Source organism: Streptomyces sp. NPDC051136, assembly GCF_044455745.1.
Taxonomy (GTDB): Bacteria; Actinomycetota; Actinomycetes; order Streptomycetales; family Streptomycetaceae; genus Streptomyces.
In genome coordinates this window covers 282365-394240 of record NZ_JBITFE010000009.1, presented here as the reverse complement: position 1 = coordinate 394240, position 111876 = coordinate 282365, and the positions used below count along the sequence as shown (strand labels likewise).

110 protein-coding genes and 2 pseudogenes (2 of these 112 only partly in view) are annotated in these 111876 nt (G+C 72.0%); 25 read left to right on the top strand and 87 right to left on the bottom strand.

Translation table 11 applies throughout. The features are described 5' to 3' along the window. Both ACIBCJ_RS26810 and ACIBCJ_RS26805 read right to left on the bottom strand, forming a co-directional pair. Positions 1–24: the 5' portion of a DUF5682 family protein gene (locus ACIBCJ_RS26810; RefSeq protein ID WP_365980458.1), read on the bottom strand. Its footprint begins 2574 nt before the window's first position; only the first 24 of its 2598 coding nucleotides appear in the window; the start codon lies at positions 22–24; its stop codon lies off the left edge, out of view. Between the two features lie 90 nt (positions 25–114). Further along, positions 115–1224 (bottom strand): AAA family ATPase, encoded by a 1110-nt coding sequence (locus ACIBCJ_RS26805; protein ID WP_362103532.1) that lies wholly within the window; start codon positions 1222–1224, stop codon positions 115–117. A gap of 131 nt (positions 1225–1355) precedes the next feature. Here ACIBCJ_RS26805 and ACIBCJ_RS26800 point away from each other — a divergent pair, with 131 nt between their 5' ends. Together ACIBCJ_RS26800 and ACIBCJ_RS26795 are read left to right on the top strand one after the other, a co-directional pair. Further along, positions 1356–2603 (top strand): hypothetical protein, encoded by a 1248-nt coding sequence (locus ACIBCJ_RS26800; protein WP_365980457.1) that lies wholly within the window; start codon positions 1356–1358, stop codon positions 2601–2603. Positions 2604–3105: 502 nt separating this feature from the next. Further along, positions 3106–4680, top strand: a complete 1575-nt coding sequence (locus ACIBCJ_RS26795) for a DUF5691 domain-containing protein (protein WP_365980507.1) — start codon at positions 3106–3108, stop codon at positions 4678–4680. A gap of 240 nt (positions 4681–4920) precedes the next feature. Here ACIBCJ_RS26795 and ACIBCJ_RS26790 read toward each other — a convergent pair whose 3' ends face one another. Beyond that, positions 4921–5337, bottom strand: a complete 417-nt coding sequence (locus tag ACIBCJ_RS26790) for a cobalamin B12-binding domain-containing protein (RefSeq protein ID WP_133887874.1) — start codon at positions 5335–5337, stop codon at positions 4921–4923. A gap of 425 nt (positions 5338–5762) precedes the next feature. Between ACIBCJ_RS26790 and ACIBCJ_RS26785 the strand changes: the two genes are divergently transcribed. Then, entirely contained in the window at positions 5763–6770 is a 1008-nt protein-coding gene (locus ACIBCJ_RS26785) for an alpha/beta fold hydrolase (protein WP_362103529.1), read from the top strand. A gap of 196 nt (positions 6771–6966) precedes the next feature. Then, the gene (locus tag ACIBCJ_RS26780; protein WP_365980456.1) at positions 6967–8547 is read left to right on the top strand and encodes a peptidoglycan DD-metalloendopeptidase family protein; all 1581 of its coding nucleotides are present in this window, start codon (positions 6967–6969) and stop codon (positions 8545–8547) included. Between the two features lie 137 nt (positions 8548–8684). Here ACIBCJ_RS26780 and pcrA read toward each other — a convergent pair whose 3' ends face one another. Then, on the bottom strand, positions 8685–11174 hold the full coding sequence (gene pcrA, locus ACIBCJ_RS26775) for a DNA helicase PcrA (protein ID WP_365980455.1): 2490 nt from the start codon (positions 11172–11174) through the stop codon (positions 8685–8687). A gap of 470 nt (positions 11175–11644) precedes the next feature. On the opposite strand from pcrA, the gene ACIBCJ_RS26770 reads away from it, so the two are divergent. Continuing rightward, complete coding sequence (locus ACIBCJ_RS26770) at positions 11645–12835, top strand: NlpC/P60 family protein (RefSeq protein WP_362502695.1); 1191 nt, start codon at positions 11645–11647, stop codon at positions 12833–12835. 27 nt (positions 12836–12862) lie between these two features. After that, complete coding sequence (locus ACIBCJ_RS26765) at positions 12863–13891, top strand: tellurite resistance/C4-dicarboxylate transporter family protein (RefSeq protein ID WP_362103525.1); 1029 nt, start codon at positions 12863–12865, stop codon at positions 13889–13891. Here ACIBCJ_RS26765 and ACIBCJ_RS26760 read toward each other — a convergent pair. Beyond that, positions 13869–14222: a hypothetical protein gene (locus tag ACIBCJ_RS26760; RefSeq protein WP_362103524.1), complete on the bottom strand. Its 354-nt coding sequence runs from the start codon at positions 14220–14222 to the stop codon at positions 13869–13871. The two genes, ACIBCJ_RS26765 and ACIBCJ_RS26760, sit on opposite strands and share 23 nt — an antisense overlap. A gap of 307 nt (positions 14223–14529) precedes the next feature. On the opposite strand from ACIBCJ_RS26760, the gene ACIBCJ_RS26755 reads away from it, so the two are divergent. Further along, positions 14530–15594 (top strand): NlpC/P60 family protein, encoded by a 1065-nt coding sequence (locus tag ACIBCJ_RS26755; RefSeq protein WP_362502689.1) that lies wholly within the window; start codon positions 14530–14532, stop codon positions 15592–15594. A gap of 19 nt (positions 15595–15613) precedes the next feature. Here ACIBCJ_RS26755 and ACIBCJ_RS26750 read toward each other — a convergent pair whose 3' ends face one another. Beyond that, positions 15614–16360, bottom strand: coding sequence for a response regulator transcription factor (locus ACIBCJ_RS26750; protein ID WP_362103522.1), 747 nt, complete (start codon positions 16358–16360; stop codon positions 15614–15616). Beyond that, on the bottom strand, positions 16357–17649 hold the full coding sequence (locus ACIBCJ_RS26745) for a PspC domain-containing protein (protein WP_362103521.1): 1293 nt from the start codon (positions 17647–17649) through the stop codon (positions 16357–16359). The genes ACIBCJ_RS26750 and ACIBCJ_RS26745 overlap by 4 nt, the downstream gene beginning before the upstream one ends. A gap of 190 nt (positions 17650–17839) precedes the next feature. Here ACIBCJ_RS26745 and ACIBCJ_RS26740 point away from each other — a divergent pair, with 190 nt between their 5' ends. Together ACIBCJ_RS26740 and ACIBCJ_RS26735 are read left to right on the top strand one after the other, a co-directional pair. Then, positions 17840–19279: a PspC domain-containing protein gene (locus ACIBCJ_RS26740; RefSeq protein WP_365980454.1), complete on the top strand. Its 1440-nt coding sequence runs from the start codon at positions 17840–17842 to the stop codon at positions 19277–19279. Next, the gene (locus ACIBCJ_RS26735; RefSeq protein ID WP_362100921.1) at positions 19266–19511 is read left to right on the top strand and encodes a hypothetical protein; all 246 of its coding nucleotides are present in this window, start codon (positions 19266–19268) and stop codon (positions 19509–19511) included. Before ACIBCJ_RS26740 ends, ACIBCJ_RS26735 begins: the two co-directional genes overlap by 14 nt. Before the next feature lie 22 nt (positions 19512–19533). Here ACIBCJ_RS26735 and ACIBCJ_RS26730 read toward each other — a convergent pair whose 3' ends face one another. Next, complete coding sequence (locus tag ACIBCJ_RS26730; RefSeq protein ID WP_362100962.1) at positions 19534–20061, bottom strand: DoxX family protein; 528 nt, start codon at positions 20059–20061, stop codon at positions 19534–19536. 152 nt (positions 20062–20213) lie between these two features. Continuing rightward, positions 20214–21509, bottom strand: coding sequence for a hypothetical protein (locus ACIBCJ_RS26725; RefSeq protein WP_362100918.1), 1296 nt, complete (start codon positions 21507–21509; stop codon positions 20214–20216). Positions 21510–21713: 204 nt separating this feature from the next. Between ACIBCJ_RS26725 and ACIBCJ_RS26720 the strand changes: the two are divergent. Further along, positions 21714–21956, top strand: a pseudogene (locus ACIBCJ_RS26720) (pyridoxamine 5'-phosphate oxidase family protein); the annotation flags it as partial. A gap of 18 nt (positions 21957–21974) precedes the next feature. Here the strand turns inward: ACIBCJ_RS26720 and guaA are convergent. After that, positions 21975–23555, bottom strand: coding sequence for a glutamine-hydrolyzing GMP synthase (gene guaA / locus ACIBCJ_RS26715; protein ID WP_133887741.1), 1581 nt, complete (start codon positions 23553–23555; stop codon positions 21975–21977). A 369-nt stretch (positions 23556–23924) separates the two neighbouring features. Here guaA and ACIBCJ_RS26710 point away from each other — a divergent pair, with 369 nt between their 5' ends. Beyond that, positions 23925–24212 (top strand): chorismate mutase, encoded by a 288-nt coding sequence (locus ACIBCJ_RS26710; protein WP_362100913.1) that lies wholly within the window; start codon positions 23925–23927, stop codon positions 24210–24212. 791 nt (positions 24213–25003) lie between these two features. Here ACIBCJ_RS26710 and ACIBCJ_RS26705 read toward each other — a convergent pair. The 9 genes from ACIBCJ_RS26705 to ACIBCJ_RS26665 form a co-directional block, all read right to left on the bottom strand. Next, positions 25004–26833: a GMC family oxidoreductase gene (locus ACIBCJ_RS26705; protein WP_365980453.1), complete on the bottom strand. Its 1830-nt coding sequence runs from the start codon at positions 26831–26833 to the stop codon at positions 25004–25006. Positions 26834–26902: 69 nt separating this feature from the next. Further along, positions 26903–28516, bottom strand: a complete 1614-nt coding sequence (locus ACIBCJ_RS26700) for a succinic semialdehyde dehydrogenase (protein WP_365980452.1) — start codon at positions 28514–28516, stop codon at positions 26903–26905. Between the two features lie 122 nt (positions 28517–28638). Continuing rightward, positions 28639–29391, bottom strand: coding sequence for a serine/threonine-protein kinase (locus ACIBCJ_RS26695; RefSeq protein WP_365980451.1), 753 nt, complete (start codon positions 29389–29391; stop codon positions 28639–28641). Next, positions 29391–31142 (bottom strand): serine/threonine-protein kinase, encoded by a 1752-nt coding sequence (locus ACIBCJ_RS26690; protein ID WP_365980450.1) that lies wholly within the window; start codon positions 31140–31142, stop codon positions 29391–29393. The genes ACIBCJ_RS26695 and ACIBCJ_RS26690 overlap by 1 nt, the downstream gene beginning before the upstream one ends. 181 nt (positions 31143–31323) lie before the next feature. Further along, positions 31324–32469 carry a serine/threonine-protein kinase gene (locus tag ACIBCJ_RS26685; RefSeq protein WP_365980449.1) on the bottom strand — a complete coding sequence of 382 codons (1146 nt, stop codon included), beginning with the start codon at positions 32467–32469 and terminating at the stop codon, positions 31324–31326. 93 nt (positions 32470–32562) lie between these two features. Then, positions 32563–34320, bottom strand: coding sequence for a protein kinase (locus ACIBCJ_RS26680; protein ID WP_362100958.1), 1758 nt, complete (start codon positions 34318–34320; stop codon positions 32563–32565). Positions 34321–34465: 145 nt separating this feature from the next. Continuing rightward, a complete protein-coding gene (locus tag ACIBCJ_RS26675; RefSeq protein ID WP_365980448.1) occupies positions 34466–37192 on the bottom strand; it encodes a protein kinase in 2727 nt (908 codons plus the stop codon). 174 nt (positions 37193–37366) lie between these two features. Further along, entirely contained in the window at positions 37367–39475 is a 2109-nt protein-coding gene (locus ACIBCJ_RS26670) for a protein kinase (RefSeq protein WP_362502843.1), read from the bottom strand. 99 nt (positions 39476–39574) lie between these two features. After that, complete coding sequence (locus ACIBCJ_RS26665) at positions 39575–41281, bottom strand: glycerol-3-phosphate dehydrogenase/oxidase (protein WP_133887734.1); 1707 nt, start codon at positions 41279–41281, stop codon at positions 39575–39577. 379 nt (positions 41282–41660) lie between these two features. On the opposite strand from ACIBCJ_RS26665, the gene ACIBCJ_RS26660 reads away from it, so the two are divergent. Next, positions 41661–42878 (top strand): nucleotide sugar dehydrogenase, encoded by a 1218-nt coding sequence (locus ACIBCJ_RS26660; protein ID WP_362100892.1) that lies wholly within the window; start codon positions 41661–41663, stop codon positions 42876–42878. Positions 42879–43509: 631 nt separating this feature from the next. On the opposite strand, the gene ACIBCJ_RS26655 is transcribed toward ACIBCJ_RS26660, so the two are convergent. The 4 genes from ACIBCJ_RS26655 to ACIBCJ_RS26640 all read right to left on the bottom strand — a co-directional run bounded on the left by ACIBCJ_RS26655 (position 43510) and on the right by ACIBCJ_RS26640 (position 47892). Beyond that, positions 43510–44634, bottom strand: a complete 1125-nt coding sequence (locus tag ACIBCJ_RS26655; protein WP_362100889.1) for a GuaB3 family IMP dehydrogenase-related protein — start codon at positions 44632–44634, stop codon at positions 43510–43512. Between the two features lie 124 nt (positions 44635–44758). Continuing rightward, entirely contained in the window at positions 44759–46264 is a 1506-nt protein-coding gene (guaB, locus tag ACIBCJ_RS26650) for an IMP dehydrogenase (protein ID WP_362100886.1), read from the bottom strand. A 148-nt stretch (positions 46265–46412) separates the two neighbouring features. Continuing rightward, positions 46413–47000, bottom strand: coding sequence for a sigma-70 family RNA polymerase sigma factor (locus ACIBCJ_RS26645; RefSeq protein ID WP_031034860.1), 588 nt, complete (start codon positions 46998–47000; stop codon positions 46413–46415). Between the two features lie 280 nt (positions 47001–47280). Then, positions 47281–47892, bottom strand: a complete 612-nt coding sequence (locus ACIBCJ_RS26640) for a response regulator transcription factor (protein WP_003948568.1) — start codon at positions 47890–47892, stop codon at positions 47281–47283. 381 nt (positions 47893–48273) lie between these two features. Here ACIBCJ_RS26640 and ACIBCJ_RS26635 point away from each other — a divergent pair, with 381 nt between their 5' ends. Beyond that, positions 48274–48609, top strand: coding sequence for a WhiB family transcriptional regulator (locus ACIBCJ_RS26635; RefSeq protein WP_365980447.1), 336 nt, complete (start codon positions 48274–48276; stop codon positions 48607–48609). A gap of 64 nt (positions 48610–48673) precedes the next feature. Here the strand turns inward: ACIBCJ_RS26635 and ACIBCJ_RS26630 are convergent, their stop codons facing one another. After that, positions 48674–49588 (bottom strand): LysR family transcriptional regulator, encoded by a 915-nt coding sequence (locus ACIBCJ_RS26630; protein WP_362100880.1) that lies wholly within the window; start codon positions 49586–49588, stop codon positions 48674–48676. 96 nt (positions 49589–49684) lie between these two features. On the opposite strand from ACIBCJ_RS26630, the gene ACIBCJ_RS26625 reads away from it, so the two are divergent. From ACIBCJ_RS26625 to ACIBCJ_RS26615, 3 genes are all read left to right on the top strand, one after another. Beyond that, positions 49685–50353 (top strand): MOSC domain-containing protein, encoded by a 669-nt coding sequence (locus ACIBCJ_RS26625; protein WP_365980506.1) that lies wholly within the window; start codon positions 49685–49687, stop codon positions 50351–50353. Positions 50354–50407: 54 nt separating this feature from the next. Then, entirely contained in the window at positions 50408–51181 is a 774-nt protein-coding gene (locus ACIBCJ_RS26620) for an SDR family oxidoreductase (RefSeq protein ID WP_362502664.1), read from the top strand. Positions 51182–51504: 323 nt separating this feature from the next. After that, positions 51505–52746, top strand: a complete 1242-nt coding sequence (locus tag ACIBCJ_RS26615; RefSeq protein ID WP_365980446.1) for a hypothetical protein — start codon at positions 51505–51507, stop codon at positions 52744–52746. Between the two features lie 248 nt (positions 52747–52994). Here the strand turns inward: ACIBCJ_RS26615 and groL are convergent, their stop codons facing one another. From groL to ACIBCJ_RS26595, 4 genes are all read right to left on the bottom strand, one after another. Next, a complete protein-coding gene (gene groL / locus ACIBCJ_RS26610; protein WP_362100871.1) occupies positions 52995–54620 on the bottom strand; it encodes a chaperonin GroEL in 1626 nt (541 codons plus the stop codon). Between the two features lie 127 nt (positions 54621–54747). Further along, entirely contained in the window at positions 54748–55056 is a 309-nt protein-coding gene (gene groES, locus ACIBCJ_RS26605) for a co-chaperone GroES (RefSeq protein ID WP_003974211.1), read from the bottom strand. Between the two features lie 290 nt (positions 55057–55346). Then, positions 55347–56153, bottom strand: coding sequence for a polysaccharide deacetylase family protein (locus ACIBCJ_RS26600; protein WP_365980445.1), 807 nt, complete (start codon positions 56151–56153; stop codon positions 55347–55349). Further along, on the bottom strand, positions 56150–57121 hold the full coding sequence (locus ACIBCJ_RS26595; protein ID WP_365980444.1) for a polysaccharide deacetylase family protein: 972 nt from the start codon (positions 57119–57121) through the stop codon (positions 56150–56152). Before ACIBCJ_RS26595 ends, ACIBCJ_RS26600 begins: the two co-directional genes overlap by 4 nt. Between ACIBCJ_RS26595 and ACIBCJ_RS26590 the strand changes: the two genes are divergently transcribed. Next, positions 57104–58393 (top strand): methyltransferase domain-containing protein, encoded by a 1290-nt coding sequence (locus ACIBCJ_RS26590; protein ID WP_365980443.1) that lies wholly within the window; start codon positions 57104–57106, stop codon positions 58391–58393. The two genes, ACIBCJ_RS26595 and ACIBCJ_RS26590, sit on opposite strands and share 18 nt — an antisense overlap. Here ACIBCJ_RS26590 and ACIBCJ_RS26585 read toward each other — a convergent pair. From ACIBCJ_RS26585 to tsaB, 8 genes are all read right to left on the bottom strand, one after another. Then, positions 58390–59646 (bottom strand): sigma-70 family RNA polymerase sigma factor, encoded by a 1257-nt coding sequence (locus tag ACIBCJ_RS26585; protein ID WP_365980442.1) that lies wholly within the window; start codon positions 59644–59646, stop codon positions 58390–58392. The genes ACIBCJ_RS26590 and ACIBCJ_RS26585 overlap by 4 nt on opposite strands. A 64-nt stretch (positions 59647–59710) precedes the next feature. Beyond that, positions 59711–60067 carry a YciI family protein gene (locus ACIBCJ_RS26580; RefSeq protein WP_362100855.1) on the bottom strand — a complete coding sequence of 119 codons (357 nt, stop codon included), beginning with the start codon at positions 60065–60067 and terminating at the stop codon, positions 59711–59713. Between the two features lie 131 nt (positions 60068–60198). Next, positions 60199–61236 carry an LCP family protein gene (locus ACIBCJ_RS26575; protein WP_362100853.1) on the bottom strand — a complete coding sequence of 346 codons (1038 nt, stop codon included), beginning with the start codon at positions 61234–61236 and terminating at the stop codon, positions 60199–60201. A gap of 130 nt (positions 61237–61366) precedes the next feature. Then, a complete protein-coding gene (locus tag ACIBCJ_RS26570) occupies positions 61367–62419 on the bottom strand; it encodes a LacI family DNA-binding transcriptional regulator (protein WP_362502652.1) in 1053 nt (350 codons plus the stop codon). A gap of 255 nt (positions 62420–62674) precedes the next feature. Beyond that, the gene (locus ACIBCJ_RS26565) at positions 62675–62956 is read right to left on the bottom strand and encodes a hypothetical protein (RefSeq protein ID WP_362100848.1); all 282 of its coding nucleotides are present in this window, start codon (positions 62954–62956) and stop codon (positions 62675–62677) included. Beyond that, positions 62953–64083: a tRNA (adenosine(37)-N6)-threonylcarbamoyltransferase complex transferase subunit TsaD gene (gene tsaD / locus ACIBCJ_RS26560; protein ID WP_365980441.1), complete on the bottom strand. Its 1131-nt coding sequence runs from the start codon at positions 64081–64083 to the stop codon at positions 62953–62955. Before tsaD ends, ACIBCJ_RS26565 begins: the two co-directional genes overlap by 4 nt. Further along, positions 64076–64561 carry a ribosomal protein S18-alanine N-acetyltransferase gene (rimI, locus tag ACIBCJ_RS26555; RefSeq protein ID WP_362100949.1) on the bottom strand — a complete coding sequence of 162 codons (486 nt, stop codon included), beginning with the start codon at positions 64559–64561 and terminating at the stop codon, positions 64076–64078. Before rimI ends, tsaD begins: the two co-directional genes overlap by 8 nt. A gap of 44 nt (positions 64562–64605) precedes the next feature. After that, positions 64606–65259 carry a tRNA (adenosine(37)-N6)-threonylcarbamoyltransferase complex dimerization subunit type 1 TsaB gene (tsaB, locus tag ACIBCJ_RS26550; RefSeq protein ID WP_365980440.1) on the bottom strand — a complete coding sequence of 218 codons (654 nt, stop codon included), beginning with the start codon at positions 65257–65259 and terminating at the stop codon, positions 64606–64608. A gap of 183 nt (positions 65260–65442) precedes the next feature. On the opposite strand from tsaB, the gene ACIBCJ_RS26545 reads away from it, so the two are divergent. Beyond that, a complete protein-coding gene (locus ACIBCJ_RS26545; protein WP_362502646.1) occupies positions 65443–65997 on the top strand; it encodes a hypothetical protein in 555 nt (184 codons plus the stop codon). 34 nt (positions 65998–66031) lie between these two features. Here the strand turns inward: ACIBCJ_RS26545 and ACIBCJ_RS26540 are convergent, their stop codons facing one another. From ACIBCJ_RS26540 to alr, 4 genes are all read right to left on the bottom strand, one after another. Further along, complete coding sequence (locus ACIBCJ_RS26540) at positions 66032–66250, bottom strand: hypothetical protein (protein WP_399283426.1); 219 nt, start codon at positions 66248–66250, stop codon at positions 66032–66034. A gap of 693 nt (positions 66251–66943) precedes the next feature. Next, entirely contained in the window at positions 66944–67507 is a 564-nt protein-coding gene (gene tsaE, locus ACIBCJ_RS26535; protein WP_365980439.1) for a tRNA (adenosine(37)-N6)-threonylcarbamoyltransferase complex ATPase subunit type 1 TsaE, read from the bottom strand. Then, the gene (locus tag ACIBCJ_RS26530) at positions 67473–68744 is read right to left on the bottom strand and encodes an alpha/beta hydrolase (RefSeq protein ID WP_362100832.1); all 1272 of its coding nucleotides are present in this window, start codon (positions 68742–68744) and stop codon (positions 67473–67475) included. Before ACIBCJ_RS26530 ends, tsaE begins: the two co-directional genes overlap by 35 nt. A gap of 94 nt (positions 68745–68838) precedes the next feature. After that, entirely contained in the window at positions 68839–70014 is a 1176-nt protein-coding gene (alr, locus tag ACIBCJ_RS26525; protein WP_365980438.1) for an alanine racemase, read from the bottom strand. A 79-nt stretch (positions 70015–70093) separates the two neighbouring features. Between alr and ACIBCJ_RS26520 the strand changes: the two genes are divergently transcribed. Next, a complete protein-coding gene (locus tag ACIBCJ_RS26520) occupies positions 70094–70465 on the top strand; it encodes a holo-ACP synthase (RefSeq protein WP_133887711.1) in 372 nt (123 codons plus the stop codon). A gap of 17 nt (positions 70466–70482) precedes the next feature. Here the strand turns inward: ACIBCJ_RS26520 and ACIBCJ_RS26515 are convergent, their stop codons facing one another. Beyond that, a complete protein-coding gene (locus tag ACIBCJ_RS26515) occupies positions 70483–71106 on the bottom strand; it encodes an XRE family transcriptional regulator (RefSeq protein WP_362502634.1) in 624 nt (207 codons plus the stop codon). Between the two features lie 322 nt (positions 71107–71428). Here ACIBCJ_RS26515 and ACIBCJ_RS26510 point away from each other — a divergent pair, with 322 nt between their 5' ends. Next, positions 71429–72874 (top strand): NAD(P)H-hydrate dehydratase, encoded by a 1446-nt coding sequence (locus ACIBCJ_RS26510; protein ID WP_362100823.1) that lies wholly within the window; start codon positions 71429–71431, stop codon positions 72872–72874. 140 nt (positions 72875–73014) lie between these two features. Here ACIBCJ_RS26510 and glmS read toward each other — a convergent pair whose 3' ends face one another. Continuing rightward, on the bottom strand, positions 73015–74862 hold the full coding sequence (gene glmS / locus ACIBCJ_RS26505) for a glutamine--fructose-6-phosphate transaminase (isomerizing) (protein ID WP_362502628.1): 1848 nt from the start codon (positions 74860–74862) through the stop codon (positions 73015–73017). Between the two features lie 110 nt (positions 74863–74972). After that, the gene (locus ACIBCJ_RS26500) at positions 74973–75752 is read right to left on the bottom strand and encodes a hypothetical protein (RefSeq protein ID WP_365980437.1); all 780 of its coding nucleotides are present in this window, start codon (positions 75750–75752) and stop codon (positions 74973–74975) included. 208 nt (positions 75753–75960) lie between these two features. Here ACIBCJ_RS26500 and coaA point away from each other — a divergent pair, with 208 nt between their 5' ends. Together coaA and ACIBCJ_RS26490 are read left to right on the top strand one after the other, a co-directional pair. Continuing rightward, positions 75961–76950: a type I pantothenate kinase gene (gene coaA / locus ACIBCJ_RS26495; RefSeq protein ID WP_362100815.1), complete on the top strand. Its 990-nt coding sequence runs from the start codon at positions 75961–75963 to the stop codon at positions 76948–76950. Positions 76951–76994: 44 nt separating this feature from the next. Further along, a complete protein-coding gene (locus ACIBCJ_RS26490; RefSeq protein WP_365980436.1) occupies positions 76995–77936 on the top strand; it encodes a DUF389 domain-containing protein in 942 nt (313 codons plus the stop codon). Positions 77937–78035: 99 nt separating this feature from the next. Here the strand turns inward: ACIBCJ_RS26490 and glmM are convergent, their stop codons facing one another. The 4 genes from glmM to ACIBCJ_RS26470 form a co-directional block, all read right to left on the bottom strand. Continuing rightward, a complete protein-coding gene (glmM, locus tag ACIBCJ_RS26485) occupies positions 78036–79394 on the bottom strand; it encodes a phosphoglucosamine mutase (protein WP_362502618.1) in 1359 nt (452 codons plus the stop codon). 217 nt (positions 79395–79611) lie between these two features. Further along, positions 79612–80124: a 30S ribosomal protein S9 gene (gene rpsI / locus ACIBCJ_RS26480; protein WP_133887703.1), complete on the bottom strand. Its 513-nt coding sequence runs from the start codon at positions 80122–80124 to the stop codon at positions 79612–79614. A gap of 42 nt (positions 80125–80166) precedes the next feature. Next, positions 80167–80610 carry a 50S ribosomal protein L13 gene (gene rplM, locus ACIBCJ_RS26475; RefSeq protein ID WP_064729367.1) on the bottom strand — a complete coding sequence of 148 codons (444 nt, stop codon included), beginning with the start codon at positions 80608–80610 and terminating at the stop codon, positions 80167–80169. A gap of 208 nt (positions 80611–80818) precedes the next feature. Next, positions 80819–82024, bottom strand: a complete 1206-nt coding sequence (locus tag ACIBCJ_RS26470) for a glycosyltransferase 87 family protein (protein WP_365980435.1) — start codon at positions 82022–82024, stop codon at positions 80819–80821. 74 nt (positions 82025–82098) lie between these two features. Between ACIBCJ_RS26470 and ACIBCJ_RS26465 the strand changes: the two genes are divergently transcribed. Continuing rightward, complete coding sequence (locus ACIBCJ_RS26465) at positions 82099–83007, top strand: hypothetical protein (RefSeq protein WP_365980434.1); 909 nt, start codon at positions 82099–82101, stop codon at positions 83005–83007. 33 nt (positions 83008–83040) lie between these two features. Here the strand turns inward: ACIBCJ_RS26465 and truA are convergent, their stop codons facing one another. The 37 genes and pseudogenes from truA to ACIBCJ_RS26280 all read right to left on the bottom strand — a co-directional run bounded on the left by truA (position 83041) and on the right by ACIBCJ_RS26280 (position 107871). Further along, on the bottom strand, positions 83041–83898 hold the full coding sequence (gene truA / locus ACIBCJ_RS26460) for a tRNA pseudouridine(38-40) synthase TruA (RefSeq protein WP_133887700.1): 858 nt from the start codon (positions 83896–83898) through the stop codon (positions 83041–83043). A 166-nt stretch (positions 83899–84064) separates the two neighbouring features. Further along, entirely contained in the window at positions 84065–84565 is a 501-nt protein-coding gene (gene rplQ / locus ACIBCJ_RS26455; protein WP_362100797.1) for a 50S ribosomal protein L17, read from the bottom strand. A gap of 161 nt (positions 84566–84726) precedes the next feature. After that, on the bottom strand, positions 84727–85749 hold the full coding sequence (locus tag ACIBCJ_RS26450) for a DNA-directed RNA polymerase subunit alpha (RefSeq protein ID WP_003966937.1): 1023 nt from the start codon (positions 85747–85749) through the stop codon (positions 84727–84729). A 140-nt stretch (positions 85750–85889) separates the two neighbouring features. After that, on the bottom strand, positions 85890–86294 hold the full coding sequence (rpsK, locus tag ACIBCJ_RS26445) for a 30S ribosomal protein S11 (protein WP_007443997.1): 405 nt from the start codon (positions 86292–86294) through the stop codon (positions 85890–85892). Between the two features lie 66 nt (positions 86295–86360). Further along, positions 86361–86741 carry a 30S ribosomal protein S13 gene (gene rpsM / locus ACIBCJ_RS26440; RefSeq protein ID WP_003974244.1) on the bottom strand — a complete coding sequence of 127 codons (381 nt, stop codon included), beginning with the start codon at positions 86739–86741 and terminating at the stop codon, positions 86361–86363. Positions 86742–86929: 188 nt separating this feature from the next. Further along, the gene (gene rpmJ, locus ACIBCJ_RS26435; protein ID WP_003974245.1) at positions 86930–87043 is read right to left on the bottom strand and encodes a 50S ribosomal protein L36; all 114 of its coding nucleotides are present in this window, start codon (positions 87041–87043) and stop codon (positions 86930–86932) included. Positions 87044–87111: 68 nt separating this feature from the next. Beyond that, entirely contained in the window at positions 87112–87333 is a 222-nt protein-coding gene (gene infA, locus ACIBCJ_RS26430; protein ID WP_003948620.1) for a translation initiation factor IF-1, read from the bottom strand. Between the two features lie 141 nt (positions 87334–87474). After that, positions 87475–87564: pseudogene (locus ACIBCJ_RS26425) on the bottom strand (type I methionyl aminopeptidase); the annotation flags it as partial. Between the two features lie 107 nt (positions 87565–87671). Further along, positions 87672–88508 (bottom strand): type I methionyl aminopeptidase, encoded by an 837-nt coding sequence (gene map / locus ACIBCJ_RS26420; protein WP_365980433.1) that lies wholly within the window; start codon positions 88506–88508, stop codon positions 87672–87674. Between the two features lie 146 nt (positions 88509–88654). Beyond that, positions 88655–89311: an adenylate kinase gene (locus tag ACIBCJ_RS26415; RefSeq protein ID WP_133887697.1), complete on the bottom strand. Its 657-nt coding sequence runs from the start codon at positions 89309–89311 to the stop codon at positions 88655–88657. Beyond that, a complete protein-coding gene (secY, locus tag ACIBCJ_RS26410; protein WP_362100789.1) occupies positions 89311–90624 on the bottom strand; it encodes a preprotein translocase subunit SecY in 1314 nt (437 codons plus the stop codon). Before secY ends, ACIBCJ_RS26415 begins: the two co-directional genes overlap by 1 nt. Positions 90625–90876: 252 nt before the next feature. Next, a complete protein-coding gene (gene rplO, locus ACIBCJ_RS26405) occupies positions 90877–91332 on the bottom strand; it encodes a 50S ribosomal protein L15 (protein ID WP_003974249.1) in 456 nt (151 codons plus the stop codon). A 2-nt stretch (positions 91333–91334) separates the two neighbouring features. After that, the gene (gene rpmD / locus ACIBCJ_RS26400) at positions 91335–91517 is read right to left on the bottom strand and encodes a 50S ribosomal protein L30 (RefSeq protein ID WP_006140898.1); all 183 of its coding nucleotides are present in this window, start codon (positions 91515–91517) and stop codon (positions 91335–91337) included. A 2-nt stretch (positions 91518–91519) separates the two neighbouring features. Beyond that, a complete protein-coding gene (rpsE, locus tag ACIBCJ_RS26395) occupies positions 91520–92125 on the bottom strand; it encodes a 30S ribosomal protein S5 (protein ID WP_133887695.1) in 606 nt (201 codons plus the stop codon). Between the two features lie 43 nt (positions 92126–92168). After that, positions 92169–92552 (bottom strand): 50S ribosomal protein L18, encoded by a 384-nt coding sequence (gene rplR / locus ACIBCJ_RS26390; RefSeq protein ID WP_121748663.1) that lies wholly within the window; start codon positions 92550–92552, stop codon positions 92169–92171. A 3-nt stretch (positions 92553–92555) separates the two neighbouring features. Then, complete coding sequence (rplF, locus tag ACIBCJ_RS26385) at positions 92556–93095, bottom strand: 50S ribosomal protein L6 (RefSeq protein ID WP_003974253.1); 540 nt, start codon at positions 93093–93095, stop codon at positions 92556–92558. 24 nt (positions 93096–93119) lie between these two features. After that, entirely contained in the window at positions 93120–93518 is a 399-nt protein-coding gene (gene rpsH / locus ACIBCJ_RS26380) for a 30S ribosomal protein S8 (RefSeq protein WP_003974254.1), read from the bottom strand. 235 nt (positions 93519–93753) lie between these two features. Continuing rightward, positions 93754–93939, bottom strand: a complete 186-nt coding sequence (locus ACIBCJ_RS26375) for a type Z 30S ribosomal protein S14 (protein ID WP_003948630.1) — start codon at positions 93937–93939, stop codon at positions 93754–93756. Positions 93940–93944: 5 nt separating this feature from the next. Further along, a complete protein-coding gene (rplE, locus tag ACIBCJ_RS26370) occupies positions 93945–94502 on the bottom strand; it encodes a 50S ribosomal protein L5 (RefSeq protein WP_003974255.1) in 558 nt (185 codons plus the stop codon). Further along, a complete protein-coding gene (gene rplX / locus ACIBCJ_RS26365) occupies positions 94502–94825 on the bottom strand; it encodes a 50S ribosomal protein L24 (protein WP_003992365.1) in 324 nt (107 codons plus the stop codon). The genes rplE and rplX overlap by 1 nt, the downstream gene beginning before the upstream one ends. 2 nt (positions 94826–94827) lie before the next feature. Then, positions 94828–95196 (bottom strand): 50S ribosomal protein L14, encoded by a 369-nt coding sequence (gene rplN / locus ACIBCJ_RS26360; RefSeq protein WP_003974257.1) that lies wholly within the window; start codon positions 95194–95196, stop codon positions 94828–94830. A 107-nt stretch (positions 95197–95303) separates the two neighbouring features. Next, positions 95304–95591 (bottom strand): 30S ribosomal protein S17, encoded by a 288-nt coding sequence (rpsQ, locus tag ACIBCJ_RS26355; protein ID WP_003974258.1) that lies wholly within the window; start codon positions 95589–95591, stop codon positions 95304–95306. Then, complete coding sequence (rpmC, locus tag ACIBCJ_RS26350; RefSeq protein ID WP_003974259.1) at positions 95591–95815, bottom strand: 50S ribosomal protein L29; 225 nt, start codon at positions 95813–95815, stop codon at positions 95591–95593. The genes rpsQ and rpmC overlap by 1 nt, the downstream gene beginning before the upstream one ends. Further along, positions 95815–96234: a 50S ribosomal protein L16 gene (gene rplP, locus ACIBCJ_RS26345; RefSeq protein WP_003974260.1), complete on the bottom strand. Its 420-nt coding sequence runs from the start codon at positions 96232–96234 to the stop codon at positions 95815–95817. Before rplP ends, rpmC begins: the two co-directional genes overlap by 1 nt. Positions 96235–96239: 5 nt before the next feature. Beyond that, a complete protein-coding gene (rpsC, locus tag ACIBCJ_RS26340) occupies positions 96240–97070 on the bottom strand; it encodes a 30S ribosomal protein S3 (protein WP_109034237.1) in 831 nt (276 codons plus the stop codon). Beyond that, positions 97070–97417 carry a 50S ribosomal protein L22 gene (rplV, locus tag ACIBCJ_RS26335; protein ID WP_003974262.1) on the bottom strand — a complete coding sequence of 116 codons (348 nt, stop codon included), beginning with the start codon at positions 97415–97417 and terminating at the stop codon, positions 97070–97072. Before rplV ends, rpsC begins: the two co-directional genes overlap by 1 nt. Positions 97418–97459: 42 nt before the next feature. Then, positions 97460–97741, bottom strand: a complete 282-nt coding sequence (rpsS, locus tag ACIBCJ_RS26330) for a 30S ribosomal protein S19 (protein ID WP_003974263.1) — start codon at positions 97739–97741, stop codon at positions 97460–97462. A gap of 12 nt (positions 97742–97753) precedes the next feature. After that, positions 97754–98590, bottom strand: coding sequence for a 50S ribosomal protein L2 (rplB, locus tag ACIBCJ_RS26325; RefSeq protein WP_003974264.1), 837 nt, complete (start codon positions 98588–98590; stop codon positions 97754–97756). 40 nt (positions 98591–98630) lie between these two features. Beyond that, positions 98631–99050, bottom strand: coding sequence for a 50S ribosomal protein L23 (gene rplW / locus ACIBCJ_RS26320; RefSeq protein WP_007443985.1), 420 nt, complete (start codon positions 99048–99050; stop codon positions 98631–98633). Next, positions 99050–99706 carry a 50S ribosomal protein L4 gene (gene rplD / locus ACIBCJ_RS26315; RefSeq protein WP_122615757.1) on the bottom strand — a complete coding sequence of 219 codons (657 nt, stop codon included), beginning with the start codon at positions 99704–99706 and terminating at the stop codon, positions 99050–99052. Before rplD ends, rplW begins: the two co-directional genes overlap by 1 nt. An 8-nt stretch (positions 99707–99714) precedes the next feature. After that, complete coding sequence (gene rplC, locus ACIBCJ_RS26310) at positions 99715–100359, bottom strand: 50S ribosomal protein L3 (protein ID WP_003974267.1); 645 nt, start codon at positions 100357–100359, stop codon at positions 99715–99717. A 16-nt stretch (positions 100360–100375) separates the two neighbouring features. Continuing rightward, entirely contained in the window at positions 100376–100684 is a 309-nt protein-coding gene (gene rpsJ, locus ACIBCJ_RS26305; RefSeq protein ID WP_003948644.1) for a 30S ribosomal protein S10, read from the bottom strand. Positions 100685–101085: 401 nt separating this feature from the next. Continuing rightward, entirely contained in the window at positions 101086–101583 is a 498-nt protein-coding gene (locus tag ACIBCJ_RS26300) for a hypothetical protein (RefSeq protein ID WP_365980432.1), read from the bottom strand. 45 nt (positions 101584–101628) lie between these two features. Further along, positions 101629–106155: a DUF6531 domain-containing protein gene (locus ACIBCJ_RS26295; protein WP_365980431.1), complete on the bottom strand. Its 4527-nt coding sequence runs from the start codon at positions 106153–106155 to the stop codon at positions 101629–101631. Positions 106156–106288: 133 nt separating this feature from the next. Then, positions 106289–106792, bottom strand: a complete 504-nt coding sequence (locus ACIBCJ_RS26290; RefSeq protein WP_362100764.1) for a hypothetical protein — start codon at positions 106790–106792, stop codon at positions 106289–106291. Positions 106793–106874: 82 nt separating this feature from the next. Next, positions 106875–107207: a hypothetical protein gene (locus ACIBCJ_RS26285; RefSeq protein WP_365980430.1), complete on the bottom strand. Its 333-nt coding sequence runs from the start codon at positions 107205–107207 to the stop codon at positions 106875–106877. 16 nt (positions 107208–107223) lie between these two features. Further along, positions 107224–107871, bottom strand: coding sequence for a hypothetical protein (locus ACIBCJ_RS26280; protein WP_362100943.1), 648 nt, complete (start codon positions 107869–107871; stop codon positions 107224–107226). A gap of 604 nt (positions 107872–108475) precedes the next feature. Here ACIBCJ_RS26280 and ACIBCJ_RS26275 point away from each other — a divergent pair. Both ACIBCJ_RS26275 and ACIBCJ_RS26270 read left to right on the top strand, forming a co-directional pair. Then, on the top strand, positions 108476–108835 hold the full coding sequence (locus ACIBCJ_RS26275; protein ID WP_365980429.1) for a MerR family transcriptional regulator: 360 nt from the start codon (positions 108476–108478) through the stop codon (positions 108833–108835). Between the two features lie 54 nt (positions 108836–108889). Further along, positions 108890–109249: a hypothetical protein gene (locus ACIBCJ_RS26270; protein ID WP_362100756.1), complete on the top strand. Its 360-nt coding sequence runs from the start codon at positions 108890–108892 to the stop codon at positions 109247–109249. A 90-nt stretch (positions 109250–109339) separates the two neighbouring features. On the opposite strand, the gene gdhA is transcribed toward ACIBCJ_RS26270, so the two are convergent. The 3 genes from gdhA to ACIBCJ_RS26255 all read right to left on the bottom strand — a co-directional run. Next, entirely contained in the window at positions 109340–110698 is a 1359-nt protein-coding gene (gene gdhA / locus ACIBCJ_RS26265) for an NADP-specific glutamate dehydrogenase (RefSeq protein WP_365980428.1), read from the bottom strand. Positions 110699–110929: 231 nt separating this feature from the next. Beyond that, complete coding sequence (locus ACIBCJ_RS26260; RefSeq protein WP_133887684.1) at positions 110930–111151, bottom strand: 4-oxalocrotonate tautomerase family protein; 222 nt, start codon at positions 111149–111151, stop codon at positions 110930–110932. 1 nt (position 111152) lies between these two features. After that, positions 111153–111876, bottom strand: the 3' portion of a protein-coding gene (locus ACIBCJ_RS26255) for an SDR family oxidoreductase (RefSeq protein WP_365980427.1). It continues 38 nt past the right edge of the window; only the last 724 of its 762 coding nucleotides appear in the window; its start codon lies off the right edge, out of view; its stop codon occupies positions 111153–111155.

Here is a 111876-nt window from a genome sequence, read left to right as displayed (position 1 = left end):
AGTCCCCGTCGTCCCCCGTCGCATCGACCACCGCCGCAGCCCTCCCGTCTGGTGTCCGCATCTCCACGCCCGTGTCCCCGCTCGTGCCCCCGCCCCGGCCCGCGCCCGTGCCGCTCATGCGGTCACCTCCCGGCAGGCGCGGTAGAAGTCCTGCCAGCCGTCGCGCTCGCGCACGACCGTCTCCAGGTACTCCTGCCAGACGACGCGGTCGGTGGCCGGGTCGCGGACGACCGCTCCGAGGACGCCCGCAGCGACGTCGCCGGACCGCAGCACCCCGTCGCCGAAGTGGGCGGACAGCGCGAGACCACCGGTCACGACGGAGATCGCCTCGGCCGTGGACAGGGTGCCGCTGGGCGACTTGACCTTCGTACGGCCGTCGCTCGTCAGCCCGTCGCGCAGTTCGCGGAAGACGGTGACGACACGGCGGATCTCGTCCGTGCCGTCGGGTGCCGACGGCAGGTCGAGTGAGCGCCCGATCTGGTCGACGCGGCGCGTGACGATGTCGACCTCGGCCTCGGCACTCTCCGGCAGCGGCAGCACGACGGTGTTGAACCGGCGGCGCAGGGCGCTGGAGAGGTCGTTGACCCCGCGGTCGCGGTCGTTGGCGGTGGCGATCAGGTTGAATCCGCGGACCGCCTGCACCTCCTGGCCCAGCTCCGGTATCGGCAGCGTCTTCTCCGACAGAAGCGTGATCAGGGAGTCCTGCACGTCGGCCGGGATGCGGGTCAGCTCCTCCACGCGGGCGGTCATGCCCTCCGCCATGGCCCGCATGACCGGGCTGGGCACGAGGGCGTCCCGGCTGGGGCCGCGGGCGAGGAGCTGTGCGTAGTTCCAGCCGTAACGTATCGCCTCCTCCGGGGTGCCGGCCGTCCCCTGCACCAGCAGGGTCGAGTCGCCGCTGACGGCAGCGGCGAGGTGCTCGGACACCCAGGTCTTCGCCGTACCGGGCACTCCGAGCAGCAACAGGGCCCGGTCGGTCGCGAGGGTGGAGACGGCGACCTCGACGATGCGGCGCGGGCCCACGTACTTGGGGCTGATCACCGTGCCGTCGGGCAATGTGCCACCGAGCAGGTAGGTGGCGACCGCCCACGGCGACAGCTTCCAACGGGCCGGACGCGGGCGGTCGTCCTGCGCGGCCAGCGCGGCCAGTTCGGTCGCGAAGGCATCCTCGGCGTGCGGCCGCAGCACCTCGGCTCCGGACGACGGTTCTGCGTGTGCGGACATGGCTGGTTCCCCCTCCAGCTGGGCCGGTTCGATCTGTCCTCCACGGTGCACCACGCCACTGACAATCGCTCTGACCTGCGGAAACGCTCTACCTCAGTCCATTGTCAGTGGCGGGATCTACCTTCGATGTCATGACTCACGAGGGGGTGCGCCGGACCACGGACCGGTCGCCGGCCTCGGCACCTGACGCTGCGTCACTCTGCGCGGACGGCGGCTTCGGTGCGGTGAAGTCGTGGTGCGGGGGCGGGGAGTTGCGACGAGAGGACGGTGCGGGGGTGACAAGGGGGCCGAGCGAGGAGAGCGCGGTGCCGGAGTCGGAGGGGGAGGCATCCGATCGGGCCGAGGGCTGGAGCGCCGGACCGCGCGGGCCCGAGGAGGGGGAGACGGCGGACGCCACCGCGCCCGCCCCTCCGTCCGCGCCCACGTCCGGTGACCCGGAGGCCGCCCGGCGTCGGGCGGAGCGGCGGGCCGAGCGGATCACGGCGGGCGCCACGGAGCTGGAGCAGCGGCTCGCGGATCTCCTGCGCGGTGGTCTGGCCGGCGTCGAGCAGACGGGATACGGGCTGTGGGAGGAGACGGCGGCCCGCATGGTCGACGCCCAGGCACCGGGACTGGCCTCGCGCGTACGGGAGCTGGGGGCCATACCGTCGTCGGGGCCCGGCTGGCCGGTCCGGCTGCTCGAGGAGTGTGCCCTCCTCCACCTGCTCGACCAGGGCTGGTTGCGCCGCACGCGGCTGCCGGACGACCTGGCGGCGACCGTCCGGTCCCGCGTGGGCCTGCAGGCGCCCGCCGACGGCCCGCCGGTACGGGACCACTGGCTGGTCCTCGCCCAGTACGACACCGTGGACGCCCGGCTGACGACCCGTCGCGTCTGGCTGTACGGCGCGGAGTCGGACCGCACGGCGCTGCTCCTCTCCTACGGCGCCGCGGGACGGGCACCGGAGCTGGAGCTGCCGGTGGGACTGGCCCTGGATGCGGAGGTCTCCGCGTACCCGGGTGCGGGCCGGCGGCGCGTTGCCCTGGGCCGACGGTTCGCACCGCCCGGAGCGGCACGCATACGCCCGAGCGGGGTGACGACGGCGCAGGCGACCGTCCGGTACGGCGACGCGCTCCGCGACGACCCCTGGCTGGACTCGGTGCCGGTGACCTTGGAGCGGGTTGTCCCGGTACCGGACGGCGACGGCTGGCAACTGGCGGACGCGGACGGGGAGACGGCGCTGCCGCTCACCCGGTCCACCGGGAGCCAACCCGGGCTGTGGCGGCTGGTCGCCCTGTCGGGCGGTGCTCCCGTCACAGTCTTCGGCGAGTGCGGCCACCGGGGCTTCACACCACTGACGGCCTGGCCGGCCGGGCCGGGCGCGGCGGTGCCGCTCCGCTGATCCGTTCACGCGAGGGAACCAGACCGGAAGGAGAGGGGACCACATGACCAGGACGCCCGCCCCCGCCGACACCTGCGCCCCGGCGCCGACCACCAGGCCGGCGGCCTCCGCGGTGCGCGCATCAGCCGCCGCGCCGCGCGCCGGTTCCCTGCCGCAGCCCACCGCCGCACAGGACCCGACACAGACATCGGCACCAGCACAGGCACAGGCAGCCTCACCAGAAACGACACCGGGGTCCGCATCCGCACCGGCACCGGCACCCGAGACGGGTCGCGCCGCCCGGCAGACGCCGACCGCCCACGCGCCGACGACCTCCTCCCAGCCCACGGCGGCCTCCGAACCCACGGCGGCTCCCCATCCCACACCGACTCCCGGCCTCACGCCATCACCCGAACCCACGCCGGCTCCCGGCCTCACACCAGCACCCGAACCCACGCCACTTCCCGAACCCACACCCGCTCCCGGCCCCGGACCCGACCCCAACCCCGGCGTCTGGGAGACGCTGGTCACCTCGGCGTTGCTGGGTACGGACCGGCGTACTCCACCGGGTGGAGAGCGCGGGTCGGCCGGCGCGTACGCGCTGCTGGACGCGGCGGCCGCGCAGACCGTCCGACGCCGTGCGGGACTGCGCCCGGCCCGGGCGGCGCGGCGTCCCGAGCCCGCGCCCGAGGACCCCCGCCCGCCGCTGCCGGCCGCGGCGGCCCGGCGGCTCACGACCCTGCTCAGCGACCGCCCCGGCCCCGCGGGCGGCGGCCGCAGGGGCAGCGCGCCCGACCTGATGGAGTTGCTGCCGCAGTGGCTGGCGACCGCGAACGCCCGCGGTTTCGCGGCGCCGCCCCACGCGCTCCCGGCGCTGCTGGACGCCGCGCGAGGGCGTACGGATCTGCGGCCCGCGGCGCTGAGGTTCGCGGGGCCGCGGGCCCTGTGGCTGGCCCGGCTGAACCCGGACTGGCGGTTCGCCCTGCGTGCGTCGGCGGCCTCCGGTGACGTTCCCGTGCCGCCCGGGTCCGGTGCCGCACAGCGGGTGCGGCGGCTCTGGGACGAGGGTCTGTTCGCCGAGCGGGTCGGTCTGCTGTCCTCCCTGCGTTCCCGCGACCCCGCAGACGCACGCGCGTTGCTGGCGTCGACCTGGGCGACGGAGCGGGCCGAGGACCGGTTGATGTTCCTCGACTCGTTGCGGACGGGGCTGGAACCGGGGGACGAGCCTTTCTTGGAGCAGGCGTTGACCGACCGCAGCCGCAACGTACGGGCGACGGCGGCGGAATTGCTCACGGCACTGCCGCACTCCGCCCTGGCGGCGCGGATGGGAGCGCGGGCCGCGACGTGCGTGTCCCTCGACCGCTCCCTCACCCCGCCGGCGATCGTCGTCGAGCCGCCCTACGAGTGCGACGCGGCCATGGAGCGGGACGGCGTGGTGGCCCGGCCGCCCGCCGGGCGGGGTGAACGGTCCTGGTGGTTCGGTCAGTTGGCGGAGGCGGCACCGCTCGCCACCTGGTCGGTCCGGCTGGCCGGGCGGACCCCCGAGGAGATCGTCGCCCTGCCGGTGTCGGAAGGCTGGCAGAGCGAGCTGCACGCGGCGTGGTGCCGTGCGGCGGTACGACAGCGCGACGGCGCGTGGGCGCGGGCACTGCTGGGAGCGCCCACGGCGCCCGAAGCCGGCGGTCCCGGCGCGGTGTCCCTGGCCGAGCGGGCCAAGCTGCTCGGCACACTGGGCCCCGGTGAACGCGCCGAGTGGGTCGCCGGGTTCATCGCGACGCACGGCTTGTCCGAGGCGTTCCAGCTGCTCGGCGTGTGCGCCGTGCCGTGGGCGGTGCCGCTCGGCCGGGCGGTGGTCGACGCGCTGGACATCGCCCGGGACGCCGGGAGCTACCCGTGGAGTTTCAGCGGGGTCATGGGCCTGGCCGAACGCTGCCTCGACCCGGCGGACGCGGGCCGCCTCGACGGCCTGCTGGCGATACCGGACGAGTCGGAGGACGCGTCGCCGGGCGCCGGTGGGTACTGGGCGGAGGCATTCCAGCGGCTCGTCACGACACTGCGCCTGCGGGCGGCGATGACCGAGGAACTCCGGGCGGGGTAGCAGCCGACTCTGCCCGCCGACTCTCCCCGCGGCCGCGGCGGTCCGCGCCATGACCGTGACACTCCGGGCCATGACCGTGGCACTCGATGCCGCCGTGGCCACACCCGTGGCGGTCCGAACGAACCACACCCGCGACCGTCCGGGCCACACTTGCGACCGTCCGGTCACACCCGCGACCGTCCGGGCCACACCCGTGTCGACGCCGGTGCGACAGAACCCGCACCGGCGGAGCGGGCCGCGTTACGCCCCCGCGTGCTCCCGCACGTTCGCCCGGACCCAGTCGACGATGGACGCCGTGGTCGCGCCCGGCGTGAAGATCTCCGCGACGCCCTTGTCCTTCAGCGGGGCGATGTCCGCCTCGGGGATGATCCCGCCGCCGAAGACCAGGATGTCCGCGGCGTCCCGCTCCCGGAGCAGCTCGATCACGGCGGCGAAGAGCGTGTTGTGGGCACCGGAGAGGATGGACAGGCCGATCGCGTCGGCGTCCTCCTGGATCGCGGTGTCGACGATCTGCTCGGGAGTCTGGTGGAGCCCGGTGTAGATGACCTCCATACCGGCGTCGCGCAGGGCCCGCGCGATCACCTTGGCCCCGCGATCGTGGCCGTCGAGCCCCGGCTTGGCCACCACCACGCGGATCGGACCGGCTGCCACACCCATCACTGCCTCCATGAAGCGACTACATCCATCCGTACCGACAAGTACCGCACACTTCCGTCCTCGCGGCGCGGAAAAGCCGCACCACAGCGTCCGGGGAAGTGAACGAACGTTATCCCCAGCATCCCGCAACCGGCAGTTTCGCGGTGGATACAGAGGGGGAAATCACACGGTGGGACATGTTCGCCGCGTACCGCTCCGGGCCGCGGCGACACCATGCGCACGCCAGAGCCGCAGCGAGGGCAGCACGGGTCGGCGGCGAGCCTCGCCGCCCTTCCCCCTACACCACCGGCCTCCCATCGACGCACCTCAGAACACTTGAGCGGACTTAAACCTCGCGAACACCACCAAACACTGGTGTCACGGCTCTCCACGAGGGCACACGAGGGACAGAGGCGTCCCTGCGCGTGCCGACAGGAGGTCGGCCCATGAAGGTCACCACGGCAGCACTGCCCCTTCTCCCGCTCTTCCAGCGTCTTCTGCCCGGTCTGCCGGCGCTCCCCGGGCTTTCCGGACTTCCCGGCATTCCCGGGCTTCCGGCGCTCCGGGGGCTGTCCGACGTGGCAGCCCTGCCGGGCCGGCTGACGGGGCTCTCCCTGACCCTCCTGAAGGCGAGCGCACTGGAGGCCGCGATCCTCGCCGGGCATCTCCTCCTCTATCCCTCGGGGATCGTCCAGGAGCGCCGCCCGGTCCAGGCCCTGCGGCCGACGGAGCCCCGGGACGCGCAGGACGACGCGCAGCCGTCCCCTCCGCCCTCCAGGCTGCCGGTTCCCGTCAGCCCCCCGGTCGTCCTGCTGCACGGCTTCATCGACAACCGGTCGGTCTTCCTGCTGCTGCGCCGCAGCCTGGTCCAGCACGGCAGGCACGAGATCGAGTCGCTGAACTACTCCCCCCTGACCTGCGACATCCGTACCGCGGCCGAGTTGCTCGGCCGGCACATCGAGGAGATCTGCGAGCGGACGGGCAGCGAGCGCGTCGACGTCGTCGGGCACAGCCTGGGCGGTCTGATCGCGCGCTACTACGTGCAGCGCCTCGGCGGAGACCGCCGGGTCCGCACCCTCGTCACCCTCGGCACCCCGCACGCCGGCACCAGGGTGGTCCCGCTGGCGAACGCGCACCCCATCGTGCGCCAGATGCGGCCCGGGTCGGCGGTGATCGAGGAGCTGACCGGACCGGCGCCCGGTTGCCGCACCCGGTTCGTCAGCTTCTGGAGCGACCTGGACCGCGTGATGGACCCGCTGGAGACGGCCTGCCTGGACCACCCCGACCTGAGCGTGGAGAACGTACGGGTGAGCGGCATCGGCCATCTCGCCCTGCCCGTGCACCCCACGGTCGCCACGGGCATCCGGCAGGCACTGGACACGGCCGGACCGGAAGCGGGGAGCGAAACGGCGACGGACACGGACGAACGAGCCGGCGGGCTGACCATCGCCTGAGCCCGACGCAACCCGTTCGGACTCGAACGACAGTCGAACACAAAGCCAAACCCGCGCCCGCCCTCCCCCAAAACACGGCCGATTGCCCGTTTCCTTCGGGCATGAAACCTGCCGAAGATTGTCGTGCCCGTATACCGCCGGGTACAGTCGCCGCACTGCTCTGGCAGCCCCTGTTGTCGAGGCGAAAGAGAAGTTGGTGAACGACCGTCACCCGTCGGGGAGCACGACCACCCCGGCTCCGGCTTCCGACGCCGCATCGGCGCACTACGCGTCGTACGGCACAGGGGAGGCCCAGTACGGCGACCTCACCACGTACGGCGGCTACGAGACCACCGGTTTCTCCACCGGCGGGATCGACTCCTCGGCCTTCGACGCGGACCCCCTCTTCGGCAGCATGCCGGGCCACTACACCGGCACCCACGACGCCACGGGCGCGCACGACGCCACCCAGTGGTCCACGGGCGGCGCGCAGCACCTGCCCTACGACGCGTACGCGGCCCAGCACCACGCCGCCTACGACACCGGCGCCTACGACACGACGTCCTGGACGGCCGGATACCAGCAGCAGCCGGGTCCCGTGCCGCCGCAGGCGACGGGCGAGGCCACCGGGCAGTGGGACACCGGGGCCTGGAGTTCGCCGGACCAGTCGGGCGGACCGGCCGACGGGACCCAGCAGTGGCACTGGGGCACGCAGACCTTCGACACCGGCGCGTTCGCGGGCGGTCCGATGGACACCGGCGCCTACGACGCCACACAGTGGAACGCGAACCCCGCCTCGGTCGAGGACCCGACCGATCCGGCCGCCGGACACCCCGCGCCGGACGACACCCCGCCGGACGGCTCCCCCGTCGCCGCGGACGCCGGCTTCGCCGCATCGACGGAACCGGCCGAATCCGCGCCTTACGACGGTGAGTTGGCCGCCACCGGCGAACTCCCCACGATGACCGGTCTCCTGGACGGCCAGGAGGAGAGCACGTCGGCCGCCCGCATCCCGGCCTCCCGCGCCGGCTCCCGCGCCGGGGCGCGTTCCCGTCGCCGTCAGCCCGCGAAGCGCTCCGCGCTGCTGACCATCGCCGTCCCCTCGGCCTGCGTGATGAGCGTCGCCGGTATCGCCGCCGCGTCCGTGGGCAACCTGACCGGGGACGACGGCACGGACACCGCGGCGTCGGCGCCGGACCCGGGCAACGCGCAGGCCGCGCCGGTGAAACCGTCCGCCGCCAACAACACGCTGGACACCCAGCTCACGAGCCTGGCCGCCGGCGCCAACGACTTCGCGGACCGCGCCAGCCGGACACAGGAGCGCATCGACCTCAAGGCGGAGCAGGCCGCGGAGAAGAGGCGGGCGGCGGAGGAAGCGGCCCGCAAGGAGCGGCTGCGCCCCAAGTTCGCGCTCCCCGTGAAGCAGCACGGCCTCAGCGCGTACTACGGCCAGGCCGGCATCAACTGGATGTCCTCGCACACCGGCATCGACTTCCCCGTGCTGCAGGGCACGACCGTCATGGCGGCGACCGACGGCACCGTGCGGACGCAGTTCAACAGCGCGTACGGCAACATGATGATCGTGACCGCGAAGGACGGCACGGAGACCTGGTACTGCCACCTCTCCGGTTACCAGGTTCCCTCGGGTACGACCGTCAAAGCGGGCGACGCGATCGCGTTCTCCGGCGACTCGGGCAACTCCACCGGCCCGCACCTGCACTTCGAGGTGCGCCCGGCGGGCGGCTCGTCGATCGACCCGCTCCCGTGGCTGCGCAGCCACGGCCTCAACCCGACGTGACGCCGTAACGTCTCAGCAGACCAGGCAGACCGGGCAGACCGCTCCGCCGGGCCGGACCGGCGATCGTCCCGGCCGGGCGGCGACGACCGGCCCGGACGGAAGCCCGGCCCCTCGCCACGCCGCCCCGGGGCCCGCCCTCAGAGCTTCTCCACCGGCGCGTACCGCAGCAGCAGCCGCTTCGGCTTGGTGTCGCCGAAGTCGATCGTCGCCTCGGCGTTCGACCCGGTGCCCTTGACCCCGACCACCGTGCCGAGGCCGAACTGGTCGTGCGTGACGCGGTCGCCGACCGCCAGCGAGACCGTCGGCTGCTCGGCGCCGGACGACCGGCGGGTGGCGAAGCCGGACGCACCCGAAGCCGAGGACCGGGACCGGGACGACGACAGCGAGGCCGCCACGCCCGAGACCGCCGCCGACGGCGCGGGCCCGTTCGCCCCGGTGCGCTTCCACTCCAGGTGGGGAGCCGGGATCTCCTCCAGGAAGCGCGAGGGCGGGTTGTACGACGGCTGGCCCCAGGCGCTGCGCAGCGTCGACCGGGTCAGGTAGAGGCGTTCGCGGGCGCGCGTGATGCCGACGTAGGCGAGGCGCCGCTCCTCCTCCAGCTCCTTGGCCTGACCGAGGGCGCGCATGTGCGGGAACACGCCGTCCTCCATGCCGGTGAGGAAGACGACCGGGAACTCCAGGCCCTTGGCGGTGTGCAGGGTCATCAGGGTGACGACGCCGTCGCCGTCCTCCTCGTCCGGGATCTGGTCGGAGTCCGCCACGAGCGCGACCTTCTCCAGGAAGTCGGCCAGCGTGCCGGCCTCCTCGCCCTCGGCCCGCTCCTGCTCGAACTCCAGGGCGACCGCCGCGAGTTCCTGGAGGTTCTCGATACGGGTCTCGTCCTGCGGGTCGGTGGAGGCCTGCAACTCGGCCAGGTATCCGGTGCGTTCGAGGATCGCCTCAAGAACGGTCGCCGGTCCGGCCCCGGACTCGACGATGGTGCGCAGGTCCTCCATCAGCGTGTTGAACCGCTTGACGGCGTTCGCCGAGCGCGCGGCCATGCCGTACGCCTCGTCGACGCGCCGCAGCGCCTGCGGGAAGCTGATCTTCTCGCGCTGGGCGAGGGCGTCGATCATCGCCTCGGCGCGGTCGCCGATGCCGCGCTTGGGGACGTTGAGGATGCGGCGCAGCGGCACCGAGTCCTCCGGGTTGGCCAGCACCCGCAGGTAGGCCAGGACGTCCCGGACCTCCTTGCGCTCGTAGAAGCGGACGCCGCCGACGACCTTGTAGGGCAGGCCGGTGCGGATGAAGACCTCTTCGAAGACACGGGACTGCGCGTTGGTCCGGTAGAAGACGGCGACGTCGCCTGCCTTCGCGTCGCCCGCGTCGGTGAGGCGGTCTATCTCGTCGGCGACGAACTGCGCCTCGTCGTGCTCGGTGTCGGCGACGTACCCGGTGATCTGCGCGCCGCTGCCCTGGTTGGTCCACAGGTTCTTGGGGCGGCGGGACTCGTTGCGCTCGATGACCGCGTTGGCGGCGCTGAGGATCGTCTGCGTGGAGCGGTAGTTCTGCTCCAGGAGGATCGTCGTCGCGTCCGGGTAGTCCTCCTCGAACTGGAGGATGTTGCGGATGGTGGCGCCGCGGAAGGCGTAGATCGACTGGTCGGCGTCGCCCACCACGCACAGCTCGGCGGGCGGGACCTCGGCCTCCGGCGGCACGTCGACAGCGTGCTCCGAGGGCACGCCGACCAGCTCGCGCACCAGGGCGTACTGGGCGTGGTTGGTGTCCTGGTACTCGTCGACCAGGACGTGCCGGAAGCGGCGGCGGTAGTGCTCGGCGACGTCGGGGAAGGCGCGGAGCAGGTTGACCGTCGTCATGATCAGGTCGTCGAAGTCGAGGGCGTTGGCCTCACGCAGCCGCGACTGGTACATGGCGTAGGCCTGGGCGAGGGTCTTCTCGAAGCCGTCGGCGGCCTGGGCCGCGAAGTCCTCCTCGTCGATCAGCTCGTTCTTCAGGTTGCTGATCTTCGCGCTGAAGGATTTCGGCGGGTAGCGCTTCGGGTCCAGGTCGAGGTCGCGGCAGACCAGCGCCATGAGCCGCTTGGAGTCGGCGGCGTCGTAGATCGAGAACGACGAGGTGAAGCCGAGCTTCTTGGACTCGCGGCGCAGGATGCGGACGCAGGCGCTGTGGAAGGTCATGACCCACATCGCGTTCGCCCGCGGGCCGACGAGCTGTTCCACCCGCTCCTTCATCTCGCCCGCGGCCTTGTTGGTGAAGGTGATCGCGAGGATCTGCCCGGGGTGGACGTGCCGCTCGGCCAGCAGGTGGGCGATGCGGTGGGTGAGGACGCGGGTCTTGCCGGAGCCGGCACCGGCCACGATGAGCAGAGGGGAGCCGGAGTGGACGACGGCGGCGCGCTGGTTGTCGTTCAGCCCCTCCAGGAGGGCGGCGGCGTCCAGGGCGGGGCGCGGGGCGCCGTCCCGGTAGTGGGTGTCCCGGTCCGGAGGCACGTCGAACTTCCCGCCGAACAGATCGTGCGGGACCGGCTCCGGTCCGTGATCGTCCTCGGGCGGCGGCGGAGGTTCCTCGTCGTGACCCCGGGGGGTCTGGAGGCTCGCCAGGAAGCTGTCGTCAAAGAGGCTGCTCATCGCTCTCCGAGTCTAGGGCGCCCCACCGACAACCCGGTGCCACCCCGGAAAATGACCGGCTTCCCGGACACGGGCACGCCCCGCGACCGGCCGGAACACGAAGGGTGACGACTGCGAGCGGCCCGAAGGCGCTCGAACGAAAGGTCACGAAAATGTATCGGGCATATCACCCAGCAACCTTCACAGCGGCCACACGAGTTGGCTACGGTGCGGGTCAGGCCGCTCGACCCCCTCCGGCGAACCTCGCCGGGCCGCGCGGCCTCCGCCGAGTCCGGACTGCCCGCACGGCACCCGGAGCCGGGGACCCACCGAGACCTTGGGGGGAATAGGCCGCACCGCCCTCGACGAGGGGCCGGTGCGCCGCAGGGCAACCCTTCCGAACCGCCCGAACCCTCCCCCAGTGCCCGAACGGCCTGGGAGGTACCCCCCTCGCCGACCCGGTAGGCGGAGCACTGGAAGGAGTCGCCTCCTTGGCGTCGCACCGCAAGTCGCGTCCCACCGGCGCCCGCGTCGCGGGCATGCGCACCCCGGCCCTCGCCACCGCGGCCCTCACCTCCGTCGCCCTGCTGTCCCAGACCGCGAACGCCGCGCCGTCGGACGACCGGCCGACCCTTGAGGAGGTCGAGAAGAAGGTCGACGACCTCTACCGCCAGGCCGGGTCGGCGACCGAGAAGTACAACGCGGCCAAGGAGAGGACCACCAAGCAGCGCAAGAAGGTCGACACGCTCCTCGACGACGTCGCCCGCCGCACCCAGGACCTCAACGACGCGCGCGAGGAGCTGGGTTCCTTCGCCTCCGCCCAGTACCGCACCGGCGCCGCCGTCCCGGAGACCGCGACCCTGCTGCTCGCGGACTCGCCGCAGGACTACTTCGACCAGAACCAGCTGATGAACCGGCTCACGGGCCGGCAGAAGAGCGCCGTCGACGACTACGTCACCCAGCAGTCCGAGACGATGAAGAAGCGCCGGGAGGCCACCGAGAGCCTCGGGACGCTCACCGCATCGCAGAACGACCTCAAGACGGCCAAGTCGACCGTCCAGAAGAAGCTGGCCACCGCGCGGCAGTTGCTGTCGGAGCTGACCGCCGAGGAGAAGGCCCGGCTCGCGGCGATCGAGAAGAAGAAGCAGCAGGAGGCCGCCCGCAAGGCCGCCGAGCTGGCGAAGCGGCAGGCGGCGCAGGAGGCGGAGCGCAAGCGGCAGGAGGAGGCCGCCCAGCAGCAGGAGAGCGGCGCCGGATCCGGTTCTCCGGGGACCTCCGGCGGCACCGGTTCCTCGGGGTCCTCGACGCCGGACACCTCGAACGGCACCAGGGCCGAGAAGGCGATCGCCTTCGCCCGCGCCCAGATCGGCAAGCCGTACGTCTGGGGCGCCACCGGCCCCGGCTCCTACGACTGCTCGGGCCTGACCCAGGCCGCCTGGAAGGCCGCGGGCGTGAGCCTGCCGCGCGTCACCTACGACCAGGTCGACGCGGGCACGACCGTCCCCGTCTCCCAGGCGCAACCCGGTGACCTGGTCTTCTTCTACGACGACATCAGCCACGTCGGCCTGTACATCGGTGACGGCATGATGATCCACGCCCCGAAGCCGGGCGCGTACGTCCGCGAGGAGTCGATCTTCTACGACGGCGAGTCGTCGATCCACAGCGTGGTGCGCCCGGCCTGACCGACCGGGGTCCTTAGCATCGAGCCCATGTCATCGGCGTCCTCGGCAGCGGCCACCCGTCCCCACGCTCTGCGCGCCTGGTGGGCGCAGCGCCCGCCGGCCGCCGGGGCCGCGGTGATGGCGACCGGCATCGTGTCGGTCGCCCTGCATCTGACGGGCCGCGAGGTGCTGTCCCGGATCGCCCTGGTCCTGGCCTGTGCCGCCTGGCTCACGCTGGCGGCGAACTTCGTCTACCTGCTGCTCGTCGAGCGGGCGCAGTGGGTGAAGCAGGCGGGGACGCCGGGCGCGCTCACCGCCGTGGCCGCGACGACCGTGCTCGGTACCCGGTTCTCTCTGCTCGGTTGGACGCTGCTGGCGGCGGTGCTGCTGGCGCTGTCGGCCCTGCTGTGGCCGTGGCTGCTGTCTCTGGTGGTGCGGCACTGGGGGCGGAGGATGCCGGGGGCGGTGTTCCTGGGCTGCGTGGCCACGGAGGGGCTCGCCGTGCTGGCCGCCACGCTGGCCGCGGCCACCTCGACCCCGTGGCTGGCGCACACGGCCCTGGTGCCGTTCTGGCTGGGGATCGCGCTCTATCTGATCGCGCTGTTCCGCTTCGATCTGCGGCAGGTGGCCCGGGGTTCCGGGGACCACTGGGTGGCGGGCGGCGCGCTCGCCATCTCGGCGCTGGCCGGCTCCAAGCTGCTCGCGGCGGCCGGCACCGGCATGTACCTGTGGAACGCCGACGACCAGGCCGTGCTCCACGACCTGACCGTCTTCCTGCTCGCCCTCGACCTCGCCTGGTACGCCGTGCTGCTGGCGGCCGAGATCGCCTGGCCCCGCGTCCGCTACGACGTGCGCCGCTGGTCGACGGTCTTCCCGCTCGGCATGACGGCGGCGGCGACGCTGTCGGTGGCCGCCGCCGTCGACGTCCCGTGGCTGGACGCGCCCGGCCGGGCGCTGCTGTGGATCGCGGTGGCCGGGTGGCTGGCGGTCGCGGCGGGGGCGGTCGCCCAGGCCCGGGCGGGGCTGCGGTCCGGTCCCGGGGACGCCGGGGCGGTCAGGTCCACAGCACCGCGATGAAGACGTTCGCCAGGGTCAGCGCGCCCACCAGGGCGAACAGCGGCTTCTCCACCTTCTCGTCGTCGCGCTTCACGTAGACCAGGCCGAGGATCACGATCAGGAGGGCGAGCTTCACGCCCATCTTGACGTTGTCGACGGGGTGGTCCTGAGCCTGGTTGAGGCCGATCAGGACGGCACCGGTGACCAGCATCGTCAGCGCGCCGTGCAGCATCGCGGGGGTGTACCTGGCGGTGCCCCGGCCCATCGCCTTCATCTGGGTCAGGAACCCCCCGAGGAGCGCGGCGATCCCGACGATGTGCAGGCCGACGAAGAGGTGGATGAGTACGTCCATGAGGCCGGAGCCTAGTGAGCACCCGCACCCGCCCGGGCACCGGGCCGCCTCGGCGCTCCCATAACAGCTCACGCACCCCGCCCGCCCCCGGTCCGGCATATCGGTCATCACCCTGTGTGAAGACGACGGGCTCCGACGGGGGTGACGCTCACTTACGGTCGCCGTCGATCCGGTACCGCCACTTCCGCGCATCCCGTCACCGGACCGTTACCGACGCGCCTAGCGTCCTGGCCCGGGCAGCCGGCGCGGACCGGAGCCGACCCGGCGCGGGCCGGAGTCGAGTCGTACGGAAGGACGTGGAGCACAGGTGGGAACGCACCGCAGGCCGCGACAGCGCGCGACGGGCGGCGGCAGAGCCCGTACCGCGGCCACCCTCACCCTCGCGGGCGCGGCCACCGCGGCGGGGCTGGGCGGTACCGGTCACGCCGATCCGCAGCCGACGGCGGCGCAGGTCAGGGCCAAGGTGGACAAGCTCTACCAGGAGGCAGAGGTGGCCACGGAGAAGTACAACGGCACGAAGGAGAAGGCGGATGCCGCGGAACGGCGCCTGGAGGAGCTGCGGGACGAGGCCGCCCGCAAGGAGGACCGGCTGAACACGGCGCGGGAGGCGCTGGGCGCGGTCGCGGCCGCGCAGTACCGCAGCGGTGGCCTGGACCCGGCGCTGCAACTCGCGCTCTCCTCCGACCCGGACCGCTACCTCGACGGCGCCGCGTTCGCCGAGCGCGCGGGCAGCCGGCAGTCCGCGGCCGTCGGGCGGGTGCGCAAGGAGCTCCGCGACATCGAGCAGCTGCGCGGCGCGGCCCGCATCGAGGTGGCCTCGCTCACGTCGCGACGGGCCGAGCTGAGACGCCACCGCGAGACCGTCAACGGCAAGCTGGAGGCGGCCCGCCGCCTGCTGTCCCGGCTGACCGCCGAGGAACGCGCCGGCGCCGGCGGGGCGACCGCGGACGGTGCTCCCCGCGCCTCCCGCGCCTCTTCCGCCGGGCCCCGGGAGGGCCTGGCCGCGTCCGCCCAGGCACCCAACCCCCGGGCGGCGGCGGCCGTCGCCTACGCCTACCAGAAGCTCGGCAGCCCCTACGTGTGGGGCGCGACCGGCCCGAACGCCTTCGACTGCTCGGGCCTCACCCAGGCCGCCTACCGGGCCGCCGGAATCTCCCTGCCGCGCACGACCTACGCCCAGATCGACACGGGCCGCCGGGTCTCACGGTCCGAACTCCTCCCGGGCGACCTGGTCTTCTTCTACTCGGGCATCAGCCACGTCGGCATCTACGTCGGCAACGGGCAGATGATCCACGCCCCGAACCCGTCGGCGCCGGTCCGCGTGGCCCCCGTCGACGAGATGCCGTTCGCGGGGGCCGCGCGGGTGGCCTGAGACACCTGTCGCGGGGCGGTCAGACCAGCCGTCGTGCCGTCGCCCAGCGGGTCAGCTCGTGCCGGTTGGACAGCTGGAGCTTGCGCAGGACCGCCGACACGTGGGACTCGACCGTCTTCACCGAGATGTACAGCTGCTTGGCGATCTCCTTGTAGGCGTAGCCGCGGGCGATCAGGCGCAGCACCTCGCGCTCGCGCTGGGTGAGCCGGTCGAGGTCCTCGTCGACCGGCGGGGCGTCGGTGGAGGCGAACGCGTCGAGGACGAAGCCGGCCAGCCGCGGGGAGAAGACGGCGTCCCCCTCCTGTACGCGGAAGACGGAGTCGACCAGGTCGGTGCCGTTGATGGTCTTGGTCACGTAGCCCCGGGCGCCGCCGCGGATCACGCCGATCACGTCCTCCGCCGCGTCCGAGACGGACAGCGCGAGGAAGCGGACGGGCCGCTCGGCGTCGCTCATCAGGGGCGCGCAGCGGCGCAGCACCTCGACCCCGCCTCCGCCGGGGAGGTGCACGTCGAGCAGGACGACCTCGGGGCGGGTCGCGGTGATGACCGTGACGGCCTGGTCCACGTCGGCGGCCTCCCCGACGACCTCGACCCCGGTCTCGGCGGTCTGGCCGATCTCGGCCTGGACGCCGGTGCGGAACATGCGGTGGTCGTCGACGAGCACCACGCGTACGCGGCGCTCCCCCGCGCCGTCACCGGCCGGCCGCGCGGGCTCGGCCGCTCCGCCCGCTCCCGCCGTTCGGTTCGCCTCGGTCGGGTCGCTCATGACGTCTTCTCCGCCCTCTCCATCTCCAGTTCGACCTCCGTGCCGCCGTCCGGCACCGCGCGCAGCCGCGCCGTGCCGCCGTTGCGCTCCATCCGGCCGATGATCGATTCTCTGACGCCCATGCGGTCGGCGGGTATCGAGTCCAGGTCGAAGCCGGGGCCGCGGTCCCGGACGGACACGAAGACCGTCCTGCCCTCGACTTCGGCGAAGACCTGTACGGCGCCGCCCTCGCCACCGTACTTGGCCGCGTTCACCATCGCTTCACGCGCGGCCTGCATCTGTGCGCTGGTCCGCTCGTCGAGCGGGCAGTCGCCGACGACCACCACCTCGATGGGGACGCCGTGCTTGTCCTCGACCTCCGCCGCGTTGCGCTTCACGGCCTCGGCGAGGGTGGTGGGCTCGTCGTCCTCGTCCTTGCCGTTGCCCTCCGGCTTGTAGAGCCAGGTGCGCAGGTCGCGCTCCTGGGCGCGGGCCAGGCGGCGCACCTCGCCCGCGTTCTCCGCGTTGCGCTGGATCAGCGTCAGGGTGTGCAGCACGGAGTCGTGGACGTGTGCGGCGACCTCGGCGCGCTCCTGCGCGCGGATGCGCATCAGCCGCTCCTCGGACAGGTCCTGCGTCATCCGGACCAGGTAGGGGCCGGCGAGGAGGGTGATGCCGACGAGGACGGCGAGGGCCGCCTGGAGGACCGAACCGAGGTGGGCCGCGGACCCCTGGAGGACGAAGATGCCGGTGACGCCCGCCGTCACCAGCAGGACGCCCGCCACCGAGCGCAGCAGGGTGACGGTCCGGCGGTGGCGTCCCACCTCGGCCCAGCGGGCCCGGCGCGCGTTGTCCGCCTGGCGCCAGACGAGGGCGACGCCCGCGCCGACGAGCACGGTCGGCCAGAGGTACGCCTTGGCCCCGCCGCCCAGGTCGACGTTGCCCACGAAGACCAGGGCGACGACGACCATGAGGAGCAGCGCGACCATCTGCCCCTTGTCCGGTCTACGGGCCACGAGCCGGCGGCGGCCGTCCGGCGTCGTCTCGGAGGTGACGAGGGACGGCGGCTTCTGCGCCTCCACGCCCCCGACCCCCAGCGGCACGAAGAACCAGAAGGCCGCGTACAGCAGCGCGCCCAGGCCGTCGGCCATGAACAGGCCGACGAAGGCGAACCGGACCCAGATCACGGGCAGCCCGAGATGCCCGGCGAGCCCCCGCGCCACCCCGCCGAGCCAGCGTCCGTCGCTGCTGCGGTAGAGCTTGCGCGGCGGCCGCGGTCCGACGACGGGTGCTGCTGCGGCTTCCGGCATGACACCGATGTTCACACGCGGGCGGGAGTAGGGGCATCAGGGTCGTTCCCCCACTCGCCCCTGATCTTCGGCCCGTGGCGCTCCCGGCGCGCCTCGAACGCCTCCCGGGCCCGGAGTCAGGGCCGATATCAGGGTCCGACCAGGGTCGAACCGGCTCCCGTCACGGCGTCACGGCCGTCACCATGGACGCATGACAGATCACGAGCACGCCGCGACGGGTCCGGGACCCGGCTCCGGCCCGCGCCCCCCGCAGGGCGACGGGCCGCAGGGTGCCGCGCCCGCCGCGGACGCCGGTGCGGGCGGCGCGGGCGCCACGGCCGGCGCGGGCGCCGTCGGCGGCGCGGATGCTCCCGGGCCGCCGCACCGGTTCCGGCGCGACCGGCGGCACAAGACGCTCGCCGGAGTGTGCGCGGGTCTCGGCCGGCAGTGCGACCTGGATCCGGTGATCTTCCGGATCACCCTCGCGGTGCTCTCCGCGACCGGCGGCATCGGTCTCCTCTTCTACGGCTTCGCCTGGCTCTTCGTCCCGTACGACGACGAGGAGGAGAACGAGGTGCGCAAGCTGCTGACCGGCCGGGTCGACGGCCAGGCCCTGGCGGCCGTGCTCTTCGCCCTGGTCGGCTGCGGGGTCTTCCTCACCATGTTGCACAACGGCGGCGTGCTGACCTTCGCCGTCGTCCTCTCCCTGCTGCTGGCGGGCGCCGGATACTGGTCGCGGCACCGCCGGACGCCCGAGCCGGACCCGCTGTCGGCCCAGGCCGTCGCCGACGCCCCGCCGGAGGCCCAGGCACCGCCGATCATGTACACCTGGCCCTCCTGGTGGCGGGACCCCATCGTCAAGGACGGCACGCACGACGGCGGGACGGGATACATGTGGGGCCCGCCGGACTCCGCGCGCCGCGACGTCGCGGCGGCCGTCACCATCGGCCGCGGGACCCGGGGGCGCCGCGACCGGGCCCTGGAGGACGACCTCGGTTCCCGGTCGCCGCAGGTGCGCGGCTCCCGGGGGATCGGCGGCTGGGTGTTCCTCCTCGCCCTGCTCGCGGGCTTCCTCGGGACCCGGCTGACCTGGGACGACCGGACGCTCGCCACCAGCCTGCAAACCGGGCTCGCGTGTGCCCTCGCCGCCTTCGGCCTCGGTATCGCGGTCAGCGCCTTCCTCGGGCGTACGGGAGCCGGCTCGGTCTTCCTCGCGGTCGTCACGGCGGGCCTGCTCGCCGGGACGACCGCGATCCCCCAGGAGGTCGGCACCGAATGGGTGCGCACCACCTGGCGGCCCACCGCGGTCGCCGACGTGCGCGACCGGTACGACGTCGGCGCGGGCAGCGGCACCCTCGACCTGTCCCGCCTCGACCTGGCCGAGGGACGGACGCTGACCACCCGGGCGGACGTGGGCGTGGGACGGATACGGGTGGTGGTGCCGAGGGACGTGACCGTGCGGCTCAGTGTCGAGGTGGGGGTGGGCGACATCCAGCTGCCGGGCGACGACGAGAAGGACGTGGACGTGGCACCGGGCAAGCACAAGGAGATCACCCTGCCTCCCGCCGAGGGCGGCGGGAACGGCGGCACGCTCGACCTCGACCTCCAGGTCGGCGTCGGTCAGGCGGAGGTGACCCGTGTGGCGTCATGAGTTCCAGCCGGGGCGGCTGGTGGCCGGTGTCTTCCTGATGCTGGCCGGAGTCGTCTACGCCGGCGACGCGGGCGGCCTGTGGGAGACGCCGTGGTTCGTGCTGGTCCCGGTCGTCACGGGCGGGCTCTGCACCGCCGGCGCGGTCGGGGTCGTGGCCCGCTCCGTCCACCGGCGCCGCGGGGCGCGCCGCGCGACGGCGCCGGACGAGCCGGAGACCGGCTTCCCCCGCTGACGGGCAGCGGGGGCGGCCGCCGCTACCGGTAGCCGCCGGTGCGGCGCCGGCGCCGGGAGCGCAGCACGGCGTCCAGGGACAGCAGCGGGGCACCCGCGAGGACGAGGGGGAGCCAGGCCATCAGGTAGGCGAGGTCGTTCCCGTAGTAGTACGGGTCGGAGGCCCAGCTGACGGTCAGCCACAGGCTGAGCGAGATCAGCGCGCCGCCGAGCGCCGCGATCCGGGTGAGGAGTCCGAGCAGCGTGCCGAGACCGACCGCCAGCTCGCCCAGGGCGATGGCGTAGCCGAAGCCGGACGGGCTCTTCAGGGCGAGGTCGACCAGGGCGGGGACGGCCGAGGAGTCGCGGACGGCACGCATCATGTCGCCGACGGAGCCGGCGCCCGCGTCCTTCATGAAGGCGCTGTCGGTGAGCTTGTCCAGGCCGGCGTAGACGAAGGTGACGCCGAGGAAGATGCGCAGCGGGACGAGCGCGTACCGGGCGGCGTGGTCCCGCCAGGTCCCCCCGCCCCCGGGGGAGAGGTGGACGTCCGTCCGCACACCGTGAGTCATCATCGCCAGCCGCCTCTCGCCCCGTGTGCCCGGACCCCCCAGCAGACCATACGTACGACAGGGGGTCCCCGCTCACCCCTCGGCGACCGGTTTCTCACCGTGTTCCGACAGGTCACCGACGCCGGCCGGCCGCCGGGCCGGGGCGCGGGGTGTCAGTCCGTCACGTCGATCGCGTACCGGTTGGTCTCCACGCCCGCCCCGGTGACCACCTGGACGTCCACCCGGCCCGGTTCGACGTCCGCCGGGACGGGCACCGTGAGCAGGTCGTCCGTCGGGTTGCTGAAGCCGCCCGTCACCGGGACCAGGGGCACGTGGACGTTGACCGCGCCGATCCGGACGACCATCCGGGACAGCCGGTCCGCCCGCTGGGCGCCCGGCGGCACGAAGCCCGCGCCGCGGATCTCGATGTCGTCGCCGGTGCGGATCGGCGCGTCCAGGTCGCCGGCCTCCCGGGCCCGGACCACGGAGAGGATCACCGGCCGGCCGCCCTCGGCGTACTTCCCGGCCACGTAGGTCGCCGCCGACACGAGCACCACCACCGCCAGGCCCCACGGCAGGTCGGGCAGCTGCTCCGGGCGGCGGGCCAGGCGCACGGCCGCGAACACGAGGGCCACGGCGGCGATCACGACGTACTGGATGTCGGCGAAGGTGCCGCGGCCGGCGTCGTCCGTCAGCAGGTCGGAGGCGCGCGGCCGGTCGGCCCGTACCTTCTGCAACCGCTGTCCCAGCACGCGCAGCCCGACCACCCGGCGCACCAGGACCGCGATCCCGCAGACCACCGCGAGCACCGTCACGGTGCCGGTGCCGCGGCCCAGCCCGAGGCCCGAGATCAGCGCGTCGCGCCGGTCCGCGTCCGAGGCGACGGCCAGCTGCCCGGCCAGCACGAGCACCGCGTAGGCGACGAAGAGGACCCAGGCCGCCGCCACGGCACGGGAGGTGGACAGCCGGTTGTCCTCGCCGACGACCGGGGCCAGCGCGCCGCCCCGGGCCCGGTGGAAGTACGACGCCGCCGTCAGCGCCCCGGCCAGCACCAGCGCCGCCGCCAGCCCGGCGGTGCGCGCCGCCGACCAGCCGGCGCCGACGGCGGTGAGGCACTGCCCGAGCAGCAGCAGGACGGTCCCCGCCCACACGGCGGCCGCAGTGCGCCGGCCCAGCCCCGCGAGCCAGGCGTCGCCCTCGGCCCGGCCGCGTTCGGCGACGGCTTCCGCGGACTGGGTCAACTCCTCCGAGACCCACTGGCGGGAGGCGGAGGCCGAGTGGGCCACCGCCGCCGGAAGGCCCTGCCCGGCCGCGAACTCGTCCCGCCGCCTCAGGAACGCGGCGACCGCCCGGCGGTGCCCCTCACGGGCCCCGTGCGGGCAGTCCCCGCAGGTGCAGCCACCGCCGTGCGCCGCCTCGTACGCGCCCTTGTCCGAGCCGCTCCCGCGTCTCGCCTCCTGCACCGCCACGCCCGACGCCCGCCTTCCCGCACCCTGGTGAGAAACCGTCCCGAGCGACCGTGGGAAGAAGCCGTCCAAGCCTCTAAGTCCCTTGGGACGAAAGCGAATTGTGCCGTACTCCGGCCCCCGTCCGCCCGCCGCCCCGCTGCGGGTCCGCTCAGCGGGGGTGATGCGCCGGTCGCCGTGTTGACCCCCGGCCGGTCACCCGGCAGAAAGGCCGACCCCGGAGCGGGCACCGGCATGAGCGGCGGGGACGTGCGGATCACCGGACGGGCGGTGGAGGTCGCGGACCCCGCGGTGAAGGACGGGTACGGGAAAGAGGTGGAACCGCCGGAGCCGTTCCACCTCTTCCGGACCGAGCTGACGGAGGTCGTGCGGACCTCCGTGGAGGACCACGCGTACCTCGTCGTCGAGATCTGGCAGCCCGGTCAGCCCGTGCGCACCGTCAGGCGCACGTGGAGGGAGCCTCGCGGCTCACTCCCACTCGATCGTCCCCGGCGGCTTCGAGGTCACGTCGAGGACGACCCGGTTGACGTCCTTGACCTCGTTGGTGATCCGGGTCGAGATCTTGGAGAGCACGTCGTACGGCAGCCGGGACCAGTCGGCGGTCATGGCGTCCTCGGACGAGACGGGACGCAGGACGATCGGGTGGCCGTAGGTGCGGCCGTCGCCCTGGACGCCGACGGAGCGGACGTCGGCGAGCAGCACCACCGGGCACTGCCAGATGTCGCGGTCGAGGCCGGCCGCGGTCAGCTCCTCGCGGGCGATGGCGTCGGCCTCGCGGAGCAGGTCGAGCCGCTCCTTGGTGACCTCGCCGACGATCCGGATACCGAGGCCGGGGCCCGGGAACGGCTGGCGCTGGACGATCTCCTCCGGCAGGCCCAGCTCGGCGCCGACCATCCGGACCTCGTCCTTGAACAGCTGGCGCAGCGGCTCGACCAGCTCGAACTCGATGTCCTCGGGGAGTCCGCCCACGTTGTGGTGGGACTTGATGTTGGCGGTGCCGGTGCCGCCGCCGGACTCGACGACGTCCGGGTAGAGCGTGCCCTGCACGAGGAAGGCGACCTCGGGGCCGTCCTCCTCGAGGATCTCCAGCTGCGCCTGCTCGAAGACGCGGATGAACTCGCGCCCGATGATCTTCCGCTTCTCCTCGGGGTCCGAGACCCCGGCGAGCGCCTTGAGGAACCTCTCCTCGGCGTCCACGACCTTGAGCTGTACGCCGGTCGCCGCGACGAAGTCCTTCTCGACCTGCTCGGTCTCGCCCTTGCGCATCAGACCGTGGTCGACGTAGACGCAGGTCAGCTGGGTGCCGATGGCCTTCTGGACGAGGGCGGCGGCGACGGCGGAGTCCACGCCGCCGGACAGGCCGCAGATGGCCCGCTTGTCGCCGACCTGCTCGCGGATGGCCGCGACCTGCTCCTCGATCACGTTGCCCGTGGTCCAGTCGGGGCGCAGGCCCGCTCCCCGGTACAGGAAGTGCTCCAGCACCTGCTGCCCGTACGTGGAGTGCATGACCTCGGGGTGGTACTGGACGCCGTAGAGCTTCTTCTCGTCGTTCTCGAAGGCGGCGACCGGGACCACGTCCGTGGAGCCGGTGACGGCGAAGCCCTCGGGCGCGGCGGAGCAGGCGTCGCCGTGCGACATCCACACGGCCTGCTCGGCGGGGGTGCCCTCGAAGAGGGTGGAGGACGGCTTGGAGACCGTGAGGTCGGTGCGGCCGTACTCGCGGGCGCCGGAGTTGTCGACGGTGCCGCCGAGGGTCTGCGCCATCAGCTGGAAGCCGTAGCACATGCCGAAGACGGGGACGCCGGCCTCGAACAGGGAGCGGTCCAGGGTCGGGGCGCCGGGCTCGTACACCGAGGAGGGGCCGCCGGACAGGATGATGGCCGCCGGGTTCTTGGCGAGGATCTCCTCGACCGGCATGGAGCTCGGCACGATCTCGCTGTAGACCCGCGCCTCGCGGACACGACGGGCGATGAGCTGGGCGTACTGCGCGCCGAAGTCGACGACCAGGACGGTGTCGGGGGCGGCGGCAGCGGGAGTCGCTGATGACACGGGGTGCCTTCCGGCGGTCGGGCGGGGGGCTTGGTACCCCCGATTCTACCGAGCCGGGCGGGTGGCCCGGCCCCGCCCGCCGTCACCTCCCCCGCCCCGGCGGGTGTCCCTCCCCCGGCGCCGCCTCGGGTCTTACCATGCGAACCGGCTTGGACACCGACCGTCGCCGGGGCATACTGGGGCCATGCGCAAGCACCAGACCTTCCTGTTTACCTATGGCAACCGGCCCACCGGCTGCCATGGTCGTGCTGCTTGAGCAACTGACGAGCGACTTCCCAGGCGCCCCGGGCCGACAAGGTCCGGGGCGCCTGGCGTTTGCGGACCGTGCCGGTCCGGGGTGCCGCCACCCTTCGGCGAGGAGCCACCGACATGACCGTCACCGCAAGCGACAAGACCGGCGCGCACACCTCCGAGGCCGCCGGCGTGATCACCGGCGCCCGGGAGCGGATCGACGCGCTGGACGACCGGATCATCGGGCTGATCCAGGAACGGATGGCCGTGTCCGCCGTCATCCAGGAGGCGCGGATCACCTCCGGCGGCCGGCGCGTGAACCTCTCGCGCGAGATGGAGGTGCTGGACCACTACCGGCAGGCGCTGGGCAGGCCGGGCACGGCGCTGGCGATGACGATGCTGGAGCTGTGCCGCGGGCGCGTGTGACGCGTGCGACCGCCCGCGGGGCGCGGCGCGACCCGCGTCGTTCCTGAGGCCCTGCCCGTGGTCGTGTCCGAGGCCGCATCTGAGGTCGTATCTGAGTTCGGGCGATTTCTCACCCGTACGGCGCGTGACCGGCGGGCGCGTGGCTTCGTTGGTCCCGGTGTCCGTGTCAGCCAGGGGCGGGCCCGAAAGAACCACGCGTGGCTCGCTGGAGCGATGAGACGTACGGATCGTGCCGTGCGTCGTGGGACCTCGCTCCAGGAAGTGACCGGACGGCAGGGGACAGCAGCCCGGTCACCCAAGAGAACGGCCGGCTCCGGGGACGCCCGGAGCCGGCCGACGGAACGGGTCCCTCGTTCGATCGCAAGCATCTTCGGCCAGCGGCGCAACCCCCCGGCGCCGCTCCCGAGGCACCGGCGCTGCCCTGACGCCGGTGCCGGCTGAGAGGGAGGGCCCCGCGGCCGCAGTTCCGCGGGGCCCTTCGCCATGCCGTCCCGCTGTCACGTCTGCCGCTCCTGTCGCGACTGCGGCGGCTGTCGCGGCTGTCGCGTCCGCCGGCCCCTCCCGTCACTTCAGTGACACAGGACACATAAGAATTCTGTGAACACGGGAGCAACCATTCACAGGTTTCACTGATCACACCAGTCATGAGGCTGCGTCGCGCCGCGGCAGCGGTCGCCGTCACGGCGGCCGCCCCCGCCGCGACCGGGCCGGGGTGAGAGGAACCCGCACTCGGAGGGGGGTGCGGGTCCCTCTCGCCGCTTCACTTCTGCGGAGCCGTTCCCCGCGGCCGGCTACTTCTTCGGCGGCACCGTCGGCAGGTTCACGAAGGGCAGGCGCAGCGCGCCGAAGGCCTTCTCCGGGACCGCCGGGGAGCGGGGCGCGACGGCGGCCAGACGCTCGTACGCGGCGCCCTGCGCGGGGCGCGGGTCGCTCTCGCCGTTGTTCGGCCAGTACGACATCGCGCGCTCGGCCTGCGCCGTGATGGTCAGGGACGGGTTGACGCCCAGGTTGGCGGAGACCGCGGCGCCGTCGACGACCGAGATGCCGGGGTGGCCGTAGAGGCGGTGGTACGGGTCGATGACGCCGGTCTCGCGGGAGGCGCCGATCGGGCAGCCGCCGAGGAAGTGGGCGGTGAGCGGGGTGCCCATCAGTTCGCCGACGTTGGAGCCGGCGAAGCCGTTGATCTCGGCGGCGATCGCGGAGGCGCCGTCGGTGGCGGCCTTGATCTGCTTGGGGTTGGGCGAGCCGTGGCCCTGGCGGGCGGTGAGCAGGCCCTTGCCGACGCCCGTCGGTTTCAGGTGCGTGGTCAGGGAGTTGTCCAGGGACTGCATGACCAGGCCGATGATGGTCCGCTCGGACCACTTGCGGTTGGACAGCGAACGCAGCACCAGCAGCGGGTGCTTGGCCGCGTGGCCCAGGAAGCCCAGGACGCGCGAGGCGCCCGAGGCGGTCTGTCCTGCGTAGGGGACCTGGAGGATCGACAGGCCGCCCATCGAGTTGGAGCCCTTGCCGTAACGCACCGGTTCGATGTGGGTGTTGGCGTCGGGGTGGATCGAGGACGTGATGGCGACGCCGCGCGTGAAGTCGGCCCGGGCCTCGCCGGTGGCGGTGCGGTAGCGCCGGTCGTCGGTCTGGGCGCCGACCAGCGCCTCGGAGTTGGTGCGGGTCAGCTCGCCGAGCCGGTCGGACAGGTGGGGCAGCTGGCCGCCCGCCTTCATGCGGTGCAGCAGGGTCTGGGTGCCGTAGGTGCCGGCGGCTATGACGACGCGGCGGGCGGTGAAGGTGCGGCCCGTGTCCTTCTTCTGGCGGTCGGTGGCGAGCGTGGCGATCGCGAATCCGCCGCGCGAGTCCTCGGTGACGGAGACGACCGTCGTCATCGGGTGGACGACGGCGCCGGCCTTCTCGGCGAGGTACAGGTAGTTCTCGTTCAGGGTGTTCTTCGCGCCGTGCCGGCAGCCGGTCATGCACTCGCCGCACTCGTTGCAGGCCTTGCGGTCGGGGCCCGCGCCGCCGAAGTAGGGGTCGGGCACCTGCTCGCCCGGCCCGGCCTTCGCGGTGCCGTCGGCGTCCTCGCCGTCCCCGAAGAAGACGCCGACCGGGGCCATGTGGAAGCTGTCGCCGCAGCCCATCTTCTCGGCGGCGGCCTTCAGGTGGACGTCGGAGGGGGTCATCGTCGGGTTGAGACGGACTCCGAGCATGCGCCGGGCCTGGTCGTAGTACGGCGACAGTTCCGCGTGCCAGTCGGTGATGTCCCGCCACTGGGGGTCGTCGAAGAACGGTTTCGGCGGCACGTACAACGTGTTGGCGTAGTTGAGGGAGCCGCCGCCCACGCCGGCCCCGGCCAGGACCATGACGTTGCCGAGCAGGTGGATGCGCTGGATGCCGAACATGCCGAGCTTCGGCGCCCAGAGGTAGTTCTTGAGGTCCCAGGAGTTCCTGGGCAGCGACTCGCGGGTGAAGCGGCGGCCGGCTTCGAGGACGCCGACGCGGTAGCCCTTCTCGGTGAGGCGGAGGGCGGAGACGGAGCCTCCGAATCCCGACCCCACGACGACGACGTCGTAGTCGTACCCGGCCCCGTTCTCGCTCTCGTCCCGGGTCTGGACGGACTTCTCCTGCGACACGTGCTCTCCTCGTCGAGAACGGGTACGGGTGGCGGCTGCTCAGGCTGGTTCGGGGTGGCTGCGGGCTGCTCAGCGAAGACGGAAGGTCTTCATCAGGCGCAGGCTGCGGCTCATGAACGCCGCGTACTTCTCGTCGTCCATGCCCAGCGACGGTGCCATCGGCAGCAGCCGCTGGTGGGCGACCGTCTGGGCCTCGGTGTACTTGAGGATGCCCTCGGAGCCGTGCCGGCGGCCGAGGCCGGAGTCCTTCATGCCGCCCATCGGGGACTGGACGCTGCCGTAGGCGGACGCGTACCCCTCGTTGATGTTGACGGTGCCGGTGCGCAGCCTCGCGGCGACGTCGCGGCCGCGCCGGGCGTCCTTCGTCCAGACCGAGGAGTTCAGGCCGTACGGCGTGGAGTTGGCGTGCTCGACGGCCTCCTCCTCGGTCGTGAAGCGGTAGACGGAGACGACCGGGCCGAAGGTCTCCTCGGCGCAGACGGTCATGGGGGCGGCGACGCCGTCGAGGATGGTCGGCTCGAAGAAGTACGGGCCGATGTCGGGGCGGGCGACACCGCCGGCGACCAGCTTGGCGCCCTGCTCGACGGCGTCCGCGACGTGCCGCGTCACGGTCTCCAGCTGCCGCTCCCCCACCAGTGAGCCCATGTCGGCGCCGTAGGAGAGGGAGGTGCCGAGCCGCATGGCCCTGGTGCGGGCGGCGAAGCGGTCCAGGAAGGCGTCGGCGACGGACTCGTGGACGTAGAGCCGCTCGATGGAGATGCAGAGCTGGCCGGCGGAGGAGAAGCAGGCGCGGACGGCGCCCGCCGCGGCCTTCTCGATGTCGGCGTCCGCCAGGACCAGCATGGCGTTCTTGCCGCCGAGTTCGAGGGAGACGCCGACCAGGCGGGCGGCGGCGCCCTGCGCGACCTCGCGGCCGGTGCGGGTGGAGCCGGTGAAGGAGACGTAGTCGGCGTGCCGGACGACCTCGGGGCCGACGACGGGTCCCTCGCCGAGGACGACCTGGAAGACCTCGGCCGGCAGCCCGGCCTCGACGAGCAGGTCACGGGCCCACAGGGCGGTCAGGCAGGTCTCGGTGTCGGGCTTCATGACGACGGCGTTGCCCGCGACGAAGGCGGGGAGCGCGTCGCCGACGGACAGTTCCAGGGGGTAGTTCCAGGGCGCGATCTGGCCGACGACGCCGCGCGGGTGACGCAGTTCGGTGACCTTGGTCAGGGTCGGCACGGCGCCGGTGTGCCGCTTGGGCCGCAGGTACGCGGGGGCCTTGCGGCCGTAGTGCCGGGCGGCGACGGCGACGGCCTGGACCTCCTCGTGGGCGTGCAGGCGGGCCTTGCCGGTCTCCAGCTGGATGAGGTCGAGGACCTCGGCCTGGCGCTCCAGGACCAGGTCGTGGAAGCGCAGCAGGACGGCGGCACGCTGCCGCACCGGCACCCGCGCCCAGACGGCCTGGGCGGCGCGGGCCCGTCCGAAGGCGGCGGCCACGTCCTCGGGCGTGGACTCGGGCAGGTCGGCCAGCTTCTCGCCGGTGAAGGGGGTGTGGTTGGCGGTGCGGCCGGAGCCGGCCACGCCCTTGGTGAGCTGGGCGACCAGCTCGGGCGTGACCACGTCGGCAGCGGTGCGGGCGCCCTCCGGGGTGGGGGCGAGGGGGTTCGTGCCGGTGAGGGCCGGGGCCTGCGCGTCCGTCATGAGCCGCAGGGTATGACGCCGGGCGGCCTTTGTGTACCCGTCGGTAACGGGGATTCACCGTGATTCACCGACCGCTCACACGCCGCCAGTGACCGCTGGCAACAAACGTGCTGATCAGGGCGTTACGCGGTGGGGCTGGACCTGAGCGCTTCTTTTCGGTCCGCGGTGGGCGGCGCGGCGCCGGCCACCGCCTCCAGCAGCCGGCCGGTCTCCTCCGCCCCCGGCCCGGCTCCGGCGTCCGGCGAGTGCAGCCGGCCGACCAGCGGGTCCAGCGGTCCGGCCGGTGCCCCGTCGCCGCCCAGGGCGGTGTGCAGCAGGACGCCCAGGGCCCGCAGGTCGGCCGCGGGTCCGGTGCCCCGGAGGGCTTCCTCGCCCGGCGGGTGGGCGGTGCCGAAGCCGGTGAGGACGACCCGGCCGTGCGGGCCGAGCAGCACGTGGTCGGGTCCGAGCGCGCGGTGCACGATGCCGACGGCGTGCGCGGCCCGCAGGGCGCCGAGGACGGCGAGGCCGATGCGGGCGGCCTCGGGGGGTGCGAGCGGGCCGCGCAGCAGCGCCTCGTGCAGGGACTCGCCGGGGACCCACTCCATGACGATCCAGGGCAGCCCGTCGGGTCCGGCGTCCTCGACGACCACGTCGTGGATGCGGACGGCCGCGGGGTGGTCGACGCGGGCTGCGGCCCGGGCCTCGTGGTGGAGGCGGTGCACGGCCCGGCGGTACGCGTCGTCCGCCGGGTCGCCCGGCAGCCGCGGCCGCCGGACGGCGACGTCGCGGTTCTCGGTCTCGTCGAGACCGTGCCAGACGGTGCCCGCCGCCCCGGAGGCGACGCGCCGCAGCAGCCGGTAGCGCTCGCCGACCAGCCCTCCCCGGTCTGTCATCAGAGCTTGCCGACCTCCCAGTTGGCGATCACCGTCCGGGCGATCTCCCGTCCCTGGTCGGCGAAGTAGCCCTCGCGGGGGTAGTCGACCGAGACCTTGTACATGTCCCCGTCGCCTGCCCGGTAGTACAGGATGTGGAACTCGCGGGCGCGGGGGTTCTGCGTGTCCGCGGTCGTGTACGCGATGGTGTTCTCGGCGGCCTTCCCGCCCCGGTACTCGGTCTCGCTCGGCTCGCCCTTCGGCGCGGGGTCCGCGGCGAAGTTCCAGGAGTACTCGCCGTCCTTGAGCATCTCCCAGTCCGCCCAGGCGGCGGCGCCCGCGGTGTCCGGCATCTCGCCGGTCTGGTCGTCTGCCTTGACGTCCCGGTCCACGACGACGGTGACCGCGCCGCTCGGGTCGGCGAACGTCTCGTTGGTGCCGTCCCAGTCGTCCGGGTGCTTCCCCTTCACGAACTCGGCGGGCACTCCGACGCTCATACCGAGCCTGCCGCCGAGTTCGTGCTGCTTCCAGCCCTCCGGCAGGGGGCCGGCGAAGGGGTCGGCGACCACGAGGTACGACGCGACCGCCGCCGCGACCGCCGCCGCGGCGAGGGCGATCCACGCGTTGCGGCCCAGCCGTACGCTCCAGCGGGACGCGGGCGGCGCTCCCGCGCCCGGTCCCGGGACCGAGCTGGCCGGGACCACCTGGGTGGGCTGCGGAGCGGGCGGGTTCGCGGCGGCGTCCAGCAGGGCGCGGACCCGGGCGGCGTCCGGGCGGCGCGCGGGGTCCTTGTCCAGCAGGCCGGTGATCACCTCGGCCAGCGGGCCCTGCGCGGCGGCGGGCGGCGCGGGCGTGGCGTTGAGGACCGACTGAAGTGTGGCCGGGGTGTTGCTGCGGCGGAACGGCGAGACCCCCTCCGTCGCCGCGTACAGCACCACGCCCAGCGACCACAGGTCGCTCGCCGGACCCGGGCGGCGGCCCAGCACCCGTTCCGGCGCGATGTACTCGGGTGAGCCGACGAATCCGCCGGTGTCGGTCAGGCTGGTCTCGCCCTCGATCTGCGCGATGCCGAAGTCGGTGAGGACGACCCGGTCGTGCCGGCCGAGCAGGACGTTGTCCGGCTTCACGTCCCGGTGCAGCACGCCGGCGGCGTGGGCGGCCTCCAGCGCGCCGAGCACCTCCAGGCCGATCCGGGCGGCGTCCCGTGCGCCCAGGGTGCCCTCCTGGAGGGCGTCGCCGAGCGAGCGCCCGCGCACCAGCTCCATCACGATCCACGGCTGTCCGTCCACGACCGCCACGTCGTGCACGCCGACCACCGCGGGATGGTCGAGCCGGGCGGCGGCGCGCGCCTCGCGGCGCATCCGCTCGAAGGCGTTGGCCCGTTCGCGCTCGGGAAGATGGTCGGGGACGCGGGGTTCCTTGACGGCGACCTCGCGGTCCACGGTCTCGTCCTTCGCCCGCCACACCGTGCCCATGCCGCCGTGCCCGAGCCTGGAGATCAGCCGGTAGCGCCCGGCGACCAGCCGCCCGGCCCCCGGGTCGGGCGCGGCGGCGGCGGGCGCGGACGACGGGGACGCCGGGGACGCCGGGGACGACGAAGGAGCCGCCGCCGCGGGCGTGGCCGCCGGGGCCTGCGCCCGCTGCGGTACGACCTGGGTCGGTGTCGCGTACGGGTTGCCGGGGTGCGGCACGGCGGCCGCCCGGTCCGGCGGTTGCAGCTCAAAACTCGTCGGCTCGTCCGGCCTGCTCCGTGATCCCCCGTCACTGCTCATGCGTCCATCCATACCGCGCCGGGCGCGTCGCTTTCCACCGCCGGTGGACGGTGGTCACAGACCCGTGACGCGGGGTGCCGCATATCTCCCGTTTGGGGGGGCGTCGTTCGGATCCTGCCGAGGGTCGCTGGGCGGCAACAGGGCACCCTCGCCCGGAGCCGGCCTGATCCGAAGCACACGCCTAGGTGCCGGAACCGTGCGCCGACGGGAACGGCGGCGCCGCCGTCGGCGCCTCGGGCCGGTGCGGCGCCGAGGTCGGGGGCGGCGTCGGCGCCGAGGTCGACGTCGGTGCCCGTGTCGGCGTCGCGGGTACCGAACTCGTCGGCGTACCGCCCCCTTCGCCGCCGCCGTCCGCGAGCAGTGCGGCCGCCGAGACGCCCGCGCCGACCGCGGCCACAACCAGCAGCACCGCCATGAGCACGCTCCGTCCGGTGCTCCGCCGTGCGCGCGGCTCACCGGCCGAGGCCGCCCCCGGGGTCGCGGGCGTACGGCCCGTCCTGAGGTAGGCGCGCAGCATCCGCTGTGCCGACGCCGCGTCCAGCCGTCGTCGCGGGTCCCGCTCCAGCAGGCCCCGTACGACCGGGAGGAGCGGTGCGGCCTGCGCGGGCGGGCGGATCTCGTCGCTGACCACGGCGTGCAGGACACCGCCCAGCGAGTCGCGGTGGAAGGGCGACGCGCCGCTGAGGACCGCGCACAGCAGCACGCCGAGCGACCACAGGTCGGACGCGGGACCGGTCCCGAGTCCGGACATCCGCTCCGGAGCGGTGTACTCGGGGGACCCGACGAAGGAGCCGCTCTCGGTGAGCGTGGTGGAACCCGCCACCTGGGCCACGCCGAAGTCGGTGAGGACGACCCGGCCGTCCTCGGCGACCAGCACGTTGGAGGGCTTCACGTCCCGGTGCAGGATGCCGGCCGCGTGGGCGGTGCCCAGGGCGTCGAGCAGGGCGACGCCGATGCGTGCGGCCTCGGCCGCGTCGACGGGGCCGTGACTGAGGACGCGGTCGGCGAGCGAGCCGCCGTCGACCAGTTCCATGACCATGTAGGCCCGTTCGTCGTCCTCGACCACGTCGTGCACGACGATGACGTGCGGGTGCCGCAACTGCGCGACCGCGCGGGCCTCGCGCAGGGTGCGCTCACGGCGCCGCCGGGCCTCCGCCGCGGAGAGGGACTCGTCCAGGGGGAGCGCCTTCACGGCCACCTCGCGGGCCAGCAGTTGGTCGGTGGCCCGCCACACGATGCCCATGCCGCCGCTGCCGAGCCGCTCGTGGAGCCGGTAACGGCCCGCGATGACACGCCCGCCCGCCCCCTCGGTCACCATGCGTCCCATGATGCCCCACCGGACGCATCGGCTCCGGGTCGCCGTCACCCGGGTGGCCGACAACCGACGGGCGCACGGCAGCCGTTGTGAGCGCGCGGCGGGTCAGCCGGTCCGCTCCTGCCAGCTCTGCAGCACGGCGGCGAACCACCGCCGCGTGGCCGGCCAGTCGCTCGCCGGCCCGGACATGTTGAGGGCGTACTCGACGCCGTCGCGGGACATGTACATCTGCGACACGGCGCGGCGGGGACCGGGGAACCGGGTGTCCTTCGCCAGCGCCGTGAAGGTGTACTCCCACCGGGTGCTGTCGCGGTCGCGGTAGCCGACGCGTTCCAGGCCGACACGCCGGTAGTCGACCAGCCGCTGGAGGAGTTGGGCGTCCAGGTCCTGCGCGTGGGCGTACGGGTCGTTGTAGTCGGGAGCGGTGTCGACGGAGACGCGGAGGAAGTGCTCGCCGCCGTCGGGGGTGTAGTCGATCTGCCGCAGTTCGCCGCTGTCGCCGTCGAAGTCCTTCCGCTGCCAGTTCTCGGGCAGGTAGAGGCTGAAACCGAGCGGGTCGTCCCGGCGTACCCAGTCGGCCGGGACGGAGCCGCCGGGGCCCTTGCCGGTCTTCTCGGACGCGGAGGGCGACGCGGAGTCCGACGGCCCGTGCGTGGGGTCGGCGTCCGCCGACGAGCCGCCGTCGTCCCGCTGTTGCAGTACCACGGCGGTGCCCGCGCCGCCGATGAGCGCGGCGGCGGCGACGACCAGGGCCAGCGTGCGCAGGCGATGACGCCGGGGGCGCCGGGGAGCGGTGCCGGGAGCGGCCCCGGCCGCCGCGTGACCGGGCACCGGGTGCCCCGCCACCGCGGGACCGACGGCGGTGGGCCCGGTCGCCTGCGGGTACGGCGTGGCGGCGGTCCCGCCCGCCGGCCCGCGGGCCCCCGGCGTCCCGGGCACCTCCGGCGTGCCCGGGACGCCGGGCATCTGCTGGTGGAGCGTGTCGCCCGTACCCGGCGGGGGCCCCGGGTACCGGGTCGTCGGTACGTACGCCTGGGCCGCGTCGGGGCGGCGGCCCTCGGCGGCCTGGGCGAGCAGGTACTCGGCCTCGGTCGCGTCGGGGCGCCCGGCCGGGTCCTTGCGCAGCAGGGCGCTGATGACGGGCGCCAGCACACCCGCGTACCGGGGCTCGGTGGCGTCCTCCTCGACGACCGCCTGCATGGTGGTCAGCGGCGAGGTGCGGCGGAACGGCGACCTGCCCTCCACCGCCGTGTACAGCGTGGCGCCCAGCGCCCACAGGTCGGAGGACGGGCCGGGGTCGTGCCCGCGGACGCGCTCCGGGGCGAGGTAGTCGACGGAGCCGACGACCTCCCCGGTCCGGGTGATGGTGGAGTCGCCCTCGATCTGCGCGATGCCGAAGTCGGTGAGCAGGACGCGTCCGTCGTCGGCGAGCAGCACGTTGCCCGGTTTGACGTCGCGGTGCAGGACTCCGGCGGTGTGCGCGGCACGCAGCGCGCGCAGTACCCACAGGCCGATCCGGGCCGCCTCCCGCGGGTCGACCCGCTCGTCCTCCTTGACGGCGTCGGCCAGCGAGCGTCCCTCGACCAGCTCCATCACGATCCACGGCCGGCCGTCGTGTTCGAGCACGTCGTGCACCGTGACGACGGCCGAGTGGTTGATCCGCGCCGCCGCGCGCGCCTCGCCCCGGGTGCGTGCCAGGAGGATGGCCTGGTCGCTCTCGGAGACGTACAGCGCGGCGGTCAACTCCTTGATGGCGACGGACCGGTGCAGCACCTCGTCGTGCGCGCGCCACACCCGGCCCATGCCGCCGCTGCCGATGGCTTCCCCGAGCCGGTAGCGTCCCGCGACGAGCCGGCCCTGCATCTGATTCACGTTGCCCCGCAATGGTCTTGTCAGGGTCAGACTAGGGACCGGCCTCCGTCCGGGGAACGGGTGGGGTGGTACGGAAACCGCTCTGTGACGGTTGTCGCTTTCCGTGACGGGAGGCAACCATCGGGGCGAACTGCCGTCAGCGCGTGTACTGGTAGGTGGCCGAGGCCTGTTCGAACAGCCGGTTCACCTCGTCACGCTCCGCCTCCGGACCGCGGACCTGCAACACGTGGTAGCGCCCGTCGATCAGAACGGCGACGTTGCGCACGTACAGCTCGCCGCCGGCGCCGGTCCAGGTGAACTGCCCCTCCGCCATGGTCCGTCCGCCGACCTCGATGGTCTTCAGTCCGCTGGAGGTGGCCCAGCTGGAGGCGCGGTAGGAGGCCAACTCCGGTTCGCTGTCCCGCTGGTAGACCATGGGGTCGTCGCCGAACTCGGAGGCGCGGTCCCGGCCGGGCACGACGAGCAGCTCGAAGCCGCCCTTGCCGTAGACGACCTGGCCGCTGCCGTTGCGGGGCGTGCGGTCGAAGCCCTCGGCGACGGCGACCTGGAAGCCCTCCGGGTCCTTGCGCAGGGTGAATCCGTCGGCCACGTCGGACTGCGTCTCGGTGCCGCCCGCCGTCTGCGTGGCCTCGGGGTCGGGCTTCGGGGACGTCCGGTCCGGCCGGGGCTCGCGGCCGGCGTCCGGCGACTGCTGGGACGGGGACTGCGCGGACGGCGACTGGCCGGCGGCGCCCGTGCGGTCGCCGGCCCCGGCCCCGCTCGTGTCGCTCTTGGGCAGGAAGAACATGGCGTACGCGACCGCACCGGCCATCGCCAGCAGGATCAGCAGGAGCAGGGTCCGGCCCAGGTTGCGCGGGGAGCGGCCGGTGTCCGGCCTGCCTCTCTTGTGCCGGCCGTGGTGCGCGGGCAGTCCGGCACGGCGCCGGCGCACCAGTTCGCCGCGGCGGCGCACGATGGGCAGCCGGCCGGTCTCGACGGGCGGGGCCGAGACGACGTGCAGGCCGGCCTCCGGCTCGGGGGCGGACCGCACCAGCGAGCGGAGCCAGCCGCTCAGTTCCTCGAAGTCGATGCGCTCGGTGGGGTCCTGACGCAGCAGCGACTCCACCACCGGCCGCAGCGGTCCGCACTCCTCGGCGAACGCCGGCGGCTCCGCGCACACGATCTGCACCAGCTCGGCCGTCGACTCCTCCGGGTAGGGCGCGTGCCCCTGTACGGCGCGGAAGAGCAGCGCGCCCAGGGCCCACAGGTCGGTGGCGGGGCCGATGGGCGCGGCCAGCTGCCAGTTCTCGTGCACCGGCCCGGCCTGCTCCGGCGCCCAGCGCTCGGTCACGGGTCCGACCAGGGCCATCCGCGTCTGCCGGGCGCGCTCGGCGGCGAGCGCGGTGGCCGGTCCGCGCGGCGCGGGGGTCCGGGCGGCCGGGCCGTCCCAGCGGGCGGCGGGCGCGGACGCGTCGTCCCGCGCCGGGCCGGCCGGCCCGGGGGTGCCCTCCCGGGGCTGGGCGGCGGGGCCCTCGGTGGTCTCCTGCCACGCCGCGGCGGAGCCCGCGGTGGTCTCCTGCCGCGCGGCGGGCAGGGCCCGTCCGGGTGCGGGGCCCGGGCCGGCCGGGGGTTCACCGGCCGGGCGGGGCGTGGGCAGCGCCGGGTCGCCGGGTGTGCGGGGGGCGGCGCCGTGCCAGGAGGTGGTGCGTACGCCGTAGGGGTCGGCGATCCGCCCGGGCGGGACGCCGGCACCGGGTGTCGCGGGGTCACCGGCTCCGCCGTCGCCCCGGGGGACGCCGGGCCGGGTCTCGGGCGCCACGGCGTGCGCGTCCCGGCCGGATCCGGCGGTGAAGCCCTCTCGCCCGATGCCGGCATCACCGGCCCGTGAGGCGTCGTCGGGAGCGGGGCGGGCGCCCGGCAGCGCCGCGTGGCCGTGCTGCGCCTCCTGGACGCGGGCCGCGGCCCTGGCCCCCGCGCGGTAGGCGGCGATCGCACCGGCGCGAGCGGCGCGGGCCTCCCCGGCGGCGTCGAGCGACGCGGGCGCGAGGGAGGCGGGTGAGGCGGGGGACGCGCCCAGCGCCTGGGCCCCCGGGGGCACCGGGAGCCCGCCGACGCCCCGCGCCTCGATGGCGGCCCGCCGGGCGGCCTCGGGGTCGGCGTCGCCCGGCCCGAAGACCGCCGTCCGGGTGGTGGTGCCGCCCGGGCCGAAGGTCCCGTTCGGGTCGACGGCGGGTGCCGGCTCCTCCTCGGGCGGCGGGGGCACCGGGTCGTACCCGCACAGCGCCTCCTCCGCCGCCCCGACCGCCAGGCCGGTCAGCATGACGCGCCCGTCGTCGCAGACGAGCACGGTGCGTGCGGTGATGTTGCGGTGCACCCAGCCGTAGGAGTGGAGCACCCGCAGCGCCAGGACGACGTCGGAGGCCACCTCGGCCGCCCGGTACGGCGTCAGGGTCTGTTCGGCGAGCAGCGCGGCCAGCGGCCTTGCGGCCACCAGCTCGCTGACGATCCACAGTGAGCCGCCCTCGGCGAAGACGTCGAAGACCTGGTCGAGGCGCGGATGGTCGGGCACCGCCGCCGCGGCCTGCGCGGCCTCGACGGCCCGCCGTACCACCGGATCGGCCGGCCGCCTCGGGCCGCCGCCTCCGGCCGGTGTCCGCCGGCCGGGGTACCGGGCGCCGCCGTCCCGGGCCGTGAAGCCGTCGGGCAGGCCGTCCGCGTCGAGCACCTCGGCCTCGACGACTTCGGGCAACGGCACCTGGCGGACCAGTACTTCCTGGCCGCTGTAGGTGTCGAAGGCCGGGGTCTCGGTGAGTTCGTACTCGTCGGAGGGCGGCAGGGGCAGGCGGTAGCGGTCGGCGAGCACCCGGCCCGCGTAGTCGTCCACGTCACCACCCCCGGCAGCCGTTGGTCAATTCCGTTCGTCCTGCGGGCCGTTCCGGCTGCGTACGGTCCGCAAGCACTCACGATACGTGCCGGAGGCAACCCGCAAAGAGCTGATGCCAGATATCGCGCGGCTCAAACCCGGGGCCCTCGGTCGCCGGACCGCGGGCCGGCCGGCTCAGGACTTCGGCTCGAAGGTCTTCGTCAGGGTCCGCCAGGTGTCGCGGCGCAGATCGTCACCCCAGTCGGCGGCCTGCGCGGTGTACATGAGCGCGTAACCCTGGTGGTCGTTGACGACGAAGCCCCGGTCCACGGTGCGGTACTCGGTGCCGCCGTCGGTGTAGGTGAACTCCCAGTCGGCCGTGTTCCAGCCGCGGTAGCCCACCTTCTCTATCCGGATCTTCTTGTAGTTGGCGCGGACCATGTACCGCTCCTGGCTCTTCCAGTCCGCGACGGGGTCGCCCTTGGGCGAGGAGGTCCAGGCCACGAGCAGCTTCTGGCCGCGGGGCCCGGTGAACCGGTCGCCCGAGGAGCCCGTGGAGGAGAACTTCCAGCCCTCGGGGAGGCCGATGCGGTAGCCCTGGCCGCCCTTGTGGGTGGCGGCCGCGGTGTCGTCGTCGGACTTCCCGGAGTCCTCCGACGCGCCGTCGCTCTCGCCGGACGCGCTCGCTCCGCCGGCCGGGGCGCCGCTCGCCTCCCCGTCGGTCGCCGGGTCGGAGGCGGAGCCGTCGGTGCCGGTGCCGCTCTCCTCGTCCTGCTTGGTCTCGCCGCTGGGTCCGGCGGTGGCCGCGGTCTTGCCGCCGCTGCCGCCCTCGGCGCCCGTGTCGTCGTCTCCGCCGAGCGTGAGGGCCAGCACGGTGCCGAGCACCGCCAGTGCGGCGACCACGGCGATGATGATCAGTGTGCGGCGCGGCACCACGTCGGTGAGCGGCGCCCGGGGAACGGGCCTGGCCGGCAGGTCCGGCGGCGGTACGACGGGCCAGCCGGAGCTCTTCGCGCCCCCGGCGGCGCCCGACGCGCCGGAGCCGGAGCCGCCCGTCCCGGCGGTGCCACCGGCCCGCGTGCCCGGCGCCACCCGCGGCGCGGGCGGACCGGCAGCCGCCCCCGCCGAACCGGCGGTACCGGTGGTACCGGCAGAACCGGTGGAGTCCGCGGCACCGGTGGCACCCGCGGCGCCCGCCGCCGCGCCGCGGCCGCCCGGCCTGGTCCGCGAGGCGGTCCGTGAGGCCGCCGCCGCACCGGCCGCACCGGCCCCGGCGGCGGCCTTGCGCACGTTGCGCAGGGCTCCGCGCAGCCGCTCCCCGGCCTCCTCGGCCCGCTTGCCGCCCGCGCCGCCCGTACCCGGGGCGCCGCCTCGCCGTCCGCGGCCGTCCTGCTGCGGGGGCAGCGGCACGACCTTGGTGGCGTCCACCGGTTCGTCCCCGGCCGCCCGCTCCGGGGCGTGGACGACCTTGGTGAGCATGGCCCGGGCACCGGCGTCGTCGAGCCGCTGGTCGGGGTCCTTGGTGAGCAGGCCGTAGATGACGTCGCGCAGCGGGCCGGCGTTCTTCGGCTCCTCCAGGTTCTCCGTCATCACCGCGGTCAGCGTCGCGATCGCCGAGCCCCGGTCGTAGGGCGGGGTGCCCTCGACGGCGGCGTACAGGAGTCCGCCCAGCGACCACAGGTCGGCGGCCGGTCCCGGCTTGTGGCCGCGGGCCCGCTCGGGGGAGATGTAGGAGGGGGCGCCGACGAGCATGCCGGTGGAGGTGATGGAGGGGTCGCCCTCGACCTGGGCGATGCCGAAGTCGGTGAGCACGACCCGGCCGTCCTCGGCGATCAGCACGTTCGACGGCTTCACGTCGCGGTGCAGGATGCCCTCGCGGTGCGCGGAGCGCAGCACGTCCAGGATGGCCAGGCCGACCTCGGCGGCGCGCCGGGGTTCCAGCAGGCCGTCCTCACGGATGGCCTCGGCGAGCGACTTGCCCTCGACGAGTTCCATCACGATCCACGGCCGGTCGTCCTCCTCGACCACGTCGTAGACCGTGACCGCGCTGTTGTTGCGGATCCGCGCGATCGCCTTGGCCTCGCGCAGCGTGCGCGTGATCAGGCGCCGCTTCTCCTCCTCGTCGATGTTCCCCGGGAACCGCAGCTCCTTGACGGCGACCGTGCGTCCGAGGGTCTCGTCCTCCGCGCGCCACACCGTCCCCATGCCGCCGCGGCCGAGCACGTCTCCCAGCCGGTACCGCCCGGCGAGGAGACGTGCGCTCTTGTCCGTACGGGATGTCCCCGCCCGCTCCGCCTCCGACATGCGTCCCCTCATGCAACCCGCCCTGACAGAGCCTTCATTGTCCCTCACCCGACAAGTGCTCGACGCCCAGGGTGCCCGGAGGGTTCCCGGCCGCCCCCTCTACCGTGCCACGATGTCCGGCGCCCCCAGCCGGGCCGCGTCGGCCGTCAGGTCGTCGGGCTGGCGCTGCGACTCCCGCTCGGCCTCGACACGCTTCTCGTAGTGCTCGATCTCCCGTTCCACCTGGCCCTTGTCCCAGCCGAGCACCGGCGCCATCAACTCGGCGGCCTCGCGGGCGCATCGCGTACCGCGGTCGAAGGTCTCGATGGAGATGCGGGTGCGCCGGGTGAGGACGTCGTCCAGGTGCCGCGCGCCCTCGTGCGAGGCGGCGTAGACGACTTCGGCGCGCAGGTAGTCGTCGGCGCCGGTGAGCGGCTCGCCCAGGGAGGGGTCGGCGGCGACGAGTTCGAGCAGCTCCTCCGTCAGCGAGCCGTAGCGGTTGAGCAGATGCTCCACCCGTACGGCGTGCAGTCCGGTGCGCGCGGCGATCCGGGCCCGCGCGTTCCACAGCGCGTGGTACCCCTCGGCGCCGAGCAGCGGGGTCTCCTCAGTGACGCAGTCGGCGACCCGCAGGTCCAGGGCGTGCACGGCCTCGTCCACGGCGTCCTTGGCCATCACCCGGTAGGTGGTGTACTTGCCGCCCGCCACGACGACCAGGCCGGGCACCGGGTGGGCGACGGTGTGTTCGCGCGACAGCTTGCTGGTGGCGTCCGACTCGCCGGCCAGCAGCGGGCGCAGTCCGGCGTACACGCCCTCGACGTCGTCGCGGGTGAGCGGCACCGACAGCACCGAGTTGACGTGCTCCAGCAGGTAGTCGATGTCGGCGCTGGACGCGGCCGGGTGGGCCTTGTCCAGGTCCCAGTCGGTGTCCGTGGTGCCGATGATCCAGTGCCGGCCCCAGGGGATGACGAACAGCACGGACTTCTCGGTGCGCAGGATCAGGCCGGTGCTGGAGTGGATGCGGTCCTTCGGCACGACCAGGTGGATGCCCTTGGAGGCCCGCACATGGAACTGGCCGCGCTCGCCCACCATGGCCTGGGTGTCGTCGGTCCACACGCCCGTCGCGTTCACCACCTGCTGGGCGCGGACCTCGTACTCGCCGCCCGCCTCGACGTCCTGCACCCGCGCGCCGACCACCCGTTCGCCCTCGCGCAGGAAGGAGGTGACCCGCGCCCGGTTGGCGACCTTGGCGCCGTACGCCGCGGCGGTGCGCACCAGCGTGGCCACGAAGCGGGCGTCGTCCATCTGGGCGTCGTAGTACTGCAGCGCGCCGACCAGCGCGTCCTTCTTCAGGGCGGGCGCCACGCGCAGGGCGTGACGGCGGCTCAGGTGCCGGTGCAGGGGCAGGCCGCGGCCGTGACCGCGGGCCATGGACATGGCGTCGTACAGCGCGACGCCCGAGCCGGCGTACAGCCGCTCCCAGCCCTTGTGCTGGAGCGGGTACAGGAACGGCACCGGCTTCACCAGGTGCGGGGCCAGCCGTTCGAGCAGCAGCCCGCGCTCCTTCAGCGCCTCCCGGACGAGGACGAAGTCGAGCATCTCCAGATAGCGCAGGCCGCCGTGGATCAGCTTGCTGGACCGGCTGGAGGTCCCCGAGGCCCAGTCCCGCGCCTCGACCAGGCCCACCGACAGGCCGCGCGTCACGGCGTCGAGCGCGGTGCCCGCACCGACCACACCGGCGCCCACCACCAGCACGTCGAGCTCGCGCTCGGCCATGGCCGCGAGTGACTCGGCGCGCTGCGCCGGCCCAAGGGTCGCTGTCCTCACTGCTGCCTCCCGCTGTCGGTCGCGTCGGCCGCACCCGTCGGGCGAGCCCGGTTCCTGGTACCCACCATGCCCAGATTCTGACCGTCCTGCCCGACTTCGGCAGGTGCGGGCCTCAGCCTGTGGACAAGCGGTGGATCCGGCCGGCTCCACCCTGTGGACAAAAGGAGGGCCTGACGGCTCCCCCTTGTGGACAACGTCCCCGCGGTCCGACGTCGGCCCGCCCCGCCCCATCGACACGGGTCGAAACGCGCCGAAACTCCGCAGACCAATCCCGCAAATCGGTCATATTTACTCCTAGTCTGACGTTGTGCTCGCCCATCCTGTCCACCGGGCTTGCGCACCTGTCCCGCTTCGGCTACTGGGAAGGACGGCCCACGCCATGCCCGCAGATCTCGCCGTCATCGGACTCGGCCCGTACGGCCTGCCCCTGGCCCAGGCCGCCGTCGCCGCCGGCATCCCCACCCTCGGTTACCGCACCGGCCCCGAGGCCGACCCGCTCACCCCCGCCGAGGTGCGGCGGATGCTCGCCACGGGCTTCCGCACCCCGACCGGTCCGGCCGGGCCGGCCGAGCTGGGCCGCGTCCGCACCGCCGTGATCTGCGCGCCCACCCCGCCCTCCCCCGGCGGCGGCCTGGACCTCGGCCAGGTGGAGGCCGCGGCCCGCACCCTCGCCGCGCACATGCGCCCGCACACCACGGTGATCCTGGAGTCGCCGGTGCGCCCCGGAACGACGGAGGAGTTCCTGCGCCCGCTCCTGGAGCAGGGCTCCGGGCTGCGCGCCGGCCGCGACTTCCACCTCGCCTACTCCCCCAGCCGCGTGGACCCCGGCAACCGCGACTTCACCCCGGCCAACACCCCGAAGGTCATCGGCGGCCTCACCCCCGCCTGCACCGAGTCGGCCGCCGCCTTCTACAGCCGCCTCACCGACAAGGTGGTCCGGGCCCGGGGACCGAGGGAGGCGGAGACGGTCCAGCTCCTGGAGACCAACTTCCGGCACGTGAACATCGCCCTGGTCAACGAGATGGCCGTGCTCTGCGACGATCTCGGCGTCGACCTGTGGGACGTCCTGCGCTGCGCGGAGACCAAGCCCTTCGGTTTCCAGGCCTTCCGCCCCGGACCCGGTGTCGGCGGCCACTCCGTCGCCCAGGACCTGACCGGCCGGGCCCCGCACAGCCTGCGCATGGTGGAGCTGGCCCAGCAGGTCAACGCCCAGATGCCCCGCTACGTCGTCCAGCGCGGCGCCGCCCTCCTCAACGAGCACGGCAAGTCCGCCCGCGGCGCCCGGATCCTGCTCCTCGGCGTCACCTACAAGGCCGACCTCGCCGACCAGCAGGCCACCCCGGCCGAGGAGATCGCCACCCGCCTGATGTCGATGGGCGCCGCCGTCAGCTACCACGACCCGCACGTCCCGTCCTGGAACGTCGCCGATCGCCCCGTCCCGCGCGCCGACTCCCTCTACGAGGCCGCCGCCGACGCCGACCTCACGATCCTGCTCCAGCAGCACCGCACGTACGACCTCCAGGGCCTGTCGGTCAAGGCCCAGCTTCTCCTGGACACCCGGGGGGCCACACCGACGGGGGCGGCGCACCGGTTGTGAGGCGGGGGCGCACGGCGGGTGACCGTGCCACGGAGCTGGTGGTGAGAGGGCAGCTGCGCCGGTACGGTGAGGAGCGGATGGTGCCCGCCGCAGTGGGCCTGCGGCCGGGTACGGGTGTCCGCCCCTATTTCTCCTGGGGACGGCCGCTCACCATCTGCAAAGGGTGGAGCCCACCGCACTGGGAATGCGGCGGGCTCCAGAGAAGTGAACGGAGTGTCCACCCCTACCTCTCATAGGGGTGGCCGCTCACTTCCCATAAATCCACAAGATGCACCTCCTCCGGAACTTCACCATCCGCAGACGGATCCGGTCCCAGCGGGTGGGCTTGCGGTGACGGCCCATGGCGCGCCCCCTTCCACGATGCCGCCCATGTCCCGGTGAGGCGGTCCGTCTGGAAGTCGGGCCGGGCCCCGAGGAGCGGGGCCCGGAACGGTTCCTTGGAAGGGGGCGCCCCAGAGAGCGGGTCGCCGATCAGGGACGCTACCGATCCGGCACGGCCCTCCCCCGCGCATTCGCCCCGAACACCACCGCACGCCCCCGCGCCGCGTCACGCGCCCCCTCAAGAGCCCCCGAGCACGCGAAAGGGGCCGGTCACCCGCCAGGTGACCGGCCCCTTCACATGCCGTGACGACTACCGCCGGTGCTGCGAGTCCGCGACCGTCACCTCGACGCGCTGGAACTCCTTCAGCTCGCTGTAGCCGGTGGTGGCCATGGCGCGGCGCAGGGCGCCGAAGAAGTTCATCGAGCCGTCGGGGGTGCGGGACGGGCCGGTGAGGACCTCCTCGATGGTGCCGACCGTGCCGAGGTCCACCTTCTGGCCGCGCGGCAGCTCCTCGTTGACGGCCTCCATGCCCCAGTGGTGGCCCTTGCCCGGCGCGTCGGTCGCGCGGGCCAGCGGGGAGCCCATCATCACGGAGTCCGCGCCGCAGGCGATCGCCTTGGGGAGGTCGCCGGACCAGCCGACGCCGCCGTCGGCGATGACGTGGACGTACCGGCCGCCGGACTCGTCCATGTAGTCCCGGCGGGCCGCCGCCACGTCCGCGACCGCAGTGGCCATGGGCACCTGGATGCCGAGCACGTTGCGCGTGGTGTGGGCGGCGCCGCCGCCGAAGCCGACGAGGACGCCCGCGGCGCCGGTGCGCATCAGGTGCAGCGCGGCGGTGTAGGTGGCGCAGCCGCCGACGATCACCGGGACGTCCAGCTCGTAGATGAACTGCTTCAGGTTCAGCGGCTCGTGCGAGCCGGACACGTGCTCCGCGGAGACGGTGGTGCCGCGGATGACGAAGATGTCCACGCCCGCGTCCACGACGGCCTTGGAGAACTGGGCGGTGCGCTGCGGGGAGAGCGCGGCGGCGGTGACCACGCCCGAGTCGCGCACCTCCTTGATGCGCTGCCCGATCAGCTCCTCCTTGATGGGAGCCGCGTAGATCTCCTGGAGGCGGCGCGTCGCGGTCTCCGCGTCGAGGCCGACGATCTCGTCGAGCAGCGGCTGCGGGTCCTCGTGGCGGGTCCACAGCCCTTCCAGGTTGAGGACGCCGAGGCCGCCCAGCTCGCCGATGCGGATGGCGGTGGCCGGGGAGACGACCGAGTCCATGGGAGCGGCCAGGAACGGCAGCTCGAAGCGGTAGGCGTCGATCTGCCAGGCGATCGAGACCTCCTTCGGGTCCCGCGTACGGCGGCTGGGGACGACGGCGATGTCGTCGAAGGCGTACGCCCGGCGGCCGCGCTTGCCGCGCCCGATCTCGATCTCAGTCACGTCTGTGGCCTTTCCCTGATGCGTTGCAGCGCCTCCCAGTATCCCCGACGGGCTCGCCGGGGCACCGCAGAGGGCGGCCCCGGATGGTCCGGAGCCGCCCTCGGGAGGCTGCTGCCTGCTCTGCTTACTTGCTGCGGCTGTAGTTCGGCGCCTCGACCGTCATCTGGATGTCGTGCGGGTGGCTCTCCTTGAGGCCCGCCGAGGTGATCCGGACGAAGCGGCCCTTGGACTCCATCTCCCCGATGGTGGCGGCACCCACGTAGCCCATGGTCTGGCGCAGACCGCCGACGAGCTGGTGCAGCACGTTGGCCAGCGGACCCCGGTAGGGGACCTGGCCCTCGATGCCCTCGGGCACGAGCTTGTCGTCGGAGGCGACCTCGGCCTGGAAGTACCGGTCCTTCGAGTACGACCGGCCCTGGCCGCGGGACTGCATGGCGCCCAGCGAGCCCATGCCGCGGTAGGACTTGAACTGCTTGCCGTTGATGAACTGCAGCTCGCCCGGCGACTCCTCGCAGCCCGCCAGCAGGCTGCCCAGCATCACGGTGTCGGCACCGGCGGCGAGCGCCTTGCCGATGTCGCCGGAGTACTGCAGGCCGCCGTCGCCGATCAGCGGCACCCCGGCGGCGCGGGCGGCGAGGGAGGCCTCGTAGATCGCGGTGACCTGCGGGACGCCGATGCCGGCGACCACCCGGGTCGTACAGATGGAGCCGGGGCCGACGCCGACCTTGATGCCGTCGACGCCCGCGTCGATCAGGGCCTGGGCGCCGTCACGGGTGGCGACGTTGCCGCCGACGACGTCGACGCCGACGCTCGACTTGATCTTCGACATCCAGCTCAGCGCGTTGCTGTTGTGGCCGTGCGAGGTGTCGACGACCAGGAAGTCCACCCCGGCCTCGGCCAGGGCCTGGGCGCGGTCGAGGGCCTCGGGGCTGGCGCCCACGGCGGCCCCGACGAGCAGGCGGCCCTTTCCGTCCTTCGCGGCGTGCGGGTACTGCTCGGCCTTCACGAAGTCCTTGACCGTGATCAGGCCCTTGAGGATGCCGTCGCCGTCGACCAGCGGCAGCTTCTCGATCTTGTGGCGGCGCAGCAGCTCCATGGCGTCCACGCCGGAGATGCCGACCTGGCCGGTGACCAGCGGCATCGGCGTCATGACCTCGCGCACCTGCCGGGAGCGGTCGGTCTCGAAGGCCATGTCGCGGTTGGTGACGATGCCGAGCAGCCTGCCCGCGCCGTCGGTGACCGGGACACCGCTGATGCGGAACTTGGCGCACAGGGCGTCGGCCTCGTCGAGGGTGGCGTCCGGGTGGATGGTGATGGGGTTGGCCACCATGCCGGACTCGGAGCGCTTCACCAGGTCGACCTGGTTGGCCTGGTCCTCGATGGACAGGTTGCGGTGCAGGACGCCGACGCCGCCCTGGCGGGCCATGGAGATGGCCATCCGGGACTCGGTCACCTTGTCCATGGCCGCGGAGAGCAGCGGGATGTTGACCCGCACGTTGCGGGAGATGCGGGACGAGGTGTCGACCGCGTTCGGGAGCACCGCGGAGGCGCCCGGCAGCAGCAGCACGTCGTCGTAGGTCAGCCCGAGTGTCGCGAATTTCTCGGGCACTCCGTCGACGTTGGCAGTCATGACACCTTCCCCAAATGGCCTTGATCGGTGCGGATGTCCATGCTAACGGGAAGCGGAGGTAGGTCATTCCACGATCAAGGAAGCACGCGACCTTCGTACTTTCGCACGAGGAGAGTCATGGCGCCGACTGCCGGGAGGACGGCCCGGACTACTGCTCCGCCAGCGCCCGCAACCGGCTCAGCGCCCGGTGCTGGGCGACCCGGACGGCCCCCGGTGACATTCCCAACATCTGCCCGGTCTCCTCGGCCGTGAGCCCGACGGCGATACGCAGCAGGAGCAGCTCGCGCTGGTTCTCGGGCAGGTTGGCCAGCAGTTTCTTGGCCCAGGCGGCGTCGCTGTTGAGCAGCGCCCGCTCCTCGGGGCCCAGCGAGTCGTCCGGCCGCTCGGGCATCTCGTCGGAGGGCACGGCCGTGGACCCGGGATGGCGCATCGCGGCGCGCTGCAGGTCGGCGACCTTGTGTGCGGCGATGGCGAAGACGAACGCCTCGAAGGGGCGTCCGGTGTCCTTGTAGCGGGGCAGGGCGAGCAGCACCGCGACGCAGACCTCCTGGGCGAGGTCCTCGACGAAGTGCCGGGCGTCACCGGGCAGCCGGGACAGCCGCGTGCGGCAGTAGCGCAGCGCCAGCGGATGGACATGGGCGAGCAGGTCGTGCGTGGCCTGCTCGTCCCCGTCCACGGCGCGGTGGACGAGCCCACCGACCGTCCCCTGGTCCGGGGGCGCCTCGTCGTCACGCATCGGTCCATGGTGCCTTGCGGCCGTCCGATCCGTGGCTCCGTGCCCGTTGTTGTGCACCGAAGCGTTATGAGCAGGTGCGCCGGAACTCATCCCCTGCGCCCTCCCCTTCCGCTCGACCGACTCGTCCCCGAGGAACTCCACACCTCAAGGATGCGTCATCGGCGCCGAAACGAGCAGCGGGCACCCGGCGGGTCGCCTTGTCACCCCCGCTCACCTCGCGATAAGCGGGGATCGTCACCTCCCCGACCGGCCTCGTCGGCCTCCCTCGCACGGGGTGCCCCTAGCGGACCAGGCCCCACCGGAAGCCGAGCGCCACCGCGTGCGCCCGGTCCGAGGCGCCGAGCTTCTTGAAGAGCCGACGGGCGTGGGTCTTGACGGTGTCCTCGGAGAGGAACAGCTCACGGCCGATCTCCGCGTTGGAGCGGCCGTGGCTCATGCCCTCCAGGACCTGGATCTCCCGCGCGGTGAGCGTGGGCGCGGCGCCCATCTCGGCCGAACGCAGCCGGCGCGGGGCGAGCCGCCAGGTCGGGTCGGCGAGCGCCTGGGTCACGGTGGCGCGCAGCTCGGCGCGCGAGGCGTCCTTGTGCAGGTAGCCGCGGGCACCGGCGGCGACGGCCAGGGCCACGCCGTCCAGGTCCTCGGCGACGGTCAGCATGATGATGCGCGCGCCGGGGTCGGCGGACAGCAGCCGCCGGACGGTCTCGACGCCGCCCAGGCCGGGCATGCGCACGTCCATCAGAATCAGGTCCGAGCGGTCGGCTCCCCAGCGGCGGAGGACTTCCTCGCCGTTGGCGGCCGTCGTCACGCGCTCGACGCCGGGCACGGTCGCGACCGCGCGGCGGAGCGCCTCTCGGGCAAGCGGGGAGTCGTCGCAGACGAGGACGGAAGTCATGGCCGTCCTCCGCAGCTCTTGCGCGTCACGTTGAGCCTCCAGGCTGGTACGAAATCGTCACCTGTGCGGTCGACCGTCCCGGACGCCCGCCCGAGCACTTGTTCCTTCAACCGCCTCCGCACTCTCAACGACGGTCACTCGAAAGAGTTACGGGGCTGTGTGTCGTCTTCGGCACTCTACGTGAGGGGGCGGCCACGCAGCAGACATGCGCGTGCTACTCACGCCGTTTCACCACAAGCCATGCCCCATTCAGCCGCTTTTCTTCCGCTTCGCTGGTGTCTGCGGCTAGATTCGCAATGAGTCATATTTTCATCTCCTTAGATCGTAGTTGTACGGTCGTGGACACCGTATCCACCCAGAACGGCTACAAGGGGTCACGCAATGGCAGATTTCTCCCGCCTTCCCGGACCGAACGCGGACCTGTGGGACTGGCAGCTCCTGGCTGCGTGCCGCGGGGTGGACAGTTCGCTCTTCTTCCATCCGGAGGGCGAACGCGGTGCGGCGCGGAGTGCTCGCGAGAACTCGGCCAAGGAGGTCTGCATGAGGTGCCCGGTCCGCGCCGAGTGCGCGGCGCACGCGCTGGCGGTGCGGGAACCGTACGGCGTCTGGGGCGGCCTGACCGAGGACGAGCGCGAGGAGCTCATGGGACGGGCCCGCAACCGCCTGGTGGCGACGGCATCGGCGTCGGCCGGCGGGGACGCGTCCGCACCTCACTGAAGGAACGTTTCTCTGAAAAACGCCTGCCACGGGGCCGCCCACGAGCGGCGGGTCCTGCGACCGGTCAGCGCGCCGCCGACAGGCGCGCGCCCGCCCGGGCCAGCTCGTCGAGGGTGGCCGTCACCGCCGGCACCTGCGCCAGGTCGGGCAGCGTGAGCGCGACGATCTCCCGCCGCACGGACGGTTCGAGGGAGACCGCCCGCACACCCCGGGGCCGTACGGACTCGACGGCGAGCTGGGGCAGCACCGCGACGCCCAGACCGGCACCGACCAGGCCGACCACCGCCGGGTAGTCGTCGGTCGCGAAATCGATGCGCGGGGTGAAACCGGCCCCCTCGCACACCTCGACCAGCTGGCCGCGGCAGCGCGGGCAGCCCGCGATCCAGGACTCCCGGGCCAGCTCCCCGATGGCCACGGACCCCTCGGCACGGGCGAGCCGGTGCCCCTCCGGGACCAGCGCCACCAGCCGGTCGGTGAGCAGCGGCCGTACGACGAGGTCGTCCCACTCCTCCGCGCCGGCCGCACCCTCGTAGCGGAAGGCCAGCGCCACGTCGCAGTCGCCCTCGCGCAGCAGCTCCACGGACCTCGGCGGCTCGGCCTCCTCCAGGGAGACCCGGGTGCCGGGGTGCGCGGCGCGCAACGCGGCCAGGGCGGTCGGTACGAGGGTGGAGCTGCCGCTGGGGAAGGAGACCAGCCGCACCCGCCCGGCGCGCAGCCCGGCGATCGCGGCGACCTCCTCCTCGGCCGCGGTGAGCCCGGCGATGATGCCGGCCGCGTGCCGCACCAGCGCCTCTCCGGCTTGGGTCAGGCGCATCTCGCGGCCGGTGCGTACGAGCAGCGGGGTGCCGACGGACGACTCCAGGGCCTTCATCTGCTGGCTGACGGCGGGCTGGGTGCAGCCCAGCTCGCGCCCGGCGGCGGAGAAGGAACCGGTCGATGCCACGGCGCGCAGCACGCGGAGATGACGAGCCTCGATCACACCGTCGAGGATAAGCGACCCTTTGACCGGACGCCGAATAATGCGTCGCCGCTTTGACGGTGGATGGCCTACCGTGCCTCCATGCGTCTTCCCGCCATGAGGCTTCTGTCCGTCAACCTGGGCCGCGCCGAGGCCGTGCCGTACACGGACCAGCCCGAGGGTCTCACCGGCATCGACAAGCGCCCCACCGACGGTCCCGTGCGCGTGGCGGACCCCGGCCCGAAGGGCGTCGGGGCGAGCGGTCTGGCCGGCGACACCGTCTGCGACCGGCGGCACCACGGCGGTGAGGACCAGGCGGTGTACGCGATGGCGCGCGAGGACATGGACGACTGGGCGCGCGAGCTGGGCCGCGAGCTGCCGAACGGCTCGTTCGGCGAGAACCTCACCACCACGGGCCTGGACCTCACCGGCGCCCTCATCGGAGAGCGCTGGCGGGTCGGTCCCGAGCTGCTCCTCGAGGTGACGTCCGGGCGCATCCCCTGCCGCACCTTCCAGGGTCACCTGGACGAGCGCCGCTGGGTGAAGCGCTTCACGGAGAAGGGCGCGCCGGGCGCCTACTTCCGGGTCCTCGAACCGGGTGAGATCCGCGCGGGCGACCCGGTGCGGATCGTGCACCGGCCCGCCCACGAGGTGACGGTGGCCGTGCAGTTCCGCGCGATGACGACTCAGCGGGAGCTGCTTCCGCGGCTGCTCGCGGCGGGTCCGGCGCTGCACCCGGAGTCACTGGCGGCGGCGCGGAAGTACGTGGCGGAGTACGGCGCCTGAGCGAAGCGGACGTGCTCGGTCCGCACCGGTGATCGCGCGCCCTAACCTTGCGCCATGACAACGGCATTGATTACGGGCTCGACGGCGGGCCTCGGCGCCGCGTTCGCGCGTCGGCTGGCGGCCGACGGACACGACCTGGTGCTGGTGGCCCGCGACACCAAGCGGCTGCGCGAGCAGGCCACCGAACTGCACGACCTGCACGGCATCGAGGCGGAGGTGCTGACCGCCGACCTCTCGACGGACACCGGCATCGAGGCGGTGGCCGACCGGCTCGGCTCCCGCCGGAACCCGGTCGACCTGCTGATCAACAACGCCGGTTTCGGCAACAAGGGCCGCTTCCTCGACGTCCCCATGGCCGACGAGCTGACCATGCTCAAGGTGCACTGCGAGGCGGTGCTCCGGCTGACCTCGGCGGCGGTGGAGCCGATGCGGGAACGGGGCCGCGGCGGCGTCGTCAACGTCGCCTCCGTCGCCGCCTTCGTCCCGCGCGGCACCTACGGCGCCTCCAAGGCGTGGGTCGTGCAGTTCACCCAGGGCGTGGCGAAGGACCTTGCGGGCAGCGGCGTACGCCTGATGGCCCTGGCCCCCGGTTTCGTGCGCACCGAGTTCCACCAGCGCGCCGGGATGGGCACGGACAACATCCCGAACTGGATGTGGCTCGACGCGGACAACGTCGTCGCCGCCGCCCTCGCCGACCTCTCCCGCAACAAGACCCTGTCGATCCCGGACCCCCGCTACAAGGCCCTGATGGGCGCGGCGAAGCTGGTACCACGGGGCCTGCTGGGCGGACTCACCTCACGGACGGGACGGAAGTACGGACCGCAGTGAGGACGCGGGCACGCGCCGCTGGTCTCGGAGTCAGCGCCATGAACACCGTGCATGGATCCGCATGCCGTATGCCTGCCTCGACCCGAGGCACACCACGGCGCCGGTGACCCCGCCCGGATCACCGAAACCGCCTGGCCGTGCGCCCGAGTCCTCGCGTCGGCCGTCTGGTCGCCGCACGGGCGCGAACACCACGACGCGTCACTCGAACGTGTGGTCTATCCCCGTCTGTCCCTTGCCGGGCGACGGTGCGACTTAGCGTCGGGTGGCTGCGCCCGCAGCGGGCGGGGGGTCGCAGGTTTCGGCGAGGGAGAGGGCGGCATCGCGTGAACGCGGGCACTGGTGACCGGGGCGGAGAATGCGTCGACGGCACGGACAGGGGACGTACGGACCGGCCGAAGGCAGGCCGGGGGCCGGTGGCCGGGGGCGGGGCGGTGCTGTTCTCCGACGCTCCCGGCGGCGGGGTGCCGTCGGCGGACCCGGCCTCCGCCCGCCGCGGTGCCACCGGGGCCGGGGCGGCTTCCGTCCCGGCCGCCCGGCCCGCCCCGTCCGTCCGGCCCGGCGGTGTCCCCGCCCGGGCCCGGAAGGCGGGGCGATGGGCGAAGGTCGCGCAGCGGATCGTGCCGGACGACCTCCAGCCCGAGGCGCTGCGCGTGGAGCTGACCGATCTCGGGGACGCGTTCCGCGCGTACCAGCGGCGGCCCGAACCGGACCTCGCGGTCCTCGCCGATCTTCACGACCGCAAGGCCCGCGCGTTCGCCCGCTGGGCCGACGTCACCGGCGACGCGTCCCTGCGGGAGGAGGCGGACCGGGCCGCGGCGGCCGCGCGGACCACCCGCGAGATGGACGCCAACCGGCGCGGCCTCCTGGTGGACGGGGAGGAGCCGGCGATCGAGCGGTTGCTGACCCGGGGCCAGGGCGTCCACGCACGCAACGTACTGGAGCACGTCCGGGCCCGCTCCCCGCTCCCCGGGGCCGATGCGCGGCTCGCGGTGCTGATGCTCACCCTGCGGGCCGCGCGTGCGGGCACCGGGAACGTCACCGGGCAGGACCTCGGCGGCTGGCTGGCGTCGGACGCCGAGCAGGTGCTCCAGGAGCTGGTCGACGCGGGCTGGCTGGTGCTGCCGGAGGAGGTCACCGTCGAGGACGTGCTGCTGTCCCGGCCCGAGGAACCCACCCGGGTCACGGTGCCCACGCTGATTCCCACCCAGCCCCGCCCGTTCTTCTTCGGCAAGGTCACCCGGGCGCGGCTCTCGGGGTGGGCGCAGAAGGTGGTGGGCGACCGGAAGCTGCGGAAGAAGAAGGCGGGGCCCGCCACGCGGCTGCTCGCCGTGTACACCGCCGCCCACAGCCGTCCCGACGGGCGCCTCGCGGGTGCGGGCGAGGACGGGGACGGGATCGCGCTGGACCCGGTCGCCTCGTTCTGCGGCCTGCGGCCCGAGGACGTCGCCGAGCACGCCGGGCTGCTGGTCGCCGCGGACTGGCTCGTGGAGGACGTCGACACCGCCGGGGAGCGGCTGCGGGGGCGGCTCGCCGAGCGGGTACTGCCGCTGAGCGGGCTGCTGTGACGGCGCTTGTCCGAGGTCCGTCGGGCGCGACGCCCTGAGGGGCGCGGGGAACCGCGCGACCGGCCACGACGGCACGACGGCGCCGCACGCGGCGGCGAACCCGACGGGGCAGGCGGGTTCCCCGCCCCGGTGCCCCGAAGCACCGGTGCCCCGAAGTACCAGTGCCTTGAAGCAAAGGTGTCCCGGAACGACGGTGCCCGGCCCCCCGCAGGGGACCGGGCACCGGGCGGTTCAGCTCAGCGCGGCGCTCAGTGGGCGTGGCCGTGGCCGTGGCCCGCGGCGGCCGGCTCTTCCTCTTCCTTCTTCTCGACGACCAGGGTCTCGGTCGTGAGGAGGAGGGAGGCGATGGACGCGGCGTTCTCCAGGGCGGAGCGGGTGACCTTCACCGGGTCGATGACGCCGGCCTTGACCAGGTCGCCGTACTCGCCGGTGGCGGCGTTGAAGCCCTGGCCCTTGTCGAGGTCGGCGACCTTGGAGGTGATGACGTAACCCTCCAGGCCGGCGTTCTCGGCGATCCAGCGCAGCGGCTCGACGGCGGCGCGGCGGACGACCGCGACACCGGTGGCCTCGTCGCCGGTCTTGCCGAGGTTGCCCTCGAGGACCTTGACGGCGTGGACCAGCGCGGAGCCACCACCGGAGACGATGCCCTCCTCGACCGCGGCGCGGGTCGCGGAGATGGCGTCCTCCAGACGGTGCTTGCGCTCCTTCAGCTCCACCTCGGTGGCGGCGCCGACCTTGATCACGCACACGCCGCCGGCCAGCTTCGCGAGGCGCTCCTGGAGCTTCTCGCGGTCCCAGTCGGAGTCGGTGTTCTCGATCTCGGCCTTGATCTGGTTGATGCGGCCCTCGACCTCGTCGCGCTTGCCGGCACCGTCGACGATGGTGGTGTCGTCCTTGGTGACGGTGATGCGGCGGGCGGTGCCGAGCACGTCCAGGCCGACCTGGTCGAGCTTGAGGCCGACCTCCTCGGAGATGACCGTGGCGCCGGTGAGGACGGCCATGTCCTGGAGCATCGCCTTGCGGCGGTCACCGAAGCCGGGGGCCTTCACGGCGACCGCGTTGAAGGTGCCGCGGATCTTGTTGACGACGAGGGTGGAGAGCGCCTCGCCCTCCAGGTCCTCGGCGATGATCAGCAGCGGCTTCGAGGCGCCCGCCTGGATGACCTTCTCCAGCAGCGGCAGCAGGTCCGCGATGGAGGAGATCTTGCCCTGGTTGATCAGGATGTACGGGTCGTCGAGGACGGCCTCCATACGCTCCTGGTCGGTCACGAAGTACGGCGACAGGTAGCCCTTGTCGAAGGCCATGCCCTCGGTGAAGTCCAGCTCCAGGCCGAAGGTGTTGGACTCCTCGACGGTGATGACACCGTCCTTGCCGACCTTGTCCATCGCCTCGGCGATCAGCTCGCCGACCTGCTGGTCCTGGGCGGACAGCGCGGCCACGGCGGCGATGTCGGACTTCTCGTCGATCGGGCGGGCGGTGGCGAGGAGGTCCTCGGAGACGGCCTTGACGGCCGCGTCGATGCCCTTCTTGAGCAGCGCCGGGGAGGCACCCGCGGCGACGTTCTTCAGGCCCTCGCGCACCAGCGCCTGGGCGAGCACGGTGGCGGTGGTGGTGCCGTCACCCGCGATGTCGTTGGTCTTGGTCGCCACCTCCTTCACCAGCTGGGCGCCGAGGTTCTCGTACGGGTCCTCGACCTCGACCTCGCGGGCGATGGTGACGCCGTCGTTGGTGATGGTGGGGGCGCCGAACTTCTTGTCGATGACGACGTTGCGGCCCTTGGGACCGATCGTCACCTTCACCGTGTCGGCAAGCTTGTTGACGCCGCGCTCGAGGGCGCGACGGGCGTCCTCGTCGAACTTCAGGATCTTCGCCATGGGAGCGTGAGCCCTCTTCCGGAAATCTCGGGGTTATACGGCAACTGCGCCCCCGACGCCCGGCTTTTTATGGTCGCGGGAGCCAGGGGCGCAGCTGGAAAGCAAGGTGCTTCGGTGAAGCGAAGTACTACTTCTCGACGATCGCGAGCACGTCGCGGGCCGAGAGGACGAGGTACTCCTCGCCGTTGTACTTCACCTCGGTGCCGCCGTACTTGCTGTAGAGCACGACGTCGCCGACGCTGACGTCGAGCGGAAGACGGTTGCCGTCCTCGAAGCGGCCCGGGCCCACGGCCAGGACGACGCCCTCCTGGGGCTTCTCCTTGGCGGTGTCCGGAATGACCAGGCCCGAAGCCGTGGTCTGCTCGGCGTCGAGCGGCTGGACCACGATGCGGTCCTCGAGCGGCTTGATGGCAACCTTGGAGCTGGTGGTCGTCACGATCCGACCTCCCCCTTCGGAGATCTCACGGGGTTAACTGTCTGAGGTGGCGACCAGGTGGATCCGTCGTCGCGGGTGCCGGACCTGCCCGTCGCGTAGTTGGCACTCTCCAGTGGGGAGTGCCAGAGCCGAGACTATGACTGCGATTAGCACTCGGTCAAGCGGAGTGCCAATGCCGACGGCGCGTCGGCGTGGTTTTGGGGTGAACGCCGGTGTGTTTCGCACCCTGCGCGGGCGCGGGCGTCGCCGGGTGATGCCGACCGGCGGCAAGAAGGGCAGCCACCACGGGGTCAGAGGTAGTTCTCCAACTTGCCCACCCTCAGCCCCTGCTCCTCGATCGACCTCAGCAGGCGTTCCGTGCGCGCCGTGAGGTTCGTGGCGCTCGGGCGGTCCGGGTCGACGGCCACGATGTCGCCGGGGCGCAGGCGGTGGGCGCCGCGGGTGTAGGTGAGGTCGCCGTCCGGGGCGAGGGCGGCGCGCCACAGGACCAGGGCCGTGACGCCGCAGTCGGCGGCGGCGCGCAGGGTCGTGGTGTCGTACGTGCCGTGCGGCGGGCGCAGGAGGTGGGCGCGGACCCCGAAGCGGGACCTGAGCTTGGTCTGCTGGCCGCAGATCTCGGCGCGCTGGCCGGCGCGGGGCAGGCCCCGCAGGGAGCGGTGGTCCAGGGTGTGGTTCTGCAGGCTCGCGCCGAACGGACGCAGCCCGGCGAGGTCGCCGTACGCCGGTCCGGTGACGGTGTCGGTGAGGAACAGGGTGACCGGCAGGTGCCGTTCGCGCACCAGGCCGGCGAAGGCGGGGTCGCGCTCGGCGCCGTCGTCGTAGGTGAGGAAGACGACCCGGTCGGTGGTGCGGACGTGGTCCACGACGGGCGGCAGGGTCCGGCCCCGGCCGCTGTCCCCGCCGGGGCCGCGGCCACCGCCTCCGCCGGCGCTCCGGTCCGCGTCACGGTCGCCGCCCCGGCCGCCGCCCCCGACGGGGTCTGCCGCCACCGGGTGGGCGGCGGGGGCGGCGGGGCGGTCGCAGCCGGTGAGCGGCAGCAGGAGGGCGGTGAGGGCGGCCAGGGCGGCGCCGGCCGCGCGGGGCCGCCCCGGCCTCACAGGTAGTCCTCCAGGCGGGCCACCGCGTACCCGTCGGCGGTGATCCGGTTCAGGAACCGGCGGACCATGTCGGTCATCGTGCCGTCCCAGTCGTCGGTGCCCCGGAAGTGGGTGAGGACGATGTCGCCGGGGTGCAGGTCCTGGTCCCACTCGCGGTACTCCCAGTGGTCGACGTACACCTCCTCGCTCCAGATGGGGGCGTACTCGATGCCGCAGGACTTGGCGGCGCGCAGGGTGTCGCGGTTGTAGTTGCCGAAGGGCGGGCGGAAGAGGACGGGGCGCTTGCCGTAGTGCTTCTCCATCACGTCCTGCATGCCGCAGATCTCCTCCTTCTGCTCCTCGTAGGAGAGCGCGGGGAGGTAGGGGTGGCTGAGGGTGTGGTTGTTGAGCGTGACGCCGCGGGCCTGCATCTTCTTGAAGTAGCCGTAGTCGTCCTGGATCTCCTCGTCGGTGAGGAAGACGGTGTACGGGATCTTCAGTTCGCTCATCATCCGCAGGAACGCCGGGTCCTTCTCGGCGCCGTCGTCGATGGTGAGGAAGACGATCTTCTCCTTGGTGGGGATCGTGGTGAAGACCGGCGGGAGGCCGTCCTCCTCCTGGCCGTCGACCTCGAAGCCCTCGCGGGCCTCGATCTCCGGCTTCTTCGCGGGGGGCGCGGGAGCCGTCAGCGGGACCTTCTTGAGCTTCCAGCGCTCGGCGGCGGCGACCAGGGCGGCCCGTGCCTCGCGCGCCCTGGCCGCGCCGTCGACCGCGCGGGCCGGGGCCGCCTCCGGGCCGGCGGCACCCCGCTCCCCGTGGCCGTCGCCCTGCGCACAGCCGCCGGCGAGAGCGGCGACGGCGAGGACCGCGGCGGCGGTCGCCGCGCGCCTGCCGAGGGCTCTGCGCAGCGCTCCGCGGTGTGCGGGACCGGACGCCCGGGACACGCGACGCGACGCCCGACTTTTGTCATTTTGTACGACTGCTCGCATGGTGCCGGATCCTCGCAGCCGCCGGCAGGCGATCCCGGTCCGACACCGCGCCGGAAGCGCACCATCCACCGACTGGCCCACAATGAGGCGGTGAACGACCTCGACTCCCTCCTCACCCTGCTCACCCCCGAAGGCCGCGCGCTCCTCGACGAGGTGCGCGACACCGACCCTGCGCGGGAGTTGGCGGTGGCGACCCGGCTGCGGCGCACCCACCCCGCCGAGCTGGTCTCGGCCGCGCTCGGGCAGGCCCGGCTGCGGCAGCGGGCGGTGGCGAAGTTCGGGGCGGAGGACGCCGGACGGATGTTCTTCACGCCGAACGGGGTCGAGCAGTCGACGCGGGCGAGCGTGGCGGCGTACCGGGCCGGGCGGTTCGCGGCGCTGGGCGTCGGCTCGGTCGCCGACCTGTGCTGCGGGATCGGGGGCGACGCGATCGCGCTGGCCCGGGCCGGGATCCGGGTGCTCGCCGTCGACCGCGACCCGGTGACGGCCGCGGCGGCCCGCGCCAACGCCGACGCGCTGGGGCTGTCCGGCCTGATCGAGGTGCGCGAGGCGGATGTCACGGAGGTGGACACGGGTGCCTACGACGCCGTGTTCGTCGACCCGGCACGGCGCGGCGGACGGGGCAGGATCTTCGACCCCGAGGCGTACTCGCCCCCGCTGTCCTGGGCCGTCGAGGCGGCCCGTACGGCCTCCCGCGCCGCCGCGCTGAAGGTCGCGCCCGGCATTCCGCACGAGGCGGTGCCCGAGGACGCCGAGGCGGAGTGGATCTCCGACGGCGGGGACGTGAAGGAGGCCGTGCTGTGGTTCGGCACCGGTGCCTCGGCGGGGGCGGTGCGGGCCACGCTGCTGCCGGGACCCCGCACCCTGCCCGGCGGCGGCCTGCCCGACCCGGAGGTCCGCACCCCCGGCCGGTACTTGTACGAGCCGGACGGCGCCGTCATCCGGGCCCACCTGGTCGCCGACGTCGCCGAAGAGGTCGGCGGCGGGCTGCTGGACGCCACGATCGCCTACGTCACCGCCGACGAGCTGCGTCCGACGCCGTACGCCACGGCGTACGAGATCACCGACCGGATGCCGTTCAACGTCAAGAAGCTGAAGGCGCTGCTGCGCGAGCGCGGCGTGGGCACGCTGACCGTGAAGAAGCGGGGCTCGGCGGTCGAGCCGGAGGAGCTGCGGCGCAAGGTGAAGCCCCAGGGGCCGAACGCGGCGACGGTGTTCATGACCCGGGTCGCCGGGGCGCCGACGATGCTGATCGGGCACCCGGCGCGCTAATCGGCCGCCTCGCGGGCCCGGCGCAGCAGGAGGGCGCGTTCGCGGGCGTTGCGGGTGAGGGACGCGGCCCGTTCGAACGCCGCGCGGGCCTCGGCGGTGCGGTTCAGGCGGAGCAGCAGGTCGCCCCGGACGCTGGGGAGCAGGTGGTAGTCGCGCAGGGCGGGTTCGGCGGCGAGGGCGTCCACGAGGGCCAGCGCGGGGGCGGGTCCCTCGGCCATCGACACGGCGACCGCGCGGTTGAGCTCGACGACCGGGGACGGGGCGCGGGCCGCGAGCAGGCCGTAGAGCGCGGCGATGCGGGGCCAGTCGGTCTCCTGCCACGTGTGGGCCGTCGCGTGGCAGGCGGCGATCGCGGCCTGGAGGGCGTACGGGCCGGGCACGGCGGAGCCGGTGGTGGCGTGGGCGTGGCCGAGGGCGGTGACGCCGCGGGCGATGAGCAGGCGGTTCCAGCGGTGGCGGTTCTGGTCCCGCAGCAGGACCGGCTCGCCGTCCGGACCGGTGCGGGCGGCGGTGCGGGAGGACTGGAACTCCAGCAGCGCGGCCAGGCCGTGCACCTCGGGTTCCTTCGGCATCAGCGCGGCCAGGACGCGGGCCAGGCGCAGGGCGTCCTCGCACAGGGCGGGGCGGAGCCAGTCGTCGCCCGCGGTGGCCGCGTAGCCCTCGTTGAAGATCAGGTAGATGACCTCGAGGACCGAGCCGAGACGGGCCGCGCGGTCCGGCCCGTACGGCACCTCGAAGGCGATGTTCTTCCTGGCCAGGGTGCGTTTGGCGCGCACGATGCGCTGGGCTGCCGTCGTCTCGGGGACGAGGCAGGCGCGGGCGATCTCGGGTGTGGTCAGGCCGCCGAGCAGCCGGAGGGTGAGGGCGATGCGGGCCTCGGCGGACAGCACCGGGTGGCAGGCGGTGAAGACCAGCCGCAGCAGGTCGTCGTCGATGTCCTCGGGGTCGGCGGGTTCCTCCGGCGGGGGCGCCGCGGCGGGCAGGTCCCGTCCGATCTCCGCGAGCTTGCGGGCGTAGTTCTCCCGGCGCCGGACGAGGTCGACGGCGCGGCGGCGGGCGATGGCCGTCAGCCAGGCGCCCGGGTTGTCGGGCACGCCGTCCCGGGGCCACTGCTCCAGGGCGGCGACCATGGCGTCCTGCGTGAGTTCCTCGGCGATGCCGACGTCCCGGACGATCCGGGCGACGGCGGCGATCACGCGGGGCGACTCCAGCCGGAAGACGGTTTCGAGGGCCGCGGCGGGCTGCGCTTCCACAGCCCACCATGCAACACCCTCCGGCCGCCGGGGCAAAGCGGAACCCGGTCCGCCGTCCGCGGGCTCAGCCCTCCATCAGCTCGCGGACCTCGCAGGTCACCGTCCAGTACTCCTCGTGCACCTTCAGGAACCGCTTGGTCCACTCGACCGCCTCGGCCCGGTCCTTGGCCTGGAGGAGGGCGTAACCGCCGACGACCTCCTTGGACTCGGTGAAGGGACCGTCCGTGACGGAGATCTGCCCGCCCTCGTAGTGGACGCGGGTGCCCTGGGCGGTCGGGGTGAGCCCGGCCGTGTCGAGCAGGACGCCCGCCTTGGTCATCTCGTCCATCAGCTTCTCCATGCGCTGGATCAGCTCGGGGCTGGGGCCGCCGGCGAAGGCGTCGGACTCCTCGATGCGGATCAGGGACAGGTAGCGGGGCATGGTGACTCCTCGGGGTGGTGCGCGGTACGGCGGCCGGGCGTCTTTCCCGGCCCCTCACCCGTACGTCGATCGGGCGGGCCCCGGATCGACACCCGCCGCGACATTCCCCAAGATTCCCCGAAGAATTTTTCTCAGCGCAGTGATGTCCACAGGTCACCGGCGTCCGGCTGGTCCGCCACCACCCGGTTGGGGTCGAGGGGCGCGGGCCGCACCGGCATCGTCAGGGTGCGTACGTCGTCCGCCGCCAGGTCCCCGAGGCTGCGGCCCAGGTCCGTCAGTTCGCCCAGGGAGTCCAGGCCGGTGTCGGTGGTGAGGCTGCCGGTGAGGGCGTCGGCGACCTGGTAGAGGCGTGCGGGGTCGGTGAGCAGGTCGGTGGCGGAGATCTGCTCCAGCAGCGCCTTGACGAGCGTGTGCTGGAGTTCTATCCGGGCCAGGTCGCTGCCGCCCTCCAGGCCGTACCGGGTCCGGGCCAGACCGAGGGCTTCGGTGCCGTCCAGGTGGTGGGTGCCGGCGTCCAGGTGCAGGTGGCTCTTGTCGTCGTCGATGTCCACGTCGGTGGTGACGGTGACCCCGCCGAGCGCGTCGACCAAGTCGGCGAAGCCGGAGAAGTCCACCTCGACGTAGTGGTCCATGCGGACCCCGGTGAGGGTCTCGACGGTCTTCACGGCGCAGACCGGCCCGCCCAGTTCGTAGGCGGTGTTGAACATGGCGCTGCTCGCCGCCCTGGTCGTGCCGCCGGACGGCAGCGGGCAGGAGGGCCGCTCGACGAGGGTGTCGCGCGGGATGCTGACCACGGTGGCGGCGGTGCGGCCCGCGTCGAGGTGGACGACCATCGCCGTGTCGGACCGGGCGCCCCCGCTGTCGCCGCCGCCGAGTTCCCGGTTCTCCTCGCCGCCGCGCGAGTCGGAGCCGAGGACGAGGAGGTTCAGGGCGCCGGTCGGCACCGGGGACGCGGAGGGCGAGGCCGAGGGATCGGTGACCGGGCGGGCGGGGCGGTCGTCGCCGAGCGCGCTGTCGATGTCGACGCCCGTGATGTTGCCGTTGAGGTGCCAGTAGGCCCAGCCTGCCGCCCCGGCGCCGAGCAGCAGCGCGCCGGTCAGGGCCAGGCCGGCCGCCTTCAGCCCTCTCCGGCGGCCGTCCCGGCCGTCCTGACCGTCCCGCGCCGCCATGCGTCAGCCCCCGCCCCGGCCGTCCCGTTCGCGTTCCCACCCGAATGCCCCGCCGGAAGGAACGTAAGTCCGAATTATTGAAACTGGAACAGGTGAGTCGGACTTCTGCGGAAATTCTCAGACGGGCGGCTCATCCCTCCCGGGGCGGCGCGGTACTGCTGCGCACCTCCAGGCTGGTGGCCAGCTCCACGCGGGTCGCCGTCGGGGACCCCTCGTCCCGCCCGAGGTCCAGGACCAGCCGGGCCGCCGCCTCGGCCATCTCCATCAGCGGCTGCCGTACGGTCGTCAGCGGCGGTCCCACCCAGCGGGCCACCGGCAGGTCGTCGAAGCCGACCACGCTCAGGTCCTGCGGGATGCGCAGCCCGAGCTCGCGCGCGGCCTCGTACAGGCCGAGCGCCTGGAGGTCGTTGCCGGCGAAGACGGCGGTCGGGCGGTCCGGGCGGCGCAGCAGTTCCAGGCCCTGCCGGTAGCCGGCCTCGTGGTGGAAGTCGCCGGTCACGATCAGGTCCGGGTCGACCGGCAGCCCGGCCGTCTCCAGCGCGGCCCGGTAGCCGTCGATGCGGGCGCGGCTGCACATCATGCGGGTCGGTCCGCTGATCGCGCCGATGCGGGTGTGCCCGAGGTCGACCAGGTGCCGGGTGGCGGCGAGGCCGCCCTGCCAGTTGGTGGCGCCGATGGACGGCACGTCGGCGCCCGGGTCGCCGGCCGGGTCCATCACCACGAACGGGATGGACCGGCTGGTGAGCAGGGCGCGCTGGGACTCGTCGAGGCCGGACAGGACGAGAATCACGCCGTGCGGACGGCGGGCGGCGACCTGGTCGGCCCAGGTCCGGCCGGGGGTGAGGCGGCCCGCGCTCTCGGAGAGCACGACGCTCAGGCCGGTGTCCCGGGCCACGTTCTCCACGCCCCGGATGACCTCCATCGCCCAGGCGCTCTCCAGCTCGTGGAAGACCAGGTCGATCAGGGGCGAGCGGGTCGACTCGGCCCGCCTGCGCCGGTAGCCGTGGGTGCGCAGCAGTTCCTCGACGCGGGACCTGGTCGACGGGGCGACGTCGGCGCGGCCGTTGAGCACCTTCGAAACAGTCGGCGCCGACACACCGGCCTCTCGCGCGATCTCGGCGAGGGTCGCGGTCTGCGCGGACCGCTTTCGCGTCGGGGTCTCAGCAGGCTGCGGGGATGTCATGGCGGCGATCGTAACCCCAGGGGGCCGCCTGGCGAAGGGGACGGTGACGGGCATCTCGTCGGAACATTCGACGTGTAGACCGAATCATTCGCCCCGACCGTCGCCGTTCCCGGTCGGCCGACCGCCGTCCGCGCCGCCCCGGCCGCCGTCGCCACCGGCTCCGTCACCGCCCATCGGCGCCGCCTCGGCCGCCGTCGCCACCGGCTCCGTCACCGCCCGTCGGCGCCGGCCCGGCCGCCGTCGCCACCGGCTTGGTCACCGCCCGTCGGCGCCGCCGGACCCGTCGCCGCCGACCGACTCGAACCGCCATCGGTGCACCGCCCGCGCCACCAGCCGCGCGTCCGGTTCGGGCAGTTCCGGGAGGTCGGCGTCGTAGGCGGCGTCCCACCAGGTGATGACGAGGACCCGGTCCTGCGGGGCCCGCAGGGTCTCCCGGCGGACCGGGTCGGCCGGGAGCGGCTGTGCGCGCGCCCAGGCCAGCAGCTCCTCGCCGCGGCCGGGCAGCGCCCGCGCCTCCCACATCAGCGCGACGGTCACGAGTACAGGTTCTCCTTGCTGACCTCGTGCACGTGGTCGTGGCCGTGCGTACGGCCGTGGCCGTGGCCGTGGCCCAGACCCGGTACGTGCGGGTCCGTGACCGGCAGGGAGGAGTCGGCCGAGAGGTCCCAGTCGGAGGCGGCACGGCCCCGGGCCACCATCTCGGCGCCGAGCGCGGCCACCATCGCACCGTTGTCCGTGCACAGCTTGGGACGGGGGACGCGCAGCCGGATGCCGGCCGCCTCGCAGCGCTCCTGGGCCAGCGCCCGCAGCCGCGAGTTGGCGGCCACGCCGCCGCCGATCATCAGGTGGTCGACGCCCTCGTCCTTGCAGGCCCGCACCGCCTTGCGGGTCAGCACGTCCACGACCGCCTCCTGGAAGGAGGCCGACACGTCGCGCACCGGCACCTCCTCCCCCGCCGCCCGCTTCGCCTCGATCCAGCGGGCCACGGCCGTCTTGAGACCGGAGAAGGAGAAGTCGTAGGCCGCGTCGCGCGGGCCGGTCAGTCCGCGCGGGAAGGCGATCGCGTCCGGGTCGCCCTCGCGCGCGTACCGGTCGATGACCGGGCCGCCGGGGAAGCCCAGGTTCAGCACCCGGGCGACCTTGTCGAAGGCCTCGCCGGCCGCGTCGTCGATGGTGGCGCCCAGCGGACGGACGTCGGAGGTGATGTCCGTCGACAGCAGCAGGGAGGAGTGTCCGCCGGACACCAGCAGCGCCATCGTCGGCTCGGGCAGCGCGCCGTGTTCGAGCTGGTCGACGCAGATGTGCGAGGCGAGGTGGTTGACGCCGTAGAGGGGCTTGCCGAGCGCGTAGGCGTACGCCTTGGCCGCCGAGACGCCGACCAGCAGGGCGCCCGCGAGGCCGGGTCCGGCGGTGACCGCGATGCCGTCGAGGTCGCGCGCGCTCACCCCCGCCTCCTTGAGGGCGCGCTCGACGGTCGGCACCATCGCCTCCAGGTGGGCGCGGCTGGCCACCTCCGGGACGACGCCGCCGAAGCGGGCGTGCTCGTCGACGCTGGACGCGACGGCGTCGGCCAGCAGGGTGGTGCCGCGCACGACACCGACGCCGGTCTCGTCGCAGGAGGTCTCGATCCCGAGGACGAGGGGCTCGTCGCGTGAGTCAGCCATGGTTGTCGGTTCCTCGTTCGGTTCCCGGTACGGAGGTGGAAGGGTCGGTCAGGCGCATCACCAGGGCGTCCACGTTGCCCGGCTGGTAGTAGCCGCGCCGGAAGCCGATGGGCTCGAAGCCGAAGCGCTCGTACAGCCGCTGGGCGCGGGTGTTGTCCACCCGGCACTCGAGCAGCACCTCGGCGCACTCGAAGTCGGTCGCCGCGCGCAGCAGCTCGGTCAGCAGCCGCGCTCCGAGGCCGGTGCCCCAGTGGTCGCGGGCGACGGCGATGGTCTGCACGTCGGCCTGCTCCCCGGAGGCGACCAGACCCGCGTAGCCGACGATCCGGCCGTCCTCCTCGGCGACCAGGTAGCGCCGGCTCGCGCCGGGTCCGCGCGCGTGCGCCAGCTCGGACCAGAACATCCCCCGCGACCAGGCGTCCTCCGGGAACAGCTCGCGTTCCATGAGCAGCACGGGGTCGATGTCCCACCAGCGCATCTCGCGCAGTACGGCAGGTGCCCTCTCGTCGGTGGCTGTCCCGGTCACTTGGGGGTGACCACCTTGTAGTTCTTGGGGACCTGGGCGTCGGGCCGGCGCAGGTACAGCGGCCGGGGCGCGGGCAGCTCCTCCCCCGCCGCCAGCTTCTCGGCGGCCAGCCGGGCCAGGGCGGCGGCGGACACGTGCTCGGGCTCGTGCGCCCGGGGGAAGGTGTCCGGGTACAGCAGCGCGCCCGCGCCGACGGCCGGGAGCCCCGCGACCTGCTCGGCGATCTCGGCGGGCCGGTCGACCGCCGGGTCGGTGAGCCGGGTGCGGGAGTCGGCGTACCGCGCCCAGTAGACCTCCTTGCGGCGGGCGTCGGTCGCCACCACGAAGGGTTCCTCCAGGTCGGCGGCGAACGCGAGGCCGTCCAGCGTGCACACGCCGTGCACGGGCACGCCGAGCGCGAGCCCGAAGGCGTCCGCGGTCGCCAGGCCGACGCGCAGTCCCGTGTACGGGCCGGGGCCGGTGCCGGCGACGACGGCGGTGACGTCGTCGAGCCGCAGACCGGCCTCGGCGAGCACCCGGTCGACGGCGGGCAGCAGCAGCTCACCGTGCCGGCGTGCGTCCACCTGGCTCGACGAGGCGATGACGTCCGTACCGTCGTGCAGCGCGACGGTCACGGCGGGCGTGGCGGTATCCAGAGCGAGCAAGAGCACGCAAACAGCCTACGGCGCCGCGGGCCTCCCGTCGGACGCCCTGTGGACAACCCCGGTGCGCTCGGCCGGCCGGGACCGGTCACCCCGTGTCGCGCACCGCGTCCGTCCGCTCACGTACTGCTACCGTCGCCCCGGGGGTACGGCGCGCGGGACGTGCGAGGACGACGACGAGGTGGTCGGGCAGTGGCAAGCAGCAGCGCCGGTATCGTCACCGGCCTCGTCACGGCGGCCCTGGTGACGATCGGTGTCCTGGCCCATCAGGCGTCCGACGGCGTTCCGGGCGACCTCGGCCGGACCCGGGCGACCCCCAGCCCCGCCCCGGGCGCCACCAAGGCCCCGCGCGACCGGCGCCACCCCGACGCGCTGCCCGCGGGGTCCGGTACGGGTGAACGGGTGGTGTACTCGGTGGACGACGACCGCGTGTGGCTGGTCGGCCCCGGCAACGGGGTGCGGCGCACCTTCGGGGTCTCGCCCGGCACGGTCGACCCGGCGCCGGGCGTCTACACGGTCACGTCCCGCTCCAACCGGGTCACCGGGTCCGACGGCGTCCCGATCGAGCACGTGGTGCGGTTCACCGGGGCCGAGGGGGTGGCCGTCGGGTTCAGCGCGGCGGTCGACGGCTCCACCCCGGAGCCCGACCCGGACCGGCGCACCGGCGGCATCCGCGAGTCACGCGCGGACGGCGACGCGATGTGGGAGTTCGCGACGATCGGACGGCAGGTCGTCGTCGTCCCCTGACGGGGCGGCGGACCGGAGACGGACGCGCGAGGCGTCAGGCGGCCTCGCGACGCTCGCGGGGGTCGCGGTCGCCGCGGTGGCCGGGCCGGTCGTGGGCCGGTCGGCACGCCTGCGGCTCGGGCGCACGCGGCGGTGTCGAGACCGCCGTCGCGGCGGCGCAGGAGGCGAGCAGGTCACGCATCGACACCCCGGCCGACGCGGACGCCCGGGGCGTCGGGCGGCCCTGCGGCTGGGCCTGGGACATGGACGACATGGACGCCTCCTGGAACTCGGGGGCGGGCGCAGTAAGGCATGCCTAACTACGAGCTGAGTACCATGTGACCACGCGCAAGTCCCCGAATGCAATCTTTTGCCGACGACTTGTCGGATCCCCGGCCGGAATTCCCGCGCACGGGACGCCGGAGCCGCGGATGAGGGGCCGCCGGGCGACCACGGAGCCGCGCCGGGACCGCGATGGGACGGCGTTGCAGCCGCGCACGGGGCACCGCGGGGCGGCGTCGAGGCCGCCGGAGGGCGTCGGAACCCCGGGCCGGCCGACCGCCGTACGGCCCGGAGCCGGGAGGGCGTCGGTTTCGCGGATACGGCGGCGCTGGAACCGCTACACGGAGCGCCGCCGGACGGCGTCGGAACCGCGGAGGGCGTCGGAGGCCGGGCGGGCGGGCGGCGCCGGACGGCATCGGAGCCGGGACGGCGCCAGGGGCGCGAGTGCGAGCGGCGCTGGGGAAGGGCACGCGGGCGCGCCGCCGGACGGCACCGAGCCAGGACGGCGCCAGAGCCCGAGGCGGGGTGGCGCCGGACGGTGTCGAGACCCCCGAAGCGCTTTCCGCAGCCGCAGGCCGGGCGCAGCCGCGCGCCACCCGGGAGGCTCCGAAACCGCGGCGAAGGGGTGCCGCTGCCGCGGGCGAAGGGGTGCCGCTGCCGCGGGCAGGGCGCCGTCGGCGGTGGCTCAGCCGGTGAGGACGGTCACGTCGGTCCGGGCCCACCGCTCGCCGAGTCCCGTCACCGTCACGTGCCGTACCTCGTCGGTGGTGTCGCCGACCCCCCGGTCGATGCGGACCCTCAGCCGGTCCTCGGTCAGCTCCTCGACCTTGCCCTCGCCCCACTCGACCACGATCACCGAGTCGGACAGCGAGACGTCGAGGTCGAGGTCCTCCATCTCGTCCAGCCCGCCGGACAGCCGGTAGGCGTCCACGTGGACGAGCGGTGGGCCGTCGCCGAGCGAGGGGTGCACGCGGGCGATCACGAACGTCGGGGAGGTGACGGCACCGCGCACGCCGAGGCTCTCGCCGAGGCCCCGGGTCAGCGTCGTCTTGCCCGCGCCCAGCTCCCCGCTGAGCATCACCAGGTCACCGGCGCGCAGCAGCTTGGCGAGTCTGCGGCCCAGGTCGCGCATCTGCTCGGGGGAGGTGACGGTGATCTCGACGTCGGAGGACGGTCCGGCGGACGGACCGGAGGTACCGGAGGGACCGGAGGGCTCAGCCGGGCCCTGCGCTGCTGCTGGTGCTTCCATAGCCGTCCACGGTAGCCGCTGCCGGCAGCGCGCCCGCGCGCGCGAGCAGATCGGCGAGGCGGTCGGTGACCAGCTCCGGGTGCTCCAGCATCACCAGGTGCCCCGCGTCGGGGACCAGCACCAGCTCCGCGTCCGGCAGCAGGTCGGCGATGGCCTCGCTGTGCTCGCTGGGCGTCACCAGGTCCCGCACCCCGGCCAGCACGAGGACCGGAAGGCCGGCGAAGTGGGCGAGGGCCTCGGTCTTGTCGTGGTCGTTGAAGGCGGGGTAGTACTCGGCGACGACGTCGATGGGCGTCGACTCGATCATCCGCTCGGCGAACCGGGCCACGGCCGGGTCGACGTCCCGGGACGCGAACGAGTACCGCTTGATGATCCCGGCGAACAGGTCGGCCGTCGCCCGCCGTCCCCGCTCCACCAGCTCGGCCCGCTGCCCCAGCGCCCTGAGCACACCCGGAAGCACCCGCCGCACCGCGTTGACGCCGGCCACCGGCAGCCCGAAGTTGACCTCGCCGAGCCGCCCGGACGACGTACCGACGAGGGCGACGCCGACGACGCGCTCGCGGACCAGCTCGGGGAAGGCGTCGGCCAGGGCCATCACGGTCATGCCCCCCATGGAGTGGCCGACCAGCACGATCGGGCCCTCGGGTGCGGCCGCGTCGACGACGGCCTTGAGGTCGCGGCCCAGCTCCTCGATGGTGACCGGCAGACCGTCCCGCGTCTGGGAGACGCCCCGTCCGGACCTGCCGTGGCTGCGCTGGTCCCAGTAGACGGTGCGGACGACGCCCCTGAGGGCCGCCCGCTGGAAGTGCCAGGAGTCCTGGTTGAGGCAGTAGCCGTGGCTGAAGACGACGGTGACGGGCGCGGGCGCCTTGCGTCCGAACAGCCGCCTGCGGCGCCGGGCACGGTCGGACTCGGCGTCCGGGTCGAGGTCGTCGACCTCGTAGTACAGCTCGGTGCCGTCCTCGGCGTACGCCCGGCCCGGGGTGCCGCGCAGGCCGCCGTACGGGCCCGCGGAGTCGAGGGCGAGCCGGGCCTTCTGACGCATTCCGCGGCCGACGGTGAGCCGCTCTATCGCCACGCCGGCCGCGGCGCCCGCCGCGACCACGCCTATCGCGACCCCGGCTATGCCGGTCGCCCGGCGCCAGCCGCCGACGGCGACCTCGGCGGCGGCCTCGGCCGCGGCCTCCGTGGCGGAGACGACGGCCGCCGCGACGGCCTCCCCGTTGCTCTCGCTCACGTACACCGCTCCTCTTCGCCGGGCCGCTGTGCGGATGCGGATACCCGCTGCTGATCGCTGTCTATCCCGGACGCGGGTCCGGAGGGGCCTGCCGTCACTCGTCGACGTAGACGCGCGGGACGCGGCTCCCGATCCGGGTGACGATCTCGTAGCCGATGGTGCCGGCGGCCTGGGCCCAGTCCTCGGCGGTGGGCTCACCGCGGTCGCCGGGGCCGAACAGCACCGCCTCCGCGCCCGGTTCGGGCCGGTCCCCGTTCAGGTCGACGACGAACTGGTCCATCGCGATCCGGCCCGCGACCGTGCGCCACTTGCCGCCGACCAGGACGGGTCCGGTGGAGGAGGCGTGGCGCGGGACTCCGTCGGCGTAGCCGAGCGGGACGAGGCCGAGGGTGGTCTCGCCCGGGGTCGTGTAGTGATGCCCGTAGCTGACGCCGTGCCCGCCGGGGACCTGCTTGACCAGGGCCAGGGAGGCGGCCAGCGTCATCACGGGGCGCAGTCCGAAGTCGGCGGGGACGCCGATCTCGGGGCTCGGCGAGACGCCGTACATCGCGATGCCGGGGCGTACGAGGTCGAAGTGGGTCTCGGGAAGGGTGAGGGTGGCCGGGGAGTTGGCGATGTGCCGCACCTCGGGGCGCAGGCCCCGGCGCTCGGCGTAGGCCGTCATCTCCCGGAAGCGGGTGAGCTGGGCGGCGATGGAGGGGTGGCCGGGCTCGTCGGCGCAGGCGAAGTGGGACCAGAGCCCGGTGACGCGCAGCGCCCCTTCCGCCTCGGCCCGCAGCGCGGCCCCGACCAGTTCCTCCCAGTCCGCGCCTGGCTGGCAGCCGCCCCGCCCGAGCCCGGTGTCGGCCTTGAGCTGCACGCGCGCGGGGATCCCGGCCGCCCGTGCCGCGCCGGTGACCTCCTCCAGGGCCCACAGGGCGCTGACGGACACGTCGAGACGGGCCTCGACGGCTTCCCGCCAGGGCCCGCCGGGGGTCCACAGCCAGCACATGATCCGCAGGTCGTCCGGCAGTCCGGCCTCCGCCGACCGCAGGGCGAGGGCTTCGTGCGGGGTGGCGGTGCCGACCCAGCTCGCGCCCGCCTCGACGGCGGCGCGGGCGCAGCGGAGCGCGCCGTGGCCGTAACCGTCCGCCTTGACGACGGCCATGAGAGCCGCCCCGGGGGCCCGTTCGCGCAGCGCGCGGACGTTGGCCCGCAGGGCGGCCAGGTCGATCTCGGCCCGGGCGCGCAGTGCCGCGTCCGCGTCCCGCCGAGCAGTTGTCTCGCTCATCGTGACCCCAGTCTCTCAGAGCGCCCCGCGGCTCCCGCCGCACGCCGCCCGGTGGTGGTCAGGCCCTAGGGTTCTCCGCATGAGCATCATCGGGGTCGGGATCGACGTGGCCGAGGTCGAGCGGTTCGGAGCGTCGCTGGAGCGCACGCCGGCCCTGGCGGGGCGGCTCTTCCTGGAGAGCGAGTTGCTGCTGCCGAGCGGTGGGCGCCGGGGTGTCGCCTCGCTCGCCGCCCGCTTCGCGGCGAAGGAAGCGCTGGCCAAGGCGCTGGGCGCGCCGGCGGGACTGCTCTGGACGGACGCCGAGGTGTACGTCGAGGACAGCGGGCAGCCGCGGCTGCGGGTCACGGGGACGGTGGCGGCGCGGGCGGCGGAGCTGGGCGTGGCGTCGTGGCACGTGTCGTTGAGCCACGACGCGGGGATCGCGTCGGCGGTGGTGATCGCGGAGGGGTAGCCCCGACGGCCGCCGGGTCAGTCGGCGGGTCGGTCGGCGGTCGGCCGGACCCGGATGTGCATGCGTTCGCCCTGCGCTCCGTACAGGGCGAGCCACTCGACGGGCTGGTCCCCGGCGTTGGCGATGCCGTGCGGGACGCGGGTGTCGAACTCGGCGGTCTCCCCGGCCGCCAGGACCAGGTCGTGCTCCCCCAGGGCGAGGAGCAGCCGGCCGGAGAGCACGTAGAGCCACTCGTGTCCCTCGTGCGAGCCCTGTTCGGGGCGGGGGGTCCACTCGGTCCGCGGGGTGGCCGGGGCCGGGAGGATCTGCTTGTAGGCGTGCAGGCCGTCGTTCGGGTTCCGGGTGAGCGGGACCCACGTCTGTCCGTGCCGGGTGAAGGGACGGGGGTGCACGCGGGGGTCGCCGGTGCGCGAGCCGACGAGTTCGTCCAGGGGCAGCCGGTGTGCCCGGGCCAGCGGCAGCAGGTGCCGCAGCCCCGGCTCGCGCTGCCCCGACTCCAGCCGGGACAGGGTGCTCACGGAGATCCCGGTGTGGGCGGCGAGCCCGGCCAGGGTGAGCCCGCGGGCCTGCCGGATGGCGCGCAGGCGGGAGCCGAGCGAACCCATCACCTGCGCCGTCGTCTCGTCGTCACCGCCGCTCATGGGACAACTGTCCCCCATCCCGCTCGCCACGGGACGCCGGGCCGGCACGACAGCACGCGCCCCGGCGTGCACGTCACCGGCGCCGCCTCGCGCGCCGGGGCGGGCGCACCCGTACGCCGGCGTACGTCTCGGGGCCCGGTGATGCCCCGTACGCGGGTGCCCGCGCAGCGAGTGCTCCCGGCGTGCACGTATCCCTGTCCCGGACCGGACGTGTCCGGGACCGCGCCCGCCCCGGACCGTACGTGTCACGGACGGTACGTGTCCCGGACCATGCGTCTCCCGGACCGTGCGTGTTCCCGGTCCACGGGGAAGACTCGACGGCATGCGGACTGCGTACAGCGTGGAAACGGTCAGGAGCGCCGAGCGGGAGCTGATGGCACGGCTCCCGGAGGGGGCGCTGATGCAGCGGGCGGCGGCCGGGCTGGCCGCCGCCTGCGCCGAGGTGCTGGGGCGGGTGGCCGGGCGGGTCTACGGCAGCCGGGTGGTGGTGCTGGTCGGCAGCGGCGACAACGGGGGCGACGCCCTGTACGCGGGTGCCCGGCTGGCCCGGCGGGGCGCGGGCGTGACGGCGGTGCTGCTCGCGCCGGAGCGGGTGCACGGCGGGGGCCTGGCAGCGTTGCGGCGGGCGGGCGGGCGCGTCGCCGGCGCCGCCGCGGAGGAGTCGATCGCGCGGGCCGACCTCGTCCTCGACGGCATCGTCGGGATCGGCGGCAAGGGCGGGTTGCGCGAGGAGGCCGTACCGCTGGCCGGTGCGGCGGCGCGCTCGGGGGCCGTCGTCGTCGCCGTGGACCTGCCGAGCGGGGTCGACGCGGACACCGGTCAGGTGCCGGGGGACGCGGTCCGCGCCGACCTGACGGTGACGTTCGGGGCGCACAAGCCGGGGCTGCTGGTCGACCCGGCACGCGAGTACGCGGGGTCGGTGCGACTGGTGGACATCGGCCTGCCGCTGCCCGCCGAGGCGGCCGAACTGGAGGCGTTGCAGCACGCGGACGTGGCGCGGCTGCTGCCGGTCCCGGCGGCCGAGAGCGACAAGTACCGGCGCGGAGTCGTCGGCATCGCCGCCGGGTCGGCCCGCTACCCGGGCGCGGCCGTGCTGGCCGTCGCGGGGGCGCTGCGGGGCGGGGCCGGGGCGGTGCGCTACGTCGGTCCGGCCGCGGACGCGGTGATCGCCCGTTTCCCGGAGACGCTCGTGTCCGACCGGGGGCCGCAGCGGGCGGGCCGGGTCCAGGCGTGGGTGGTCGGACCGGGCGCCGGTGACGACGCGGCGACGGTGGCGGAGGTGCTGGCGGCCGAGGTGCCGGTGCTGATCGACGCGGACGGGCTGCGGCTGGCCGACGTGGAGGCGGTACGGGCCCGCTCGGCACCGACGCTGATGACCCCGCACGCCGGTGAGGCCGCGGCGCTGCTCGGGGTGGGCCGCGAGGAGGTCGAGGGCGCGCGGCTGGCCTCGGTGCGCGAGCTGGCGGCGCGGTACGGGGCGACGGTGCTCCTGAAGGGCTCGACGACGCTGGTGGCCAGTGCGCGGGGCGGCCCCGTCCGGGTCAACGCGACGGGGACGTCGTGGCTCGCCACGGCCGGAAGCGGGGATGTGCTGTCCGGCCTGGCGGGGTCGCTGCTGGCGGCCGGGCTGTCGGCGATGGACGCGGGAAGCGTGGGCGCGTACCTGCACGGCCTGGCGGGCCGCTTCGCGACGCGGGGCGCCCCGGCGGGGGCACACGACGTCGCCGAAGCGGTCCCGCGGGCCTGGCGCGACGTGCGGGGGGCCTGAACGGGCCGGGGGCGGGTCTCGCCGTACGGTGATCACTGGCCCCGCGGAACGGGCCTCAACCGGTCGTTGACCGGCCCTGAAACGCTCCCGGGCCGCGTCCGGCGCCGGCGCCGCCCCGGCCGCCGAGGAGCCGCCCCGGGTTACTCCACCGTCACCGACTTGGCCAGGTTCCGCGGCTGGTCCACCTCGTTGCCCCGGGCGGTCGCCAGCTCGCAGGCGAAGACCTGCAACGGCACCGTGGCCACGAGCGGCTGGAGCAGCGTCGGGGTGGCCGGGACGCGGACGACGTGGTCGGCGTAGGGGACCACCGCCTCGTCGCCCTCCTCCGCGATGACGATGGTGCGGGCACCGCGGGCGCGGATCTCCTGGATGTTGGACACGATCTTGTCGTGCAGGACGGAGCGCCCGCGCGGGGACGGCACCACCACGACGACCGGCAGGTCCTCCTCGATCAGCGCGATCGGCCCGTGTTTCAGCTCGCCCGCCGCGAAGCCCTCGGCGTGCATGTACGCCAGTTCCTTCAGCTTGAGCGCGCCTTCGAGGGCGACGGGGTGGCCGACGTGGCGGCCGAGGAAGAGCACCGTGTCCTTGTGGGCGAGCGAACGGGCCAGTTCCCGTACCGGCTCCATGGTCCTGAGGACCTCGTCGACGGCGCCGGAGATGCCGGACAGGTCACGCACGACGTCGCGGATCTCGTCGCCGTACTTGTCGCCCCGCACCTGGCCCAGGTAGAGGGCGACCAGGTAGCAGGCCACGAGCTGGGTGAGGAAGGCCTTGGTGGAGGCGACGGCGACCTCGGGACCCGCGTGGGTGTAGAGGACGGCGTCGGACTCGCGGGGGATCGTCGAGCCGTTGGTGTTGCAGATGGCGAGGACCCTGGCGCCCTGTTCGCGGGCGTGGCGCAGGGCCATGAGGGTGTCCATGGTCTCGCCGGACTGGGAGATCGCGACGACCAGGGTCTGCTGGTCGAGGATCGGGTCGCGGTAGCGGAACTCGCTGGCCAGCTCCACCTCGCAGGGGATCCGCGTCCAGTGCTCGATGGCGTACTTGGCGATCAGCCCGGCGTGGAAGGCGGTGCCGCAGGCGACGACGACGACCTTGTCCAGCTCGCGGAGGACTTCCGGCGGGATGCGCACCTCGTCCAGGCTCAGCGTGCCGGAGCCGTCGATGCGGCCGAGGAGGGTGTCGGCGACGGCCTTCGGCTGCTCGGCGATCTCCTTGAGCATGAAGGAGGCGTAACCCGCCTTCTCGGCGGCCGAGGCGTCCCAGTCGACGTGGTAGGAGCGCACGTCGGCCGGGGTGCCGTCGAAGCCGGTGACCCGCACGCCGTCCCGGCGCAGCTCGACGACCTGGTCCTGGCCCAGCTCGACGGCGTCCCGGGTGTGGGCGATGAAGGCCGCGACGTCCGAGGCGAGGAAGTACTCGCCCTCCCCCACGCCCACCACGAGCGGCGAGTTGCGGCGGGCGCCCACCACCACGTCCGGCGCGTCCGCGTGCACCGCGACCAGCGTGAACGCGCCTTCGAGCCGTCGGCACACCAGCCGCATCGCCTCGGCGAGGTCGGCGCAGGCCGAGTACTCCTCGGCGAGCAGGTGGGCGACGACCTCGGTGTCGGTCTCGGAGGGCAGTTCGTGGCCGCGCTCGGCCAGCTCGGTCCGCAGCGGCGCGAAGTTCTCGATGATGCCGTTGTGGACCACGGCCACCCGGCCCGCGTTGTCGAGGTGCGGGTGGGCGTTGGCGTCGGTGGGGCCGCCGTGGGTGGCCCAGCGGGTGTGGCCGATGCCGGTCGCGGCGGCCGGCAGCGGGTGTTCGGACAGTTCCTTGTCGAGGTTGACGAGCTTGCCGGCCCGTTTGGCGGTGGCGAGGCCACCGTCCGCGAGCACGGCGACGCCCGCCGAGTCGTATCCCCGGTATTCGAGCCGCTTCAGACCGGCCATCACGACATCGAGTGCCGACTGAGACCCTACGTATCCCACGATTCCGCACATAAGCGGCAGCCTACGAGCAGGACCGGCCGCGCGGCGGCCGCACGGCGGGCTTCCCGTGCCCGAAATCGGAAATTCCCACCGGGGTACGAACGTCCCCGGTGGGACCGGTGTCAGCCGAGCTTGGCGAGCTGGGCGTCGGAGATCTCCGTGGGGAAGGGGAAGTCCTTGCCGGTGCCGGCGGAGGCCAGGTTCAGCACGGTGAACGAGGCGACGGTGGAGCCCTTGCGGGTGACGTAGACCTTCACCGGGAAGGCGTCGCCGTCGTCGCCGGTCATCGTCATCGTCATCGCGACCGCCTCGTCGGCACCGCCGGGCGCCGGGTCCTCGGCCACCTTGGCGATGCGGGCCTTCTCACCCATCGCGGTGAAGGTGAAGCCGCCCGCGCACGCGCCGGCCGCCTCCTTCACGTCCTTCAGGACGGCCTCGGCGCCGCCGTCCTCGTACGACGCCAGCGTCACCAGGGCCTTGTCCAGGTCGAACGCGGCTCCGATCTCCTCCTCGGTGCTCGCGTCCCCGGACGGCTTCTTCGGCCCCTCCGTCCAGCTGCGCTTGACGGACGCGGCGGGCTCGCCCAGCGGCACGCCCGTCTCGGCGAGGGCGAGCGGCTCGCACGCGGCCTTCTCGCCCTTCACCTTGTCCTTGGCGACGTCGTCCGCCGCCGACACCTTGGTGACCTTGCCGCTCTTGACGTCCGCCTGCGCCAACGCGGCCTTCTCCAGTTCGGCGGTGGTGAGGGCCTTGGCCGCCGGGGCGGCGGAGGCGCCCTCACCCTTGCCGTCACCGGCCGCCTTGTCACCGTCGTCCTGCGAGGAGCCGCACGCGGTGGCGAGCAGGGCCAGGGCGGCGACGGACGAGGCGAGGGCGGTACGGCGCACAGCGGACAGTCTCACGTCGGGCTCTTTCTTCCAGATGTTCTTCCAGATGGCGGATACTCCGCACAAACGTGCGAAGACTGTAAGCACAGCCGCCACACAGTTGATCAAGACCGCATCACCCGGTATCCGACCGTGACACCCGCGTGACCTCCCCGGCCCCGCGGCCGGGCGGGCGTGACGCACCCCACCTGCCGCCCCGTTCGTACTCCGTTAACAATGGACTGTGATCTCTCCGGTCCCCTCGATCCCCCGGAGCGCCCACCGGCAGCGGCCGGAGGCGACTCCCTACGTCGACCTCACCCGTCCCGAGTGGAGCGCGCTGCGCGACAAGACGCCGCTGCCGCTGACCGCCGAGGAGGTCGAGAAGCTGCGCGGCCTCGGCGACGTCATCGACCTCGACGAGGTGCGGGACATCTACCTCCCGCTCTCCCGGCTGCTCAACCTCTACGTCGGCGCCACCGACGGTCTGCGCGGTGCGCTCAACACGTTCCTCGGCGAGCAGGGCTCCCAGTCCGGCACCCCCTTCGTCATAGGGGTCGCCGGCTCGGTGGCGGTCGGCAAGTCCACGGTCGCCCGACTGCTCCAGGCTCTGCTGTCCCGCTGGCCCGAGCACCCGCGCGTGGAGCTGGTCACCACCGACGGCTTCCTGCTGCCGACGCGGGAGCTGGAGGCGCGGGGCCTGATGTCGCGCAAGGGCTTCCCCGAGTCGTACGACCGCCGGGCCCTGACCCGGTTCGTCGCCGACATCAAGGCGGGCAAGGCGGAGGTGACGGCGCCGGTCTACTCCCACCTCATCTACGACATCGTCCCGGACCAGCGGCTCGTCGTCCGCCGCCCCGACATCCTGATCGTCGAGGGCCTCAACGTGCTCCAGCCCGCGCTGCCCGGCAAGGACGGCCGCACCAGGGTCGGACTCGCCGACTACTTCGACTTCAGCGTGTACGTCGACGCGCGCACGGAGGACATCGAGCGCTGGTACCTCAACCGCTTCCGCAAGCTGCGCGCGACCGCCTTCCAGAACCCGTCCTCGTACTTCCGCAAGTACACGCAGGTGTCGGAGGAGGAGGCCCTCGACTACGCCCGCACCACCTGGCGCACCATCAACAAGCCCAACCTGGTGGAGAACGTCGCGCCCACCCGGAGCCGGGCCACCCTGGTCCTGCGCAAGGGCCCCGACCACAAGGTGCAGCGCCTGAGTCTGCGCAAGCTGTGAGACGGGCGGGGCGCACGGGGCGGGCGGCACGATAGAAAGACCGGATGCTGCATCTGCGCCTGATCACTCCGGCCGACCGCACCGACGAGGTGGTCCGCCTGATCGACCGTACGGTCGGCACCACCCACCTCGTCGTCCTGCCGGGCGCCGCCCGCGAACCCGAGGGCGACGTCGTCATGTGCGACGTGGCCCGCGAGGCGGGTGACGAACTCATCAACCGCCTGCGGGCGTTGGGCATCGACAGCTGCGGCGCCATCACCGCCGAGAACATCGACCTGTCCCTGTCCGAGCACGCCGACAAGGCGGAACGGGACGCGCCAGGCGAGGGCGCCGACGCGGTGCTGTGGGAACAGCTGGAGGAGGCGACGCACGAGGAGTCGACGCTCTCCGTCACCTACCTCGCCTTCATCACCCTGGCCACGATGATCGCGGCCTGCGGTGTCGTCCTCGACAACGCGATCCTGATCGTCGGCGCCATGGCGGTCGGCCCGGAGTTCGGTCCGCTCGCCGGCGTCTGCACGGCGATCGTCCAGCGCGCCCCCCGGCTGGCCCTGCGCTCGCTGACCGCCCTGCTGGTGGGCTTCGCGGTGGCGATGGCGGTGACGGTGGGCTTCAGCTGGGTCATGGCCGCTCTCGACCTGTTCACCGAGGGCAAGCTGGAGGGCGACCGGCCCAACACCGGCTTCGTCTACGCCCCGGACGCCTTCTCCTTCGTGGTGGCGGTCCTCGCCGGCATCGCGGGCACGCTGTCCCTGACGTCGGCGAAGTCCGGCGCCCTGGTGGGCGTCGCCATCTCGGTCACCACGGTCCCGGCCGCCGCGAACGCCGCCGTCGCCCTGAGCTTCGGCGACACCGGCCAGACGGTGGGCTCCTCCGAACAACTCCTGCTCAACCTGGCGGGCATCGTGGTGGCCGGAACCCTCACCCTCCTGACCCAGAAGGCACTGTGGTCAACCCAACGACGCCGGATGACGAAATCCACCTGAGGGGCGCGGGGAACTGCGCGACCAGCCACCACGAGTCGCGCAGCCCGCATCGCACGGAACCCCCCGCCCCGAAGCCGCCCCGGACCCGGCACCAGGGAACTAACCGAGCGCCGACTTCACCACATCGGCCAACCGCCCGGCGACTGACCGAGCCTGCTCGATGTCGGCCGCCTCCACCATCACCCGAACGAGCGGCTCCGTCCCGGAGGGACGCAGCAGCACCCGCCCCGTGCTCCCCAGCTCCCGCTCCGCCTCGGACACCGCGGCGGCCAGCTCCGCGGAGGTCGTCACCCGCGACTTGTCCACGTCCGGCACGTTCACCAGCACCTGCGGCAGCCGCTCCATCACCGAGGCGAGGTCCCGCAGCGAACGACCGGTCTGCGCGACCCGCGCCGCCAGCATCAGGCCGGTCAGCGTGCCGTCGCCGGTGGTGGCGTGGTCGAGGATGATGACGTGGCCGGACTGCTCACCGCCCAGGGCGTAGCCGTGCTGCTTCATCTCCTCCAGCACGTACCGGTCGCCGACGCCGGTCTGCACGAACCGGATGCCCTCGCGCTCCATGGCGAGCTTGAAGCCCAGGTTGGACATGACGGTCGCGACGACGGTGTCCGAGCGCAGCGCGTCCCGCTCCCGCATCGCGAGCGCGAGCACCGCGAGGATCTGGTCGCCGTCGACCTCCGCGCCGGTGTGGTCCACGGCCAGGCAGCGGTCGGCGTCGCCGTCGTGGGCGATGCCGAGGTGGGCGCCGTGCTCGACGACGGCGGCCTTGAGCAGGTCGAGGTGGGTGGAGCCGCAGCCGTCGTTGATGTTGAGGCCGTCAGGCACCGCGCCGATGGTGACCAGCTCGGCCCCGGCCCGCGCGAACGCCTCCGGGGAGACCCGGGAGGCCGCGCCGTGCGCCTCGTCGAGGACGATCTTCAGCCCGTCGAGACGGTTCGGCAGGACACCGACGAGGTGGGCGACGTACTGGTCGAGCCCCTCGTCGTAGTCGCGGACGCGGCCCACCCCGGCGCCGGTCGGGCGGTCCCAGGGGGCGCCGGTGCGGTGCTCGGCGTAGACGGACTCGATGCGGTCCTCCAGCTCGTCGGCGAGCTTGTGGCCGCCGCGGGCGAAGAACTTGATGCCGTTGTCGGGCATGGCGTTGTGGCTGGCCGACAGCATCACGCCGAGGTCGGCGCCGAGCGCGCCGGTCAGGTGGGCCACCGCGGGCGTCGGCAGCACGCCGACCCGCAGCACGTCCACGCCGGCGCTGGCCAGGCCCGCGACCACCGCCGCCTCCAGGAACTCCCCGGAGGCGCGCGGGTCCCGGCCGACCACCGCGGTCGCCCGGTGCCCGGCGAAGGTGCCCGCCTCGGCCAGTACGTGCGCCGCGGCGACGGAGAGGCCCAGCGCCAGCTCGGCCGTCAGATCCGCGTTGGCGACACCGCGCACGCCGTCCGTGCCGAAGAGTCGTCCCACTTGTCCTCCTGAGGAAACGTCAATTCCGGGAGCGGCTGCCGATGAGCGCGACCCACGCAGCCGGCGCTCCCGAAGACCCGGGCGCACAGCACCCGACCAACGATCACATAAGCCTTAGAACGTCTTGTGCCGTTATACGCCCAACGGCTGGGATAAACGAATGCCCCGACAGCACAGTGGCGTGCCGCCGGGGCGTTCGGAGTACAGGCAGCGAAGCTTAGCGCTTGCTGTACTGCGGGGCCTTGCGGGCCTTCTTCAGACCGGCCTTCTTCCGCTCGACCGCACGGTCGTCGCGCTTGAGGTAACCGGCCTTCTTGAGCGCGCCGCGGTTGTTGTCCACGTCGGCCTCGTTCAGGGCGCGGGCGACACCGAGACGGAGCGCACCGGCCTGACCGGAGACGCCGCCACCCGAGATGCGGGCGATGACGTCGTAGCGGTTGTCGAGCTCGAGCACCTTGAAGGGCTCGTTGACTTCCTGCTGGTGCACCTTGTTCGGGAAGTAGTCCTCGAGCGTGCGCCCGTTGACCTTCCACTTGCCGGTGCCCGGGACGATCCGGACGCGGGCGATGGCGTTCTTGCGGCGGCCCAGGCCGGCGGCCGGCTGGGGCTCGCCGAACGCGGAGGCCATGGACTCCGAGGTGTAGTCACCCTCGACGGGGACCTCGGACTCGGTGGTGTAGCTGTCGATGTCGATCTCTTCGAGCGGCTGCTCGGGAGTGGTCTCGGCCACGATGCTCCTCAGATTCTCTTCAGTCTTAAAGGGTGGCCGGGACTACTGCGCGACCTGGGTGATCTCGAACGGCTGCGGCTGCTGCGCGCCGTGCGGGTGCTGGTCACCCTTGTAGACCTTCAGCTTCGAGAGCATCTGACGGCCCAGGGAGTTCTTCGGGAGCATGCCCTTGACGGCCTTCTCGATGGCCTTCTCCGGGTTCTTGTCCAGCAGCTCGTCGTAGCGCACGGAGCGCAGACCGCCCGGGTAGCCGGAGTGGCGGTACGCCATTTTCTGGGTCCGCTTGTTGCCGGAGAGGTGCACCTTGTCGGCGTTGATGATGATGACGAAGTCACCGGTGTCGACGTGGGGCGCGTAGATCGGCTTGTGCTTGCCGCGCAGGATGGAGGCGGCCGTGGTGGCCAGACGCCCCAGGACGACGTCCTGAGCGTCGATGACGTGCCACTGGCGCGTCACATCGCCGGGCTTGGGGCTGTACGTACGCACGGTTCGTAGCCTTCGCTTCTTCAGTGAGTGGTCCTGACATTGGTCACCGAAGACGATCACGACAGCCCTGACCGCACCGCGGTGACGCATACCGCGTGCAGATCGCTGGTCATCGGTCCCGGTGGACCGGTGTAAGGGCCCCTCACGTGAGAATGAGCAAGCCAATACACATACAGCTGTGCAGAATACCCGGGCCCCGGCGGCCCGGTCAAAACGGGGCCGCGGGGGCCCGCTCCGGCTCCGGCGCACGCCCCTGGGGCACGCGCTCCCCGGCGCCCGCCGGGGCGGTCCAGCCCTGCCGGGCGACCGTCACCACGAGGACGCACAGCGTGAACGCGTCCCGGAAGGCCCGCCGCCGCTCCCCCTCCAGCCAGGGCCAGGTCAGCCCCGGTGCCTGGGGCACCAGCGCGATCCAGAACCACACCCCGCGGGCCACCGACCCGGCATACGGCAGACCGGCGAGCAGCAGCGGCAGGGCGACCAGGAGGTAGTGGTCGTAGGACGGCCTGGAGACCAGGAACGCCGAGAGCATCAGCCCCGCGCCGGTCTCCGCGAGCCGCAGCGGACCGGGGTCGGCGCGCCGCCAGCGCCGGTACGCGCACAGCACCCCGGCGCAGGCCGCCGCCACCGCGAGCCCCTGCGCGAGCGCCGCGGGCACCCCGAGCCGGGGCAGCACGGCCGCCGGGGAGGCCTCGTAGAGCCGTACGAAGCCGTCGTCGCCGTGCAGCAGGAAGGGCAGGGTGCGGGTGAAGAAGCCCGCCGGGTCGGGCATCGCCAGCGCCGCCGCGGCGGAGGCCAGCGCGGGCACCAGGACGGCCGCGGCCAGCGCCCGCCACCGGCCGGCGAAGAGGAAGAGCAGGACGACCGGCGCGAGCAGCGGCTTGAGCGCCACGGCCGCGCCGATGACCGCGCCCGCGCCCGTCCAGCGCCCCCGGCTCGCCAGCAGCAGGGCCAGCGGCAGCGCCACCGTCGCCGTCACCGTCCAGTTGCCGAGCCGCACCAGGTGCCCGAACGGCGCGAAGCCCAGCGCGAGCCCGGTCAGCCCGAGGGCCGCCAGCCGGCTGCCGAGCGGCACCCGGTGCAGGAGCAGCGCGCAGGCCCAGGCCAGCGCCAGCAGGACGGTCACCGCGCACGGCACCAGCACCCGCAGCACCGCCCCGGGCAGCAGGGCCTGCGGCACGGCGGCCAGCACGGCGCTCGGCAGGTACAGGAAGTGCGGATCGTCGTACGGGGAGCCGCCGTCCAGCCAGGTGCGGGCAGCCCGTACGACGATCGCGTTGTCCATCCCGCCGTCCGGGGTCAGCCGCGCCGCGTGCGCGGCGGACGCCGCCAGCACCGTCACGAGCACCGCCCACAGATGCCCTCCCGCCGGTCGCACCAACCACCCGGAGATGTCGCTTTTGCCCGTCCGCATGAACGGAACGCTAGGCCCTGAGGCCCTCAAGTACGCGCACCAGCACGCCCGTCGGCACGTCTAAGATGCGGCCCATGAGCTATGGGCAAGGGGGACCTCAGTCGCAGTGGGATCCCTGGAAACCGCAATCGCAGCAGCCGCAGCAGCCGTCGCAGCCGCAGCAGCCCTGGAACAGCGGCAACGGTGACAACACGCCGGACTGGGCCGCCCTCGCCGAGGCCTCCGAGGCCCGCGCCAAGCGCCGCCGGCTGCTCTTCATAAGCGGCGGCGCGCTGGCCACCGTGGCGATAGCCGGTGCCGTCGCCGTGGCCGTCGTCTCCGCGAACGGCTCCGGCCAGGCCTCCGACAGCCCCTCCTCGCAGCTCCCCTCGACGGCGGACATACCCAGCGCCACGGCCACCCAGCCGTCCTTCGCCCCGACCAGCGCGCCGCCGCCACTGGACCCGAAGGACTTCGTCTCCAGCGTCAAGAAGGACAAGGCGCCGCTCGGCCCGGACCTGCTCTTCCCCGGCACCCAGCTGACCATGGGCGAGACGGTCTACAAGAAGGGCCCGACGGCCGACACCCGCACCTGCGGCTCCGCCGCCCAGGGCACCCTGCCGAAGGTCCTCGACACCAACAGGTGCACGCGTCTGATCCGCGTCACCTACACCAACGGCGACACCGCCGTGACCGTCGGCGTGGCCGTCTTCGACACCGAGGCGCAGGCCGCGAAGGCGAAGAAGGAAGCCGACAAGAAGAGCATCGTGCGCTCCGTGTCCGGTGGCGGCGTCAAGTCCTTCTGCACCGGCGCCGTCTGCCGCTCCACCACCAACTCCTACGGCCGCTACGCCTACTTCACCGTCACCGGCTTCACGAACGGCAAGGACGTCACCGAGAAGTCCACCGGCGTCTTCCGCGCCGGTGACGACCTGGCCGAGTTCGCCTTCCGGCAGATCCGCCGACGCGGCGAGGCCCAGGCGTCGGCGGCGGCGGAGGGCTGACGCCCCCGGCGGTGGAGAGCGGCCGCACTCCCCTCAGCAGCAGCCGGCTCCCGGCAGCGACCGCTTGTTGCGCGCCTCCTTGTTCCGGGCCGCCAGCAGCTCGTCGGCCGGGTAGCCGACCTCCTCGAGCGTCAGCCCGTGCGGCCGTACGACGTGCACGGCCGAGTCCCGTACGCCCGCGGCGAGCACCTTCGCCGGCCAGTCGGGCGCCCGGTGGCCGTCGCCGACGAACAGCAGGGCGCCGATCAGGGAACGCACCATGTTGTGGCAGAAGGCGTCGGCCCGCACGGTGGCGGTGACGATCCCGTCCTCCTCGCCCCGCACCAGGCTCAGCTCCTGGAGCGTGCGGATGGTGGTCGCCCCCTCGCGCTTCTTGCAGTAGGCGGCGAAGTCGTGCTCGCCCAGCAGTCCGCGGGCGGCCTCGTTCATGGCGTCCACGTCGAGCGGCCAGTCGTGCCACAGCACGTGCCCGCGCAGCAGCGGGTCGACGCCGCCGGGGTTGTCGGTGACCCGGTAGGCGTAGCGCCGCCAGACCGCCGAGAACCGGGCGTTGAACCCGCTCGGCGCCTCCCTGAGCGCCCAGACCCGCACGTCCCTCGGCAGCCGCCCCGCGAGCCGCTTGAGCAGCTTCACGTGGTGCTCGGCCCACACCTCGCGCGGCAGATCGACGTGGGCGACCTGCCCTCGCGCGTGCACGCCCGCGTCGGTCCGCCCGGCGACCGTCAGCTCGTACGTCTCCCGCGACCGGGTGACCGTCCGCAGCGCGTCCTCGATCTCCCCCTGCACGGTCCGCCGCCCCCCGGCCTGCTTGGCCCACCCGGAGAACTCGCTCCCGTCGTAGGAGAGATCCAGCCGCACCCGCACGAACCCGGCCTCAACTTCGTCACTCACCCGCAGATCCTCTCACCCACACGAAAGCGGGCCCGCCCCTGAAAAGGAACGGACCCGCCAACACCCTCAAGGGGCGCGGGGCTGTGCTCGATATGCGGCTCCGCCGCGTGGGCGCGACAAGCCACCACGAACCCGCAGCCGCAGCCGCACAGCCCCCGGCAGACGCTTACGCGTCCTTGGACTCCTCGGCCGGAGCCTCGTCGGCCTTGGCCGTGTCGACCTTGGCCTCGGCAGCCTCGGTGCCCTCGGCGTCCTTGGCCGCGCGCTTCGTCGCGGCCTCGGCCTCGCCGGTGGCCTGCTGCGCCACGGTCAGCGCCTCGACCAGCTCGATGACGGCCATGGCCGCGTTGTCGCCACGGCGGTTACCGATCTTGGTGATCCGGGTGTAGCCACCGGGACGGTTCTCGTAGCGCGGGCCGATCTCGGTGAAGAGCGTGTGGACGACGCTCTTGTCCGTGATGACCTGGAGCACCTGACGGCGGTTGTGAAGGTCGCCCTTCTTCGCCTTGGTGACCAGACGCTCGGCGTACGGACGCAGCTTGCGCGCCTTCGCCTCGGTGGTCGTGATCTTGCCGTGCTCGAAGAGCGACTTCGCGAGGTTCGCGAGGAGCAGCTTCTCGTGCGCGGCGCTGCCGCCCAGACGGGCACCCTTGGTGGGCTTCGGCATGGTGTTTCTCCTAGGTGTCTGCCCCGGCCGTATCAGGTACCGAGGTCAGTATCCGAGCAGGCGGTCGCCTGTCGGAGACCCCGCGCCCCAAAGGGGCGCGGGGAACTGCGCGACCAGCCACAGCGGGCCGGCAGCCGGAACGAACCGTCGAACCCGAGCTCTTAGTACTGCTCGGTCTCCACGAAGCCCGCGTCCGCGTCGTCGTCCGCGCCGAACGCGTCCGCGGCGGCGGTCGGGTCGAACCCGGGAGGCGAGTCCTTCAGCGCCAGGCCCATGCCCGCGAGCTTGGCCTTGACCTCGTCGATCGACTTCGCACCGAAGTTGCGGATGTCGAGCAGGTCCGCCTCGGAACGGGCCACGAGCTCACCCACGGAGTGGATGCCCTCGCGCTTGAGGCAGTTGTACGACCGAACGGTGAGCTCCAGCTCCTCGATCGGCAGCGCCAGATCGGCGGCGAGCGCGGCGTCCGTCGGGGACGGACCCATGTCGATGCCCTCGGCGTCGATGTTCAGCTCGCGGGCGAGACCGAACAGCTCGACCAGCGTCTTGCCCGCGGAGGCCATGGCGTCACGCGGACGCATCGCCTGCTTGGTCTCGACGTCGACGATCAGCTTGTCGAAGTCGGTGCGCTGCTCGACACGCGTGGCCTCGACCTTGTACGTGACCTTGAGGACCGGCGAGTAGATCGAGTCGACCGGGATGCGCCCGATCTCCTGACCGACCTGCTTGTTCTGCACGGCGGAGACGTAGCCGCGACCGCGCTCGACGGTCAGCTCCATCTCCAGCTTGCCCTTGCCGTTGAGCGTGGCGAGGACGAGGTCGGGGTTGTGCACCTCGACACCGGCCGGCGGCGCGATGTCGGCGGCGGTGACCAGACCCGGGCCCTGCTTGCGCAGGTACATCACGACGGGCTCGTCGTGCTCCGAGGAGACGACCAGCTGCTTGATGTTGAGGATCAGGTCGGTGACGTCCTCCTTGACGCCCGGCACGGTGGTGAACTCGTGCAGGACACCGTCGATGCGGATGCTGGTGACAGCAGCGCCGGGGATCGACGAGAGGAGGGTGCGGCGGAGCGAGTTGCCGAGGGTGTAGCCGAAGCCCGGCTCCAGCGGCTCGATGACGAACCGGGAGCGGAACTCGTCGACGACCTCTTCGGTCAACGAGGGACGCTGAGCGATCAGCATGTGGTGATCCTTCAGTCAGGGGCGCCCGCTATTTGACGCCCGACTCTGTAATGCAAGGGTACGGGCGGCACGACCCGAAGGAGCCGTACCGCCCGCGAAACCCTGGTGAAGCGTCGTACCGATGTCGCCGTGAGGCGAGATCAGACGCGACGACGCTTCGGCGGACGGCAGCCGTTGTGCGGGGTGGGCGTGACGTCCTGGATGGAGCCGACCTCGAGGCCGGTCGCCTGCAGGGAGCGGATGGCGGTCTCACGACCGGAACCCGGGCCCTTGACGAACACGTCGACCTTGCGCATGCCGTGCTCCTGCGCGCGGCGGGCAGCCGACTCGGCGGCCATCTGCGCGGCGAACGGCGTGGACTTCCGGGAGCCCTTGAAGCCGACGTGGCCGGCGGAGGCCCAGGAGATCACGTTGCCGGTCGGGTCCGTGATGGACACGATCGTGTTGTTGAACGTGCTCTTGATGTGCGCGTGGCCGTGAGCGACGTTCTTCTTTTCCTTGCGGCGCACCTTCTTGGTCGCGCCCTGACGTCCCTTGGGGGGCATGTCGTTCTCCTACGGGAGGTGGTCGGTCCTACAGCGAAGACCGCTGGACGGCGAGTCCGCTGCGGACTACTTCTTGCCCGGCTTCTTCTTGCCGGCGATCGCGCGACGCGGGCCCTTGCGGGTGCGGGCGTTCGTGCTGGTGCGCTGACCGCGGACGGGCAGACCGCGACGGTGACGGAGACCCTGGTAGGTACCGATCTCGACCTTGCGGCGGATGTCGGCCTGGACCTCGCGACGGAGGTCACCCTCGGTCTTGATGTTGTTGTCGACGTACTCGCGGATCGCGACGAGCTGCTCCTCGGAGAGGTCCCGAACACGGGTGTTCGGGTCCACGCCGGTCGCGGCGAGCGTCTGCTGAGAGAGGGTCCGGCCGATGCCGAACACGTAGGTGAGGGCGATCTCCACGCGCTTTTCGCGCGGGATGTCAACACCGGAAACGCGTGCCATTCAATGGCTCCAGTTGGTTGTCGGAGGTCTTCCACAGGACCGGTCCCCGGCCGCCGTATGAGGTACGGATCGGGTCCCCGGCCTCCGAACCGGGGGTGTCGGGCGACGACTCGCCCGGGTCCTGCGTATGAACATGTTCAGCTCGCGTCGCGCGAAGTCCTGCGAATCGCGGAGGGAACGGTCAGGCGTCAGCCCTGGCGCTGCTTGTGGCGCGGGTTGTCGCAGATGACCATGACCCGGCCGTGACGGCGGATCACCCTGCACTTGTCGCAGATCTTCTTGACGCTCGGCTTGACCTTCATGGGTGTGAGGTTCTCCGGGTCAGTTGCCGGCGGACCCGTGCGCGGGGCACACGGGGCGTGGGCAAGATCTACTTGTACCGGTAGACGATCCGGCCACGCGTCAGGTCGTACGGAGACAGCTCCACCACGACCCGGTCGTCAGGGAGGATGCGGATGTAGTGCATGCGCATCTTGCCGCTGATGTGTGCCAGGACCTGGTGGCCGTTCTGGAGCTCGACCTTGAACATGGCGTTCGGAAGAGACTCGACGACAGTGCCCTCGATCTCGATGGCACCTTGCTTCTTGGCCACGCTTCGCCCTTCGAATCGACTACCTTGATCGACTCAGCCTGTATCCCGCACGACATGCGGGCACACGTGAGCCGACGAGTCAGTCTACGTCAGGGGACCCGGAAAGGCGAAACGAGGAAGTCTGCCCCGCCTGCGAGATCGTTATGCCAGCGGGTCCGGTGCCGCCGTCACGCCCAGCTCCGCCAGCTTCGCCCGGCCGCCGTCGGGCGCCGTCAGGACCAGCGGCCCCTGCACTGCCGATTCTCCACGCCCCTCTCGCGGGCTCGGCGCCAGGGGCGCCTCACAAGCTTCGAGCGGCTGCGCCGGCCTCCGACCGGCGGTCGTGGCTCGGGCCAACGTCACGCCAGCGGGTCCGGTGCCGCCGTCACGCCCAGCTCCGCCAGCTTCGCCCGGCCGCCGTCGGGCGCCGTCAGGACCAGCGGCCCCTGTTCGGTCAGCGCCACCGAGTGCTCCCAGTGGGAGGACCAGGTGCCGTCCGTCGTGATGACCGTCCAGTCGTCGGAGAGGACCTCGGTGCGCGGGGTGCCCAGGGAGACCATCGGCTCGATGGCGAGGCAGAAGCCGGGGACCAGCTTCGGGCCCTTGCCGCGGCGCCGGTCGACGTAGTTCAGCAGGTGCGGGTCCATGTGCATCTCGGTGCCGATGCCGTGGCCGCCGTAGTCCTCGATGATCCCGTACTTGCCGCCGCCGGGCTTGGGCTGGCGGCGGATGTAGGTCTCGATGGCGCGCGAGACGTCGACCAGGCGGTTGCCCTGCTTCATCGCCGCGATGCCCGCCCACATCGACTCCTCGGTCACCCGGGACAGCTCGACCAGCTCCGGGGCGTGGCCGGAGCCGACGAAGGCCGTGTAGGCGGCGTCGCCGTGCCAGCCGTCGATGATCGCGCCGCAGTCGATGGAGATGACGTCGCCGTCCTTGAGGACCACGTCGTCGGACGGGATGCCGTGGACGACGACCTCGTTGACCGAGGTGCAGATCGTGGCGGGGAAGCCGCCGTACCCGAGGAAGTTCGGCTTGGCGTCGTGCTCCGCGAGGACCTTGCGGGCGACCTGGTCCAGGTCCTTGGTGGTCGCTCCGGGCACGGCGGCCTCGCGGGTGGCCGCGTGGATGGCGGCGACGACCAGCCCCGCCTCGCGCATCTTGGCGATCTGCTCGGGGTTCTTGATCTGCACCATGGGGGCTGCGGCCTTTCTGAACGGGACGGGACCGGTGAGGGGGGCGGAGGGGGACGGTTCCCACGATACGGGGCCGGGCCGTCCCACCCCACAGCACAGCCGCGGCCCCCTGAGCGAGAGACCGCGGCTGCGAGCCGTGCGGATGACTACTGGTCGTCGCGCTTGAGCGCCTCCAGCGCGCGGCGGGTGACCTCGTCCACGGGTCCCGTCGCGGCGATGGTGGCGACCAGGCCCTGCGCCTTGTAGTAGTCGATGATCGGCTCGGTCTGCGTGTGGTAGACCTCCAGCCGCTTGCGGACCGTCTCCTCGGAGTCGTCGTCCCGCTGGTACAGCTCGCCGCCGCAGACGTCGCAGACGCCTTCCTTCTTCGGCGGGGTGTACGTCACGTGGAAGACGTGGGCCGAGTCGTTGCGGCAGACGCGCCGGCCGGCGATCCGCTTGACGACCTCGTCCTCCGGGGCCTCCAGGTCCAGCACCGCGTCGAGCCTCATGTCCTCGGTCTCGAGCAGCTCGTCCAGCGCCTCGGCCTGGGAGACGTTGCGCGGGAAACCGTCCAGCAGGAAGCCGCCCTCGGCGTCGGGCTGCTCCATGCGGTCCTTCGCCATGGCGATGGTGACCTCGTCCGGCACCAGGTTGCCGGCGTCCATGTAGGACTTCGCGAGCTTGCCCAGTTCGGTCTGCTGGCTGATGTTCGCGCGGAACAGGTCGCCCGTGGAGATGTGCGGAATCTGCAGCGTCTCGGCAAGGCGGGTGGCCTGCGTTCCCTTTCCGGCGCCCGGAGGCCCGACGAGGACGATTCGCATCAGCGGAGGAACCCTTCGTAATTGCGCTGCTGGAGCTGGCTCTCGATCTGCTTCACCGTCTCGAGACCGACACCCACGATGATCAGGATGCTGGTGCCGCCGAACGGGAAGTTCTGGTTTGCCCCGAAACCAGCCAACGCCATTGTCGGGACGAGAGCGATCAGGCCCAAGTACAGCGAACCCGGCCAGGTGATCCGGTTGAGTACGTAGCTCAGGTACTCAGCGGTCGGTCGGCCAGCCCGGATGCCCGGGATGAAGCCACCATACTTCTTCATGTTGTCCGCGACTTCCTCGGGGTTGAACGAGATGGCCACGTAGAAGAAGGCGAAGAACACGATCAGGAAGAAGTACAGGATGATGTGCGGCGTCGCCGCGGTGTCCGCGAGGTTCTTCGTGATCCAGGTGGCCCAGCCCGCCGTCGAGTTCGAGAACTGGACGATCAGCGCCGGGATGTAGAGCAGCGACGAGGCGAAGATGACGGGGATGACACCCGCCTGGTTCACCTTGAGCGGGATGTACGTCGACGTGCCGCCGTAGGAGCGGCGGCCGATCATGCGCTTCGCGTACTGGACCGGGATGCGGCGCTGGGCCTGCTCGACGAAGACCACGAGACCGACCATCACCAGGCCGACCAGGATGACGGTGCCGAACTCGATCCAGCCGTCCGCCAGGTCGCCCGACGTCTTGATCGCCCACAGCGCGGACGGGAAGGTCGCGGCGATCGAGATGAACATCAGGATCGACATGCCGTTGCCGATGCCGCGGTCGGTGATCAGCTCGCCGAGCCACATGACGACGGCCGTACCGGCGGTCATGGTGATGACCATGACGATCGTGGTGAAGATCGCCTGGTCGGGCACGATCTGGCCGGCGACGGTGCAGCCGGAGAAGAGGGCGCCGCTGCGGGCGGTGGCCACCAGGCCGGTGCCCTGAAGGATGGCGAGCGCGATGGTCAGGTAGCGGGTGTACTGCGTGATCTTCGCCGTACCGGCCTGGCCCTCCTTCTTGAGGGCTTCCAGACGCGGGATGACGACGGTCAGCAGCTGCAGAATGATGCTCGCCGTGATGTACGGCATGATGCCGAGCGCGAAGACCGTGATCTGCAGCAGGGCGCCACCGCTGAACATGTTGACCAGGCCGAAGAGGCCCTGGTTGCCGGACGCCTGGTCCACGCACTCCTGGACGTTCTTGTAGTCGACGCCTGGAATGGGGATGTGGGTACCGAGGCGGTACACCACGATGATGCCGAGCGTGAAGAGCAGCTTCTTGCGCAGGTCGGGCGTCTTGAACGCCCGGGCGAACGCGGTGAGCACGGTGCCTCCTGCGACCCCCGCGCTACTGCGTCAAGGGTGACGGTCTTGAGGTTCGACGACTGATAAGTGGACGGCTAAGTGACTAACGCTGAGCCGCCGCCCAGAGTGCCTCATGTGACGCACCCGTGAAAGAGGGCAGCGCTGGCCACCTTACCGGCGGGAGTACTCCCCTTGGAACGACCAACCGGGGATACCCCTTTTGTGGGGCATCCCCGGTCGGGATCGCTCAAGTCATCGAGGCGCCTGAAGGATTCAGACGAGCTCGGTGACGGTACCGCCGGCGGCGGTGATCTTCTCCTTGGCGGAGCCGGAGACGGCGTCGACCGTCACCTGCAGCGCCACGGAGATCTCGCCCTGGCCGAGGACCTTGACGAGGCTGTTCTTGCGAACGGCACCCTTGGCCACGAGGCCCTCGACGGTGACCTCGCCACCCTCGGGGTACAGCGCGGCCAGCTTGTCGAGGTTCACGACCTGGAACTCGGTCTTGAACGGGTTCTTGAAGCCCTTCAGCTTCGGAAGACGCATGTGGAGGGGCATCTGGCCACCCTCGAAGCGCTCCGGAACCTGGTAACGGGCCTTCGTGCCCTTGGTACCACGACCGGCCGTCTTACCCTTCGACGCCTCACCACGACCGACACGGGTCTTGGCGGTCTTGGCGCCCGGGGCGGGACGGAGGTTGTGGATCTTGAGCGGGTTGTTTTCCGCCATGATCAGTCGACCTCCTCGACCGACACGAGGTGGCGGACGGTGTGCACCATGCCGCGGAACTCGGGGCGGTCCTCCTTGACGACCTGCGTGTTGATCCCCTTGAGACCAAGGGAGCGCAGGGTGTCACGGTGGTTCTGCTTGCTGCCGATGTAGGACTTGACCTGCGTAATCTTGAGCTGCGCCATGATTACGCACCCGCCCCGGCACGCGCACGGAGAAGAGCCGCGGGGGCGACGTCCTCGAGCGGCAGACCACGGCGGGCCGCGATCTCCTCGGGACGCTGCAGGCCCTTGAGGGCCTCCACGGTCGCGTGCACGATGTTGATCTGGTTGTCGGAGCCGAGCGACTTCGACAGCACGTCGTGGATACCGGCGCACTCGAGCACGGCGCGCACCGGACCACCGGCGATAACACCGGTACCGGGGGACGCGGGCTTGAGCAGCACGACGCCGGCAGCCTTCTCACCCTGGATGGGGTGCGGGATGGTGCCCTGGATGCGGGGGACCTTGAAGAAGTGCTTCTTGGCCTCCTCAACGCCCTTGGCGATGGCGGCCGGCACCTCCTTGGCCTTGCCGTATCCGACACCCACGGTGCCGTCACCGTCGCCCACCACGACCAGCGCGGTGAAGCTGAAGCGACGACCACCCTTCACAACCTTGGCGACGCGGTTGATCGCGACGACGCGCTCAACGTAAGCGGTCTTCTCGGCGGCACCTGCGCCACCGTCACGGCCCTTCCGGTCCCGCCGCTCGCCGCCACCGGCACCGCCACCGCGGCGCTGGGGTCCAGCCATTGGAATTACCTCTCTCTGTTTCCGCTAGCGATACGGAACCGGCTCAGAACTTCAGTCCGGCTTCGCGGGCGGCGTCCGCCAGGGCGGCGATGCGCCCGGCGTACTGGTTACCACCACGGTCGAACACGACGGCCTCGACACCGGCGGCCTTGGCGCGCTCGGCGACCAGGGCACCGACCTGCTTGGCCTGGGCCGACTTGTCCGCCTCGCCACCACGGATCGAGGTGTCCAGGGTGGACGCCGACGCAAGGGTGTGACCCTTGAGGTCGTCGATCACCTGGGCCACGATGTGGCGGTTCGAGCGGGTAACGACCAGACGGGGACGCTCCGCCGTACCCGAGAGATTCTTGCGAATCCGGATGTGGCGGCGCTTGATCGCGGCGCGCTTGTAGGCGTCGCCCTTCAGGATCTTCTGTCCGTATGCCATGGCTTACTTACCCGCCTTTCCGACCTTGCGGCGGATGACTTCGCCCTCGTACTTGACGCCCTTGGCCTTGTACGGGTCGGGCTTGCGCAGCTTGCGGATGTTGGCCGCAACCTCGCCGACCTTCTGCTTGTCGATGCCCTCGACCGAGAAGTGGGTCGGGTTCTCCACCTTGAAGGTGATGCCCTCGGGGGCCTCGACCAGGATCGGGTGGCTGTAGCCGAGGGAGAACTCCAGGTTCGAACCCTTGGCGAGCACGCGGTAACCGACACCGCTGATCTCGAGCTTCTTCACGTAACCCTGGGTCACGCCGGTGATCATGTTCGCCACCAGCGTGCGGGACAGGCCGTGCAGGGCCTTGCTCTGACGCTCGTCGTTGGGGCGCGTGACGTTCAGAACGCCGTCCTCACCCTTGGCGATGTCGATCGGCGCCACGACGGTGTGGGTCAGCGAGCCCTTGGGGCCCTTGACCGAGACCGTACGGCCGTCGATGGTGACGTCCACGCCGGCGGGAACCGCGATGGGGAGCTTGCCGATGCGCGACATAGCTGTTTCCTCCGTTCCCTTCCGTTACCAGACGTAGGCGAGGACTTCTCCGCCTACGCCCTTCTTGCCGGCCTGCTTGTCGGTGAGGAGCCCGTGGGACGTGGAGATGATCGCCACGCCGAGGCCACCCAGCACCTTGGGCAGGTTGGTGGACTTCGCGTACACCCGGAGACCGGGCTTGGAGATCCGCTTGATGCCCGCGATGGAGCGCTCACGGTTCGGACCGAACTTCAGCTCGAGGGTGAGGTTCTTGCCGACCTCGGCGTCCTCGGTCTTCCAGCCGGTGATGAAGCCCTCCTGCTGGAGGATCTCCGCGATGTGAGACTTGATCTTGGACGCCGGCATCGTCACGGAGTCGTGGTACGCCGAGTTCGCGTTCCGCAGACGCGTAAGCATGTCTGCGATCGGATCAGTCATGGTCATGAATTGGCCTTCGGCCTCTCTCGCCGGGGTTTCCTGGTGCGCCATCCCTCTCCCCGATCCGAGACGGGACGGGTGCGGCGCGGTGGACCTACGGCGTAGTAAGCAAATATGTGCAGGCACAGCCTGCGGGCGTACGGGCGGCAGACGCCCAACCCCACAAGCCTAAGGCATGCGGAGCCGGGCACCTGCCGACCCAGATGCTTACCGAGAGTCTGAATAACCCGGAATTACCGGATTACCAGGAGCTCTTGGTCACGCCCGGCAGCTCGCCACGGTGAGCCATCTCACGAAGGCACACGCGGCACAGGCCGAACTTGCGGTAGACGGAGTGCGGACGGCCGCAGCGCTGGCAGCGCGTGTAGCCGCGGACACCGAACTTGGGCTTGCGAGCAGCCTTGGCAATCAGAGCCTTCTTCGCCATCTCGCTCACGCCTCCTTGAAGGGGAAGCCGAGGTGACGAAGGAGCGCGCGGCCCTCAGCGTCGTTGGTCGCCGTGGTCACCACGGTGATGTCCATACCCCGGGTGCGGTCGATCTTGTCCTGGTCGATCTCGTGGAACATGACCTGCTCGGTGAGACCGAAGGTGTAGTTGCCACGACCGTCGAACTGCTTGGGGGACAGACCGCGGAAGTCGCGGATGCGCGGCAGCGCCAGCGACAGGGTGCGGTCCAGGAACTCCCACATGCGGTCGCCACGGAGCGTGACGTGGGCACCGATCGGCTGGCCCTCACGCAGCTTGAACTGCGCGATGGACTTGCGGGCCTTGGTGACGGCCGGCTTCTGACCGGTGATGGTGGTCAGGTCGCGGATCGCGCCCTCGATCAGCTTCGAGTCACGGGCGGCGTCGCCGACACCCATGTTGACCACGATCTTCACGAGGCCGGGGATCTGCATGACGTTCTCGTAGGAGAACTCCTCACGCAGCTTGCCCGCGATCTCCTCGCGGTACTTCGTCTTGAGACGCGGAGTGGTGGTGGTAGCCATCAGATGTCCTCACCCGTCCGCTTGGCAACGCGGATCTTGTTGCCCTCGTCGTCGAAGCGGTAACCGACGCGCGTGACGACCTTGTTGCCGTCCTTCTCCACGACCAGCTGAACGTTGGACACGTGGATCGGGGCCTCGGTGGTCACGATGCCGCCGGCCTGCGAACCGCGAGCGGTCGGACCGGCCTTGGTGTGCTTCTTGACCCGGTTGACACCCTCGACCAGGACGCGGTCCTCGCGGGGGAAGGCCGCGATGACCTTGCCCTGCTTGCCCTTGTCCTTACCGGTGATGACCTGGACCAGGTCGCCCTTCTTGATCTTCATGCTCACAGCACCTCCGGCGCGAGGGAGATGATCTTCATGAACTTCTTCTCGCGCAGCTCACGGCCGACCGGGCCGAAGATACGGGTGCCGCGAGGGTCGCCGTCGTTCTTCAGAATGACGGCGGCGTTCTCGTCGAAGCGGATGTACGAGCCGTCCGGACGGCGGCGCTCCTTGACGGTGCGAACGATGACCGCCTTGACGACGTCACCCTTCTTCACGTTGCCACCGGGGATCGCGTCCTTGACGGTGGCGACGATGACGTCACCGATACCCGCGTAGCGGCGACCGGAGCCACCGAGCACACGGATGGTGAGGATTTCCTTCGCACCCGTGTTGTCGGCGACACGCAGTCGCGACTCCTGCTGGATCACGTCTATCTCCTGAATGTCTGCCGGTTCCCCGGGAGTCGGTCACCGTGGTGAACGACTCCCGGAGCCTGGCGGAACTGTCCTGCGGGGAATGCCCCGCAGGAGATTTCTTACTTGGCCTTCTCGAGGACCTCGACGACGCGCCAGCGCTTCGTCGCGGACAGCGGCCGGGTCTCCATGAGGAGGACACGGTCGCCGACGCCCGCGGCGTTCTGCTCGTCGTGAGCCTTGAGCTTCTCGGTACGGCGGATGACCTTGCCGTACAGGGCGTGGGTCACGCGGTCCTCGACGGCGACGACGACGGTCTTGTCCATCTTGTCGCTGACGACCAGACCCTGGCGGGTCTTGCGGAAGCCGCGCGCGGCCTTCGTCTCTTCAGTCACGTTGCTCTCGCTCATCAGGCGCTCTCCACCGTCTCGATGCCCAGCTCGCGCTCACGCATCAGGGTGTAGATCCGGGCGATGTCCTTACGGACGGCCTTGAGCCGACCGTGGTTCTCGAGCTGGCCCGTCGCCGCCTGGAAGCGGAGGTTGAACAGCTCTTCCTTGGCCTCGCGGAGCTTCGCCAGAAGCTCCTCGTTGCCCAGCTCGCGCAGCTCGGACGCCTTGGTACCGGCCGACATCACGCTTCACCTGCCTCGCGCTTGACGATCCGGCACTTCATCGGCAGCTTGTGGGCCGCACGGGTCAGCGCCTCACGGGCGATCTTCTCGTTGGGGTAGGACAGCTCGAACATGACCCGGCCCGGGTGCACGTTCGCGATCCACCACTCCGGAGAACCCTTACCGGAACCCATGCGGGTCTCGGCCGGCTTCTTCGTGAGCGGGCGGTCCGGGTAGATGTTGATCCAGACCTTGCCGCCACGCTTGATGTGGCGGGTCATCGCGATACGGGCCGCCTCGATCTGGCGGTTGGTCACGTACGCCGGCGTGAGGGCCTGGATGCCGTACTCGCCGAACGCAACCTGCGTACCGCCCTTGGCCATGCCGCGGCGCTTGGGGTGGTGCTGCTTGCGGTGCTTGACCCTACGGGGGATCAGCATTTCGGTCAGGCCTCCGTTCCGGTGCTCTCAGCCGGAGCGGCAGCGGCGGGCGCGTCGGCCTTGGGAGCCTCGGCGGCCGGAGCCGACTGCTGCTGCGGCTTGCGCCCACGACGCTCGCCACCGCGGCCACCGCGGGCCGGGCGGTCGTTGCCGCCACGGGCCGGACGGTTGCCGGCGCGGGCGGCGGCGTTCTCGGCGCGGACCTCGGCGATGTTCTTGACGTCGCCCTTGTAGATCCAGACCTTCACGCCGATGCGGCCGAAGGTCGTCTTGGCCTCGAAGAAGCCGTAGTCCACGTTCGCGCGGAGCGTGTGCAGGGGCACACGGCCCTCGCGGTAGAACTCCGAGCGGGACATCTCGGCGCCACCGAGGCGGCCACCGCACTGGATCTTGATGCCCTTGGCGCCGGCCTTCATCGTGCCCTGCATGCTCTTGCGCATGGCGCGACGGAAGGAGACGCGGGAGGAGAGCTGCTCGGCGACGGCCTGGGCAACCAGCTGAGCGTCGGTCTCGGGGCTCTTGACCTCGAGGATGTTCAGCTGGACCTGCTTGCCGGTGAGCTTCTCGAGCTGACCGCGGATCTTGTCGGCCTCCGCACCGCGGCGGCCGATGACGATGCCCGGACGAGCCGTGTGGATGTCCACGCGGACGCGGTCACGGGTGCGCTCGATCTCGACCTTGGAGATGCCGGCGCGCTCCATGCCGGACGTCAGCATCCGACGGATGGCGACGTCTTCCTTGACGTAGTCCTTGTACAGCTTGTCGGCGTACCAACGCGACTTGAAGTCGGTCGTGACACCGAGCCGGAACCCGTGCGGGTTTACCTTCTGGCCCATTACCGGGTTCCTTCCTTGCTGCTGACGACCACGGTGATGTGGCTGGTCCGCTTGCGGATCCGGTAGGCGCGGCCCTGGGCGCGCGGACGGAACCGCTTCAGGGTCGGGCCCTCGTCGACGTACGCCTCGGAGATGAAGAGGCTGTCGGCGTCGGTGTGGTCGTAGTTGTGCGCGGCGTTGGCGATGGCGCTGTCCAGCACCTTGCCGACCGGCACGCTCGCGGCCTGCGGGGCGAAACGCAGGACCGCCTGAGCCTCCGTGGCATCCATGCCACGGATGAGGTCCACCACGCGGCGGGCCTTCATGGGCGTGACGCGGATGTACCGCGCCTGGGCCCTGGCTTCCATGGTTGTCCCTTCAGTGTTTGTCATGGTCATTCCACCCCGCTGTTAGCGGCGCTTCGACTTCCGGTCGTCCTTGACGTGACCCCGGAAGGTGCGCGTCGGCGAGAACTCGCCGAGCTTGTGGCCGACCATGGACTCGGTGACAAACACCGGGATGTGGGTCTTGCCGTTGTGCACCGCGATCGTGTGGCCGAGCATCGCCGGGACGATCATCGAGCGACGGGACCAGGTCTTGATGACGTTCTTGGTACCGGCTTCGTTCTGCGTGTCCACCTTCTTGATCAGGTGGTCGTCGACGAAGGGTCCCTTCTTCAAGCTACGAGGCATCTCAACCCGTCCTTAGCGCTTCTTGTTCGTCTTGCGGCGGCGGACGATGTACTTGTTCGACGCCTTCTTGGGCGAACGAGTACGGCCTTCCTTCTTGCCCCAGGGGGACACCGGGTGGCGACCACCCGAGGTACGGCCTTCGCCACCACCGTGCGGGTGGTCCACCGGGTTCATGACCACACCACGCACGGTCGGGCGAACGCCCAGCCAGCGCTTACGGCCCGCCTTGCCCCAGTTGATGTTGCTCTGCTCGGCGTTGCCGACCTCGCCGACCGTGGCGCGGCAGCGCTGGTCGACCAGGCGGATCTCTCCGGACGGCATGCGCAGGTGGGCCATGGTGCCCTCCTTCGCGAGCAGCTGCACGGAGGCACCGGCGGAGCGGGCGAACTTGGCGCCGCCACCGGGACGGAGCTCGATCGCGTGGATCGTGGTACCGACCGGGATGTTGCGGAGCGCCAGGTTGTTGCCCGGCTTGATGTCGGCCCCGGGACCGTTCTCGACGCGGTCACCCTGCTGCAGGTTGCGCGGGGCGAGGATGTAGCGCTTCTCGCCGTCGGCGTAGTGCAGCAGCGCGATGCGCGCGGTGCGGTTGGGGTCGTACTCGATGTGCGCGACCTTCGCCGGCACGCCGTCCTTGTCGTGCCGACGGAAGTCGATGACGCGGTAGGCGCGCTTGTGTCCGCCACCCTGGTGGCGAACGGTCACACGACCGGCGTTGTTACGGCCGCCCTTGCTGTGCAGCGGGCGGACCAGCGACTTCTCCGGCGTGGACCGCGTGACCTCGACGAAGTCGGCGACGCTGGAGCCACGACGGCCCGGCGTAGTCGGCTTGTACTTGCGGATTCCCATTTCTCAGTCCTCGTCCGATTCCGGACGATCCGGACCTCCGTCAGGAGGTCGGACCGCCGAAGATGTCGATACGGTCGCCCTCGGCGAGGGTCACGATCGCGCGCTTGCTGTCGGCACGCTTGCCGAAGCCCGTGCGGGTCCGCTTCCGCTTGCCCTGGCGGTTGATCGTGTTGACCCCGGTGACCTTGACCGAGAAGACCGCCTGGACGGCCTCCTTGATCTGGGTCTTGTTGGAGCCCGGCGCGACGATGAACGTGTACTTGTTCTCGTCGAGGAGCGCGTAGCTCTTCTCGGACACGACCGGCTTCAGCAGCACGTCACGGGGGTCCGTGAACGCCTTGCTGGCCGGGGTGACGACGGTGTTCTTGCCCTCGGCCTCGTGGCGGCGCGCCTTGGCGACGCGCGCGGCCTTGGCGGCCTTGGCCGCCTTGGAGGCGATGCTCGGGTGACGCGTAGCCATCAGGCTTCGCTCCCTTCGGTGTCAGCAGCCTTGGGGCCGGACACGAAGGACTCGAAGGCGGCCTGGGTGAAGACCACGTCGTCCGAGACGAGAACGTCGTACGTGTTCAGCTGGCCCGGCTCCAGGATGTGGATCTGGGGCAGGTTGCGGGCGGACAGCCACGCGGCCTCGTCGGCGCGGTCGACGACCAGGAGCAGGTTCTTGCGCTCCGAGATCTTGCCGAACAGCGTCCGGGCGGCCTTCGTGGACGGGTTGTCGCCCTCGATGACGCCGGTCACGACGTGGATGCGGTTGTGGCGGGCCCGGTCGGTGAGGGCGTGGCGCAGGGCCGCGGCCTTCATCTTCTTCGGGGTCCGCTGCGAGTAGTCACGCGGCTGCGGGCCGTGGACGACGCCACCGCCGGCGAACTGCGGCGCACGGGTCGAACCCTGGCGGGCGCGGCCGGTGCCCTTCTGGCGGTACGGCTTCTTGCCGCCACCACGGACCTCGCCGCGACGCTTGGTCTTGTGCGTGCCCTGGCGGGCAGCGGCGTTCTGCGCGACGACGACCTGGTGGATCAGCGGGATGCTGATCTTCTCCACGCCGAAGATCTCCGCGGGGAGCTCGACGCTTCCGGTCTTCTCGCCGGCAGGCGAAAGGATGTCAACAGTGCTCATCGGTTACCTCAGGCCCCCTTGGCCGCAGTGCGGACCAGGACGAGGCCGCCGTTCGGACCAGGAACCGCGCCCTTGATGAGGAGCAGGCCCTTCTCCGCGTCAACGGCGTGAACGGTCAGGTTCTGGGTGGTGACCCGCTCGTTGCCCATGCGACCCGCCATGCGCATGCCCTTGAAGACACGGCCGGGGGTGGCACAGCCACCGATGGATCCGGGCATGCGGTGCACACGGTGGGCACCGTGCGACGCCTTGCCACCCTTGAAGTTGTGGCGCTTCATGACGCCGGCGAAGCCCTTGCCCTTGCTCTTCGCGGTGACGTCGACCTTCACGCCGGACTCGAAGGCCTCAGCGGTGATCTCCTGGCCGAGGGTGTACTCGCTGGCAGCAGCGGTACGGATCTCGACGAGGTGACGACGGGGGGTGACGTCGGCCTTGGCGAAGTGGCCCTTGAGGGGCTTGTTCACCTTGCGCGGGTCGATCTCGCCGAACGCGATCTGGACCGACTCGTAGCCGTCGACGTCGTTCGTGCGGACCTGGGTGACGACGTTGGGGCCGGCCTTGACGACGGTGACTGGAACAACACGGTTGTTCTCGTCCCACACCTGCGTCATGCCGAGCTTCTCGCCCAGGATGCCCTTGATCTGCTTGGTCATCTTCAGATCACCGCCCTCAGAGCTTGATCTCGATGTCGACACCGGCCGGGAGGTCGAGTCGCATCAGAGAGTCAACGGTCTTGGGGGTCGGGTCGAGGATGTCGATCAGGCGCTTGTGCGTGCGCATCTCGAAGTGCTCGCGCGAGTCCTTGTACTTGTGCGGCGACTTGATGACGCAGTACACGTTCTTCTCAGTGGGCAGCGGCACCGGGCCCGCGACCGACGCACCAGTGCGGGTCACCGTCTCGACGATCTTCTTCGCCGAGGAGTCGATGACCTCGTGGTCGTAGGCCTTGAGCCGGATGCGGATCTTCTGTCCCGCCATGGCTACTCAGTAGTCCTGTCTCTCGTAACGCTCTGGACCCGGCGGTCCTTGTCCATTCCGCTCCCCCTCCGACCCACGCGGTCGGGCGTGTCGCGCTCTCGCTGACACAGATGTCCCTTTTCGGGACTTCCCTGCAGTGGGAGTCGCGGGCCCTTCCGGAACCGCAGACCGGGGGCGAGAGGCCCACCGGGTGCCTGGCCTGCACCCCGCTGACACTTCCCGGAAGATTCCCGTACGTCCGCCCCTGATCAGGGACGACGAGTACTGTGGGACTCGCTTCCGGTCCCCCCGGCGGGAGGCGCGCAGCATCGGCACTCGACCGAGCAACCCCGCTAGTCTGCCATACGGGGCGCGGGGCTGGCCAATCGAAGCGGATGACTGTACCCCGGGGGTGACGGAGATCAAACCCGGGGAGCCCCGGGAGCCGCGTATGACGCGAGGAAATCGTCCAGCACTTCTGCGGAGAAGGGGTCGATATCCGGGTCCCCCGGCGTCACCAGGCTGACGGCATGGAACCAGGCCAGGAGCAGTCGCGTGCCCTCTGCTGCGGCCTCCGCGTCCGGGGAGTCGGACCGTACGCCGGACACCGTCTCGGCCCGCAGGGGCTGGGGATGTAGCCGGTGGAACACGGAGAACGGTCCCTGCCCGGTGGCGTCCGTCGCGTAGCCGTTCTCTTCCCAGAAGTCCTCCATGCCCTGACCGGCAGAGAACGTGACGATCCCTGGGGCGTCGTCGTCAGACAGGGGAAGCCGCCAGCTCGTCGAGGCGCTGGGAGCGAGTGGCTCACCGTTCAGGTAGAGGCCTGGCCAACGTTGCTCGGCCCGACGGACGAAGCGAGCCATGGCCTCGGGAAACGACACGTCCACGACGAAGTCGGTCGAGTGACCGGTGGGTTCCACGAATACTCCTCACTTAGTTTCGTTCACAGCAGGACGGAGCGGCCGTCAGCCCTTCCAGCCTGACGTCGGGCCGTGGTACCTGATCGCGTCACGCGGAATGGCCACGTCATTGTTGGAGAACCAGATGTGGTCCCGGCCTCCTCTGAGGCGTCCCGAGAACAGCTTCTTCTCCGCCTCGAACTCGATCATGTACTCGCTCTTTTCCTTGGTGAGGCCCAGGTAAGACTTGAAACCCCCGGGCTTCTTGGCGACATCGGCAGGGCTCATGGGAGTCACGTACACGGCTGCGGTGTTCTTGCTCTTGGTGCTTTGCGGAACCTTCAGCGTGATTCCGTTCTTGCCCCCACCACCCATGATCTTGTTGTAACCCCCCTTGTCCGTGTAGTGCCGGATGACCGTCTTGCAGGACGGCGCCAGTCCCAGGGGATCGACCCAGATCAGCGGGTTGACGACGTAGTTGTGGTGGTGCGGTGCCGGTTCCAGACCGAGCGGGTCTGGGCTGAGGTAGCGCGCCGTGCCGGGGTCGTAATAGCGGTGGTGGTTGTAGTGCAGCCCCGTCTCGGCGTCGAGGTACTGCCCCGGGAAGCGTAGGGGGCAGGACGGCCCCGGGGACTGTGTCTCGGACAGCGGGAGGCCCCAGAGGGTTTGGCGACTGTGCCAGACCGCCCGTCCGGTCTCGTCGACGAGTTCTGTGGGAGTGCCGACGACGTCGGTGACGATGGAGTAGAACTCCCCGTCCACCCATGCTCTGTCGCTCTCGTCCGTCCCGGACCTGATGCGCTGGACCAGAGGCCGGTCCTCGCCCGGCTCCCAGTCCCAGGTGGTGAGGCGAGGCTCGCCGTCCTTGTCCCCCAGGCGCCGTTCCTCCGCCAGGCGAGTTCCGTCCCAGGCAAATTCGACGCTCTCGGCCACCGTTTCGCCATCGGGGTGGAGAAGTTCCTTGGCGATGCGCCTGCCCAGCGGGTCGTAGCGGTACCGCCAGCACTTTCCATCCGGGGTGGTCACAGCACGTAGGCGGTCCTCCCCGTCCCACCTGAACTCCCAGACACGCGAGCCGCCGGACAGCAGGGCGCGAGTGTGTCGGGTGACCCGGCCCTGCCCATCGTGCTCGTACCGGGACCGACCGGCGGTCTGCACCAGGGTGCCGCTGTAAGTGATCTCCTCCTGGGCACCGGCTGCATGCTGGGGGGCGGAGCTCGGCACCCGAGAGAGGACCAGGTTTCCCAGGGCGTCGTAGGCGTACGTCTCCCGTCGTTCCGGAGCGGTGACCGAGAGGACGCGCCCCGAGACGTCGAGCTGGTACTCGGTCGTACCCGTGGTCGAGTCGGTGACCGCCGAGGGAAGCCCGTCACGTCGGTAGGAGTAGCGTCGGCCGAACTCGGCGACGGCTCCCTGAGCCCGCACCGTCTGTGACACCAACCGGTGCTCGGCCGCGCTCCACTCCTGGCGCAGGACAACGCCTGTGGGAAGGGAGCGCAGCACCTCGTGTCCGGCGAGGTCGTGGCGGAATCCGACTGTCCGTCCGGAGGCGTGCAGTGCCAGCGGCCGGTTGGCACCGTCGTAGCGCCACTCGCTGAGTGCCCCGCCCGGCGTACGGCGCAGCGTGCGGCGTCCCGCAGCGTCATAGGTATTGGTCAGGACCCGGCCGTTGCAGCGCTCCGTGAGCACTCGGCCACTCTCGTCGTAGGTAAAGCGGAGGTCGGCGTCCGGGTTGGTGGCGCGCACCAGTGCCCCCGCCCGGTCGTACGTGAAACGGGACGTCCTGCCGTCCGAATCGTGCTGCTCGATCACCCGGTCGAGGGCATCGTGGCGGTAACGAACGCCCTGCCCGGCACCGTTGACGCGCTCCGTGATGCGGCCGACGGAATCGTATTGGTATGTGACGACACGCCCGTTGAAATCCGTCTCTCGTACAACGTTACCCAAGGGATCGTAGGTGTACGACCAGCTCTGGCCGTGGGCGTTGCGCACTCGGACGGGGCGCAATTCCGTGTCATAGGCGATCTCGACACGCGCACCGTCAGGAGTGGTCCGGGCTCCGATCCGGTCGAAGGGGGCCGGTTCGAAATGAGAGACGCCTCCCAGCACGTCGGTGTGAGTGAGGATGTTGCCCTCGTCGTCGTAGGTCCAACTCTCGACGGATCCGTCAGGGTGGACCCGCCGTGCCGGACGGCCCTCGACCGTCCAGTCGACCGCGGTCACGCCGCCGTCTGCCTCGACGACCTCGCGGACCCGTCCGAAGGCGTCGTAGCCGAACCGGGTCGTCGCGCCCACCGCGGACATCACGGTCAGCGGCAGTCCGGCCGCGTTGCTCTCGACTCGGCTCTCGTTGCCCAGCGGATCGGTGACTGACGCCACGGCGCCCCGCTCGTCGTAGGTGTACGTGCTACGGGCCCCACCTTGCTCAGTGATCGCGACGACGTTCCCACCTGTGTCGTAGGAGTAGTGCCGAAGGGCTCCGTCCTGCTCCGTGACCGATACCAGTTGTCCCCGGTCGTCATAGGAGAACGTGCTGGTGCTGCCGTCCGGGTGATCGACCTGGATCGTGTTACCCGCCGTGTCATAGATGTAGGCGGTGGTGCGCCCGAGAGGGTCGGTGAGCCGGAGGAGATTGTCGTAGCGGTCCCAACTCCGGGTGGTGGTGTGTCCAAGCGCATCGATCTCGGCCGTGGGCTGGTAAGCGTCGTTGAAGTGGTACGTGGTCCGATGGCCGAGGGAGTTCGTCGCTACGGCAGCCTGGCTCTCGGTGTCGTAGGAGTATGTGTAGTCGAGGATGCCAGCGGTGCCGTTGGTCTGGGTGCAGCGGCCCTGCGCGTCGTAGGTGTAGCGGTACCAGGTTCCGGTGCGATCCTCCCAACCCGTGATGCGGCGCTGCGCGTCGTACGCCAGCTTCAGCGGTCGCCCGGAAGAGTTGTAGATCTCCGTCAGGTTGCCCCGGGCGTCGTACGCGTAGCGCGCGAGGAGCGGCTGGTCGGGGTCGTTGAGCAAAGTGAAGGCAGTGATACGCCCCTGCTCTGTGTTCACACCCACGCGATAGCCGCCGGTGTGCCTGAGTTCCTGCGGGACGTCGTCCGGCCCGTACGTCACCTCGATCGCGTTGCCGGTCCGGTCTGTTACGGCGGTCAGCGGCAGACACGCACCCGTCCGGCTCGGCGCGGGCTGAAAACGCAGGTCGAGACCGGCATCCAGCAAGCGCACGGTGAGGGCGCCGGCAATAGAACCGTCCCACTCCAGCGGCCAGCGCGGGCCTTCGACCGGTAGCACGGACAAGCCCGGCTCCGGCACCGGGTAGGTGAGAACCATGCCGTCGGCCGTGGTGAAACGCACCCCGTCCGGCTCCAGGACGAGCCGTTGATCCAGGGTGGAGGCCCAGGCAGGCCCGAACCAGCGGCCGGATTGGAGGCCCGTTCGGTGGTGGCGCTCAAGTTCCAGGGGCAGGACACCGTCCAGGGTGATGTCCGTTTCCGACATGACCATTTGGCCAGTGGCCATGTCGATGGGGTCCCCACAGGTGATTAGCTTCTGCATCCGGCGTGCTGTGAGACGAGCGCCCTTCCCCAGACCCTTTGCCCCCAGGGCCATGCCCTTGAGGCCGGTTTTTCCCAGTGCCTTCGCGCCCTTGGCGAGTCCGCCGAGGGTGGTCAGGCCCTTCATGCCGGGGATGCAGTCCAGCGCGGCCAGCCCCACGTCCCATAGGGATGCCTGGCCCTTGCTGTATTTGTAGAGCGTGTCCGCGAGGACGACGAGGGCGGCGACCAGGACGATCGCGCCCAGGATCGGGCCGCCGATGACCATCGCGATGATGCCGACGACCGCGACGACGACCTTGCAGACCGCGACGATGGTGTCCCAGTTGTCGGAGAACCAGTCGCCGACGTCCTCCCACCACGACCGGTTCTGGATGCCGGCGTCGGACGCGTCGTCGATCTTGCTCTTGGCCTCCCGCGCCGCGTCGTCGCGCATCTTGCGCGCGTCCTCGGCCATCTTCTTCGCCGCGTCCAGCGCGCTCTGCGCCGAGTCGACGGCCGACTGCGCGTTGGTCTGCGCGGTCTTGGCGTGCTGGGCGTCACGGGTGGCGGCGCGGACCTTCGCCTCGTCCGGCTTGTCCGCGTCCGACTTGCTGCCGGTCGGGTCGTCCTTGTACTTGTCGGCTTCCTTGGACGCCCGCGTCACCCACGAGTCCGCCGACGACAGCTTCGACTGCGCCGAGGTCAGGTCGGCACGGGCCTCCCGCGCCTTGATCAGCGCCTTGTCCGCCAGGGCCTGCGCCCGCTCCAGCTTCGGCCAGAAGTCCGCGAGCGCGTCGCCGCACATCCCGTACGACTTCTCCAGCTTCTTCAAGTTCTTCGGAACACCCGAGAACTCCTCCTTGAAGACCGCCGCCGACTTCCCCGCCCACTCGGCCAGAGTGGACTCCCCCGCCATCCCCTTCACCAGACGCAACGCCTCCGACACGTCGTCGGCGAAGTCGTGCAACGTCTTCGCGAGCGTGCGCACCCGCTGCGGGTCCCCCGGCGTCGGGTCCTTGTCCAGGTCCAGGACATGCCAGTCACTCGGCCTGTGGCCCACCATCCCCGCAACCCCCGTCGACTCACGTGCCGCACCAGCAACCACTCGTACGCACAAGTGAACTTACAAGGCAGGGATGTTCGACGAAAGGCACCTCTGATTCCGACTCGACTCGCGGAGAGACCGGCGGAGGTGCTCAGTCGTGTGGTCGAGCGTCAAAGGCGCGACCGCAATATCTGCGCACCGCATTCCAGGCGTCGGTCGCCGCGTAGGAGAGGCTCAGCCGCCACGCGTCCAGCTTGTTCAGGATCGTTGAGGCCACGCTCCAGCGCTTCAGCCATGGCGGCAGATCCCGGAACGGTACGAAGGTCAGGGTGTCGTCGATGGCGTCGCCCGCGAGGCTTCTGCGGCCCGGTCCTTCCGCCCGTAGTGCGGCGTACAGTTCCGGCGTCGACGCGCCGTTGAGACGAGCCGCCGTTCCCGCCGCGGTGAAGGCGAATCCTCGCTGGGCGGTGTCCGGGAGCTGCGTCGCCCGGACGATCCGGGGTGACGCCTCCTCCAGCGAGCAGTTGAAGGCGAGTCCGATGGCCGCTGTGCCGAGGCTTCGCTCCCCGCGCTCGAACGCGGCGTCCCACTCCGCCGGGTCGTTCAGGGAGAGCAGCCCTTCGCCGGTCTCCCAGTTCCAGGGCGTCGACGACATGGTCAGTCCGCCCAGGGGATGCGCACCGGCTCGCGTGCCGGCTTCGACGGGAGCGTTTCGGTGGACTCGCGTCGTGTCGGGGTCATCGCGGCAGCGTCCAGAACGCCGAGTCCCGGGGCGGCGCCGGGCGGATCGGCAGCCGGGAGAAGTCGATGCGGGCGTCGGCCTCCGGGTCGCCGGTGGGAGGGAGCAGGTGGTCGCCGCGGTCGTAGTAGGCGGGGAGGGCCCAGAACTCGGGGGCCTCGTGGCACAGGAGGTCCGGGTAGGGGTCGACCTCCAGGTCGGCGTACTGGCGGTTGATCCTCGCCACCGCCTCCGGGCGGGAGATGCCGCAGCGGTCCACGAGGACGTCGGCCATGTCCCGGAAGTACTCCAGCATTCCCTCGTCCAGGTCGAGGACGAATTCCGCGGTCACCGCTCCCCCGCTCCCGTCAGTCCACGAACCGGAACGTCGACGTGATCGCGTCGAAGATGTCGAAGAAGGAGTCCGCGAGGTCGAGGACCTGGCTGCTGCCCGCGACCAGGGCGACCTTGCCCTCCTGGCCGGGGACCGGGATGTAGGTCTGCATGAGCACCGCGCGGACCGTGCGGTTCAGGGCGTCGTCCGGGACCGGGATGTCCTCCACGCCCTGGGTGCGGGCGGCGGGGCCGACGCCGGGGATGTCGACCGTGGTGACCTTGCGCCAGGAGTCGCCGGGTTTCCTGGCCTCCTTGACGGCCAGCTGGCCGGCGATGGCGGCCGGGTCGGTGGGGAGGGGGTCGCCGGAGGAGGTGCGGCCGCCGACCAGGGAGACCGTGACCGAGCCGGTGATCGGGGTGTCGCCGCCGAAGCTCTCCGCCATGCAGCCGCAGTACAGCGCGCCCGACTTCCACGCGTCGGACGCCGCCTTCTGGAGGAAGGTGACGTAGGCGGAGCGGGAGGGCTTCAGCTCCGGGTGCCGGCGTATTCGTTCGTCGACCATGCGGCGGATCGAGTCGTCCCGGGACTCCGGGCGCACGTCGAACTCCCACCACGACTCCGGGACCTTGATGCGGAAACCGCCCCGTTCGACGGTCAGTGCCTCCGTGTAACGGGCCATGTCGTGCCCGGCCTCCCCGCTCGTCACTCGATCGACTGTCGCGTCATCGTCCCACTGCCGGGCGGCCCGGCGTCGGCGACGTCAGGTGCGTGCGGGCGGACCGGCACCGAGCACACGCACCGGTGCAGGTAATCGTTCGTCCGTTTGCAGGAAAATCTGTCGTGGCCGCTGTAGACATTCGGATGCTGCCGTGGTTAGTCTTCTGTTGTAGCCAAGAAGTCCGTGAGGCGCGGCAGAGACGAACTGCCCGCATGTGGAAGAGCAGCAACAGCAACACCGGCAAGATCAGCAGTACCTGGAAGTACGGCACGGAAAGAGAAGGAGGAGGACGCCATCAGGATCGCCCGGGCGAGAACGCTCTCACCGGGTACCGCAGGCCCCGGAACGGAAGGTGGTCCCACGGTCACGCATCCGCGATCCCTCAACTGCCCGCCCCCCGACGAGGGCCGGGCGGGAATCAGAAGGCCGGCAGTGCAGTAGGCCGGCAGATGGTGTTACAAATCCCTCGGGGCCCTGGTGCCGTACGGCATCAGGGCCCCTCGACGCATTCCCCGACGGAGAAGCAGACAGAGATGCACGACAGAGGTGCACGACAGAGGTGCAGATGACCGCGGACACACCGCTCGACCGACTCGACGACGACGACTACCCCGCGTACACCATGGGGCGGGCCGCCGAGATGCTGGGCACCACGCCCGCCTTCCTGCGGGCCCTCGGCGAGGCCCGGCTGATCACGCCCCTGCGCTCGGAGGGCGGCCACCGTCGCTACTCCCGGTACCAGCTGCGCATCGCCGCTCGCGCCCGCGAGATGGTCGACCAGGGGACGGCCATCGAGGCCGCCTGCCGCATCATCATCCTGGAAGACCAGTTGGAAGAGGCTCAGCGGATCAACGCGGAGCTGCGGCGCGGTGGCGCCGTGGCGGCCGGGGACAAGCCGGGCAGTGCCGGCCGTCCTGCCGGATAGTGCCGCCGACCGGGCCACCCGGACGGGCGGGCCTTGCGGATAAAATCCGTTCTCATGTCGAAGCCTGATGAGCTGCTCATTGACATCGCCGCCCGTGTGGAGTCCGCGCAGAGCAGTCGAATGTCGTTGACCGTGGTCACCCACGGTGCTGTCATCACCGGCCGCCTGGCCCCCGAGTCCGTGTGGCGGCAGAGGGTGTCGGAGGTACTGACCGACTCCACCGACCTGGGCGCCTTCTCCGCCGTCTTCGAGGCTCCGGCGGAGAAGGAAGAAGCACCCACCCACCTGCACTTCCACGTCGCCCGGATCCTCCAGGGCACGATGGGCATCCCGGAGACGGGCGGGATGTACCGCGTGGCGATCGAGGACGTCAGCGCCTGGACCGTGGGGGACTTCAGCTACTCGGACCACTGACGCCCCCGGCCGACGCGCCTCCACCGTTTCGCCGGGTGCCCCGTACGGCCGACCGGGCCGTACGGGGCACCCCCTGCGCGGTGCCGTCCCTCAGATGACGCCCTGCGCCAGCATCGCGTCGGCCACCCGCTCGAAGCCCGCGATGTTCGCACCGGTGACGTAGTCGCCGGGGGCGTCGTAGCGTTCGGCGGTCTCGTGGCAGGTGGTGTGGATGCTGGTCATGATCGACGCCAGCTCCTCCTCCACGCGCTCCGCCGTCCACGCCGTACGCGCGTGGTTCTGCGCCATCTCCAGGGCGCTGACCGCGACGCCGCCCGCGTTGGCCGCCTTGCCGGGGCCGAAGGCGACGCCGGCCTGCTGGAGGAGGTGGACGGCCGCGGGGGTCGTCGGCATGTTCGCGCCCTCGGAGACCGCCTTCACACCGTTGCGGACAAGGGCGGCGGCGTCGTTCTCGTCGAGTTCGTTCTGCGTGGCCGACGGGAGGGCCAGGTCCGCCGGGACCTCCCAGACGCGGCCGCCCGGCACGAAGCGGGCGGAGGAACCCCGGCGCTCGGCGTACGCGTCGACGCGGCCGCGCTCGACCTCCTTGATCTGCTTGAGCAGGGCGAGGTCGATGCCCTTCTCGTCGACGACGTAGCCGGAGGAGTCCGAGCAGGTGATGGCGTTGGCGCCGAGCGCGGTCAGCTTCTCGATGGTGTAGATCGCCACGTTGCCGGAGCCCGAGACGACCGCGGTCTGGCCCTCCAGGTCCTCCCCGCGCTCGCGCAGCATCGCCGCCGCGAAGAGCACGTTGCCGTAGCCCGTCGCCTCCGGGCGGATCAGGGAACCGCCCCAGCCCCGGCCCTTGCCGGTGAGGACGCCGGCCTCCCAGCGGTTGGTGATGCGGCGGTACTGCCCGAAGAGGTAGCCGATCTCGCGGCCGCCGACGCCGATGTCACCGGCCGGGACGTCCGTGTGCTCGCCGATGTGGCGGTACAGCTCGGTCATGAACGACTGGCAGAACCGCATGACCTCGGCGTCGCTGCGCCCGTGCGGGTCGAAGTCGCTGCCGCCCTTGCCGCCGCCGATGCCGAGGCCGGTCAGCGCGTTCTTGAAGATCTGCTCGAAGCCCAGGAACTTGATGACGCCCAGGTTGACCGACGGGTGGAAGCGCAGTCCGCCCTTGTACGGGCCCAGCGCGCTGTTGAACTCGACGCGGAAGCCCCGGTTGACGTGGACCCGGCCCCGGTCGTCCTGCCACGGCACCCGGAAGAGCACCTGGCGCTCCGGCTCGACCAGCCGCTCGACGAGGCCCGGCTCGGCGTACTCGGGGCGGGCGGCGATCACCGGCGCCAGGGTCTCCAGGACCTCGTGGGCGGCCTGGTGGAACTCCGGCTGGGCCGGGTTGCGGTGCTCGATCTCGGTGAGCAGGTGGTCGAGGGTGGTCCGCGTCTCGCTTCGCGTCGTCACAGGGGCCCTTTCTCGCACGGCAGGCACCGGTCGCATGCAGCGGCCGGTGAGGGGCGCTCGGCGCCGTTGCCGCGCGCGGGACACTTAAGTGTTACGCGCATGTAAACCCCATGGCCAGCACCCGATCACTGGATGAGACGGAGTCCTCCCGGACCGGGTACGCCGACGCCGCAGTCAGCGCCGACGCCGACGCCGACGCCGACGCCGACTGCGATCATCACAGCCCGGGGGCTACGGTCGCGGCTGCGGCTCGCCGTTGAGCATCTCGGCGGTCAGGACATTGCCCGCCACGCCCCAGCCTCCGTCGGGGACCTCGTCGACGAGGACGACGGTCGTGGGGCGGGCCCGTTCGCCGTAGATCTCGGCGTAGAGGTCGGTGGTGCGCTCGACGATCTTCTTCTTGTCCTCCGGCGTGATCGTGCCCGCGGGGACCTTGAAGTGGGCGAAGGGCATGTCAGACCAGCCCTCCGTTGGCACGCAGGATCTGGCCGTTCACCCAGTGTCCGGCGGGGCTGCCAAGGAAGGCGACCACGGCGGCGATGTCCTCCGGGGTGCCCAGCCGCTCCAGCGGCGGCGTCTTCGCGAGCCGGTCGATCTGCTCGGGCGTCTTGCCGTCGAGGAACAGGTCGGTGGCCGTCGGGCCGGGGGCGACCGTGTTCACGGTGATGTTTCGCCCGCGCAGCTCCCGCGCCAGGATCATCGTCATCGCCTCCACCGCGCCCTTGCTCGCCGTGTAGGCCCCGTACGTGGGGAACTGCGCGCCGACCACGGAGGTCGAGAAGCCGATGAACGCGCCGCCCTCGCGCAGCCGCCTAGCCGCCTGCTGGGCGACGACGAAGGTGCCGCGGATGTTGGTGCGGTGCATGGCGTCCAGGGCGGCCAGGTCCAGGTCGGCGATGGGCGACAGGGTCATCCGCCCGGCCGAGTTCACGACCACGTCGACGCCGCCGAACTCCGCCTCCGCCCGGTCGAACAGCGCGGCGACCTCCTTCTCCTCCGCCACGTCGGCCTGTACGGCGACGGCCCGTCCGCCGGCCTCGGTGATCGCCGCCACCGTCTCGTCGGCGGCCGCGGCACCTCGGGCGTAGTTCACGACGACGGCCAGGCCGTCCTCGGCGAGCTTCCGCGAGACCGCCCGGCCGATGCCGCGCGATCCGCCGGTGACGATCGCCACGCGG

Bases quoted from the DNA above. Each gene is read 5' to 3' on its own strand.
- rplD (WP_122615757.1), bottom strand. From the start codon at position 99,706: ATGAGCACTGTTGACATCCTTTCGCCTGCCGGCGAGAAGACCGGAAGC.
- ACIBCJ_RS26275 (WP_365980429.1), top strand. From the start codon at position 108,476: ATGACCGCGGACACACCGCTCGACCGACTCGACGACGACGACTACCCC.
- ACIBCJ_RS26695 (WP_365980451.1), bottom strand. From the start codon at position 29,391: ATGACAGACCGGGGAGGGCTGGTCGGCGAGCGCTACCGGCTGCTGCGG.
- ACIBCJ_RS26465 (WP_365980434.1), top strand. From the start codon at position 82,099: ATGAGCTATGGGCAAGGGGGACCTCAGTCGCAGTGGGATCCCTGGAAA.
- rplF (WP_003974253.1), bottom strand. From the start codon at position 93,095: ATGTCGCGCATCGGCAAGCTCCCCATCGCGGTTCCCGCCGGCGTGGAC.
- ACIBCJ_RS26515 (WP_362502634.1), bottom strand. From the start codon at position 71,106: ATGAGCGGCGGTGACGACGAGACGACGGCGCAGGTGATGGGTTCGCTC.
- ACIBCJ_RS26290 (WP_362100764.1), bottom strand. From the start codon at position 106,792: ATGTCGTCGACGCCCTGGAACTGGGAGACCGGCGAAGGGCTGCTCTCC.
- rpmJ (WP_003974245.1), bottom strand. From the start codon at position 87,043: ATGAAGGTCAAGCCGAGCGTCAAGAAGATCTGCGACAAGTGCAGGGTG.
- rpsQ (WP_003974258.1), bottom strand. From the start codon at position 95,591: ATGAGCGAGAGCAACGTGACTGAAGAGACGAAGGCCGCGCGCGGCTTC.
- ACIBCJ_RS26625 (WP_365980506.1), top strand. From the start codon at position 49,685: ATGAGGCTTCTGTCCGTCAACCTGGGCCGCGCCGAGGCCGTGCCGTAC.
- ACIBCJ_RS26580 (WP_362100855.1), bottom strand. From the start codon at position 60,067: ATGCCCCGCTACCTGTCCCTGATCCGCATCGAGGAGTCCGACGCCTTC.
- rpsH (WP_003974254.1), bottom strand. From the start codon at position 93,518: ATGACCATGACTGATCCGATCGCAGACATGCTTACGCGTCTGCGGAAC.
- ACIBCJ_RS26490 (WP_365980436.1), top strand. From the start codon at position 76,995: ATGCTGCATCTGCGCCTGATCACTCCGGCCGACCGCACCGACGAGGTG.
- ACIBCJ_RS26375 (WP_003948630.1), bottom strand. From the start codon at position 93,939: ATGGCGAAGAAGGCTCTGATTGCCAAGGCTGCTCGCAAGCCCAAGTTC.
- ACIBCJ_RS26710 (WP_362100913.1), top strand. From the start codon at position 23,925: ATGACCGTCACCGCAAGCGACAAGACCGGCGCGCACACCTCCGAGGCC.
- alr (WP_365980438.1), bottom strand. From the start codon at position 70,014: ATGAGCGAGACAACTGCTCGGCGGGACGCGGACGCGGCACTGCGCGCC.
- pcrA (WP_365980455.1), bottom strand. From the start codon at position 11,174: ATGAGCAGCCTCTTTGACGACAGCTTCCTGGCGAGCCTCCAGACCCCC.
- ACIBCJ_RS26690 (WP_365980450.1), bottom strand. From the start codon at position 31,142: ATGAGCAGTGACGGGGGATCACGGAGCAGGCCGGACGAGCCGACGAGT.
- tsaD (WP_365980441.1), bottom strand. From the start codon at position 64,083: ATGGCTGACTCACGCGACGAGCCCCTCGTCCTCGGGATCGAGACCTCC.
- glmS (WP_362502628.1), bottom strand. From the start codon at position 74,862: ATGTGCGGAATCGTGGGATACGTAGGGTCTCAGTCGGCACTCGATGTC.
- ACIBCJ_RS26730 (WP_362100962.1), bottom strand. From the start codon at position 20,061: ATGACTCACGGTGTGCGGACGGACGTCCACCTCTCCCCCGGGGGCGGG.
- ACIBCJ_RS26295 (WP_365980431.1), bottom strand. From the start codon at position 106,155: ATGGTGGGCCACAGGCCGAGTGACTGGCATGTCCTGGACCTGGACAAG.
- groL (WP_362100871.1), bottom strand. From the start codon at position 54,620: ATGGCGAAGATCCTGAAGTTCGACGAGGACGCCCGTCGCGCCCTCGAG.
- rplR (WP_121748663.1), bottom strand. From the start codon at position 92,552: ATGGCATACGGACAGAAGATCCTGAAGGGCGACGCCTACAAGCGCGCC.
- rpsK (WP_007443997.1), bottom strand. From the start codon at position 86,294: ATGCCCCCCAAGGGACGTCAGGGCGCGACCAAGAAGGTGCGCCGCAAG.
- ACIBCJ_RS26575 (WP_362100853.1), bottom strand. From the start codon at position 61,236: ATGGCGGCGCGGGACGGTCAGGACGGCCGGGACGGCCGCCGGAGAGGG.
- ACIBCJ_RS26805 (WP_362103532.1), bottom strand. From the start codon at position 1,224: ATGTCCGCACACGCAGAACCGTCGTCCGGAGCCGAGGTGCTGCGGCCG.
- ACIBCJ_RS26470 (WP_365980435.1), bottom strand. From the start codon at position 82,024: ATGCGGACGGGCAAAAGCGACATCTCCGGGTGGTTGGTGCGACCGGCG.
- ACIBCJ_RS26635 (WP_365980447.1), top strand. From the start codon at position 48,274: ATGGCAGATTTCTCCCGCCTTCCCGGACCGAACGCGGACCTGTGGGAC.
- ACIBCJ_RS26415 (WP_133887697.1), bottom strand. From the start codon at position 89,311: ATGCGAATCGTCCTCGTCGGGCCTCCGGGCGCCGGAAAGGGAACGCAG.
- ACIBCJ_RS26540 (WP_399283426.1), bottom strand. From the start codon at position 66,250: ATGTCGTCCATGTCCCAGGCCCAGCCGCAGGGCCGCCCGACGCCCCGG.
- rpmC (WP_003974259.1), bottom strand. From the start codon at position 95,815: ATGTCGGCCGGTACCAAGGCGTCCGAGCTGCGCGAGCTGGGCAACGAG.
- ACIBCJ_RS26280 (WP_362100943.1), bottom strand. From the start codon at position 107,871: ATGGCCCGTTACACGGAGGCACTGACCGTCGAACGGGGCGGTTTCCGC.
- rplV (WP_003974262.1), bottom strand. From the start codon at position 97,417: ATGGAAGCCAGGGCCCAGGCGCGGTACATCCGCGTCACGCCCATGAAG.
- ACIBCJ_RS26645 (WP_031034860.1), bottom strand. From the start codon at position 47,000: ATGCGTGACGACGAGGCGCCCCCGGACCAGGGGACGGTCGGTGGGCTC.
- rplW (WP_007443985.1), bottom strand. From the start codon at position 99,050: ATGGCTACGCGTCACCCGAGCATCGCCTCCAAGGCGGCCAAGGCCGCC.
- ACIBCJ_RS26680 (WP_362100958.1), bottom strand. From the start codon at position 34,320: ATGCAGGGCCGGCTCGTCGCGGGACGCTACCGGCTCGGGGAAGCCATC.
- rpmD (WP_006140898.1), bottom strand. From the start codon at position 91,517: ATGGCGCAGCTCAAGATTACGCAGGTCAAGTCCTACATCGGCAGCAAG.
- ACIBCJ_RS26790 (WP_133887874.1), bottom strand. From the start codon at position 5,337: ATGGGTGTGGCAGCCGGTCCGATCCGCGTGGTGGTGGCCAAGCCGGGG.
- ACIBCJ_RS26785 (WP_362103529.1), top strand. From the start codon at position 5,763: ATGAAGGTCACCACGGCAGCACTGCCCCTTCTCCCGCTCTTCCAGCGT.
- tsaE (WP_365980439.1), bottom strand. From the start codon at position 67,507: ATGGAAGCACCAGCAGCAGCGCAGGGCCCGGCTGAGCCCTCCGGTCCC.
- ACIBCJ_RS26270 (WP_362100756.1), top strand. From the start codon at position 108,890: ATGTCGAAGCCTGATGAGCTGCTCATTGACATCGCCGCCCGTGTGGAG.
- ACIBCJ_RS26595 (WP_365980444.1), bottom strand. From the start codon at position 57,121: ATGCGAGCAGTCGTACAAAATGACAAAAGTCGGGCGTCGCGTCGCGTG.
- ACIBCJ_RS26750 (WP_362103522.1), bottom strand. From the start codon at position 16,360: ATGAGCGACCCGACCGAGGCGAACCGAACGGCGGGAGCGGGCGGAGCG.
- rplE (WP_003974255.1), bottom strand. From the start codon at position 94,502: ATGGCTACCACCACCACTCCGCGTCTCAAGACGAAGTACCGCGAGGAG.
- ACIBCJ_RS26700 (WP_365980452.1), bottom strand. From the start codon at position 28,516: ATGACGGACGCGCAGGCCCCGGCCCTCACCGGCACGAACCCCCTCGCC.
- rpsJ (WP_003948644.1), bottom strand. From the start codon at position 100,684: ATGGCGGGACAGAAGATCCGCATCCGGCTCAAGGCCTACGACCACGAG.
- ACIBCJ_RS26745 (WP_362103521.1), bottom strand. From the start codon at position 17,649: ATGCCGGAAGCCGCAGCAGCACCCGTCGTCGGACCGCGGCCGCCGCGC.
- ACIBCJ_RS26260 (WP_133887684.1), bottom strand. From the start codon at position 111,151: ATGCCCTTCGCCCACTTCAAGGTCCCCGCGGGCACGATCACGCCGGAG.
- ACIBCJ_RS26520 (WP_133887711.1), top strand. From the start codon at position 70,094: ATGAGCATCATCGGGGTCGGGATCGACGTGGCCGAGGTCGAGCGGTTC.
- ACIBCJ_RS26620 (WP_362502664.1), top strand. From the start codon at position 50,408: ATGACAACGGCATTGATTACGGGCTCGACGGCGGGCCTCGGCGCCGCG.
- ACIBCJ_RS26740 (WP_365980454.1), top strand. From the start codon at position 17,840: ATGACAGATCACGAGCACGCCGCGACGGGTCCGGGACCCGGCTCCGGC.
- rimI (WP_362100949.1), bottom strand. From the start codon at position 64,561: ATGCGCTGGTGGGACATCGACCCCGTGCTGCTCATGGAACGCGAGCTG.
- ACIBCJ_RS26510 (WP_362100823.1), top strand. From the start codon at position 71,429: ATGCGGACTGCGTACAGCGTGGAAACGGTCAGGAGCGCCGAGCGGGAG.
- ACIBCJ_RS26640 (WP_003948568.1), bottom strand. From the start codon at position 47,892: ATGACTTCCGTCCTCGTCTGCGACGACTCCCCGCTTGCCCGAGAGGCG.
- guaB (WP_362100886.1), bottom strand. From the start codon at position 46,264: ATGACTGCCAACGTCGACGGAGTGCCCGAGAAATTCGCGACACTCGGG.
- rplC (WP_003974267.1), bottom strand. From the start codon at position 100,359: ATGACCAAGCAGATCAAGGGCATCCTGGGCGAGAAGCTCGGCATGACG.
- rplB (WP_003974264.1), bottom strand. From the start codon at position 98,590: ATGGGAATCCGCAAGTACAAGCCGACTACGCCGGGCCGTCGTGGCTCC.
- rpsM (WP_003974244.1), bottom strand. From the start codon at position 86,741: ATGGCACGCGTTTCCGGTGTTGACATCCCGCGCGAAAAGCGCGTGGAG.
- ACIBCJ_RS26660 (WP_362100892.1), top strand. From the start codon at position 41,661: ATGCCCGCAGATCTCGCCGTCATCGGACTCGGCCCGTACGGCCTGCCC.
- rplP (WP_003974260.1), bottom strand. From the start codon at position 96,234: ATGCTGATCCCCCGTAGGGTCAAGCACCGCAAGCAGCACCACCCCAAG.
- ACIBCJ_RS26450 (WP_003966937.1), bottom strand. From the start codon at position 85,749: ATGCTGATCGCTCAGCGTCCCTCGTTGACCGAAGAGGTCGTCGACGAG.
- ACIBCJ_RS26685 (WP_365980449.1), bottom strand. From the start codon at position 32,469: ATGGGACGCATGGTGACCGAGGGGGCGGGCGGGCGTGTCATCGCGGGC.
- ACIBCJ_RS26765 (WP_362103525.1), top strand. From the start codon at position 12,863: ATGTCATCGGCGTCCTCGGCAGCGGCCACCCGTCCCCACGCTCTGCGC.
- rpsS (WP_003974263.1), bottom strand. From the start codon at position 97,741: ATGCCTCGTAGCTTGAAGAAGGGACCCTTCGTCGACGACCACCTGATC.
- rplO (WP_003974249.1), bottom strand. From the start codon at position 91,332: ATGGCGGAAAACAACCCGCTCAAGATCCACAACCTCCGTCCCGCCCCG.
- ACIBCJ_RS26570 (WP_362502652.1), bottom strand. From the start codon at position 62,419: ATGACATCCCCGCAGCCTGCTGAGACCCCGACGCGAAAGCGGTCCGCG.
- rpsC (WP_109034237.1), bottom strand. From the start codon at position 97,070: ATGGGCCAGAAGGTAAACCCGCACGGGTTCCGGCTCGGTGTCACGACC.
- map (WP_365980433.1), bottom strand. From the start codon at position 88,508: ATGGTGCAGATCAAGAACCCCGAGCAGATCGCCAAGATGCGCGAGGCG.
- ACIBCJ_RS26670 (WP_362502843.1), bottom strand. From the start codon at position 39,475: ATGTCGGAGGCGGAGCGGGCGGGGACATCCCGTACGGACAAGAGCGCA.
- rpsE (WP_133887695.1), bottom strand. From the start codon at position 92,125: ATGGCTGGACCCCAGCGCCGCGGTGGCGGTGCCGGTGGCGGCGAGCGG.
- rplQ (WP_362100797.1), bottom strand. From the start codon at position 84,565: ATGCCGAAGCCCACCAAGGGTGCCCGTCTGGGCGGCAGCGCCGCGCAC.
- rplX (WP_003992365.1), bottom strand. From the start codon at position 94,825: ATGAAGATCAAGAAGGGCGACCTGGTCCAGGTCATCACCGGTAAGGAC.
- ACIBCJ_RS26760 (WP_362103524.1), bottom strand. From the start codon at position 14,222: ATGGACGTACTCATCCACCTCTTCGTCGGCCTGCACATCGTCGGGATC.
- ACIBCJ_RS26800 (WP_365980457.1), top strand. From the start codon at position 1,356: ATGACTCACGAGGGGGTGCGCCGGACCACGGACCGGTCGCCGGCCTCG.